Below are 112,617 nucleotides of genomic sequence, written 5' to 3'. Positions count from 1 at the left end.
CCGGCGGTCCGCAGCCGGCTGACGGCCTGGGCGAGTGCCGCACCGTTGACCGGCCGTGCGCCCGGTTCCTTGGCCAGCATCTGCATGACCAGCGCCGCGACGGCGGGCGGGACGTCGGCGGGCAGCGGGCGGGGCGCCTCCCTGACGTGCGCCAGCGCCATCGCGACGGCGTTCTCGTTGCGGAACGGCAGCACTCCGGCAAGGCACTCGTAGGCCACCACGCCGAGCGAATAGATGTCCGATGCCGGTACGGCCTCGAGGCCGGAGGCCTGCTCGGGGGAGATGTACTGCGCCGTGCCCATCACCATTCCGGTGCGGGTGACCGGCGCCTGGTGGGCGACCTTGGCGATGCCGAAATCGGTGATCTTGAGCTGACCCGCCGGGGTGATCAGCAGGTTGCCGGGCTTGATGTCCCGGTGCACCAGGGCCCGGGCATGCGCGGCCTGCAGCGCCCGGCCGGTCTGCGAAAGGACGTCGAGGGTGCGGTCGGTGGGCAGCCGTCCGGTGCGGGCCAGGACGGCCGCGAGCGACTCGCCGTGGATCAGTTCCATCACCAGGTAGGCGGTGCCGCCCAGGTACGGGCCGACCCCGCCGGTGACCTCGCCGTAGTCGTAGACCGCTGCGATGCCGGGATGGTTCAGCGAGGCGGTGATCCGCGCCTCGGTACGGAACCGGTCGACGAACTCCGGGTCACCGGTCAGTTCGGGCCGAAGGATCTTCAGCGCCACCACCCTGGCCAGCCGGATGTCGTCGGCCGACCACACCTCGCCCATCCCGCCGACTGCGATCCGGGCGGTGAGCCGGTACCGGCCGGACAGCACCAGGCCGGGCGCGGACATCAGGGACCACCCGCCAGCGCGGCGGCGATCACCGATCGGCCGATCGGTGCAGCGACCTTGCCGCCGGTCGCGTCCAGGCCGAGCTTGCCGCCGTTCTCGACCATCACGGCCACCGCGACCTGCGGGTCGTCGGCAGGTGCGAAGGCGACGTACCAGGCGTGCGGCGGGGTCTTCTTCGGGTCCGTGCCGTGCTCGGCGGTCCCGGTCTTGGACGCGATGACGAGATCGGCGATGCCGCCGGCCCCGACGGTCTCCTGTTCGGACGCGACCATCATGTCGCGCACCTGGTCGGCCACCGAGATCGGGATCGCCTGGCCAAGCGACTCCGGCTCCGGCTGGGAGATCACCGTCAGGTCGGGCTTGGTCGTCTTCGCGATGAGGTGGGGGGCCATCTTGTCGCCGCGGTTGGCAATGGTGGCGGTGATCCAGGCCATCTGGAACGGGGTGACGGCGACGTCGCGCTGGCCGATACCGGTCTGCGCGAGGGCCGCGGTATCGGGGATGTCACCGAGCCGCGAACCGACGACGTCGAGGCCGATGTTCTCCTCCTGGCCGTCGACCCCCAGCGCCTCGGCCTGCTTCTGCACCGGGCCGCGACCCAGGCTCATGGCGACCTCGGCGAACGCCGTGTTGCAGGAGAAGGCCAGCGCCTCCGTCAGCGGCACATCACCGCCGCCGCCGTTGCCGCAGTTCTCGCCGGCGAAGTTCGACAGGGTCGCGCCGCCGGTGTCCGGCAGGGTGATCTTCGGCTCGCCCGTCACCTCGGTCTGCGGGGTGTACCCCTGCTGCAGTGCCGCCGAGGCGATGACGAGCTTGAACGTCGATCCCGGTGGGTACACCGCGGCGGTCGCCCGGTTCAGCAGCGGGCTCGGATCTGCGCTGACCAGTTCGTTGTAGGCCTTGCGCTGCACCGCATCCGAGTGACTGGCCAGCGGGTTCGGATCGTAGGACGGGGTGGAGACGACGGCCAGCACCTTGCCGGTCGACGGCTCCATCGCGACCACGGCGCCCACCAGCCCGTCGTCGGCCATCGCCGAGTACGCCGCCTGCTGGATCGCCGGCACGATGTTCAGTTCGACATTGCCGCCCCGCGGGTCACGTCCGGTGATCAGGTCGGACAGTTGCCCGGCGATCAGTTCGGGCGCCTCGCCGGACAGGATGTCGTTCTGGGTGCGTTCCAGGCCGGTGGGTCCGTAGCGCATCGAGTAGTAGCCCGTGAGGTGCGCGTAGACCGCGTCGCCGGGATAGACCCGCTGGTAGTTGTAGGGGTCGTCGACCGGGTCCGACCTGGCGAGGACGACGCCCCCGGCGGCGGTGATCTGGCCGCGCTGACGGCTGTACTCGGCGACCAGGGTGCGCTTGTTGTTCGGATCGGCCCGGTAGTCGTCGGCCTTGATGACCTGGGTGTAGGCGATGTTGGCCAGCAGCAGGCCGATCATCACGATGACCGCCGTGCCGAGCCGGCGGAGCGGCCGCTTCACGGCCGGTCCCCGTTGGCGTCTGCGGAGGCGGTGCGGCTGAGCAACGGCACCATCTGGGTGCTGGCCTCGTCGAGCGGCACCGGCTTGCCCGGGCGGACGGGCTTCGGCTCCGCGGGCCGGCGGGACGAGTCGGAGATCCGCACCAGCAGCGCCAGGATCACGTAGTTGGCCAGCAGGGACGAGCCGCCGTAGGACAGGAACGGCGTCGTCAGCCCCGTCAGCGGGATCAGCCGGGTGACCCCGCCGACGACGATGAAGGTCTGCAGCGCGAGGGAAAAGGAGAGGCCCGCGGCCAACAGGGTGCCGAAGCCGTCTTTCGCCGCGAGCCCGGTCCGGATGCCGCGGGCCGTCAGCAGGAGGTAGCAGAGCAGGATCGCGGTCACCCCGACGAGCCCGAGTTCCTCGCCGAGCGCGGCCATGATGAAGTCGGTGGACGCGAACGGGACGATGTCGGGCCGCCCGGCACCGAGTCCGGTGCCGAAGATCCCGCCGGTTCCCAGGCCGAACAGCGACTGCACCAACTGGTAACCGGAGCCGAGCGGGTCGCCGAACGGGTCGAGCCAGATGTCGACCCGGACCCGGACGTGGCTGAACAGCCGGTACGCGATGTAGGCGCCGCCGGCGAACCCGAGGACACCGATGATCAGCCAGGACACCCTGTTGGTCGCGACGTAGATCATCGCCAGCAGGGTGCCGAACAGCAGCAGCGCGGTGCCGAGGTCCTTTCCGCGGATCAGCACGGCCAGGGCCAGCAGCAGCGCGACCAGCAGCGGGCCCAGGTCGCGGGCCCGCGGCAGCACCAGACCGAAGATCTTCTTCCCGGCGGTGGACAGCACAGTGCGCTTGGACACCAGGAAAGCGGCGGCGAAGATGATCAGAGCAATCTTGGCGAACTCCGCGGGTTGGATGGAGAAGAGCCCGGGGACCTTGATCCAGATCTGCGCGCCGTTGACCTCCGACAGGCTGGCCGGCAGCACCGAGGGAACGGCCAGGAACAGCACCCCGACCAGGGCGAGTGTGTAGGCGTAGGACTGCAGCACGGTGTGGTCGCGCACGACGAGCAGCACGACGAGGAAGAACACCAGCGCGACCGCGGTCCACACCAGCTGCAGGGATGCCTGTGGCGTCGGCGCCTCCTCGCCGCGGTTCGCCGCGGCGACACCCGCGGCCAGGTCCAGGCGGTAGATCATCACCAGCCCGATCCCGTTGAGCAGTGCCACGATCGGCAGCAGCAGCGGGTCGGCGTACGGCGCGTACCGGCGGACGAGCAGGTGGGCGATCGCCAGGGCGGCCATGTAACCGCCGCCGTAGAAGGCCAGCGTCCAGCTCAGGGTGCGGCTCTGGTTGAGTTCGACGATGACGAGCGCGGACGTCACCACGACCGCCGCGAAGATCAGCAGCCACAGTTCTGCCGCCCGACCCGTCGGCCGTTTCCGGCCGGCCGGAACCTCGGCGCCGGGGACTGCCTTCGCGCTCACTTGACCACCCGGCAGGTCACACCCGGCTCGGGTGCGCGGGTGGGCAGCGGGGTGCCGCTCGATCCGGTCGGTGAGCTGGATCCGGTCGGTGAGACAGCCGTCGTGGTGCGGGTCGACGCGGTGCCGCTGGCGGTCCCGCTGCCGGGCGCACCCGGGATGAGGCCGGAACCGATCTCCCCGGACAGCCCGGTGGCCGTCGACGGGGCCGCGCCCGATGAGGATGCGGTCGCTCCCGAGCTGCGGGGCGCCGTGGTCGATCCGCTCGGCGCCCCGAGCGGGATCGACCCACCCGGAGCGGTGCCGACCGATCGGCTTGCGGTGTTGCTCGGCGTCGCGCTGCCGGAGCCGGTGGTGGTGCTGGGCGCAATTGACGTGCTCAGCGTGCTGCCCGGCGGCAGCGGCGCCGGCTGCGGGGTGGGGCACGGCGGGAGCATCTGGCCGGCCAGCCGGGTGATCACGCCGCGGGCGTCGTCGAGGGTTCCGGCCTGGATCCCGGCCACCACCTGGGCGCGCGCCGACGGCACCAGGTCGTCCACCTCGAGCGGCATGCAGCCGTTGAGCCCGGGCTCGCAGGACCCTTCCTGCACCGACGAGAGCTGCAGTCCGAGGACGGACCCGTCCACCCCGCGGAACACCGCGACCTGCCCGTTGCTGACCCCGACGTAGTACTGGCTGCGCACCCACAAGAATGATCCGGCGATGGCCCCGACCGCCAGCACCACCAGCGCGAGACCGCCGATGATGGCGCCGCGCCGGCGCTTGGATCGCCGTGCCGGGGGACCGGACAGCCCGCGGCCGCGCTGGTCGAAGTCGGACCCGAGCGGGGCGTCGAGGTGGTCCTCGTCGGCAGGGACGTACTCGGGACGGGCGGGCACGTCCTCCGGGATGGCAGGCAATGGCACGCGCGGCATCTCGGCCGTCATCCGCACCGAGGCGACGGTGCCGATCGGTCCCGTCGCGTCGGGGTCGACGGTGGCCTGCGCCTCCGTGGGGCCGGTGCCGACGCCGGTGTCCATCACGTCGGCGACGATGACCGTGATGTTGTCCGGGCCGCCGCCGACCAGGGCCAGCTGGATCAGCGCATCCGCGGTCGCGGCAGGGTCCGGATTCGCCAGCGCTTCGGCGATCGCCTCCGCCGACACCACACCGGGCAGCCCGTCGGAGCAGATCAGGTACCGGTCGCCGGCGGTGACCTCACGGATCGTCAGCGACGGGTCGACCTCGGTCCCGTTCAGGGCGCGCAGCAGCAACGAGCGCTGCGGGTGGTGGGTGGCCTCCTCCTGGGTGATCCGGCCGTCGTCGATCAGCGACTGGACGAAGGTGTCGTCGTGGGTGAGCTGGTGCAGCACGCCGTCCCGGTACAGGTAGGCGCGGGAATCGCCGACGTGGGCCATGCCGAGCCGGCCGCCGTCGAACAGCAGGGCGGTGACGGTGGTGCCCATCCCGTCCAGCTCGGGTTTCTCGTGTACGACCTCGGCGATCGCGTTGTTGCCGTCCCGGGTGGCCCTGGCGAGCGCCCGCAAGAGGTCCCCGCCGGCATCCCGTGAGTCGAGCGGAACGAACGCGGCGACCACCAGCCTGGACGCCATGTCGCCCGCGGCGTGCCCGCCCATGCCGTCGGCGACGACGAGCAGGTTGCTGCCGGCGTAGACCGAATCCTGGTTGTTGGAGCGGATCAGCCCCCGATCGCTGCGCGCTGCGTAGACGAGTTGATGCGTCATGGGCGCAGCTCGAGAACCGTGCGCCCGATGCGGATCGGTACCCCGATCGGCACCGGGGTCGGCGTGGTGATGCGCGCGCGGTCGAGGTAGGTGCCGTTTGTCGAGCCGAGGTCCTCGAGGAAGTACTCGGAGCCCTGCTGGGTGATCCTGGCGTGCCGGGTGGAGGCGTAGTCGTCGTCGAGCACGAGGGTCGAATCCTCGGCCCGGCCGATCAGGATCGGGCCTGGCCCCAGTCGCAGCCGGGTGCCGGCCAGCGTCCCCGCCGTCACGACCAGGATCGTTGGGTGCAGCCGGCCCTGCGTCACCTGCCGCTGCTCGTCGCCGCGACTGCGCGACCGACCGCCGCCGTCACCCCTGGGATCCGCCGCGTACCGCAGATCGGAACGGATCACCCGCATCGCGGCCAGCACGAACAGGCAGAGCAGGATCAGAAATCCGATCCTGGTCAGCTGGAGGATGAGTGCCGGCACCTGGTTGTCCTTTGTCGACCGGTCAGTACCGGCCGGAGAAGACGACCGTGGAATGACCGATGTGGATCACGTCGCCGTCCGCGAGCTGCCAGGTCTGCACGGAGGATCCGTTGACGGTGGTCCCGTTGGTGGACCCGAGATCGTGCAGGACAGCCGTCTGGCCGTCGAAGTAGACGTCGACATGACGGCGCGACACCGAGGTGTCGGCGAGCCGGAAGGCGGCGTCCTGCCCGCGACCGATGACGTTCGACCCGCGCTGCAGCTGGTAGCTGCGGCCGGAACCGTCGTCGATCGACAGGGTGGCCGTCAGCTCCTGCTGGGGCGCCGGCGGCAGGCCGTAGTTCTGCCCGTAACCGGGCTGCCCGTAGCCCTGGGGGTACTGCTGGCCGCCCGCGTACGGGCTCTGCTGGTACCCGCCCTGCTGGTAGCCGGGATCGCCCCACTGCTGCGGCGGCCCCTGCTGGTACGGCTGCTGCGGGTAGCCCTGCTGGGGGTAATCCTGGTGGGGGTAGCCGGGCGGGGGGCCCTGCTGGCCGGCCGGCGGCCCGCCGGGCGGCTGCTGACCGTACTGCTGCTCCCACTGCTGACCCTGCTGGTCCCAGACCCGCTGCCCGTAACCGGGGGCGTCGTACGGCTGTGGCGGGTAGCCGGGATTCTGCTGGCCGGGGTACGGCTGACCCTGCCAGCCACCCTGCTGGTCGGGCTGCGGATCGCGCGGATCGCGCCCGGGCGGCGGTTGCCGGGGATTGCGGTCGGACTCGCCTGGTGGCTGGCTCATGCGTCCCACTCCTGACCTTGCCTGCGGTGATCGGCGACCGACGTCCGGGTCGACGATCGAGCTGATGCGGAACTGCCCGGTGTGCAGGGACTCGGACTGCTCGAGGGTGACGGCAACGTCCCCGAAGGTCTGCCATCCCTGCTCGTCCAGATACTCCCGGATCATGTCCGACAACGCAGAGGCGACACTCACTTCGTCGGCCCCGAGACCCTGCCGATCGGTCGGGCCGAGCCGTACGCGGTAGGAATTGGGCGCGATCGCCGCGTTGCCCTGGTGCTGGACGTGCTCGGCCGCTTCCTTCTGGAGGGCGTCGGCGACCTCGGCGGGCTGCACCGATCCGCCGAACAACCGCGCGAAGGTGTTGCCGACAGCGCCTTGCAGTCGACGTTCGAAACTCTGGATGACGCGCATCGTCACCTCCCCGTCCGGTCCGTAGGTGGGCAGCGGCGAACGTGTCGTTTCCGCCGCTGCGCCGCTGATCGCTCCCGTGCTGCCGCACGATGGCGCGCGGGTTGGCGGGCGCACCGTCAACCGTTGATCGTAGTAGGGACGCCCGTGGCGGTGACCGGTTGCTCAGCGCCGCCAGGCCGGATCGGCCGCCCGGACGACCGATCCGCGATCTCAGTCCGGAATGTCGACCAGTTCGAGCGCTCCCGGCACCGCGCTGGCCCGGCCGCCGGTGTGATCGGCCACCCAGCCGACGAAGGCCGGCACCTGCTGCTCGGGGACGTGCACCGTCAGCCGGACGTCCGCGCCGTATTCGATGTCGACCATCCGGCGGCCCGCGGAACGCAGCTCGTTCTCCAGTTTGCCGGCGTCGGCGTGGGCGGCGGTCACCGTCACGGTGACGTGCGGAACGAGTCGCACGGTGCCCACCGCGTCGACGGTCTCGGCCACCGAGCGGCCGTAGGCGCGGATCAACCCACCGGCCCCGAGTTTGACGCCGCCGTAGTAACGGGTGACGACCGCGGCGGTGTCGGTCAGCTCGCGGCGGGTCAGTACCTCGAGCATCGGGACGCCGGCGGTGCCGGCGGGCTCGCCGTCGTCGTTCGACCGCTGCTCCGCCCCGCCGGGTCCGACCCGGAACGCCGTGCAGTTGTGCGTGGCGGCCCAGTTCTGCCTTCTGATGTCGGCGATGAACGCCGCGGCCTCGTTGACGGTGCGCACCCGGGCCAGGCTGCAGACGAAGCGGGAGCGCTGGATCTCCAGCTCGTGGGAGCCGCTCCCGGCAATGGATCGCACGGTCCGAACCGTAACCACGGCAGCTGTACCCGGCGGCCGTCGGCGGGTTCGGAACCCTCCGAGCAGCGTGTTAGCCTGTTCCGCGTCACTCGGGCAAGTGGCGAAATGGCAGACGCGCACGGTTCAGGTCCGTGTGTCCGAAAGGACGTGGGGGTTCAACTCCCCCCTTGCCCACTCTGGTTGAGACAGACGTCGAAGGCCCCGCAGGCATCCACAGCCGCGGGGCCTTCGGCGTTCCGCAGGCGTGCAGCCGCCCCGGTGCGGTGAACTGACGGCATGACGACCGCAGCGGACGCACCGGCCCTCGACCGCCCGTGGCACAGGCCGGGCGCCGCGCGGTATGCGCTGACCAGGCTCCGGACCCTGGTGCGGCCGCCGGTGCGGATCACCGAACCTGAGCCCGGCGCCGTGCTCGTCGACCGGGATGTCCCGGTGGTCACCAGGGACGGCACCGTGCTGCGGGTCAACGTGCACCGGCCGCCGGGGCCCGGACCGTTCCCGGTGTTGCTGTCCGCGCACCCCTACGGCAAGGACAACCTGCCGCGCCGGCACCCGGACAGGCTGGGCGGCGGCTACCGGGTGCCGTTCCAGTTCCGGATGTTGCGTCAGACGGCTCCGATCGAGATCTCCTCGCTGACCGGCTGGGAGGCACCGGACCCGGCCTGGTGGACGACCCGCGGGTACGCCGTCGTCAACGCCGACCTGCGCGGCGCGGGGACCTCCGACGGCGTCGGATCGCTGCTGTCTGATCAGGAGGGGGAGGACGTCCGCGACCTGATCGAATGGGCGGGCACCGCCGACTGGAGCACCGGGGCGGTCGGGTTGATCGGCGTCTCCTACCTGGCCATCTCGCAATGGAAGGCCGCCGCGCTGCAGCCGGCGCACCTGCGGGCGATCGTTCCGTGGGAGGGATTCACCGACGCCTACCGGGACCTGGTCCGGCCCGGCGGGATCCGCGAGACCGGCTTCGTCAAGATCTGGAGCCGTGCTCTGCGCAACGCCCGGCTGCGGTATTCGATAGACAGGGAGAGCGCCGCACGGCCGCTGCGTGACGACTGGTGGCGTTCGTTGGTCCCCGACCTCGCTGCCATCACCGTGCCGGCACTGATATGCGGCAGCTTCTCGGACAACAACTTGCACAGCCGGGGATCGTTCCGCGGGTTCGAGCAGATCTCCTCGGCCGAGCGCCACCTGTACACGCATCGCGGCGGGAAGTGGGCGACCTTTTATTCCGCCGATGCGCTGGCGGTCCAGCAGGCGTTCCTCGACCGTCATCTGGGTGTCGATGCGGCGCCGTCCACCCCGCTGTCCAGGGTCCGGCTCGAGGTCCGGGAGAGCCGGGATCGGGTCGCGGAGGTCCGGACCGAGACGGCGTGGCCGCTGCTCTCGACGAACTGGACGCCGCTGTTCCTGACGGGCCGCGGCCTGTCAGAGCAGCCGCCCACCGACGCCGGTCACATCACGTTCGACACCCGTTCCAGCGGAGCACGGATCGGCTGGACGGTGCCCGCCAACACCGAGCTGACCGGTCCGATGGCACTGACGCTGTTCGTCTCGGTCAGCGGCGCAACCGACGTTGACCTCTACGTCGGGGTCGAGAAGTGGCGCGGCAAAAAGTATGTCCCCTTCGAGGGGTCCTACGGCTTCGGCCGGGACCGGGTCACGACCGGATGGCTCATGACGTCGCTGCGGTCTTTGGATCCGGTCGGGTCCCGGCCCTTCGAACCCGTGCCGAGGTTCACCGACCTGCAGGCGCTGGCTTCCGGGCAGGTGGTCGAAGTGGCCGTGCCGCTCGGCCCTTCGTCGACGCTGTTCCGAGCCGGCGATCGGCTGCGGCTCGTGGTGGCCGGACGATGGTTGTGGCCGCGGAACCCGCTGACCGGCCAGTTCCCCGCCGGCTACCAGCGCGGCCCCCGTGGCACCTGCATGCTGCATTGGGGCCCCGCCAGGCCTGCGCGGTTACTGATCCCGGTGATCGGTCCCGCGAGCGGACAGCTGCGGGAAGGTGCCGATCAGGGAGTGGGCGAGCCGCCGGTGACCGAGATCGTCGCGCCGGTGGTGTAGCTCGACTCGCCGGTCGCCAGGTAGACGTAGGTGCCGGCCAACTCGGCCGGCTGACCGGCGCGGCCCAGCTCGGACTGCTCGCCGAAGCTCGGCAGTTTGTCCACCGGCTGTCCGCCGCTGACCTGCAGCGGCGTCCAGAACGGGCCTGGCGCAACGACATTCACCCGGATGCCCTGTTTGGCGACCTGCTGCGCGAGCGCCTTGGAGTAATTGTTGATCGCCGCCTTCGTGGCGGCGTAATCCAGCAGTCCGGGCGAGGGGGTGTACGCCTGCACCGACGAGGTGGTGATGATGCTGCCGCCCGCCGGCATGTGCGGGAGCGCCGCCTTGGTCAGCCAGAACAGGCCGTAGACGTTGGTCTTGAACGTCTCGTCGAACTGCTCGGTGGTCAGGTCGCCGATGCTCTCGACGTAGACCTGCTTGCCGGCCCCCGACACCAGCACGTCGATGTGGCCGAGTTCGTCGACCGCCTTCTGCACCAGGTCGAGGTTGCCCTGCTCGGTGGACAGGTCGCCGGGAGCCGCGACGACCTTCTGGCCGGTCTCCTTCAGCAACTCGAGAACCTCGGTCGCGTCCGGCTCCTCATTGGGCAGGTAGGACAGCACGACATCGGCCCCCTCCCTCGCGAAGGCGATCGCCACCGCCCGGCCGATACCGGAGTCGGCCCCGGTGATGACGGCCTTGCGGCCGGTCAGCCGGCCGGAGCCGACGTAGGACTGCTCGCCGTGGTCCGGCTTCGGGTCCATCGCGCCGGCCAGTCCGGGAGCGGGCTGCTGCTGCTCCGGCTGCGGCGGCTGCGGGTACTTGGTGGTCGGGTCGACCTGGTCGTATTGGGTCTGCTGCTCTTTCTGGGATGTGCTCATGCCCTGCTAGTACCCAGTCAGCCAGGCGACGAACGTACGCGCTGCGAACTACCTCAGCGGGCGGCGTTCGCGTACCGCCGGCTCAACCGGCCGGCGGCGTCCTTCAGTTCGGCCGGCCCCACGATCTCCAGGTCGACGTCGAACATGCCCACCCAGGCCGCCAGCCGGTCCCACGACCACGACCCGGCCAGCACCCGGCAGCGGTCCGGCGCGAGTTCCTCCACGACCGCCTGTCGCCGCACCCAGGACGCGATCTCGGCCGCCGGTGCGTGCAGCACGAACTCCCCGCGGCAGGGCCACTCGCCACCCCGGAAGGACGCGTCGATGTAGGCCGCGACGTCGCCACCTGGCAGGTCGCGGGGTGAGAACCGTGGGCCGGTCGGTGTTTTCGGCGTCATCCGGTCGACCCGGAAGGTGCGCCAATCGTCGCGCTCGAGGTCCCAGGCGATCAGGTACCAGCGTCCACCCCAGGTGACGAGGTGGTGCGGCTCGGTCCGCCGCGGCGGTTGCCACGGCCGCTCCTCCCCGGTCCAGTTCGGGGTCTCGTAGTCGAACCGCAGCACCTCACGCGCCCGGACAGCGGAGCCGACCGCGATCAGGTGCTCGGTGTCCACCGTCGGCCGGGTGTCCCCGCCGCGCGGGACGGCCGTCACCCGCAGGGCATCCACCCGCTGGCGCAGCCGGGCCGGCATCACCTGCCGGACCGTCGCCAGCGCACGCAGCGCGCCCTCCTCGATCCCGGTGACGCTCGACGTCGCGGTCTGCAGCGCGACGGCCACCGCGACCGCCTGCTCGTCGTCGAACAGCAGCGGCGGCAGGTCCGTGCCGGCGTCCAGCCGGTAACCGCCGTCCGGACCCTTGGTGGCCCGGACCGGGTACCCGAGGTCGCGGAGCCGGTCGACGTCGCGGCGGACCGTCCGCGGGCTGACCGCCAATCGCTCGGCCAGCGCCCCGCCGGGCCAGTCGCGGCGCACCTGCAGCAGCGACAGCAAGCGCAGCAGCCGGGCCGATGTTCCGGAACTCCCTGCCTCCGTCATGTCTTCAGAATGCCTCAGGTAGCGGTCAGTACCTGACCGCTTCGGGCGACACGATCAGTGCATCGCAGCACCGAACTCCTGGAGGAGCCCATGATCCGCACCCGATCGCTGACAAAGGATTTCGTCATCGGCAAGGCCCCCACCGTGCACGCCGTCCGCGGCATCAGCCTGGACATCGACGCCGGGGAACTCGTCGCCGTGCTCGGCCCGAACGGCGCCGGCAAGACCACCACGATGCGCATGCTGACCACGCTGATCGCACCGACCAGCGGTTCGGCGTCCGTCGCGGGACACGATGTGGTGGACGAACCGGCCCGCGTCCGCCGGCTGCTCGGCTACGTCGGTCAAGGCAACGCCGCCGGCCACAATCAGCGAGCACGCGACGAGCTGTATACCCAGGGGCTGATCTACGGCCTCGACCGGCGCGCCGCCCGGCGCCGTGCCGACGAGCTGCTGGAAGCGCTCGACCTGACGGCGCTGGCGGGCCGGAAGGTGTCCAGCCTGTCGGGCGGTCAGCGTCGCAGGCTCGACGTGGCGATGGGCCTGGTGCACTCCCCGTCGCTGCTGTTCCTCGACGAGCCGTCCACCGGACTGGACCCGCAGAACCGCGCCAACCTGTGGCAGCACATCCTGGGCATGCGGGACTCCGCGGCAACTCCGATGACGATCGTGCTGACCACCCACTACCTGGACGAGGCCGACTCGATGGCCGGCCGGGTCGTCGTGGTCGACAACGGCGAGGTGATCGCCGACGACACCGCCGAGGCACTCAAGGCGAAGCTCGCCGGGGACCGGATCGAGATCGAGGTGGAGCGGGATGCCGCCGACCGGGTCGGCGAACTGGCCCGCCTGGTGGGCGGCATGCCGGGGGCGAGGGAGGTCACCGTCGACGCCGGTCTGGTCACCGCGCGGCTTGCCGACGGGCCGCGCGCGCTCCCGGAGTTGCTCAGGGCGGCTGATCGGGCCGGCGTCCGGGTTGCCAGCGCCCAGCTGCACCGGCCGACGCTGGACGATGTGTTCCTCACCCTGACCGGGCGCAGCCTGCGAGAGGCGGAATCGACCGGGTCGACCGGGTCTGCCGGGTCGGGAAGCCCCGGCGGGCCGCCTGCATCGCTCGAGTCCGAGTCCACCGCAGTGGCACCGATGGGAGCGGCAGCATGAGCACCGCGAGCGCACTCGCAGCCACCCGTGACGCCGCACGGCCGCGGTCCCTGTTCTCCGACAGCGCCCTGGTGATGACCAGGGAACTACGCCCGGTCCTGCACGACCCCTTCTCGCTGGTCTTCGGCATGATCCAGCCACTGGTCTTCCTCGCCCTGTTCGGGCCGTTGCTGGTGGGGTCGCTCGGCGGTCAGGCGGACGCAGCTCTCGGCGGCAGTGTCTGGCAATGGTTCGTGCCGTCGATCCTGGTGATGACCGCCCTGTTCGGCACCTCCACGGTGGGCGCGAACCTGCTGTTCGAGTTCCAGACCGGAGCTCACGAACGCATGCTGGTGACGCCGCTGTCCCGGCCGGCCCTGCTGGTCGGGCGGGCGCTCAAGGAGATGGTGCCGCTCGCCGCCCAGGCCGCGCTCATCGTGCTGGTGATGATCCCGTTCGGGTTCACCCTGCATCCGGCGGGCGCGGTGATCGGGTTGCTGCTGCTGGCCGTCTTCGGCATCGGGCTCGGCTCGCTGAGCTATGCGCTGGCGATAGCGGTGCGCAGATCCGAATGGATGTTCTGGGTCGTGCAGCAGACGCTGATCTTCCCGCTGATGATCCTGTCCGGTCTGCTGCTGCCGCTGGAATCCGGCCCGGAATGGATGCAGGTGGCGTCCCGGTTCAACCCGCTGACCTACCTGGTGGACGCCGAAAGAGCCTTGTTCGCAAGCGATGTCGGCACGCCGGTGGTGGCATGGGGATGGTTGGCGGCGGTCGTCACGGTGGCGGGCGGATTGATCGTCGGTATCCGGTCGATGCGCGGCAGCGCGGGCTGATCGGCGGGGGACGGGACGAAATCCCTGCCGCCGGCCGGAAATCACCGGCCGGCGGCACCCATCCGTGCCGGCCACCGCGCCGAATCCCCTGTCGTCACGCGGGAAACGACCGCGTTGCTAGATCCCGACAGCGTCGTATCAGCGATGCCGCGGGCCGTCGAGGGGAATCTCTACATGAGAACAACGCACCGCAGGGCCGCCACCGGGGCCGCATTCGGCCTGATTGCCATGGTGGCGTTCGCGCTACCAGCAGCCGCCGCGAGCGGCAGCGTGCAGGCCGACCTGCAGCCGGTCGCCGGGAACGGCGTTGTCGGCAGCGGCACCGCGATGGTCACCGTCGACGGCACCCTGCTGACGGTCGACATGGCCGCCACCGGCCTGCTGCCGGACCAGCCGCACGCGGCGCACATCCACTTCGGGGCCGAGGCCCGCCACGAGTGCCCGGCCCTGAGCGACGACACCGATGACGACGGCCACCTCAACACCACCGAGGGCGGACCGGCCTACGGTGAGATCGTGGTGTCGCTGACCAAGACAGGCGACACCTCCCCGGCCTCGGGTCTGGCGATCGACAGGTTCGACACCGCCCCCGCCGGCGAACTGAACTACGAGCGCGGATCCATCGAGGTGACCGAGGCGGTGGCCGGCGCGGTGCAGAGCGGTGAGGCGGTGGTCGTCATCCACGGCGTCGATCACAACCACGATGGCGAGTACAGCGGCGACAAGAAGTCCGATCTCGACCCGACGCTGCCCACCGAGGCAACCGACCCGGCGCTGTGCGGGGTCCTGACCGTGTCGCAGATGGCGGACATGCCTGCCGGCGGCGTCGAGACCGGTGGCGGATCCACATCCGGTGTCGAGAACGTCGGCCTGCTGGCCGCCGGTGGTCTGGCCCTCGTCGGTGGCGTCGCACTGATCGCTCACCGTCGCGCCAGCGGCAGCCAGAACTGATGACCGGCGGCGTGGGGCACCAGGGCACCGAATCCGGTGCCCCACGCCGCGGCAGGCTGTTGTCGATCGTCGCGGCGGTCCTGCTGATCGGCGGGGGCGCGGCCCTGACGGTCGGGCTGCTCAACCAGGAGTCGGCGCCAACGCCGGCCTCGTCGTCTTCCTCTTCTGAGCCGTTGTCGTCGGCTCCTGCGAGTTCCAAGGCTCCTGTTCGTTCGTCGGCTCCAGCGAGTTCGAAGGCTCCCGCTGGTTCGAAGGCTCCCGCTGGCTCGAATGCTCCGGGTGCCACGACCACCGCTCGGCCGAAGGCGGCGGTTCCCGCACCGGCCGATCCGATCGAGGCGCCGGCCGTCACTGTCGCCGAGCCGGTGGCGGTGCGCATCCCGGCGATCGGGGTCCAGTCGGACCTCATCAAGCTGGGGCTCAACCCGGACGGCACCCTCGAGGTGCCGCAGCCCGGGCCGGATTACGACAAGGCCGGCTGGTTCACCGGATCCCCCGCTCCGGGAGCCGTCGGCCCTGCCGTTATCGAGGGGCACATCGACAGTGCGGCCAACGGGCCGTCGGTGTTCTTCGAGCTCGGTGCTGTTGCCCCGGGCAATGAGATCGAGGTCGACAGGGCGGACGGTACGACAGTGCGGTTCGTCGTCGACAAGGTCGCGTCGTACCCGAAGGACGCGTTCCCGACCCTCGAGGTCTACGGCAACACCGACGGCCCCGAGTTGCGGTTGATCACCTGCGGCGGCGACTTCGACTCCGCCAAGGGCAGTTACCGGGACAACACCGTCGTCTTCGCGCACCTGCGCACCTGACCTGTTCGTGATCGCCGCTCGGTCGGCGCGGCCCGCCCAGTGCCACGTCCGCAGGGACTTTCCTCACGAAAGTCCCTGCTGCCGTGGCACTCGGGCGTTGGTGTCGGTGCGCGCTGGCAAGCTTGGCCAGGTGAGTCAAGAGGGACCGACCTGGGGAGTACGACGGTGAGCGACAAAGACCTGACCCGGATTGCGGCGTTGCTGCGCAAGGCCGAGGGGACGGACAACGAACACGAGGCCGACGCCTACCTGCAGGCCGCCCAGCGACTGGCAACCCTGGCATCGGTCGACCTGGCCGTCGCCCGTGCACACACCCACCGGCAGGAGCGCCGGGCGGTCCCGACGCAGCGGTCCATCGTCATCGGCGAGTCCGGCAAGCGCGGGTTGCGGACCTACGTCCAGCTGTTCCTGGCCATCGGCCGGGCCAACAACCTGACCTGCGACATCGCGCGCGATTCCTCGAGGGTCTACGCCTACGGCTTCGACACCGACATCGACATGGTGGAAACCTTGTACGCCTCCCTGGTGGTGCAGATGGTGCGGGCCTCCGATGCGTACATCAAGTCCGGCGACTACGCGCGGGAACTGGTGACGAAGCGGGTGAAGGTGCCCGGCTCCGGCCGGTACGGGCGGTGGAGCGAGGCGTACGAGCTCGAGTCCCGCCCGGTGCACGCCACCACCGCCAGGATCAACTTCCAGGAGGCGTTCGCGGCCCGCATCGGCGAGCGGCTGACCCAGGCCCGGCAGGACACCGAGCAGCAGATGGTCGCCGAACTGCCCGCCGCCGAACGCTCCGGCGTCGCGCTGGTGCTGCGCGACCGCGAGGTCGAGTTGGTCGACCACTACAAGGCCAACTCCACGGCCCGCGGGTCATGGGGCGGAAACCGGGCGACGGCCGGTTATTCGGAACGGTCGCGCCGTGCCGGGGACCGCGCGGGTCGGCAGGCCAGGCTCGGGGCCGACCGCGCGATCGGCGGGGAGCGGGCCGGCATCGGCGGGAAATGACGCGTGGCAGTATGGCCGCTGTGCTCAGGACAGGTCGAACCCCCGCTGGACCGGTGTCCGGGATGACGACCCGAACGCGGTCGACCGCCGCGCGGACCGGACAACCGTCGAATCCGCTGCGAGACTTCCAGCGGTCCAAGGTCTATGACGCCGAACACCTGGTGCACCGGATCTTCGACCGGTCCGCCGACTACCCGATCATCGAGCTCGCCGGGTCGCACGTCACGCTCCCCGTCGAGCGCAAGTTCGGGACCATCGACGCGGTGCAGCGCTACGTCGACCAGGTGCTCGCGCTGCGCTGGGTGGCGGCGAACTGGCGGCGGTCCGGCACCCAGGTCACGGTCCGGGAGCGTGCCGGTGGCGCTCAGGCGCACTACCTGCGGCCGGGCGCGATCATGGCGGTGCCCGGTCACCGCGCTGGTTCTACCTGGGCGCTGCGGGAGCTGGTGATCCTGCACGAGCTGTCCCATCACCTGGCGGACACCATCGAGATCCCGCACGGCGCGGCATTTGTCGACCGCCTGTTGACCCTCGTCGACGGCGTCGTCGGCCCGGAGGCGGCCCTGGTCCTGCGGGTCACCATGCTGGATGTGGGCGTCCGGATCGGCTGAGGCCCCGCGGCGGCGAGCGGGACTACCCTTCCAATCGTGACGAATGTGGACGTGCACCCGGACGAGGTCGTCTGTCGAACCGGATCGGATCGAACCGGCGACACCGCCTCCGCCAGTCCCGTCGAGATCCTCGAGCCGCGCGACGTGCCGCTCGGCGGCCTGCGGGCGATCACCGTCCGCCGGACGCTCCCGCAGAAGACCCGTTCGCTGATCGGCGCCTGGTGTTTCGCCGACCACTACGGTCCGCAGCAGGTCGCCGAGACCGGTGGGATGACGGTCGCGCCGCACCCGCACACCGGGCTGCAGACCGTGAGCTGGCTGTTCGAGGGCGAGATCGAGCACCGCGACAGCGTCGGCTCCCACGCGATGGTCCGGCCCGGCGAGCTGAACCTGATGACGGCCGGCCGCGGGATCTCCCATGCCGAGGTGTCCACCCCGGCAACCTCAGTGCTGCACGGCGTTCAGCTGTGGGTGGCGCTGCCGGCCGCGGCCAGGGACGTCGCGCCCACATTTGAGCACGTGCTGCCTCAGGTGGTGGACGGCGACGGCTTCCGCTGCCGGGTGTTCATCGGGTCCTGGCTCGGCGTCACCTCGACGGCGACGACCCACTCCCCGCTGCTCGGCGCGGAACTGGTGCTGCAGCCGGGTGTGTCGGTGGACCTCCCTCTGGAAACGGCACACGAGCACGGTGTCCTGGTGGACACCGGCGACGTCACGGTCGGCGATACTCCGGCCGGCCGGGCGTCCCTCGCCTACCTGCCGCCCGGTACCCGCTCGCTGGTGCTCAGGGCTGGGTCGACGCCGTCCAGGGTGGTGCTGCTCGGCGGGTTGCCGCTCGACGAGGAAATCCTGATGTGGTGGAACTTCATCGGCCGCTCGCATGAGGAGGTCGTCGAGTACCGGCGGCAATGGCAGGCCGAGATCGGTGATTTCGCCGCCGACCGCCCGCCGTCAACGGTGTTCGGGCGGGTCGCGGACTACCCGGGCAACCCGCTGCCGGCGCCGGAGATGCCTGGCATCCGGCTGCGCCCACGCCCGCGTCCCGGCCCGCGCTGACCGGTTCCGCCCGTTACGGGGCCTTGCGCTGACAGTCGCAGGAGAAAGTGACCCGGGCCCCTCCGCGCCGAGGCGGCGGAGATGTCACGATGACCGGCATGAGCGGACTGTTTGCCCTTCTCGACGACGTCGCCGCCCTGGTCAAACTCTCGGCGGCGTCGCTGGACGACATCGCGGCCGGTGCGGGACGGGCCAGCGTCAAGGCGGCGGGGGTGGTCGTCGACGACGCGGCGGTGACGCCCCGTTACGTGCAGGGCCTCAAACCGGAGCGGGAGCTCTCGATCATCTGGCGCATCGCCAAGGGATCGCTGCGCAACAAGCTGCTCATCATCCTTCCGGTGGCGCTGATCCTGAGCCAGTTCGCGCCATTCCTGCTCACGCCGATCCTGATGGTGGGCGGCACCTACCTCTGTTACGAGGGTGCCGAGAAGCTGTGGGAGAAGTTCTCCGGGCACGAGGCGAAGGCGCAGGACCCAGAAGAGGCGACCGAGGCCGACGCCGGCGCCCACGAGAAGCGGGTCGTGTCGGCCGCCATCCGCACCGACTTCATCCTGTCCGCCGAGATCATGGTGATCGCCCTCAACGAGGTGGCCAGCGAGGGACTGGTGGCCAGGGGCGTCATCCTGGCCGTGGTGGCCGTGCTGATCACGGCGCTGGTCTACGGCGCCGTCGGGCTGATCGTGAAGATGGACGACGCCGGGCTGGCGCTTGCGAAGCGTCCCGGACGTGCCGTCGCCGGCTTCGGGCGCGGGCTGGTCAAGGCCATGCCGATCGTGCTGGGCACGCTGTCCTGGGTCGGGGTGGTGGCGATGCTCTGGGTCGGCGGTCACATCCTGCTGGTCGGTGCCGATGAACTCGGCCTGCACGCGCCGTACGACTTCGTCCACCACATCGAGGTGGCCGTCCACGACGCCACCGGCGGCCTCGGTGCCGCGCTGGGCTGGCTCACCAACACGTTCTTCTCGGCCGTCCTCGGGTTGATCGTGGGCGCCATCGTCGTCACGGTGATCCATCTGCTCCCGATCGGCAAGAAGTCCGCCGGACACTCGGCGAAGGCCGACGAGCCTGCGAAGGTGGACGAGCCCGCGAAGGTGGACGAGCCGACGAAGGCGGACGGGCCGGCGGACCACTGAGGTCACATCGTCTGCCGCAGCTCGCGCGGCCGGCTTGCCGCAGCTCGCGCGGCCGGCTTGCCGCAGCTCGCGCGGCCGGCTCAGGACATGTCAGGCCGGTGACGCCCAGAGCCCCAGTTCGGTGAAGAACTGCTCGACCGCGTCGAGGTCGACGTCGGCGTCCTCGGCGCGGTCCACGGCGGGACCCGCGACCCACCAGTCCGCGCCGGGTAGTCCGGCCGAGGCGTAGGCCCTGCTGCCGACTCGGTAGCTGCGGCCCGGGTCCCGCGGCACCGCCAGCACCGATCGGTGCAGCGGCTCCCACAGTGTGATGCCGGAGTCGGACGCACCGAGGACGACCGCGTCGAACCAGCGCCAGACCACGACGGCGTCGCCGCCGGTCGGGCGGGCGAGGGCCACCAGGTGACCGGGAGCGACCCGCTCCACCCGCGGCCGGGGAAAGGGCGGGGCGAACGGCACCGTCAGCCGCCGATCCGCGGCGACGACGGTGCAGTCGTCCTCGGTGGTACTCAGGACGATCGCCGTGCTCAGCCGCGGGGACGGGTCGTCCTGGTCGGGGAGGTACGCCATGCCGCCATCCTGTCGGACGGCTCGCCGGTGTCGCGAGCGGTGCCGACGCCCGCACACGAGAAAGCAGCAGCGCGAATGGGTGGACGTCGTGCGCGGTTCGGCAGCCATCTCTTATCGTCGGCCGGGCCGACCGTTGAACGGGCACGTGACGAGGAGCATCGATGGCAACCTTCACCCGGTCCGACGACCTGCAGGGCGCGGAGTTCCTCGCGGCCAACCTCCGCGGCGCCCGATTCATCAGGGCCGACCTGTCCGGTGTCGTGATGCGGGGCGTCGATCTGCAGGAGGCGGACATCGACGCGCCGTGGCTCTTCGACGGCGACAGTTTCCTGCGCATCAACGGCGTCGACGTCATCGGGTTCGTCGACGCGGAACTCAACCGCCGCTTTCCGGGGCGCGCCGACCGGCGTGCGGGAGATCCGGCCGGCCTGCAGTCGGCCTGGGCGGCGCTGGAACGCACCTGGGCCGTCACCCTCGAGCGCGTCGCCGCGATGCCGGCGGGCACGGTGGACATCTCGGTCGGCGGCGAATGGTCCTTCGCCCAGACGCTCCGACACCTGGTGCTGGCCACCGACGCGTGGCTGGGCCGGGCGGTCATGGAGGTCGAGCAGCCGTTCCACCCACTCGGCCAGGCCGGTCCCGAGGCCGCGGAGGACGGCATGGACCTGTCGATCTTCGTGACCGGCACGCCGTCCTACGCGGACGTGCTCGATGCACGGGCCGGCAGGGTGGCGATGGTGCGCGACTTCCTCGCCGCCGTCACACCGGAAGAGCTGGCGACGACTCGCCAGAACCCCTGGGCCCCCGCGTATCCGGAGACAACGCTGTCCTGCCTGCACGTGATCCTCGAGGAGGAGTGGGAGCACCACCGCTACGCCGTGCGCGACCTCGACGCGATCCAGGCGACCCTCGAGGCGTGAGCTGCCGGGCCGGGCCGGGCCGGCCCTGTCAGGGTCCGTCGTCGTCCAGGCCGAACGAGCGCACCCAGTCCGGGTGGATCTTGATGATGTCGCGGGAGAACCCGCGGGCCGGTGGGTCGACGTCGGTCAGCGCCTCGGCGGTGCCCCGGATCTCCAGGTACCGGGGGTGCCAGCCCTCGCCCGGCCGGAGGTCGTCGACGACGAAGGCGACGCGGGAACCGGCGGCGACGTTGCGGAACTTCTTCGTGGACCCCATCCGCATTCCGCCGATGTCGACCGTGTCATCGCTGCGCACGAAGTACGCCACCGGGGCGTTGCCGACGACCCCGTCCGGCGACACGGTCGCTAGCCGGCCCAATCGCTGGCCGGCCAGGTAGGCGCGCTCTGCCGGGCTGAATCCGTCGAATGTCATGTCTGACCCCGCAGTGCTCCGTCGGTGGATCTCCGCTCAGATCATCGCAGTTCGATCGCCCGCACCGATCGCGACTTACGCGGCGGGCTCGCGGAGCCTGCGCAACACCACCGGCAGTTCGCCGGTGTGCACGACGGCCAGTCGCTGCGTGCTCCGGGTCAGCGCGACATACAGGTCCGACAGACCGCGTTCGGACTCGGAGATGATGCCTCCCGGATCGGCGACGACCACGCTGTCGAACTCGAGGCCCTTCGCTTCGGGCACCGTCAGCACGACCACATGGCGGCGCAGATCCGTTGGCCCGTCCTCCATCTCGAACAGTCCAGGTTCGGCCGCGGGGGTCGCTGTCGGTTCGTCGCCGCCCCGTTCGTCACCGCCCCGTTCGTCACCGCCCCGATCATCGCCCGCCTGCGAGTGCAGCACGGCGGCCTCCACGGCAGACCGCCGGCCCCGCGACACGATCACCGCCAGCGTCCCGCTGCTGTCCAGCAATTCGTCGTCGAGCACGGCCTGCGCAACGGCGGCGGGCAGCGCGGCGGAATCGGCGCGACGGTGGGACGGCGCGATCCCGGCGTCGCGGACCGAGCTCGGAGCCGACAGCGCCGGGTCGATCGCGGCCAGCACCGGCTCGGCCACCGTCATGATCTCGGCGGGCGTGCGGTAGTTCACCGTCAGTTCCTCGACCCGGAAGCCTTGCCGCGCATACGGTCTCAGAACCCGAGTCCAGGATGTGGCACCAGCCGGGTCGGACGTCTGGGCGAGGTCGCCGACCAGCGTCATGGACCGCATCGGGCAGCGCCGCATCACCATCCGCCAGGCCATCGCCGACAGTTCCTGCGCCTCGTCGACGATCACGTGCCCGTAGGTCCACTCCCGGTCCGCCGCGGCCCGCTCGGCCGTGGAGGTCCAGTCCGCGACCTCGGCGTGCAGATCGGCCAGGTTGGCGGCGCTGACCATGCTCACCAGACCGACCTCGTCGGAGTTGGTCTCGTCGGCGAATTCGCCGCCGCCCATCATGTCGACCACCTCAGAGGCGTAGTCGAGATCGGCTGTACCGCCGGTCGAGGCTCCGGAACGGTCGATGGGGCCCAGAATCTCGGCCGCCTCGTCGAGCAACGGCACGTCGGCAGCGGTCCAGTCCGCGGGTCGATCCGGCCTGGCGAGCAGCGCGCGGTCGCCGGCGGTCAGGCCGTCGGCGGCGAAGGCGAGCCGGTCCTGCGAGGAGTAGAGGTCGGCCAGCAGGCGCTGCGCCGTGAGCACCGGCCAGACGGTGCGCAGTGCGTCCCGCAGACCTTCGTGTTCCAGCAGGTCCTGCCGGATGGAATCGAGATCGTCCCTGGTGGCGAGGCTCTCACCCTCCGGGCTACGGCCGAGCCGTTCGGCGACCTGTGCGACCAGTCCGTCGATCACCCGCTTGAGGAACACCGCGCGGGCCCGGTTGTGCGGCCGGCGCGACGCCCACGCCCGGTCTCGCGCGGCGGTCAGCAGGGCGCGATCGAGCCGCAACGAACCGTTGGGCGCCCCGTCGAAACGCACAGAAAGGGTTCTCGATGGCACCGTCTGCCGGTGCAGCACCGCGTTCGCAATCATGGTCGTCATCGCGGTGCGGCCCTTGATCCTCGCCACCCGCGGTTCCTCCGAGCCGCGCGCGTTCACCCCAGGGAACAGATCCGCGATCGTCGACAACACGACCGCGTTCTCGCCGAGGGACGGCAGCACCTGGCTGATGTAGCCCAGGAACGTCGGGTTCGGGCCGATGATCAGCACCCCGCGCTGCTCGAGCTGGGCGCGGTGGTTGTAGAGCAGGTACGCGGCCCGGTGCAGCGCGACCGCGGTCTTCCCGGTGCCCGGGCCGCCCTGCACGACCATGATGCCGGCCTGGTCGGCGCGGATGATCCGGTCCTGCTCCGCCTGGATGGTGGCGACGATGTCCGCCATCCGGCCGGTGCGCGGCGCCTGCACGGCGGCCAGCAGCGCGGCCTCACCCGCGGGCCCGACCGGCGAGTTCGCGGCCGCAGCGGCCATCTCGGGGTCGGTCAGATCCAGGTACTCGTCGTTGACGCCCTCGACGACCCGCCGGCGGGTCCGGATGTACCGGCGCCTGCGCAGCCCGAGCGGGTTGGCGGCCGTCGCGACGTAGAACGGCCGGGACGACGGCGCCCGCCAGTCCATCAGCAACTGGCGGTGCTCGCCCGAATCCTCGAAGATGCCCATTCGGCCGATGTGCATCGATTCACCGTCGGCCCGGTCCAGCCGACCGAAGCACAGCCGGTCCTCGGCCGCGTTGAGCGCCTGGACCGCGGCGGAGTGACTGGCGAAGGCGACATCCCGCTCGACCCGGCCGCCCGGCGTGTTGTCGCTGTGCCGGATGTACCGATCCCGAAGGGCCACCCGCTCCCGGCGGAGTTCGTCGAGCCTGCGGTACAGCAGGCTGATGTGCTCCTGCTCCTCGGCGATCGCGGAAACCGTCGTCGCGGCGTCGTCGCGCACGTCCGGACGAGCCTTCCTGTCGGTTTCTGGCACGCCTGCCCTTCCGTTCGCTGGAGTCTGTCGACCGGTTTCCCCCGGACCGGCCGAGGCGCAGCACGCGCGCAAAAGGCCGACAGAACAGGCTACTCCGTTGAGTACCGGCGACCGGTCGGATTCGGTTGCGCGCGATCGGTCACAGCGCCGGGCGGAACATTCCCGCTCCGGCCGCGGTTGGCGGTTGACATGACAACACTTGGATTGATCGGAAGCGGCAACATCGGTGGCGCGGTCTCGGGGCTGGCGGTCGCCGCCGGCAACGATGTGGTGCTGAGCAACTCCCGCGGTCCGGAGACGCTGACCGGGCTGGTGGCGGAGCTGGGGCCGAAGGCGTCAGCGGGTACCGCGGCGGAGGCAGCGGCTGCCGGTGACATCGTGGTCGTGACCATTCCGCTCAAGGCGTACCGGACAGTGCCCGTCGAGCCGCTGGCCGGGAAGATCGTCATCGACACCAACAACTACTACTGGCAGCGGGACGGTCACATCGCCGAGCTGGACGACGAATCCACCACCAGCGCGGAGCTGCTGCAGGACCACCTCCCGCAGTCGCGCGTGGTGAAGGCCTTCAACCACATCACCTCCGCCGACCTGGCGTCGCACGGCCAGCCCGCCGGCAGCGACGGTCGCCGGGCGCTGGCGATCGCCGGCGACGATGCCGAGGCGAAGGCCGTCGTGACGGCGCTGCTGGACAGCTTCGGCTACGACGTGGTCGATTCCGGCGCGCTGGCAGAGGGCTGGCGGTTCCAGCCGGACACCCCCGCCTACGGCCCGCGGCTGACAGCACCGGAACTGACCACGGCGCTGGCCGCGGCTGCGCGGAAGAACGCCTCGGTCGGCTGATCAGCCCGTTCGGTCGACCAGGGACCACCAGGTCTTCTCGAATGCGCCGTCGTCGTCGGTGAAGCCTTCCAGCGATGCGGCGACGATGGCGCCGGTCCGGAGCATCAACAGCAACTGCGCGGTGGACCGCGGATCCGGGTGGCCGAGCTCGGCGAGGGCGTCGGTCATCAGATCGCGGATCCAGGCGCGGTGGCGGTCGACGACGAGCCGGGCCGGGTGCCCGGGGTCGCAGAACTCCGCGGCGGTGTTGATGAATTCGCACCCACGGAAACCGTCGGTGGCCGGCTCTGTCATGGCGCCCGCCGCCACGGCTGCGAGGACGGCGCGTGGCCCGTTCTCGCTCGCTTCCCGCGCCCGGCGCAATTCGGTTCGTCCGGCTTCGGCCTGGGATTCGAGGAAAGCCGTCACCAGGTGGTCCTTGGTCGGGAAGTGCCGGAAGAAGGTCATCCGCGCGACGTCGGACTCGGCGATGATCCGGTCGACGCCCACGGCGCGGATTCCGGTGGAGTAGAAGAGTCGCGTTGCCGCCGCCAGGATCCTGGCCCTCGCGGCCGAGGTGTGAGGGGCTGATGGAACTTCGCCCGGGGTGCTGGTGACTGCCGTTTTCGTGCTGATCATTCTCGTTCGCCCCCGCTCTTGCCTTTCTGGATTAGCTCCGTGATACTCCCAGCGTATAGATAGACCGATCTGTCTACTTGCTGCGAAAGGCGCAATGGCATGGATCTGCATCTCGACGGAAAGATCGCCGTGGTCACCGGAGCAAGCAAGGGCATCGGTCTGGCCATCACCCGGGCGCTGGTCGGTGAAGGCGCCACCGTCGTCGCGGGGGCCCGGTCCGTCGGCCCCGACCTCGCCGCCCTGCAGGATGCCGGCCAGGTGGTGTTCGTCCCGGTCGACCTGGCAGGCCCGGCCGGCCCGGTCGCGCTGATCGATCGCGCCCGTGAGCTGGGCGGCGTCGACATCCTGGTGAACAACGCGGGCGCGGTCACCCCGCGGCCCGGTGGTTTCGGCAGCGTCACCGACGAGGAGTGGGAACGTTCGATCACCCTCACCCTGATGGCGGCCGTCCGGACCACCCGCGCCGCCCTACGCGAGATGGCCCGTCGGGGTGGCGGCAGCATCATCACCATCAGTTCGGTGAACGCCTACCTGCCCGATCCACTCGTCATCGACTATTCCGCCGCCAAGGCTGCACTGACCAACTTCTGCAAGTCACTGTCGAAAGAAGTTGGCGCACAAGGCATCCGGGTGAACACCATCAGCCCGGGGCCGGTCGAAACCGGCCTGTGGCTCGGCGACACCGGGGTGGCGCAGACAGTAGGACGGGCCGCCGGGCTCGACCCGGCCACGGTGGCCGCCAACGCCGCCGCCGGCGCGGTCACCGGTCGCTTCACCCGGCCGGCGGAGATCGCCGATCTCGTGCTGATTCTGGCCAGCGATCGAGTGGGAAATGTGACCGGCGCTGATTTCTCGATCGACGGCGGGCTCGTCCAGACCCTGTAACCCCCTTGAGGAGCAGTCCATGTCAGCACCGCAGCAGACCCATCCGGTGATGTTCATCCACGGGCTCTGGATCCACTCCAGCGCGTGGCGCCCCTGGCAGGACCTCTTCGAGGCCAAGGGGTATCAGACGTCGGCGCCGGGATGGCCGGGCGATTCCGACACCGTGCAGGAGACCCGCGACAACGCACACCGGCTGGACAACATCGGCATCCAGGCGATCTGCGAGCACTACGCGGCACTGATCGACGCCATGGAGGTGACGCCGATCGTCGTCGGGCATTCGTTCGGTGGTCTGATAGCGCAGGAACTGCTGGAAAGGGGATATGCGGCGGCCGCGGTCGCCATCGACCCGGCGCCGGTCAAGGGTGTCAAGGTACTGCCGTTCGCGCAGCTGAGGTCGGGGCTGCCCGTGCTCGGCAATCCCGCGAACAAGGAGCGGACCGTTGCGCTGACCGCCAAGCAGTTCCGCTACAGCTTCGGCAACACGCTGACCGAGGCCGAGTCCGACACGCTGTTCGAACAGTGGACCATTCCGGGGCCGGGCCGGCCGCTGTTCGAGGACGCCACGGCGAACTTCGTCAAGAAGTCCCCTGCCGCGGTCGACACCCACCACGCCGTCCGGGGCCCGCTGCTGCTGACCTCCGGCACCGAGGACCACACGGTGCCGAAGTCGGTGACCGACGCAGTGGTCAAGCGCTACGCGGACAGCCCGTCGACCACCGACTATCACGTGTTCGAGGGCCGGGGGCATTCGCTGACGATGGACGCCGGCTGGCCCGATGTCGCCGCCGTCGTCCTGGACTGGATCGGCGCGCAGCGCTTCTGACGCTGCGCAATCCGCGAGCGCGTTCGCGTCATGCGGTCGGCCACAGGTCAGGGCAGCCGCCAGAGTTGGTTCACCTTCGCCCCGCAGGTCCAGATGTGCAGCGGTGTGCCGTTCGCCGAGCCGGTGCCGGCCACGCTCAGGCACTTTCCGGACTGCGGGTTCCGCAGGGTTCCGTCGGCCGCTGGGCGCCACAGCTGGGCCCCGGTGGCGTTGCAGGTGTACAGCTGCACCTTCGTGCCGTTGACCAATCCGCTCCCCACGACGTCCATGCACTTGCCGATGGCCCGCAGGGTTCCGTCGGTGACGACCGTCCAGCGTTGCGCCTCGGTCCCGTTGCAGGAGTAGAGCTGGATGCCGGTGCCGTTCGCCGTGCCACTGGCTTTGACGTCGACGCACTTACCGGCCACACCGGTGATCGGGCCGGAGCGGGCGCCCATCGCGGTGTCGTAGATCGCGCTGACCAGCGACGTCGCGCCGGCGCTGTCCTGGGTGAGTTCCCAGTTCATCATCCCGCCGGCGTTTGCCATGGCCCACAGGGTCTTCCGCCGGACCGTCGGCCGGCCGTTGTAGCATTGCTGGACGCCGGCGACCGTCGCGCAGTCCCGGTCGGCGTTCGCCGGGTCGAGCGCCACGAGCCGGGAGTAGGAGTAGTACCCCGGCCGGCTGAAGAACGGCACGCCCAGCACCGCCTTCGCGGCGGGCAGGCCGCGCGCCTTCCACTCGTTGACGTCGTTGATCGACCAGGTGTAGTTCGCGTGCGGGGTGCCACCGTCGTACAACATGATGTTGAGGAAATCGACGACCCGGAACACCGCGGGCTGCACGCCCTGTGCGGTGTAACCGCCCGACACGACGGCTGCCGTCAGCAGTTTCCCCCGGCCGTGCAGCGCTGTGCCGAGTTGCGTCATCAGCACGGTGAACCGGTCGCCGGAGACGCCCGGGTCCGGGTACTCCCAGTCGACGTCGATGCCATCCAGGTTGTACTGGGTGACCAGCGCCATCGCCGCGGCCACGAACCTGCCGCGGGCGGTGGAGTTGGCGGCCAGCGATTCGAAGGCGGAGTCGTTCCCGTCGTTCCAGCCGCCGATCGACAGCAGCACCTTCACGCCGTTGGCATGCCCCTGGGACACCAGGGCCTGCAGCTTCGCGGGGTTCTCGACGGGGCCGATCGTGCCGTCGGCACGGGGCAGCACGAAGGCGTAGTTGACGTGGGTGAGCTTGCGGTACTGGATGGCGCTGACGCTGCCGGCCCAGGACGGCATGTACCCCACACTCTTGAACCCGGCGGGCAGCCCGGCGGCAGCAGCGGCCGGCGCGCCGACGACCACCACGACGATCCCGGCAACGGCTGTCAGCAGGGCGAGCAGCACTGTGCCCAGCCGGCTGCGGACGATCCGGCGGGTGGCTCGTGGGAAGGGCATTCAGCGACAGTAGGGATGCAGGCGGCAATCTCGGCGTCCCTTCACGGCGGCATCGACCGGCCTGGCTGCTGCGCGTGACGCGCCGGCCGCCGAGCCATCCTCGTCGGGTGGCGGCCCGTTCCGTCGGGTTGCCGACGTGCGAGCATTCGTGCCCGGACGGTCACCGCACAGTGCACGTCCGGGTTGTTCCGAACCCGGAGTGCTGACGGCCGTGATGATCATGGGCCTCACCTGCCGGCACCGGGCGGGCCAGCTACCGTGACATCCATGTCCGAACCCGACGGGATCACCCCGGAACGAGACACTTACGACGTCATCGTGATCGGCGGCGGTCCGCCCGGCGAGATCGTTGCCCAGTACGCGATCCAGGGCAGCGACCGGACGGCGGTCATCGTGGAGCACGAACTGGTCGGCGGCGAGTGCTCGTACTGGGCATGCATGCCGAGCAAGGCGCTGCTGCGACCGATCGACGTTCTCGAGTCCGCCCGGCGGATGCCCGGGGTGGCCAGCATCGTCGGTGACCACAGCATCGACGTCGACGCCGTCCTCAAGCGGCGGGACTCCTTCACCCACGATCACGACGACTCCAGCCAGGTCGCGTGGGCCCACTCGACGGGCATCGACGTCGTCCGCGGGCACGGGCGGCTGGCCGGGGAACGCGCCGTCGAGGTGATCGGTGCGGACGGCTGGACCCGGACGCTGACCGCCCGGCATGCGGTGGTGCTGGCGACCGGAACGACGGCGACCGTGCCGAACATCCCCGGGCTGCGCGACGCGTTGCCATGGACGTCCCGGGACGTCACCAACCTGCACGAGATCCCGCGCCGGGTCGCCGTCATCGGCGGTGGCGTGGTCGCGTGTGAGTCGGCGGGCTGGCTCCGGGGTCTCGGGGTCGAGGAGCTGACGATCATCGGGTCGGCGCCGAACCTCCTCGCCCGGAACGAACCCTTCGCCGGCGAACTGGTGCGGGACGCCTTCGAGGACAACGGGGTCACGGTGGTGCTCGGCGCCAGCGTCGACGCCGTCAGCCGGACCGACCCGCAGCCGACCGGTGAGGGCCGGATCCACGGCGGCGAGGCGATGGTGAGCTTCGGGGACCGCACCATCACCGTCGACGAGATCCTGGTGGCCACCGGCCGGACCCCGTCCAGCTCCGACATCGGCCTGGACACCGTCGGTCTCGACGTCAGCGGCAGCCGCGGGTTCGTCACCACCGACGACCAACTGGCCGTTCTCGGGGTTCCCGGCGAGTGGCTCTACGCCGTCGGCGACATCACCGGGCGGGCCCTGCTGACCCACATGGGCAAGTACCAGGGACGCATCGGCGGGGCCGTGATCGCCGCCCGGGCGGAGGGGCGCCCGATCGACGGGCCCGGTTTCACCGACATCGCCGACGCCGGCAAGGTGCCGCAGGTGACGTTCACCGACCCGCAGGTCGCCTCGGTGGGCGTCTCCGAGAAGCAGGCCAGGGACGCGGGCGGCGACGTCGAGACGGTCGAGGCGGACCTGGCCGCGGTCGCCGGGGTGTCGCTGCTGCGTGACGGCTATGTCGGCCGCGCGAAGCTGGTGATCGACGCGTCCACGCACACCCTGCTGGGCGCGACCTTCGTCGGCGCCGAGGTCGCCGATCTCGTGCACGCGGCGACCGTCGCGGTGGTCGGCGGGGTCACCCTGGAGCAGCTGTGGCACGTCGTCCCGTCGTACCCGACGATGAGCGAGATCTGGCTCAAGCTGCTGGAGGCGCACGCCGCCCAGCACTGAGCAGCCAACCGGTGGACGGAAGGGACGTCGAATGCCCGACGAGAAAGCGACCCAGGATCAGGCCCTGTTCCCGGCGGCGACGGCAGCGACCGCGGCGGCGTTCAACTCCGCCACGCAGCTGTTCGCGGAGCAGCTGCGGCAGTTCTCCGACCTCTCCAGGGCGGCCGGCACCGTGCCGTTCACCGATCTCACCGGCCGGTCGGGCAACGAGCTGGCCGGGGAGCTCTTCGGGCGGCTGCGGTCGATGGCCGAGCAACTGCCGGCCCCGACCGCCCAGCTCGACACGTTCCTGCAGGAGATCCAGGCCAAACGCGCCCTGATCAGCGCCCTGCAGCTGCAGCTCGCCGCCTTCGAGCAACAGATGGTGCTGCTCGAGCAGGCGCTGGCACCGTTGCAGGAGTGGGGCCACCAATGGTCGGCGATGCAGCGGATGTTCACCGAACCCCTGCTGTCCGCGCCACCCGCCGCCGGGCCGACGCCGGAGGCTGCCCCGGACCCTGACGCTGGCGGGGAGACTTCGCCGCAAGGCTGAGGTGCAGTCGACCTCCGGGCGCGGGGGCCGTCGCTCGCGAAACGGCGGTCAGAGGTCGTTGCCGGCGTAGGACATGTTGAAACTCTTGTTGGCCAGCGGGAAGTCGGGAACGATCGTGTCCGCCATCGCGATCGGCAGGGCGGGCCAGTTGAAGAACGACGGGTCGACGATCTTCACCCTGGTCAGCACGCCGTCGCGCAGCTCGACCCGGTGCACGATGGTTCCGCGCCAGCCCTCGACGATGCCGACACCCGACGAGCGACCGGCCGCGGTCGGCACCGGGGCCGTCGCGGACAGGCCGTCGACCAGGGGCAACAGCGCGACGATCGTGGCCACGGAATGGGCGACCTCCGCCGCGCGGGTTTCGAAGCGGGCGAGCACGTCGCCGTCGGAGTGCAGGCCCGGCGGCGGGGGGTAGTCGACACCGGGAACAGGGTGGTCGTACCGCGCGTCGCCCGCGAGACCGCTTGCCCTGGCGACGTAACCGAGCGTGCCGAGATCCACCGCCTGCTGCCGGGTGAGGACCGCCGTGCCGGTGAAACGGTCCAGTACAACGCTGTGACCCCGTGCCAGCGAGACGATCTCGGCGACGTCCGCCGCGATCAGTTCGAGCGCCGACGGGTCCGGGAGGCTCCGTACCCGGACCCTGCCGACGGTGACCGCGCCGCGCAGCAATCGGCTTCCGGTCACCTCGTCGTTGATCCGCAGCAGCTGCTCGCGCACCCGCTGGGCGTGCGCGTTGAGGATGCCGTGCCCGACGTCGTTGCACAGCGCTCCGAGGTCGGAGACGTGGTTGTAGAGCCGCTCGAGTTCCAGCAGGATCGCCCGGATGCGCTGCGCCGCAACAGGAACGGTGATCCCATCGGCGTCCTCGACCGCCCGGCAGAAGGCCAACGCGTGGCCGACCGAGGTGTCGCCGCTGATCCGTTCGGCCAGCTCGAGTGCCTGCCCGGGGTGACGCCCCTCGAAGAGCTTCTCGATGCCCCGGTGCACGAACCAGAGCCGCGCCTTCAGGTTCAGCACCGTCTCGCCGACGACCGAGAACCGGAAGTGCCCGGGACCGATCATGCCGGCGTGCACGGGCCCGACCGGGATCTCGTAGACCCCGGGGCCTTCCACGCTGCGGAACGAGAACGGCCCGTCGACGTCGCCGAACGGCGGGGGATCACCGGCGGACGCCCGCATCGGGTACCAGCCGCGGGGCCAGTGGAAGTGCCGCACCATCCGGCTCGGCATCGGGTGGTCGTCCGGCACGATCCCGAACAGGTCGCGGATCTCCCGCTCGAACCGGCCGCCGGCGAAGGACAGCGCGCCGATGCTGGGAACGTGCGGCCGGGTGCGGTCCACGTCCAGCCGCAGCTCCACCCGCCGATCGCTGCCGGCCTGGGTGAACAGGTAGACGATCCGCGCACCCCGGGTCAGATCCCCGTCGTCGTGCCCGGCCATCAGCGCGAGCCGGAACCCCTGGTCCAGCAGGGACTTCACCTGCTCGAGGAGGCTCTCGGCGCTGACGTCGAGGACCACCGTCTTCCCGGCGACGGGTGCCGGGGTGGTCGTCATGGCGTGCCCGTCAGCACGGTCGTCGCCTGCGCGAGCAGGGTGCCGAGCGGCCCGATCCAGATGCCGAGCACCGCGCAGGTCAGCAGTGCGCCGGCCATCGCCCAGACATCGCCGCCGGCTCTCGGCACCCGCGGCGCGGTGGTCACGATGGGTTCAGCGATGGCAATCGCCGTCCCGCTCGCCTCCCGGCGCGGTGCGGCAGCCGGACCGGACGGACTCCGGGACCCGGCGGGCGGGGTCGCGCCCAGCAGCATCCGGCTCGTGTGCACGAGCAGCGAGCCGGCGATCACCAGCACCAGCAGCAATGCCGCCGCCGTCACCCCGCCCAACCCTGCGGCGAAACCTGCGCGGGCAATGCCGAACTCGCTCGCGAACAGCAGAAACGGCGGGAAGCCGATCAGCGCCAGCACGCCCACCCCGAAGCAGCCGGCCAGCACCGGCGCCCGGGCCGCCAGCCCGCGGACCCGGTCGATCCGGCTGCTGCCGGTCATCCGCAGGATGCGGCCGGCGCCGATGAACAGGCCACTCTTGACCAGACCGTGCCCCAGGATGTGCAGCAGGACGGCGCCGATGGCCAGCGGCGTGCCGATGGCCGCGCCGAGCGCGAGCAGGCCCATGTTCTCGATGCTCGAATACGCCAGCATCCGCTGGTAGTCGCGCTGGCCCAGCATCAGCGAGGCGGCGAGCGCCAGCGATGCCAGGGACACGACGAGCAGCAGTGCACGCGCGAAGTCGGGCCCGAGGGCGGCGTCGGCGATGACCTTGACCCGTAGCACAGCGTAGAACGCCACCGAGCTGAGGACTCCGGACATCAGGGCGGCCACCGGCGTCGGCGCTTGGCTGTAGGCGTCCGGCAGCCAGGCGTGCAGCGGCGCCAACCCGGCCTTCGTGCCGAACCCGATGATCAGCAGCGCGACGGCGATCCGGGTCACGTCGGGGTCCAGCTGCGGGGCCGCGACGATCAACCCGGTCCAGTCCAGGCCCGCCGGATCGCTCGTGTGCTGGTCCGCGTAGTTCAGCAGGAACGTCCCGAGCAGGGCCAGCGCGATGCCGGTGGAGCTGATCACCACGTACTTCCAGGCCGCCTCGACGGCTGCCCGGGTGCGGCCCTGGCCCACCAGGAACGCGGTGACGACGGTGGTCGCCTCGATCGCGACCCACAGCAGGCCGAGGTTGGCGGCCAGTACCGCGCCGGCCATCACGGCGAGGAACACCTGCACGAGGACGGAATGATGCGCACACCCCCGGGCGTCCAGCCTCCCGGCGGCGACCTCCGCCGACAGGTAGGCGGGCGTGGCGACGGTCGCGACGACGGCGACGCAGCCGACGACGACCAGCAGGTAGGCGCTGAGCGCATCGGCCCGCAGGAGCCCGCCGGCGGTCAGCGGCCCGCCGGAAACGACCGACACGGCGATGCCGCCGGAAGCGACGAGCACCAGCACGGCGCTGGCGGCGGCCACCCAGGTGGTCGCGCGGGTCCAGCCGGCCAGCTGGTACACCAGTGCCCCGATCAGCGGGATGCCGATCGGGCAGAGCAGCAGGAGGGTCGTCATCAGTCGTGCAACTCCCGCAGCTCGTCCAGGTCGGTGGCCCCGAACGCTTCCCGCATCCGGGTCTTCAACAGCTGCAGGACGAGCACGACGAGCAGCACGTCCAGGGTGACACCGAGCTCGACGATCAGGCTGACGCCGGCCGTGGTGAGGAAGCCGACCGCGGTGATCCCGTTGTCCATCAACAGGAATCCGACGAGCTGGGACAGCGCGAGCCGGCGGGTGACCAGCACGAAGAAACCGATCAGCACGACGGCGATGGCAACCGGGATGGCATGGGCGGCGGGGGACGGGTCGAGCGCCACCAGCGGGGCGGAGACGGCATAGGCGAGCAACGTCAGCCCGGCTGCGGCGAGCAGCGAGGTGACGACATTGACCAGCGGCCGGATCTCCTGCTGAGCCGAGCCGGCGTGCGCGTGCGTGCGCCGGAGCAGCCAGGGCAACAGGCCGGCCCGCAGGGCGAGCACCCCCACGGCGATCGCGCCCAACTCGACCGACCCCTCCTCGAGGGCGATGATCCCGACCATCGCGGCCAGCGCCGCGCCCTGCAGCGCGAAGATGTCGATGATCGAGGCCAGTTGCCGTCGCCAGAGGATCAGCACGGCGGTGAACAGGAACAGCCCGGCAGCGATGTTCAGCAGCTGGGCCGCGAGGGCCTCGTTCATGGCATGCCCCCGTTCATCCGAGCACGAAACTGGCGGCGACGGCCAGCAGCCCGAGGACGAAGGATCCGGCGAGGAGTTCGGGGACCCGGAACAGCCGGAGCTTGGCGAGGAATACCTCGGCGGCGGCGAGCACCGCGCCGAGGAGCGCGATCTTCAGCACGAACGCACCGGCGCCGACCAGCAACGCCAGGGGAGCGGCCGAGGTGGCGATGCCCCAGGGCGCGAACAGGTTCGCCAGCAGGCCGAGGAACACCACCAGCCGCATCGACGACGCAAGCTCGATCACCGCCAGGTCCGGCCCGGCGTACTCCAGGACCATCGCCTCGTGCACCATCGTCAGCTCGAGGTGCGTCGACGGGTTGTCCACCGGGAGCCGGCCGGTCTCGGCGACGATGACGACGGCCAGCGCGACCGCCGCCAGCAGGCTCACCGGCGAGAACACTCCGGCCGGGTCGTCCAGGCCGGCGGTGACGATGGCACCCAGATTCGTCGAACCCACCGGGACCGACAGCGCGAAGATGGCCACCAGCAGGGTCGGTTCGACGAGCGCGACGATGGTCGTCTCCCGGCTGGCACCCATCCCGCCGAAGGCCGTGCCGGTGTCGATCCCGGCGAGCGCGATCGCCACCGTGCCCAGCGTCAGCACGGCGACGATCGCGAACAGGTCCGCGATCGGGTTGAGCGCCGACGCGGTGCTGACGAAGGGCGCCGCGGCCGCGACCACCAGGCAGGTCGCGACCAGCACCAGCGGGGCCATCCGGAACACCTCGGTGGTGCCGCGCGGCCGGATCGGCTGCTTGCGCAGCAGCTTGCGCAGGTCCCGCCAGGGCTGGCCGATCCCGGGCCCGACCCGGCCCTCCATCCGGGCGCGGATCTGCCGCATCAGGCCGGTCAGCAGCGGCGCCAGACCCACCACGATCGCCAACTGGAGGACGATCGAGACCACCCCGAAGACCGTCATCCGAGCACCACCAGCACCAGCAGCAGGGTGCAGACGGCACCGAAGCCGTATCCCAGGTAGCGGTGCACGCTGCCGGTTCCGAGCCGCCGACCTGCCTCGCCCCATCCGGCCAGAGCAGCGAGAACCGGAGTGTAGAAACGCTTCTCGATCCGATCGGGGGTCCGCTGCCGGTACTCGATACTGCGCACCAGGTAGTGCGATTCCTGGTAGTGGGTGACGTCCACGTCCTGCTCGGCGGCCAGCACGTCCTCGAACACGCGCTGCAGCGGTTCGGCGAACGAGGTCGCAGTGTATTCCATCCGGGCCGACATCGGGCCCGCGCCGCAGTCCCAGAGCCGGGCGTCACGGGCGGTGCGGCGGCCGGCGAATCCGCGTACCGCGGCCAGTGCGACGACCACCCCGACGGTCAGCGCCAGGCCGAGCAGCAGCGGTGACAGGGATCCGGCGAAGTCCGTCAGTTCGATGGTGAGCCCACGGACCGCTACCGGGTCGCCGGCGTTGACGACGCCGCCGGCCACCGACCCGACGGCGGGCAGGATCACCGTCGGCAGCAGCGACAGGGCCACGCACGCCGCCGCGGCCACTCCCATCCCGACGAGCATGGCTACCGGACTTTCTGTCGCGGCCGCCGCCTCCGGGCTACGCGGCCGGGCGAGAAAGCCGACACCGTAGGCCTTCACGAACGTGACCACGGCCAGCCCCGCTGTCAGCGCGACCGCTGCGACCGCGATCGGCAGCACGATTGCCGCCGAGATGCCCGACGCGGGCAACCCGTGGATCAGGGCCTGCAGCAGCAGCCATTCGCTGACGAACGCGGCACCCGGCGGCAGCGCCGACGCGGCGAGTGCGCCCATTCCGAAAGCCGATGTGGTGAATGGCATGCCGGGCCGCAGGCCACCGAGATCGTCCAGATCCCGCCGACCGGTGGCCGCCACCACAGACCCCGCGGACTGGAACAGCAGGGTCTTGAAGGCGGCGTGGTTGATGACGTGCAGCAGGGCTGCGGTGAGCGCGAGACCGGCGAGCGGCAGGTTCCCGGTGGTGGCGAACATGCCCGCGGCACCGACTCCGACCAGCACCAGCCCCATGTTCTCGGTGGTGGAGTAGCCGAGCAGCCGCTTCAGGTCGGTGCCGACCGCGGCCTGCAGGATCCCGTAGATCGCCGACAGGGCGCCCAGCCCGAGGACCAGCAGCCACCACCACTCCGTGCCGCCGCCGAGCAGGTCGAAGCCCACCCGCACGATCCCGTAGATCCCGAGGTTCACCATGGCCGCGGACATCAGTGCCGACACACTGCTCGGCGCCTCCGGGTGTGCACGCGGCAACCATGCGTGCAGGGGAACGATGCCCGCCTTGGAGCCGAAACCGATGCCGATCGCGACGAACACCACGCCGGCGAGCAGCGGCGTCAGCGACGGGCCCGCAGCCCGCAGCGCGTCGAACGAGCCGTCGCTGGACTGTGCGGCGAACAACAGCAACCCGATCAGGATCGCGATCATCCCCAGGTGCGTCATGACGGCGTACCAGCGGCCGGCCGAGGCCACCGCCGGGCGGCGCCGGTGCTCGGCGAGCACCAGCACGAGCGAGGTCAGCGCCATCAATTCCCAGAGCACGAGCAGCGTCCCGACGCTGCCCGCGGTCGGCACCAGCACCATGGCCAGGACGAAGAGCGGCAGGACCGCCTGGAACGGGCGGCCGTCCAGACCGTGCCGGCCGTAACCGATCCCGTAGATCCCGACCGCCACCGCGACCCCGCCGGTGACGGCGATGAACAGGCCGCCGAGCGGGTCGACGACGAGCAGGACGCCGATCAGCGGGAGCAGGTCGGGCAACGCCAGGGTGAGGATCTGGCCACCGATGGCCGCGACCCCGGCCACGACGGCGGCCATCCCGAGCAGTGTCGTGCCGAGCCCGACCACCGTCGGCCGGATCGCGCGCGGCACCAGCAAGGCGGCGCCGGCAGTGCCGATCCCCGCGACCAGCGCCGCCAGCAGGCCGGCCGAGACCGCGGTCATCGCCCGGTGATCATGCGGATCCCGGCGACGATCGCCTCGGGACGCGGTGGGCAGCCAGGTATCTCGAGATCGACGGGCACCACAGCACTGACCGGCCCGGCCACCCCGTATGCCTTGGCGAAGACGCCGCAGTTCCGGGCGCAGTCGCCGACGGCCACCACCAGTGTCGGTTCCGGGACGGCCTCGTAGGTCCGGCGAAGCGGCTCGGCCATGTTCCGGGTGACGGGTCCGGTGACCAGCAGCCCGTCGGCGTGCCGGGGCGAGGCAACCAGCCGTGCGCCGTACCGCTCGACGTCGTACACCGGTCCGAAGGCGGCGCCGATCTCGATCTCACACCCGTTGCAGGAGCCGGTGTCCACATGACGGAACTGCACGGAGCCGGCCAATGCCGAGCGGGCCGCCGTGCCGCGGTCAGACAGGCCGCCTTCGGACAGGCCGCGGTCGGACAGGCCGCGGTCGGACAGGCCGCCTTCGGGCGGCTGTGGTGCGGGCTCGGCAACCCGGCCGGTCGCGCGGATCTTGCGCCAGAGACTGCGCATGCGATCCTCCTCGGGCTGTTCGGTGCTGTGGCTGCTCGGTGCGGGGACTGTCAAGTGCTCGTCTTGCGTGCGCTCGCTGGCTTCGGTTACGGCGCGGCGGTCGATCGCGGCGCGGCGCGCAGGTCCTCGAGGAGTTCCACCTGACCGCGCAGGACCTCGGTGAGGATCACCCGCGCGACCCGCAGCAGTTCGGCGACCTCGGGGCTGGTCAGCGAGTAGTAGACGGCCGACCCCTCCTTGCGGGTCTCGACCAGGCCGGCCCGGCGGAGCACGGCCAGCTGCTGGGAGAGGTTCGCGGGTTCCACGCCGATCTCGGGTAGCAGCTCAGAGACGGCGTGTTCGCGCTGGCCGAGGAGCTCGAGCACCCGGATGCGGGCGGGGTGGCCGAGGGTCTTGAAGAACTCCGCCTTGAGTTGGTACAGCGGCATGCTCATCCGGTCACCCGATCGCTTGTCATGCAATTGCAGTTGTTTGCAACTGTAGGGCGATCGGGACGAATCCGGCGCACGGTGTGGTCGGCGTCACCTAACAGATCCGCCGCCAGGATCAGCCGAGTCGGGTCAGCCGACGAGTTCCCGCTTCTTCTCCAGCAGTCGGAGGATCAGCGGCGTGAAGATCAACTGCATCGCCAGTTCCATCTTTCCGCCGGGCACCACGATGATGTTCGGCCGGGACATGAACGAGTCGTGCAGCATCGTGAGCAGGTAGGAGAAGTCGATGCCCTTGGGATTGGCGAACCGGATCACCAGGAAGCTTTCGTCTGCCGACGGGATGTACCTGGCGGTGAACGGGTCGGACGTGTCGACCGTCGGCACCCGTTGGAAGTTGATGTCGGTGCGGGCGAACTGCGGGCAGATGTAGTTCACGTAGTCCGGCATCCGGCGCAGGATCGTGTCGGTGACCGCCTCGCTGGAGTAGCCCCTGGTGCTCTGGTCGCGGAGCAGTTTCTGGATCCACTCCAGGTTGATGATCGGCACCACCCCGACGAGAAGGTCTGCGTACCTGACGATGTCGACCGTCTCGGTGACGGCGGCGCCGTGCAGGCCCTCGTAGAACAGCAGGTCGCTGCCCTCAGGCAGCGGCTCCCACGGGGTGAAGGTGCCGGGTTCCTGGCCGTACGGCGCTGCTTCCTCCTCGTCGTGCAGATACTTCCGGGACTTGCCGCCGCCCGATTCGCCGTACTCCTTGAACAGCGCCTCGAGATCCTCGAGCAGGTTCGCCTCCGGGCCGAAGTGCGAGAAGTGGTTGTTCTTGTTCTGCTCGGCCTCGGCCATGGCCAGCCGCATCTGCTGACGGTCGTAGCGGTGGAACGAGTCGCCCTCGATCAGCGCGGGCGTGACGCCCTCCCGCCGGAAGATGTGCTGGAAGGTTCTGGTCACCGACGTCGTGCCCGCCCCTGATGAGCCGGTAACAGCGACGACGGGGTGCTTGATCGACATGGCTCCTCCAGTGAAGTCGGGCGCTCGGGTCAGGGCGCTCGGGTCAGGGCGCTCGGGTCAGGGCGTGCGGAACAGGGATCTGGCGGTGAACAGCGACGCGTCGAACGAGCCGCTCCGGCCGTCGAGATGTTCGGCGTGGTAGCGCTCGATCCGGTCGACCTCCCTTTTGGAGCCGAAGATCAGCGGCACCCGCTGATGCAGACTCTCGGGGGTCACCCGCTGGACGGGCTGGTAACCGGTGCTGGCCGCGCCCCCCGCCTGTTCGATGAGAAAGGCGATCGGGTTCGCCTCGTAGAGCAGGCGCAGACGCCCGGTCCGGCACTCGGCCTTGGTGTCCCGCGGGTCCAGGTAGACGCCGCCGACCGTCAGGATGCGGAAAGTCTCGGCCACCAGTGAGGCGACCCAGCGCATGGTGAAATCCTTGCCCCGCCGGCCCGCTGTTCCCTCCAGGCATTCCTTCACATAGCGCTTCACGGGCGTTTCCCAGAAGCGCTCGTTGGAGGCGTTGATGGCGAATTCCGTGGTGTGTTCGGGGATGCGCATCTGCGGGTGCGAGAGCACGAACGCGCCGATGTCCCGGTCGAGGGTGAAGCCGTCGACACCGCGGCCGGTGGTCAGCACCAGCATGGTCGCGGGGCCGTAGAGCGCGATACCGGCACACACCTGCTCCGTGCCCGGCTGGAGGAAGTCCTCCTCGGACGGCTCCGCTCCTGTGTCCGGGCAGCGCAGGATGCTGAAGATCGTTCCCAGGGTCATGTTGAGATCGACGTTCCCGGAGCCGTCCAGCGGATCGAACGCCAGCAGGTATTTCCCCCTCCGGTATCGGGCCGGGACCGGATAGAACTCGTCCATCTCCTCGGAGACCATCGCCGCCAGGTGGCCGGCCCATTGGGTCTCCCGGATCATCACCGCGTTGCTCAGGATGTTGAGGTTCTTCTGTACGTCGTCGGCCACGGCGGTGTGGCCCGACACCCGCTGTGAGCCGAGCAGCGCGCCCTTGTTGACCTGGTTCGCGATGACCTTCACCGCGGTGGAGATCACGTTCAGCAGGCCGGAAAAGTCGCCGGTCGAACCGGGATGGCGGTGCTCCTCCTCGATCGTGTACCGGGTGAGTGTCTTCAGTCCTTCTGGCATGGTTCTGCGCTCCCCTTGGGCTGATCCCGAAACAGGCTGCTGCCGTAGACGTCCTGCGCGGTGAGAGTGACGAGATCGGTCCTGGTCAGCGGCCGCTGTAATTCGACGAGTCGCTTGGCCTGCCGCAGCCGGCAACGCTCGATGGCGTTGCGGACGCTGCGCGCGTTCGAGAAGCGCGGCTGCTGCATCCGAAGGTCCAGATACTCCGAGAACGCTCCGCGCGCGGGCCGATCGAAGCTGAAATTCTCCGCGGTGACCATCAATTCGGCGATCTCGACCAGTTGATCGTGGGTGTAGTCCTCGAACGAGATGTGGTGCGGCACCCGTGACGACAGTCCGGGGTTGGCGGAGAAGAAGGTGTCCATCCGGTCCGGGTAGCCGGCGAAGATCACCACCAGGCTGGCGCGTTCGCTCTCCATCTCCTGCAGCAGGATCTCGATCACCTCCTGCCCGTAATCCCGTTCGTTCTCGGGACGGAACAGGTAGTAGGCCTCGTCGATGAACAGCACCCCGCCGGCCGCCTTGGCGATCGCTGCCTTGGTTTTCGGGGCGGTGTGCCCGATGAACTGGCCGACCAGATCGTCACGGGTGACGGTGTGCACCGTCGCCCTGCGGATGTAGCCCATCGCGTGCAGCATCTGCGCCATCCGCAGCGCGACGGTCGTCTTCCCGGTGCCGGGCCCACCGGTGAAGCTCATGTGCAGGGTGGGCCGCGACGACGCCAGACCGAACTGCCGGCGGGCGCGGTCCACCAGCAGCAGGGCGGCGATCTCCCGGACCCTGCGTTTGACGTTGGCCAGCCCGACGAGTTCCTCGTCCAGCCGGCGAAGCGTCTCCTCGACATCGCGGCGCGCGTCGTCACTGCTGAGGTCGAGTTCCGCGTCGTCGGCGAGCAGCACGGGTTCTGTGCTGTCGGCGTCCACCGGGTTCCCGGCCCGGCCGTTGGGCGCGGGGGCGTGCGCACCGGTGGGCGCACACGCCCCCGCTGGTACGGCCGGCGCGGGGGCCACCGCGCCTGGCCGGTAGTACCCGAAGCCGGACGATCGCTGCGGACCACGGTCGGCGGCCATCAGATCGCCCCCTCGGCAATCGTCCCGATCACGGCGGTGCCATCACAGCTGGGTCGTCGCTGTATCTATCGACGCTGTAGGGATCGTCGCTGACGGGGCCTTCACTGTTGAGCGCCGAACCTGGTCCGGGGGTCCGCGGTGGCGTACGCGTGGACGCCGTAGGCCTGCCGCCGGTCCTGGCCCTCGGTCCGGGTGAGCAGGAATCCCGGCTCGACGGCCGGCCGCTGCACCAGGAACTGCAGCGCGGTGGTCTGCCGTCCGAGTGCCGCGTCGTAGGCCAGCACCCGGATGTAGTGGTCGGGGAACGTCGCCCGGCAGGCGTTGATCTCGGCGAGCGCGCCGTCAGGCTCCTCGAGGTCGAACAGCGGGAGCCCCCACATCTCCCAGTAGATGTTCCTGGGGTGCGGGTCGTCGGTGTACTCGATCGAGATCGGCCAGCCGTTCAGCAGGGCGTACCGCAACTGAGCGGCGATCTCGTCGTCGGTCAGCTCGGGAAGGTAGGAGAAGGCTCCGTGACGCAGTCGCATTGTCGGCTCCTAGATGCTGGCGGTGGGAACCGCGTCGGGGGCGTCGGTCGAGGTGTAGTCGAAGGTGACATCGCCCCAGGTGGCCAGGGCGACCTCCAGCGGGCGGCAGGTTTCGGCGGCCCGGCGCAGCACGCCGGGACCCTCCTTGAGCAGGTCGCGACCCTCGTTGCGGGCCTTCACCACTGCCTCGAGGGCGACCCGGTTGGACTCTGCGCCGGCGGCGATCCCCAGTGGATGGCCGATGGTGCCGCCGCCGAACTGCAGCACGACGTCATCGCCGAACAGATCCAGGAGCTGGTGCATCTGGCCGGCATGGATGCCGCCGGAGGCCACCGGCATGACGCCGGGCATGCTCGCCCAGTTCTGGTCGAAGAAGATCCCGTTCTCCATCGCGGTGGGGATGTGGTCGTCGCGCAGGGTGTCGTAGTAGCCCTTGGTGGTGGCCGGATCGCCCTCGAGCTTCCCGACGACCGTGCCGGCGTGCAGGTGGTCGACGCCGATCAGCCGGCACCACTTGGCCAGCACCCGGAAGCTCACGCCGTGCGTCTTCTGCCGGGTGAAGGTCGAGTGCCCGGCCCGGTGCAGGTGCAGCAGGACGCCGTTCTTCCGTGCCCAGTGCGACATCGACTGCATCGCCGTGTAGCCGATGGTGAGGTCGATCATCACCACGACACTGCCGAGTTCCTTGGCAAACTCGGCCCGTTCGTACATCTGCTCCAGCGTCGCCGCCGTCACGTTGAGGTAGTGGCCCTTGATCTCGCCGGTGTCGGCCATCGCCTTGTTGACACCTTCCATGCCGAACAGGAAGCGATCACGCCACCGCATGAAAGGTTGAGAGTTGATGTTCTCGTCGTCCTTGGTGAAATCAAGACCGCCGCGGCAGGCTTCGTAGATGACCCGGCCGTAATTGCGCGCGGAGAGTCCGAGCTTCGGTTTGACGGTCGCGCCGAGCAGCGGACGGCCGAACTTGTTGAGGTATTCGCGTTCCATGACGATGCCGTGCGGCGGGCCTTGAAATGTTTTCACGTAGGCGACCGGAATTCGCATGTCCTCGAGCCGCAGAGCCTTCAGCGGCTTGAAACCGAAGACATTGCCGATGATGGAGGAGGTCAGGTTCGCGATCGACCCCTCCTCGAACAGGTCGATGTCGTAGGCCACGTAGGCGAAGTACTCGCCCGGCCGGCCCGGCACGTCGTCCACCCGGTAGCACTTGGCCTGATAGTGCGAGTTGGCGGTCAGCCGGTCCGTCCAGACGACAGTCCATGTCGCCGTTGAGGATTCGCCCGCCACAGCGGCCGCGGCCTCGATCGGATCGACCCCGTCCTGCGGGGTGACCCGGAAGACAGCCAGGACGTCGGTGTCCTTGGGTTCGTAGTCCGGTGCGTAGTAGCCCATCGACGCGTAGGTCTGGACACCCGGATCCCAACGTTCCTTCGCGGCCTGTTCAACCATCACGACTCCTTGGTGACTCGGGTTCGATTGCAGAACACCTGCCACCAGTCAATGGTCACAAAGGACTGGTATTTCGGTGCTGCGATCGAGGGCGAAATGACCTCACCAACCGGTATTGGTCAGCCGGTTGACAAAGTCGGGATACCGGTTTCGCCGCCTTTCTAGGGCGGTCTACGAGGTCGGTTTGTCCGATGTTAGTGACGCGCCAGGGGGTGTCAACCGGAGCCGCGGGCAGCGCGCGGCCGGTTTGGAATGCGGCCGGGAGAGGGGTGCGATAAATGTTGGGATTCGTTTGCCCTTGGGTACTTGCGTGTCCTGATCGCGGTTGTTCGACCGGCGATCGTGCTCAATCGTGCAGAGCGGAGCGGCAGGGTGAACGTTAGGTGAATTCTCGGTGACGGGCGCGTACCCGGGCGGTCTCTTGTGTTCCGTCTGTTGGTCTTCTTGCCGGAATCAGTTGATCCACGGCGTCACGACGCCATCGCACCGCAGACGGAACCTGACGCCGGACAGCATGAGGGGGGCGAAGGCGAAGTAGCCCACATCGTCGACCAACGCCGTCAGGGGCTCGCCGTCGACGATCTCAATCGTGACCGACGGCGGCACGTCGATCCCCGTCACCTGGCCGCGGATTGCGTCGGGGTCGCGTTCGACATCGAGTTCGATGGTCAAGCCGGTCGAGCGGAAAGTGAGGCTCCGTCGATCGGAGACAGGGCCTCGGACCAAAGTCCCGTCAACTTCGGCCGAGTCATGTGTGAGCTCGCTCAGCTCGGCATCGACCGTTCGCCAGGTATACACCGCCCGTCCAGCCTCGGCGATGCTCGGTGGTGTCTCGTCACGCTCCGCCAGCGCGGCGCCCAGGTCTCCCAGCAGCGCATCGTCGTCCTGCCAGTCGCTGATCATTGTGACCCCCGAACATCGGCGTTCAGGAGGGCCGAAAGCTCCGGTGTGCGACGCAAGTTTTCCAGGCAGCGTGCACGGATGGGTCCGATGCTGCCGATCGGCATGTCCAGCTCGAGGCTGATCTCCGCATACGCCGGTGCTGGGTCACGCAGCAGAACGCTGAGCAGCCTTCGGCACTTTTCGCCGAGAGACGCGAACGCTGCACGCAACGCGTCGAGGCGCTCGGCCCGCAGGAGCCAATCGTCCAGTTCGACCGATGCCGGCTGTGTTTGAGTTTCGTCGAACAGCGGCGCCTCGTGGGAGTTCCTGCGTTGGGCTTTCTGGGCGTGCCGTAAACACTCCCGTCGGGTCGTCGTCGCCAACCAGCCGGGGAGCGCGGCCGGCTCTCGCAGGCCGGGCAGGTGCTCCAGCAGCCTGAGCCAGACAGCTTGGGCGACGTCGTCGGCATCGGCCGGAGGAAGTCCGAATCGGCGGCAGACGGACCAGACGAGCGTCGCGTACCGATCGACGATGGCGGCCCAGGCGTCCTCGTCGCCGGCAACTGCTTGCCGGACCAGGACCGAAACCGACTGTTCGACCGCCACTGTGCGCCCTCCTGATCCGATGAACGGCTACGACCGTAGCCCTTGACCGCGGAGGTCAAAGGCGAACGGCTGTACCTTCCCGTTGCCATCCTTGAGCAGGACGTCGCGAGCGGCGAAGGCGTCGATCCGGAGCTCGACCATCAGCTCGGCGATCGCCCCGCTGGCCGCGGCGGCTGCAAAGGAGCTGCCCGACCACTTCACGTAGCCCGACGCGAAGCGCGCGGGCTTCGAGCCCACGATTCCCGGACCCGCGTTCACCTTGCCAACGAGGTACGGACCCACCTGGTTCACACCTGGCGCCACGAGATCAAGCCATGGGACGTCGGGGGTGGTGTCAGCAAGTTCGCCGGCGTCCGTCGCCAGTGCCGAGCCTCGCACGGCCTCCGCAGCTCCCACGGCGAGGACATTGCCGAACGCCGCGGGGTAGAGAGGTCGGTTCCCGTCTTCTTGTGCATGGTTCCCGACCGCTGCCACCAGAACGGTGCGCTGGCCCAGCACATCCATCGCCCGGCGCATCGGCAACGGTTCTCCACCCTCAGCTTTGCACCCGAAGGACATGTTCAGCACGTCGATGTCGTCGTCCAGGAAGCCCATCAGGCGGTTCGCGACGTCCCAGGACCGGTCCGACTGTTCCGTATCGACGTCCGACTGTTCCCTGGGGACGACCGACTGTTCCGTATCGACGTCCGACTGTTCCCTGTCGACATCCAACTGTTTCCTGACGAGCACACGCCGGGCAACGAGCAGCGCGCTGGGACACCGGCTGAGGACGGTTCCGGCCACGAAGGTCGCGTGCCCGGAAGTCCCGCTCGGGAACGGTCCATCGCCGGTCAGCGGCCGGCCCAGATAGCGGCCGGCAAGATCATCGTGGGCGTATATCTGGGTGTCCGCAATCCCCACGCTTGGTCCGACCGGCTCGCCCGGTGGCACACGGGTCGACGGCTCGGCCGGTTCTTCGACGGGCGGGCCGATGCTGATCTTGTGATGCGGGTTCGACTCGACCGGCCCGTCGTCATGATCCCGATCGATGACAGGCCGCCAATTGGGGAAGGTGGTCCGCGCCCACTCCCGGACGACCGCAATTGGCACATCCATGTCGATCAAGGTGTGATCATCCACCCCGAACTGGGCAACCATCGCCGCAGATGTCTGCGGGCCGGCGTCAGCACGAAGCCGGGCGACGGCGGTCGTCACGCCGGTGAGCGTGACCTTCGTCAGCCCGAGCCGGGGGCTGCGCTCGATCCCGGAATGGCCCAGTCCGGGGATGTCCAACAGCTTGGCCAACACGATGCGCTCATCGCGGGTGTCGATGAACAGGTCGTCGCTATCGATCGCCATACCAGCATCCTTCCGGGAAAGCGGGGTATATGCAGTGGTTCTCTGCGAAGGACGGACCCGCTCCGTTTGCCCGTGATACCTCCGCCGGTCACGCATCTGTCGCGTGCTGTTGAATGCCGCCACGGCCCAGGCCATTCTGTTGACTTGACCGAAACCGGCACATTGCGGACGGCTGCCATGGAGGCGCTCCGGGTCGCCGAGTCCGACCCCGGCAAATCCGTTGTGGCCGCGACCGCCCTCGCCCGCCGAGCTCGAGTGGTCGGCGAGTTCGGCGCTGCCGCGAGAGCGGAGTGTGCGTTGGGGATCGCCGCTCTGCACCTGGAGAACACCGACAATGCGGTGCGCCACCTCCGGGCGGCCGCCGCGCTCGGGCGTCGGGCCGGCGACGCCCAGATCGCGGTGGAGGCGCGACTTCGGCTGGCCGGCGTGCTCAATGTTGCCGGCCGGCCAGTCCCGGCGCTGCGGGAGATCGACGGGGTTGTGGCGGAGTCCGCCGGTATCGACCGGGCGCGGGCCTTGGCGCAGAAGGGAGCGATCCTGCTCCAGCTCGGCCGCTTGGATCCCGGGCTCGAGGCCCTCGAGGCCGCAGCGCCGGTCCTCCGGGCGGCCGGGGACCTCATGTGGCTCAAGCGTCTGCTCGCCAATCGCGGACTCGGGCATGCTCGACGATTCCGTTTCGCCATGGCGAAGGCCGACCTGACGGAGGCTCTGCGGCTGAACAATGAGCTCGGCATCGAGCTCTCGGTCGCTTTCATCGAGCAGAACCTGGGCTGGGTGGACACCCTCCGGGGCGACATCCCGAATGCCTTGCAGCATTTGGATCGGGCCGAAGAGACCTTGCGTCGACTCGGCGCCCAGGTCGGTTTCCTGCTGGAGGATCGAGCCAACCTGCTCGTCAGCGTCGGGCTCGTGGCCGAGGCTCGGACCATCGCAAGGGAAGCGGCAACCGCGCTGGAACGGGAGGGCCAGCGGATCTCGCTTCCCGATGTCCGGCTGCTGTTGGCACGCATAGCCTTGCTGGACGGCGATCCGGAGAGCGCCACGATGTCAGCGCGCCGGGCAGTGCGCGAGTTCGCCCGGCTCGGACGCTCCAGAGGGCAGGCCTTGGCGCATTTCCTGGTCCTGGCCGGCCGCGCGGCCGGTCAGGATCGCTCACGGGTCTCTCTCCGAGCGCTGCGACGAGCCGCCGATGCGCTGGACTCGGCCGGTTGGCGGGCCGACGCGATCGAGGCGCGACTGCTGCTGGCCGAGCTCGAGGCGGAACGTGGCTCCGGCGACCAAGGCAGCTCCCAGCTCGCATTGGCCTCCACCGGTCGACGTCGGGGACCCGCGGCGACGCGGGCGGCAGCTTGGCATGCCGAGGCTCGACTGCGCTGGCAGAACGGACGCCGGCGTGGTGCGCTCAGCGCGGTGCGGGCCGGACTGCGCGTGCTCGATGAGCACCGCTCCGGCCTGGGCGCCGCTGACCTACGCGCCCACTCTGCTGTCCATCGGATCGGGCTTGCGACCCTGGGACTTCGGATCGCCATCGAGGGAGGGCGGCCGGACGCGATTCTTACCTGGGCCGAATATGGGCGCGCCAGTCACTTGCTGCTCCCGCCGCTACTGCCTCCGGACGACGACGAACTCGCCATCCACCTTGCCGATCTGCGGTTGGTTGTGGCCGACGTGAACGCCGCGGTGACGGCAGGGCGTGATTCGGCCACGGCCGTTGGTCGCCAACTGGCTGCTGAGCGGCGGATTCGGGACATGTCCAGACGTCGTCCGGGGGTCGTCGGTCTGCCAACCACACCGATAGAACTGTCACCACTGTCGTCTGCGCTGGGTAGCCGTGCGCTGGTCGAGTATGTCGAACTCGACGGCGCGCTGTTTGCCTTGGCCATCGCCGATGGTCAGGCGCACTGGAGAACGCTGGGCCCCATCGAACCGCTGCGCGCACTGGTCGACCGGCTCTCGTTCGCCTTGCACCGGCTGGCGACGGGCGCGAACGATCCTGCGGCGATCCGTCGGCTCCTGCGGGACGCCACCACCCGGCTGAATGCCCAGTTGCTCGCGCCGCTGGCCGATGCCGTTGGCGACCGACCGCTGATCGTCGTGCCCACCGGGCCGCTGCAGTCGTTGCCCTGGTCGACGCTGCCGTCGTGCACCCAGCGCCCGGTCACAGTCGCACCCTCGGCTACCACCTGGCACGCGGCGTCCCTGGCCGCCCCCCTTTCGGGACGGACGGTCGTTGTCGCCGGGCCGGGGCTCCCCGGCGCCCTGCGGGAGGCCCAGTCGATCGCGCAGATGTACGGGGTATCAGCCCTGTCAGGTCCGGATGCGACGGTCCGGGCTGTGCAGGGCGCGTTGGCCGGAGCCGACGTCGCCCACCTCGCGACCCACGGCCGGGTTCGTGCCGAGCATCCGCTCTTCTCATCGCTGCAACTGACCGACGGTCCGATGACCGGATATGACCTGCAACAACTCACGCCGGTGCCGCGGCTCGTCGTGCTGGCCGGCTGCAACACCGGGCGGGACGCCGTCGTGGCCGGCGAGGAACTGCTCGGGTTGACGGCAACGCTTCTTGCGCACGGGGCTCGGCAGGTGATCGCCACGGTGGTCCCGATCCCGGACACGGACACCGAACCGGTGATGACGGCGTTCCACGCTCAGCTGCTGGCCGGGGAGTCGGCGGCCTCCGCGCTGGCCCTCGCGCAGGCCGCGGCGGACGGCGACACCCTGCCTGCGGCTGCCGGTTTTGTCTGCATCGGCGGCGGTTTCGATCTGACCGGCTGAGCCGGGAGTGGACCGAGCACCTCCTCGGGCCCGGCCCACTCCCCTCGAGCAGTCCCGTTCAGACCAGGGCAATCACCGAAGCGACGGCTCCGACGGTAGAGGCCAGGGTCTTGACCGAGTTGACGATCGCCAGCGGGTCCCAGTTGACGCGGGCATTCCACCACCAGGTGGAATTCACCGCGAGGTTCGGCCAGTCCTCGCGGATGACCGCCCGGAACTCCTGCACGCTCCAGTCGAAGTCGCGCGAACCTGGTTCGAAGGTTCCGGCCAGGTGCCCCGACTTGAGGAAGGTGTAGAGAACGCCGCGGCTGCTCCGCACACCCACGGCAAAGCCGACGTTGTAACTGGGGGCGCCCGAGACGTGGAAATGGCCGTTGAAGTTGAAGTTCCCGCTTTGGAACAGGGTCAGTTGCGCGAAGCCGCCGACCGGTACGCCGCCGTTGAAGGCGATGTACCCGGTGTTCAGCGGGCCGACCTGCGGCGTGAAACTCACCGCGAAATCGCTGGCGGACTGAGAAGTCTCGGTGGGGAGCTGCAAACCTTGATACCACTGCTCGAGTTCAACGTCCGCCACAGCGTTGTCGGCGATTTCCGTCAGAACCGAGCCGCCGCCGAGAGCCTGGGCCTGCGTCGTACTCGCGAGCTGTAGCTCCCGGAGGCTGGCGTCGAGGAACGCGCGGTCGGCCCGCTCCTCCTGGTCGTACGTGGTCATGGTGGTCCTTTCCGATCGTCGGGCCGATCCGCCGCGCGGACGGCATTGGTTGGTCGACTAACGGACCCCGCCGTTGGCGCTCAGATACAACGGAAGTTGAGACGATGGCGGTGGTCCACTGACCCGGATTCCGGGTGGAGGGGTCCCGCACGGTCGGTCAGGGCCATGTACCGCGATAGGAGCTCCGGTAGCCCGGTCGAGCATTGCGCCGGGATCGCCTCGAATATGGCCGCCGGTACCGTTCCCACCTTGACCCGGAACTGCCACTACCAACCGGGAGGCGCGACGGTGACCGAACCAGACCCGGTGCTGCTCGCCCTGCCGTTCCGCGGTCGCTGGCTCGTGCAGAACAGTCCGGCGCGCCGGGTGCCGAGCCACGGCACGCATCTGTTCGCGACGACGTACGCCATCGACTTCGTCGCCGTGGAGGGCAGGCGAACCGCGCCGGAGCGGGACTGGCGGACGCTGCTGTCCACCGAGCCGCCGGAGCGGTTCTTCGCCTTCGATCGACCCATCCTCGCGCCGGCGAACGGTCGGGTGCTCGCCGTGCACGACGGAGAGCCGGATCACTCGGCCCGACGCTCGCAGTTCGCGCTGCTCTCGTACGCGGTGACCCAGGCGTCCAGGGTGCGCGCCGGCGCGGCGGCCATCGCCGGCAACCACGTGATCGTCGAGTTGGACGTGCCTGGGGCGTTTATCGTCCTCGCGCATCTCCGCGCCGGGTCCATCCAGGTGCGGCCGGGCGATGCGGTGAACACCGGGGACGTCATTGGCCGGTGCGGGAACTCTGGCAACTCCACCCAGCCGCACCTGCACATCCAGGTGATGGACGCCGCCGACCCGTTCATCGCACGAGGCGTGCCGATTGCCTTTGAGCACTACCGGGTCTGGCCCCGCGGTTCGCAGCCGCCGATCGCGGTCGACCGTGGCATTCCTGGGGAAAGGGAGGTGGTGGAGGCCGTCTGAAACCCTTGACAGAATTATTTGTCAACGGCAGCATGGGTCCGCATGGAACCGGTGGAGGTCATCTCGGATCCGGGGACCGCGGTGGCCGCGCTGGATCCGGTGCGCTCGAGACTGCTTGCAGAACTTCAGGTTCCGGCGTCGGCGTCGCAACTGGCGGGCAGGGTCGGCATGACCCGTCAGGTGGTCAACTACCACCTGCGGAAGCTGGAGGACCAGGGTCTGGTCACGGTTGCAGACACCCGGCAGTGGGGCGGCCTGACCGAACGCCGGCTGGTCGCGTCGGCGTCGGGGTACGTGGTGTCCCCGGAGGCGCTCGGCGACGCCGCGGCGGATCCGCGCGCCTCCCGCGACCGGTTGTCCGCCGGCTACCTGCTGGCCCTCGCCGGGAGGCTGATCCGGGAGGTCGGCGGCATGTCCCTGCGGGCCAGGGCGCAGGGCGACCGGCTCCCCGTCCTTGCGGTGGATGCCGACGTCAGGTTCGGCAGCCCGGACGACCGCGCGGCCTTCGCCGACGAACTGGCAGAGGCGGTGGTGCGGCTCGCGGCCCGCTATCACGACGAGACCGCCACCGACGGCCGCTGGCACCGGGTGCTGGTCGGCGTCCATCCCATCCCCGCCGACGTTCCGCTCGGCACCCCGACCGAGGAGGATCAATGACCGACTTCGACCCCGAAGAGCCGACAGCCAGGGTGAGTGCGCACCAGGTGGAGGTGCCGGGCAGTCCCGAGGCCGTCTGGCAGGCGATCGCCACCGGCCCCGGCATCGCGACCTGGTTCGTCCCTGCCGAGGTGGAGGAACGGGAAGGTGGCCGGATCACCACGGACCACGGCTCCTTCGGGAAGTCCGAGGGTGTCGTCACCCGGTGGGAGCCGCCGCGACGCTTCGTCTACGAGGAGCGGGACTGGAATCCGGACAGCCCGGATGCGCCGCCGTGGGCGACCGAGATGCTGGTCAGCGCCAAGGACGGCGGCAGTTGCGTGGTGCGGCTGGTCAGCGGCTTCTTCACCGGCGGTGATGGCTGGGAGAAGCATCTCGAGGGAACCGATGAGGGATGGGTGGCCGCACTGCGCAATCTCCGGCTCGCGCTGACCTACTTCCCGGGCGGTACAGCGGTCTCGTTGCAGGCGGCGGGAACGGTTGCCGATCGGAGCCCCGATGACGTGGGCCGCGACCTGCTGAAGGTGCTGGGCGTCGCGGATCTGCCGGTGGGGTCAGAGGTCCGGCTGGGCGGTGACGCTCCTGAGACCGTGGGCACCATCGTCGATGTCGGCCGCCGATCGATCACCCTGCGCACCGACGAACCGCACGCCGGCATCGTGGAGATCGGCGTCTACGACCAGCCTGGCGCCACCGTCCTGGTCCGCGGGTATCTCTACGGTCCTGGCGGCGACCGGGTCGCCGCTGCGGAGGAACCCCGTTGGTCGGACTGGCTCCGCGGGCACGTTCCTGGGATCGACGTCCGGAGCTGACCGATCACGACTCGATGCGTACCCCGCGCCAGAAGGCGACGTGCTCGGTGATCTCCTTGGCGGCCGCCTTCGGGTCGACATAGGTCCAGGCGACGTCGTTACCGACCGCGTCGCCCACCCGTGCGGAGTAGTAGGTGGCCTGACCCTTCCACGGGCACCGCGTGGTGGTGTCCGTCGAATCCAGCAGATCCCACTTCACCGAGTCCGGCGGAAAGTAGTGATTGCCCTCGACGACGACCGTCCGGTCGCTCTCGGCCAATACCGTGTCATTCCACACTGCTCGCATCGTCGCCTCCGCATGATGGTCCGCCGGTCGTCCGGCATTCACTAGCGCCAACACAGGTCGCTGGTCGGCGATACCCCGGTCAGCCCAGTCGTGCCGCCTTCATCCGCAGGTAGCGCTGCTGGGTGGGGCTGGTCGTCTGGAGCGCTGCCGCCCGGTAGGCGGCCGCGGCCCCGCTGAGGTCCCCGTCGAGCTCCAGCAGGTGGCCGCGGACGGCGGCCAGCCGATGGTCGTGGCCGAGGTCGGCCTCAGTCAGCCGTTGCCCACTCTCCAACTCCGACAGATGCTGCAACCCGGCCCGCGGGCCGTGCACCATGGCCACCGCGACGGCGTGGTTGAGCGCAACCACCGGGGTGTCCGAGATCGACAGCAGCAGCTCGTACAGCGCCAGGATCTGCGGCCAGTCGGTGTCCGCCGCGGTGGGTGCCTCGTCGTGGACGGCCGCGATCGCCGCCTGCAACTGGTACGGCCCGGTGCTCCCGCGCGGCAGTGCGCCGGTCAGCAGTGCGACGCCCTCGGCGATCGACGCCGTGTCCCACCGGGTGCGGTCCTGCTCGGCCATCGGAACCAGCTCGCCGTCGGGACCGCTGCGCGCGGGGCGGCGTGCGTCCGTCAGCAGCATCAATGCCAGCAGGCCGGCCACCTCGCCGTCATCGGGTAGCAGCCGGTGCAGCAGCCGAGCCAGCCTGATCGCCTCGGTCGACAGTTCGGCGCGGTAGAGGCTCGGCCCCGACGTGCTGACGTAGCCCTCGTTGAAGATCAAATACAGCACATGGAGCACGGCGGCGGTCCTGCCTGGGCGCTCGGCCGACGCGGGCAGCCCGAACGGGATCCCGCTGTTCTTGATTCGCAGCTTGGCCCGGCTGATCCGGCGGGCCATCGTCTGTTCCGGAACCAGGAATGCGCGGGCGATCTCGGCCGTGGTCAGGCCGCCGACGGCCCGCAGGGTCAGGGCGATCTGCGCGTCGGGCAACAGCGACGGGTGGCAGCACAGGAAGAGCAGGGTGAGCGAGTCGTCGACCTGACGGCCCGTCCTTGTCGACGGCTCGTCGGCCGTGCCCGTCGACTCGGCGAGGGTCCACCTGGCGACCGTGTCCTCCCGGCGGCGCCGGGCCTGGTCCGCGCGCAGCAGGTCAGTGAGCCGGCGGGCGGCGACGGTGATCAGCCAGCTGCGGGGGTTGTCCGGGAGATTGCCGGCGGTCCACTGGCCGGCCCCCGCGATCAACGCCTCCTGGACCGCGTCCTCGGCGATGTCGAAGTTGCCGTACCGGCGGACCAACGCGCCGAGGACCTGCGGCGCCAGCGTGCGCAGCAGGTCCTCGACGGCATCATCGGTCACGGTTGTGACGTCAGCTGCCGGGTTCGGCGTCCCCACCGGAGAAGCCCTCGTCGATCAGTCGCACGTCCACGTACTGGCCCTCGCCGCCACCGGGTCCCGGTGGGCACTTGGCCAGCCGCGCGCCGATTTCCGTTGCCCTGTCGAAGCTCTCGCACTCCACGATGGTGTAACCCGCGAGTACCTCCTGGCTTTCCGCGTACGGCCCGTCCGTCACCACCGGTACACCGCCGGTCAGCTGCACGCGCCTGGTGTGCACCGGGGCGGCGAGTCCCTTGGCGTCGACGAACTCGCCGGAATCGACCAACTCGTTGTTCCAGTCCTGCATGAACTGTCCCATCGCGGCCAGGTCCTCGCCGGACCAGGCCGGCGCCGTCGTCGACTGTCCCGTCATGGCGTCGTAGTCCTGCTGCGAGCCGTAGAGCAAGATCATGTATTTCACGGCCGATCCTTTCGTCCGGCACCCGGGCGGTGCCATTCACCCGATACGTCGTTGCTGACCGCGCGGGCCGGACACCCTGCTCGAGGAATTCCTGCCCGACGTCTCCGCCGGTGGTGTTCGGTCAGCCCCATCGAAGCCCGGATCCTCCTCGCCCGCACTCCAGCGCTGTCCGTGAGCGGGCCGGCGGCCCCGGGTCCGTGCTGTCAGCGGGCCGTCGGCGGTGCCGGGTAGCGTCTCGCGCAACGATGGACAGGCAGCCAGCTCGACCCAGCAACGAGACCCAGCAGCTCGATCCAGCTGCGATGAAGGAGCCGACGACGTGACCGCGTTCCCGACTGTGACAGACGGTGCCGCGACCGTCCGCCCCCAGGACGATCTGTTCCGGCACGTCAACGGCGACTGGTTGGCGACCGCCGTCATCCCCGACGACAGGTCGATGGACGGCGCGTTCTACCGGCTGCGTGACGGGGCCGAGGCGGACAGCCGGGCGATCGTGGAAGAAACGGCCGCGGCAGCCGGGACGGCGGAGAGCGGATCTCCCGAGCAGCTGATCGGCGACCTGTACCGCAGCTTCATGGACACCGCAACGGTGCAGCGTCGCGGCCTCGAGCCACTTCGGGAACTGCTGGCCGTTGTCGACGGCATCACCGACCCGCGGGCCCTGGTGGAACAGGTCGGCCGGTTGCGGCGGGACGGGATGAGCGGCCCGTTCATCCTCGACATCGACAGTGACCCCGCCGACCCCGATCACTACGTGTTGAACCTGTACCAGGGCGGGCTGGGGCTGCCCGACGAGTCGTACTACTCGGGTGACCAGCACGCCGAGATCCGGACGGCCTACACCGGTTTCCTGCCGGAGATGCTGGACATCGCGGGAGTGGAGGATGCCGCCGACGCCGCCGGCCGGATCTACCGGTTGGAGACCGACCTGGCGGCGGGTCACTGGGACCGGGTGCGTTCCAGGGACAGCTCCCAGACGTACAACCCGAAGTCGAGGGCCGAACTCGGCGAGCTGATGCCGGCTGAGCTGTGGGATGCCTGGGTCGCCGGGCTCGGCGCCGACCCTGCGCTGCTCGACCAGGTGGTCGTCCGGCAGCCCGACTACGTCGCGGCCCTTGCCGCGCTCTTGACGGCCGACCGGCTGCCGGACTGGAAGGACTGGCTGCGCTGGCAGATCGTCCGGTCGTTCGCGCCCTTCGGCCCCGACGACCTTGTCGAGAAGAGCTTCGCGTTCTACGGGCGGACGCTGTCCGGGGTCCCGCAGCTGCGTGAGCGGTGGAAGCGCGGCGTCTCCTTCGTCGAGAGTGCCGCCGGTGAGGCACTCGGCCGGCTGTACGTCGAGCGGCACTTCCCGCCGGCCGCGAAGCAGCGGATGGACGAATTGGTGGCGAACCTGCTGGAGGCGTACCGGCGCGACATCACCGAACTCCCGTGGATGAGCCCGGAGACCAAGGCGCGGGCCCTGGACAAGTTGGCCGCCTTCACCCCGAAGATCGGCTACCCCGACCGGTGGCGTGATTACAGCTCGCTGGTGGTCCGGGCGGACGACCTCGCCGGCAACGCCCGGCGCGCCGCGGCATTCGAGCTGGACCGGCAGCTCGCCAAGATCGGCACCCCCGTCGACCGGCTCGAATGGTTCATGTCGCCACAGACGGTGAACGCCTACTACAACCCGGGGATGAACGAGATCGTCTTCCCCGCAGCGATTCTCCAGCCCCCGTTCTTCGATCCCGAGGCCGATGACGCGGTCAACTACGGCGGCATCGGCGCCGTCATCGGCCATGAGATCGGGCACGGGTTCGACGACCAGGGCTCCAAGTACGACGGCCGCGGCGCACTGCACGACTGGTGGACAGCCAGCGACCGCGAGGCGTTCGACGCGCTGACCCGCAAGTTGATCGACCAGTACAACGTCCTGGAGCCCGCGCAGACACCCGGGCATCACGTCAACGGCGCATTGACCGTGGGCGAGAACATCGGCGATCTCGGCGGTCTGGCGATCGCGTTCCAGGCCTGGCGGATCTCACTGGACGGACGACCGGCCGAGGTCATCGACGGGCTGACCGGCGAGCAGCGGTTCTTCCTGTCCTGGGCAACGGTCTGGCAGAGCAAGATCCGGGATGCGGAGTTGCTGCGGCTGCTGTCCATCGATCCGCACTCGCCCGCGGAGTTCCGGTGCAACCAGGTGGTCCGCAACCTGACCGAGTTCCACGAGGCCTTCGGTGTCCAGCAGGGTGACGGTCTCTGGCTCGACCCGGACGACCGGGTGCGGATCTGGTAGTCGCTTTCTGCGTGCTGGGGACCTTCTGCTCTTACGGGTCCGACCCGGGAGGAGAAGGGTGGGTGCCGAGGTGCGCCGACGAACCGCCGGCGCGAGCAAGGAGGCACACCATGAAGCTCGACGAGGTGTTGGGCTCAGCGCGAGACACCTTCACGGTCAAGAGGGTGTACGGCGAGCCGTACGAGAAAGGTGATGTCACCGTCATTCCCGCGGCGGCTGTCCGGGGCGGCGCCGGCGGCGGCAATGGCCACGACGAGAAGGGGGCAGAGGGTGAGGGCGGGGGGTTCGGCATGACCGGCCGACCGGCCGGCGCCTACGTCCTCAAAGAGGGCAACGTCAAATGGCTCCCGGCGGTGGATCCGAATCGGATCTTCCTGACCGTCGGAGCGGCGGTCATCGCCTATCTGCTGATGAGGCCCCGGATGGCCCGGGCTCGCGCTCTTCCACCGTCGTAGGCCGGTGCCGTTCGGTCAGTGATCGCGGCGTAGGCGTCGCCAGACGACAACCGTTGCCGCGCCAAGGATGACGGCCACGCCGAGGCCGATGATGACCACCATCGGGCCTGCCCACGAGTCGCGCGACGTTTCGACCGAAGCAGCAGGTTCCGGCGTTGGCGCGGTCGGCGTATCTGCGACCGGCGCGGTGCCGGTGCCGAGCGAGGCCAACGCACCGGCCGGGAGTTCATCGACGGCAACGGTTCCGCCGCACAGGTTGGCTGTCATCGTTGCGCCGTCGAGATATCCGACCACCAGATAACGCTGGTCGATCGCGAACGGAATACCGCAGGACGCGCTGTCCAAGGCCGACACCACGTCGAAGGTCCGGGTCACGTTGCCCTTCTGGACCCCATCGACCGCGAAGGTCCAGCGGACGGGGTCAGCTGAACTCGTGGGGTTCTGCGATCCGTCGCTGCTCTTCGCCGTTCCGGTGAAGACGATGTCTGCCGATGACACCTGATCAGTCAACGATTGCTGCATGCAACTGCAGGCATACGCGGTGCCCGAACCGACGACCGTCATGATTCCGGCGATGGCGACCCCGAGCAGAACCGCGATCGTCCTTTTCAGCATGGTCTTCACCGCTCTCCGGTGACGCCGACGGGGTCGTCGTCGGCGACCGGCCCGCCCAGTTCGCCCGATCCGTAGCGGTCCAGAACGGAAAGGACGCGCTGGCCCCATTTTTCGTGTGCCGATTGGCGTGTCATGCCGGCCGCGCGGCCGATTGTTGCCCAGGTTTCGCCTATCCGGCGCAGCTGAAGCACCTCCTCGAAGGGATCGAGTCCCGCCGCGAGCTGGATACGCATGTTCAGCAGTTGCCAGGCCCGTTGCCGTTCGAGGCCGACGCCGGTTGCCTGTTCCTGTTCCCACTCGCTGGTTCCCGGTACGGGACTGTGGCCGACCACGAGCCAGGCCTGACGCTGAGCTTCGGTCACCGCGGCAGTCTGAGCTGCCTGGGCGGCGTCTTCGACCGGGGTGCCCAGCGCGAATTCGATGAGTGACACGACGGCTCCTGTCAGGTAGTGCCTGACACGCTAGCCCTGGCCTTGCCGCTCTGCCAAGCCCTTTGACCGGGTCCCGGCCGGTCAGCTTCCGCCCAGGATTGTCTCGATCACGGAGCGGGCCGAATGCGGTCGCCGCCCGATGACCGATTCCAGGGTCGGATCCGTGACGGCGAATTCGCCCTGGCGTGCCGCACGGAACATGCCCAGCGTGAAATCTGCTGCTGCCGGTGGCATTCCATTGTCGACAGCCGCTGCCTTCCATTCGTCGTCGGCCACGACGACCCGCTCGATGCTGCGGCCGGTGATGTCGCTGAGGATGTCGGCCACGTCGGCGAAGGTCAGCATCTCCGATGCCGTGAGCGGCGCCGTGACACCATCGAGCACACCGCCGTCGGTGAGCGCCACCGCGGCAGCCTCGGCCAGGTCCGCGTGCGCCGTCCAGGACACCGGGCCGTCCTCGGGAAGAACGAGCCGGCCCGACTCGAGGGCCGGTGGGATGTAGTAGCCGAAGGTGGTCGCATAGAACCCGTTGCGCAGTGCGGTGAACGGGCTCCCCGAGCTTTGCAGGTACTGCTCGGTGGCCGCGTGGGTCAGCTGCGGCGGGAACAGCGACTCCTTCGATGCGGCCTGGTGGCTGGTGTACAGGATCCGCCGCGCGCCGGCCGCGCGGGCGGCGTCGATGGCCGCGAAATTGGCGGCGACCGCGTCGGCCCCGCGAATGGACGCGGAGATGACGAGTACCTGGTCAGCTCCTTCGAAGGCGTGTTCGAGGGTGGCAGGGGCGGTGAAGTCGCCCGACCGCACCCGTATCCCCCGGTCGCTGAGCGACGCGGCTTTCGCCACGTCGCGGACGCTGACGCCCAGCGTTTCCGCGGGAACGCGCGACAGCAGGCTTTCGACGATGCGAGCTCCGAGCTGCCCGGTGGCACCGGTGACGACGATCATGGTTCTCCCCAAGGTGTGTTTCCATCGCTAACACCACGACGGTAGCACGGGAAATAGCAACGGCAACAAGTCAGTGTTATCGTTGATCCATGACGAGAGCGCGGCCCGTACAAGCTCAGGGAGACGTTCGTTCGAGCATCGTCGACGCGGCATCGCGACTGCTGAGAACCGAAGGCGCCCATGCCGTCACGACCCGAGCCGTCGCCCAGGAGGCCGGGGTCCAGGCGCCCACCATCTACCGGCTGTTCGGCGACAAGGACGGCTTGATCGACGCCGTCGCCGAGCACGTCATGGCCCTGTACGTCAACGACAAGACCGATGCCGCAGCCAGGCCCCACACCGACCCGGTCGCGGATCTGCGGGACGCCTGGCGAGCGCACATCGAGTTCGGTGTCGCGAACGCCGAGCTGTATGCGCTCCTCAACGCGCCTGGCCGCGGCTCCCGCTCACCGGCCACGGCTGCGGGCATCGAGGTGCTACGGGCCCGGGTGCGACGCATCGCGGCAGCGGGTCAGCTGCGCGTCGACGAACAACGCGCCGTCGACATGATTCACGCTGCCGGCACCGGAACCGTGCTGGCTCTGCTGGGCTCGCCCCCGGATGACCGGGACCCCGGCCTCTCCGAGGCGGTGTTCGACGCCGTTGCCGCCGCGATCCTCGCCTCGGCGCCGGTCACCCAGGACACCGACGTGAGCACGGTGACGGTGCTGTTCCTGACCGTGCTGCCCGACCTTCCGGGCCTCACTGATGCCGAGCGCACGCTGATGGCGGAATGGATTGCCCGATCTCTCGCTCAGCTGCGGCGGGGGTAGGCGCGGACTCTCGATTGCGGAGCATCGGGCCGGCTACAGCGACCGGACGTGCCGCAATCGGTCACTGCGACGGCGTGCCGAGCGTGCGCCACCATGCATCGTCGTCGTGATCATCAGCGCCCAACGTGGCCAGGTCCCCGAGGCGCTCGCCCGGCCGCGGGATCGCGATCCGAATGTCCTTGCCCGCGGCCAGCAGTCGCTCGACCGGCTCGCTCCACGAGTGCAGGGCCAGATCGAAGGTCGCCCAATGGATCGGGACGAACAGGCCGGCCTTCAGATCGAGGTGCGCCTGCACGGCCTCCTCCGGATTGAGATGGATGTCGGGCCACTGGTCCCCGTAGGCGCCGATCGGGAGCACGGCGACGTCGAACGGTCCGTACCGCTCCCCGATGCCGGAGAACGCAGCGGTGTAGCCGGTGTCCCCGCCGAAATACACGCTGTGCTCGGGGCCGACGATCGCCCATGAACACCAGAGGGTGGTGTTGCGGCGAAGCCCCCGTCCCGAGAAGTGCCGGGATTCGGTGCAGGTCACCGTCAGCCCGCCGACCGTCGCCTCGTCATCCCAGTCGAGCTCGATGATCCGGTCCTCCGGGACCCCCCAGCCGCGCAGGTGCGCGCCGATGCCGAGCGGCACCAGGAACGGTGCCTGCTGGTGTGCAAGCAACTCGCGCACCGTCGGCAGATCCAGGTGGTCGTAGTGGTCGTGGGAGATGACGATCGCGTCCAGCACCGGGAGATCCCCGATGCCGATCGGCACCGGGTGCAGCCGGGCCGGCCCCACCACCGGTGACGGCGACACCCGCTCGCCCCACACCGGATCGGTGAGCACGAACCGGCCGTCGATCTCCAGCAGCGCCGTCGCATGGCCCAGCCAGGTGATGGCCAACTCGGCGGCCGCGGCAGGTGGTGCGGTACTGACCAGAGGCACGGCTCCCGGCGGCCTTCCGGCGCCGCGATGCCGGATCAACGCCGGCAGCATCGACGCCATCTCTCCGGGCGCCAGGACGTGTGACGGTTCGGTGTTGTGGAAGGCGTCGTCAGTGAAGTGGGGCGACCCTGCCGCGTACGGGCGGATTTGCGCCCGGCTGGCGCCGAGCGAGGTCGGCAGGTCACGCGTCGCGCGGCCGAGCCCGGTCAAGGTGGCGAGGGTGGCGGCGGCCGCGGTGGCGGTCAGCGCGACGGCGCCGGCGGAGGGTCGACGACTGGAGGGGGTGCTCACCCCACCAGTGTCACCCCTGCGCCGCTTGTCCCTTCTGTCGCGCTGCCTCCGAGGGTGTCCTCCGGTCAGCGGCCCACAGCACGATCTCCGTCCTCGACGCGAACCCGAGCTTGCTCAGGATGTTCCGGACGTGGCTTTCCACCGTCCGTTCGGAGAGGAACAACCGCTCGGCGATGGCGCGGTTCGACAGCGACGCACCGACCAGACCCGCGATCTCCGATTCCCGCGGGGACAGCGCCGGACCGGCCGGCCGTGCCGTCGCGAGGTCGGCCAGCACCGCAGTCGCGAAGGCCAGCGGCCCCGGCATGTCGAGCCGGCGGAATTCCCCGGTCGCATCGGTCGCCAGGACCCGGGCCTCCGTCAGATCGGTCGGGTTCCCCTGTCCCCCAATGGTTCTCGCTAGCAACGCCTGGGCGAGGCCGAGCCGCGCCAGGGCCGTTGCGGGGCGCGCGCCGATCCGGGCGTTCATCGCGATGGCGTCACGGAACAACCGCACTGCCTCGTCGACCCGCCCCGCCGTGAGCGCAAAGGTACCCAGCCAACCCGAGTTCGAGCCGTAGTAATAGACCGCCCCCGAGCCGTCGCCGCTGTAGTAGAGGGCGTCGGGCGCCAGCCGCTCATACACCGTGTCGGCGACCTCGGCATCGTCGAGAAGTACGGCTGTCAAACCGATCTGGGCCAACGTCGCGGCCCACCGGACGCCGACGGGATAGGTCCGGGGCAGGTCGCGGAACGACTCGAAGCAGGCGCGGGCGGCAGCGGTGTCGCCGGCCAGCGCCAGAGCCATGACCCGGCCGACCTTGACCAGCGGAAGCGGAGGTGAGTGTTCGATCGCCCGCATGAAGTCAGGCGGGAGTTCCGTGGGGTCACCGCGGACCTGGGCCAGCTGCAGGCTGAACGCGTATGACATGCCCGCCAGCGACAGGTCGCCCATCCGGTGAGCCAGTTCGGTGGCGTGCCGGTTGTGCGTCCGGGCCAGCGCGAAGTCACCGGTCAGCGCCGTGCGGGCGGCGAGCATCCGGTGGTGATGCCAGCGGGCCAGGGCGGAGCGCCGGCGGGTGGCGATCTCATCGATACTGTCGATCTCCCGGTCCACCTCGACGAGGTTGCCCACCTGGTGTGCGGCGTCCGCCCGCCAGAGGTGTCCCCACATGGTGGCCAACGGGCGGTCAGCGTCCTTCCCGAGTTCGACGGCACGCCTGCCGAGCTCCAGCCGCTCGGTCACCATGTTCGGGACGGCGATCGCCAGATGACGCGCCGCGAGGGCCTCGAGGATCGCGACGGGATCGCCGGTCGCCTCGGCGGCGGCCAGTGCACGGGCCGACCGCTCCTCGGCGAGGGATCCGCCTTCGTCCTCTGCGGTTGCGGCGGCGATCTGGACGAGCAGCCTGGCCGTGGTGACCGGAGCGTCGTCCGATGCCGCCAGGGCACGCTCGCACAGGGCGCGGATCCGGCGGTTCAGGACGGGTGTCCCGATGCCCTGGATGACAAGGCCCGCCGCCGCCATCAGGTCGGGCCGCCCGGCCGCCAGCGCGAGATCACTTGCGCGCGTGCAGGCATCGAGGCTCGCGTCGATGTTGCCCGCTGCGAAGTACGCCTCCGCGGACATCACGGTCAACTCGGCGAGATCAGCGGCGGACTCGCCACTTTCGGTGGCGCAGCGGAGCGCAAGCTCGGCGAACCCGGCCGCATCCTCGTAGGCGAAGGCCGAGCCGGCCTGTCGCGCAGCAAGTTTCGCCCACCGCAGGCAGTGCGCGCCGGCGTCCGCACCGGTTGCCCGTCGCCAGTGGTTGGCGATGATGCCCGCGGCGGGTTCTGCGGCGACGGACTCTGCAGCGACGGACTCGAGGGCCGTCGCGCACCGGCGGTGCCATCGCCCGCGGGCGGACGCCGGGAGATCGGCATAAATGGCGTCCCGTACTAGCGCGTGCGCGAAGGCGAACTCCCCCGGGGTGGTCGATTCGCGCAGAACCCCTGCGCCGACGGCCGTCTGGAGCGCGTCCGTCGCCGAGGAGACCGGTTGATCGACGATGGTGGCCAAGATGCCGGGATCGAGTCGTTCGCCGAGCACGCTCGCCGCGGCCACCGCCTCCCTGCCCGATGGGTCAAGGGCGGCGGTCCGGGAGGCGATCAGCCGCCGTAGATCGGCCCGGCCTGCCAGCAACCGGTCCACCGCTCGCGGGTCGGCCCCGGCGTCGATCGACGACAGGGCCTGCGTGACCAGTTTGACCAGCAATGCATTTCCGCCGGTGCGCTCGCGGAGCGCCGCTGCCAGGTCATCAGCCGCCCGAAAACCGGAGGCATCCAGCCAGGTGTGGATGTCGGCCGCGCGAAGGCCCTCCAGTGCGATCGTCGTGACATTGCGGGCGCGGGCAAGGTCGGCGAGAGCGTCCGACAGCGCGCCCGGCGTCTCCTGCCGGTAGGTCACCACCACCAGCAGATTCGACCGCTCGAGCTCACCGGCAAGGTGCCGCAGGAGAGCGACCGACGTCCGGTCCGCCCAGTGCATGTCCTCCAGGACGAGCAGCACACCTCGCTGCCGGCTCACCTCGACGATCCGCTCGCACACGTCCATGAACATCACGAAGCTCGTCCGGGCGTCCTGCAATCCCGCACCGTCCGGACCGGTATCCAGTGCGGACGTCACCTCCGGCCAATCACGACAGGCCCGCTGCCACGGCCACAACGCGGGCGCGCCGGCGTCCTCGACCGCGTAGCCCCACGCCGGCTGCAGTTCCCGGTCCGCTGCTCTCTCGGCGACGGCCTGGACGAATCGGCTCTTGCCGATGCCCGGATCACCGCTGACCAGCAACAGGCCACCGGCGCCCGCCACGGCAGCACCGATCGCGGCGTCGGCGGCGGCCATCGCGGTCTCCCGACCCACCATGAGGTCCACGTCCGAAGTATCCCGGGTGACGGCCCGACATCAGTAGCGGAATTCAGTACCGGAACTGCGTACCGGCACTGATGGCACGGCGCGCGATCCGGCCGATTCTCGACGTCACCACTTCGAGCACCGGGAGGATCCATGTACGCACAACTCACCTACTTCGACGGGCCGCGGACGCCAGAACTGGTCGCAGCCGCCGACCGTGCCGGCCGGGAACGCATCGAGCCGGCGATCATGGCCCGCGCCGACCTGCGCGACGACCTGGTCGCGGTCTACAACCTGCGCCGGCCCGATGGAGGCCAGATCACTGTCGTCATCGCCGAGCACGAGCAGACCCTGGACGAGACGGCGAACGTGATCATGAGCACCTCGCTGCTCCCCGGGGAGGACGCCGCGCTCCTCCCGGGACCGGACCGCGTCGAGCGGTACCAGGTCGTCCACACCGCCGTCGGCGCATAGGGACTGACGACATGGACACCTCGGCAACTCGACAGTCCGGCAGCCTCGCGACCGGTCAGTGGGCCATCGTCCCGCGGAGCAGCACAGCAGGATTCGCGGTGCGCAACTTCGGCCTGAACACCGTTCGCGGCATCGTCCCGATCAGGTCGGCGACCGTTGTCTGCGACGGCGACGGAACGGGCGGCCGGGTGACGGCCGTGCACGCCGAACTCGACCTGGCCGGGATCAACACCGCGAACACCCGCCGCGACAAGGACCTACGTGGCAGCCGCCTGCTGGACACCGACCGGTACCCGCGGTTGACCTTCGACTGCACCGAAGTGCGGACCACCGCCGACGGCTGGCGGCTGGCGGGCACGCTGAGCGCGCACGGCACGAGCACCGCCGTCACGGTGGACGCCGTCCGCCACGCAGGACCGGTCAACGGCCTGCTGACGGTGCGCGCGACCACCAGCTTCGACCGTCAGGAACTCGGCATCACGGCGCCGCGGGTGCTGATCGGGCACCGGGTCGCCGTCGAGGTGGAAGCCCAGTTCCGGGTGGGTTGAACCCTGGGCCGATGGAGAACGCGTCAGCCCAGGGTGGCGCCGAAGGCCAGCCCCAGTCCGTAGGTGATGGCCGCCGCACCGAGCCCGATCGCCAGCTGCCGCAAACCCCTGCGGAGCGGCGGACCACCGGACAGCACGCCGACGATGGCGCCGGTCAGCAGCAGAGCCAGGCCCACCAGCACCACGGCGGTGACCAGGGTCGCCGTCTCGTTCAGCCCGAACAGGAACGGCAGGACCGGGATGGCGGCCCCCGTCGCGAAGAAACAAAAGCTCGAGAGCGCCGCGCCGATACCGGTTCCCACGACGTCATGCCCATCACTCGAGGCATCCCCGGGATGCTCGAGCCGGCCGGGGTGATTCTGCAGCAACTCAGCCGCGAGTTCCTCGGCCTCCCCGGGCGGCATCCCGCGGGCCCGGTAGACCAGGGCGAGTTCGTTGGCGTTCACGTCCAACTGCGGGACGGCGGTGTGCGCGGACGGTCCGGGAGTCGACGCGGCCAGCAGTTCGCGCTGCGACCGGACGGAGACGTACTCCCCGGCACCCATCGAGAGCGCACCCGCCAGCAGCCCGGCCAGCCCGGTCAGCAGCACCGCCTCCGTCGAGACGCCGCCGCCGCTGACCCCGAGCACGAGCGCGAGGTTGCTGACCAGGCCGTCGTTGGCGCCGAAGACGGCCGCCCGGAAGGTGCCGGAGACCCGCGCCCGGCCGCGGGCCGCCAACCCCCGGACGACCTCTTCGTGCACGCGCTCGTCGGCCGCCATCGCCGGGGTCGCATCGGAGTCGTGCTCGTACGGTGACCTCGTCTCCGCCCGCTGCGCCAGCGCGAGAACGAAGACCGAGCCGAAGTGCCTGGCCAACCACGCAAGCACCCGCATCCGGACGTCCCCGCGCTTGGCGGGGCCGACGTCGTCGCCGAGCAGGTTGGCCCAGTGCGCCGCGTGCCGCTCCTCGGCGTCGGCGAGTTCGAGCAGGATCTCCCGTTCCTCGCCCGTCCGCCGGCCGGCCAGATCGCGGTAGACCTTGGACTCCTCGCGTTCGTCGGCGAGCCGGCCACGCCACTTCCGGAGGGCAGCCGGCGTGGCCGCCCGGGAGCGCTGAGGATCGCCCGCTGACGTCGACATGCGGCCAGTTTCCCAGATTCGACCGCCTCTCCCGACCTTCCGATCGTTCACTCGGCAGCCTGCTCGGCCCGGTCGATCGCGGCGTCGGTGAGCACCGGCATCAGGGCGAGCAGGGCGAGCGTCGCGACCCCCATGACGGCGAAGACCGCGCGCAGCCCGAACAGGTTGGCGAGCACGCCGGCGAGCACCGCGCCCACCGGCAGGGATCCCCACGCCACCAACCGGTAGCCGCTGTTCACCCGGCCGAGCAGCCGGTCGGGGCTGATCCGCTGGCGCAGCGAGACGGTGATGACATTCCAGAGCACGATCGTGAAACCGCCGACGAACGAGACGCCGCCGATGACGAACGGATTGGCGGTCAGCGCCGGCACCCCCGCCATTGCGGCGCCGGCGACGATCGTCAGCACCAGCGATCGGGAGCGGCCCAGGCGTCGTTCGATCCGGTCGGCGATCACCGACCCGAGCAGTCCGCCAACGGCGCCTGCGGTCAGCAACAGCCCGAATTCGGGATCGGTCAGCCCGCCCGCGGAGCCCGGACCGACGAGGTACAGGACGAGCACCGCGAATGATCCGTTGATCGTCAGGTTCTGGACGCCGGTCATCACCGCCAAGGTGCGCAGCACCCGGTTGCCCCAGAGGTAACGCAGGCCCTCGGCGATGTCCGCGCGCAGGGTGGTGCGCGCGGCTCGTTCGATCCGGAACGACCCGTGGATGAACAGCAACGCGCCGATGGCCAGCAGCCACAGGGCGGCCGGCGTCACGAATGCGACGCCGACTCCAAGGACGACCAGGACGCCGCCGAGTGGTGGTCCGATGAACTGATTGGCGGTGAGCTCCGCCGCGTACAGCCGCCCGTTCGCCTTCGAAAGCTGATCACGGGCAATAACCTTCGGCAGGAAGGACTGCGCGCACGTGTCGTACACCGTCTCCGCGGCGCCGACCCCGAACGCGACGACGAACAGTGCCCACAGCGCACCGACGTCCAGCCACAGGGCGACGGCCAGGGCTGCCAGCAGCGTCGCGCGCACCGCGTTGGCGCCGAGCATTGCCACCCGCCGGTCCCACCTGTCCGCAAAGGCGCCGGCCGGCAGCGCGAACAGCAGCCACGGCAGGGTCAGCGCGAAGGCCAGCCCGGCGATCAGCGTGGGAGACTGGGTGTACCGGATGGCGACCAGCGGTAGCGCCACCTTGAGGACGCCGTCCGCGAGGTTGGACAGGCCCGATGAGACCCACAGCCATCGGAATCGCGGGCCGAGAGGGGCAGCCGCGGCGCTTCGCATCGGTGAAGACTCGCAGGGCGATGGAGAAAGTTCAAGGTGGTGGGAGTTATTCCATCGACGCGCTATTCTGCGGCGCATGACGCCTGACGACGTCCCGCCCGCGGGCGCAGCGGTTCACCGTCCGGCGGCGTCCGTCCGCGAGGCGAAGGCGGTGGCACACCCGCTACGGCTGCGCATCCTCCGGCTGTGCCGGCATCAGGCGATGACGAACAAGGAACTGGCCGACCGGCTGGGCCGCGACCCGGGCACGGTGCTGTACCACGTCCGCCAGTTGCTGGCGGTCGGCTTCCTCGAGGCGGCTCCTGTCCGCGCGGGCAGCAGCGGCGCGTTGGAGAAGCCGTACCGGGCGACCGGGCGGACCTGGAGGATCGACACCGGGCAGACCGGCACCATTCCCGGCGGCGCGCTGGCGCCGATCGAGGCGTTCCAGGAGGAGCTCGCGGAGGCCGGTCCAGGGTCGATCGACAAGATGTCCCGCTTCGTGCTGCGGCTCTCCGCCGAGGACGCCGAGGATCTGGGCGGCAGGATCCTCGCGATCCTGGACGAGTACGTGGAATCCGACGACGCCCGTGACGGCCTGCCGGCGTACGGCGGGATCTTCGTGCTGCACCGGCTCGCGGAGTAGCCCGGTACGCGTTGAGTCGGCCTCAAGCATCTCTTCAGCGGCGCCTTCGACACTGGGTGCACCACAACTTGCGGAGGATGCTGTGCGTTTCGGAATTGCTCTGCCACCTGGCGGCCCGCTGGCCGCCGGGACCGCGGTCGAGGCTGCTGCCCGGGCGGCGGACGAGCTCGACTACTCGTCCGTCTGGGCCGCGTCGCTCCAGCAACTGCTGGCGGTGACCGCGGCCGCGGACCGGGTGCCGACCGGCCTGGTCGCCACGGGTGGTGAGGCGTGGGGAGAACTGGGCGCGGATGCCACCCGCCTGGTGGGCTCCCGGCTGCGGTACGTCGGTGGACCGCCCGGGGCGCTGCTGGCCGCCCGGCGGGCGCTGGTCGGGCCGCTGCTGCTGGACACCTCCGACACCGTTCCGATCGCTGGGCTGCCGATCGACGGCTGGAGCCCGAGTCTCGCGTCGCCGCTGGTGCTGCCGCGCCGCCCGGCCGGGTCGCGGTTGCTGCTCGTCGTGCGGATGGCGGGCAACGCGACGACGGCCGACCTGCGCGCCGCCCTGGCCGGGCGGGTCGACGAGCTGGTGGTCGGGTTGCCGGAGGCGGACACCCTCGACGAGCAGCTCGCCGGGTTCGCCGACGTCGCGGAACGGCTCGCAGCGATGGTCCAGACCGGGGTCGGTCAGCCGGCCCGTTGACGGTTCCGGAGCTGCGCCGCCTCGTTCTCGATCCGGGCCAGGGCGCCGTAGCTCTCGTGTTCGGTGGCCACGGCCGCAGCCAGTCTGATCGCCTGCTCCGCTGCCTCGTGGTCCCCTTCCGCCGCCGCGAGGTGGGCCGCCGCGAGTTCGACGAACGGGCGGTAGGCGAGTTCCCAAGCGGTGGCCAGCTCGGTCCTGGCCTCCACCAGGAGACGGCGCGCCGCATCCAGCGCGCCGGCCTCGACCAGCGCCTGCGCGGCAGCCGCGTAGATGCCGGAGAGCATCGTCCGGCCGCCGCCCTGCCGCATGTGTTCCTGCCCGAGCGTCAGCAGGGCCATCCCGGCGTCCAGGTCCTTGCGCTGGAGCAGGCTCACCGCTGTGTAGAGCTCGGCGGATGCGGACCAGAAGGAGAGGAGCATGTCCGGGTCCGCGGCCGTCATCCGCTCCGCGAAGACCCGAAGATCGTCCCGGTCGCCGACGGCCAGCGATGCCGCTGCCCCGAACAGGCTGATCACCATCCGACCGAACGGCAGATCCTGCGCGAGGTATTCATGCTCCAGCCCGGCCCGGTCCAGGCCCTCGGTCATCGCCTTGGCCCAGTACCGGTAGCCCCTGCTGGTGAGGAAGCCGTTGAGGTAGAAGCCCGCCTCCCGCGCCTCGCCCGCCTCGGTGAACTTCTGAATCGCCCGTTCAATGTGCTGCTTCGAACTCTGCATCCGGCCGAAATGCCGCTCGCTGAAGCCGCGCATGGAAGCGACGCCCGCCTGCAGCAGCGGGTCGTCGATGTCCGCGATCAGTGCCTCCGCTTCCTGCACCAGCCGCTCGGCACGATCGGGCCGTCCGCCGGTGTCGCAGCCCGCCCAGTCGGCCCAGATCACGTCGAGCAGGATGTCCGGCCGATCCGTCGACTGGGCAAGCTCACGGGCGCGGCGGATCAGCGTCGAGTCGGCGTTGACGGCATACCCGTGCAGGGCGGCGTTGACGAAGCCGAGCTGGCGCAGCACCCGCAGCTCGGCGAGCGCGCCCTGTTCGCCCGCCGCGCGGTACAGGGACCCGGCGCGCTCGAGCAGGGATTCGGCGCTGACCAGGGCTTGACGCTTCAAGGCAACTTGCGCTGCGCGTTCCAGGGCTTGCGCGGCGCGGCCACTCGCGCCGACCGCAGCCGCATGCCAGAGGTGGTCGGCGATGATCTCCGCGGTGTCGTCGTTCTCGCCGACCGCGGCCAGCAACCCGTCCGCCGCGCGCAGATGCAGGCGTGCCCTGCGCAGCGACGACAACCCCTCGGACAGCGCCTCCCGGACCAGTGCGTGGGTGAACCGCACGGCGCCGGGGGCCGTCGGGGGTATCTCCAGCAGTCGATGCAGCAGGGCCGGGTCCAGGTCGTCCAGGCACTCGTCCAGCGGGCGGTCGGCCACGGCGGCGAGCAGCTCCACGTCGACCTGCCGGCCGAGGACGGCGGCCACCTCCAGCAGCCGACCGGTCGCCGGCGGAAGCCGGCTCACCCTGCGCCGCAACACGTCCCGGACCCCGTTCGGTACTGCCGCCGCGCGGACCGCGGCCGCGCCGCGCACGCCCTGCTCGCCGATCATCCGGGCCAGCTCGGTGGTGAAGAACGGGTTGCCCTCCGAGCGGGCGTGCACCGCACTGACCACTTCCGGCGGCATCGGCGTGCCGGTGGTGCGGGCCAGCAGTTCGCCGGATTCTGCGGGTGTCAGGCCGCGCAGGCTGATCCGTCTGGTGCCGGGCTGGCGGGTGATCTGCGCCAGGGCCTCCACCACGGCGTCGTCCCGGCCGACCTCCAGGGCCCGCACGGTCGTCACGATCAACACCGGGGCGGCGCCGATCCGCGGGCCGAGGCCGCTGAGCAGATCCAGCGAGGCGGGGTCGGCCCATTGCAGATCCTCGAGCAGGATCACCAGGCCATGGTCGCCGGCCAGCGTCGTCACGGTCTCGGCGACGCTGTCCGCGACAGCGGCGGCGACGACGCTCGGTGCTGGGCCGGCCAACATCTGGCCGGTCCCGTCGAGGAACAGCCCGGCCGCGTCAGGCAGCGACGCCGGCTGGTGATCGGCGGTGCGGAAGAGCTGCAACCAGGGTCCGTAGGCGGGGGCGGCACCGCTCTCCAGCGTGCCGGCCGACAGCGATGCCGCGCCCGTTGCCGCAACCAGTTGCAGGGCCTCCTGCGCCAGGCGGGTCTTCCCGATGCCGGGCTCGCCCTCGATCACCACATAGCGGCAACCGCCCCCGGACAGGGCCTCCGCGACGGCCGCCGCGACGGCCGCCCGCTCGGCCTCCCGGCCGATCAGTGGGTCGGTCTGCGGCGCGCCTCGCTGCTGCTCGCGATGCGTTGCCGGGCCGGGACTGTCCCGTGCTGCCGCGTCGGCGGATGGGGGGTCCGTTGCGCCGACGGGTGACGGTGCAGGCTCCGCAGGGAGGTCCAGGTCCAGTCCCGGGTCCTGATCCAGGATGCGGGACTGCAGTGCGCGGAGCTCCCGACTCGGCTCCAGGCCCAGCTCGTCCCGCAGGATGCGGCGGCCCTCGTCCAGCACGGACAGGGCGTCGGCCTGCCGGCCCGAGCGGTACAGCGCCAGGGCCAGCAGGGCGCGCATCCGTTCGCGCAGCGGCGAGTGGCCGACCTCCTCGTACAGATCGGCGACCACCGCTGCGGCGCGGCCACGGCGCAGTTCCGCGTCGTACAGATCCTCGGTGGCGGCAAGGCGGCGTTCCCCGAGCCGGGCCGCCGCCGCCCTGACGAAGTCGGCGTCGGCGTCCCCGAGGACGTCCCCGTGCCAGAGCGCGAGGGCGTCGGCGAGCACCGCCGCGGCGCCCGCGGCGTCGCCGGCCGCCAGCAACCGGCTGCCCTCGTCGGCGAGCCGCTCGAACTGGCGTGCATCGACCTGTTCCGCGGCAACGTCCAGTCGGTAGCCCGACGCCTCGAACCGCAGCCGCCGGGAATCCGTCGGTCCGAGGGCGCGCCGGAGCCGCGAGATGTAGGTCTGCAGCGTCGCGCCCGCCCGCTCGGGTGGCTCGGGTCCCCACAGCGTTTCCAGCAGGGCGTCCGCCGGGACGATCCTGCCGTCGGCCATGACCAGTCGGGCGAGGACGAGCCGGGGCATCGGACCGCCCAGATCGATGGCGTCGCCGTTCGGGCGCCGCACTTCCAGGGGTCCGAGCACCTGGAAGGACAGTGCGTCCGGCACCGCTGGACATTAACACCGAATCGGACGACCCGGTCGGGTCCGATCACCGGGCGGATGGCCGTGAGACCGCCGCGAGTACAGCGTCTTCCACCGACGGGTTGTGCAGGGCGCGAAGGTTCAGGCCGGTGAGCCAGAGGATGTCGCCGACGCTGAAGGCGCGCCGCAACCCCGACACCGTCTCGACCTCGACGGTGCCCCGCTCGACGATGACGAGTGCGTCCCGCCACTGGGCTTCGTCGAACGGCTGTGTGGAGAATCCGGCGAGCACGACGCGGCGTGCGATGAAGGTCGGCCACACCCTGCCGGCGATCTCCAGCGGGTCACGGTCGCCGGCCATCACGGCGCGGGGTGACGGGCTGCGGCGCGGTACACGGTGATATCGATGGGCGTGCAGGTGTCAAGTCATCGAAAGGCATACTCCTGCGATGAAGTTTCAGGGCACGCTGCAACTGGCCGGCAAGACCGCCACCGGGATCGAGGTTCCCGCGGACGTCGTCGAAGGCCTCGGCTCGGGCCGGAAACCCGCGGTGACGGTCACCCTCAACGGGGGTCACACCTACCGGTCGAGCGTCGGGTCGATGGGCGGGGTCTTCATGCTCCCGGTGAGCGCGGAGCACCGCGCGGCGGCCGGAGTGGCCGCCGGTGATGTCGTCGACGTCGACCTCGAGTTGGACACCGCACCGCGTGAGCTGGCCGTACCGGCGGACCTCTCGGCGGCACTGGACGCCGACCCGGCGGCCCGCGCCTTCTTCGACGGCCTGTCCTACAGCAACAAGAGACGTCACGTGCTGGCCATCGACGGTGCCAAGACAGAAGAGACGCGGCAGCGCCGGATCGCGAAATCAGTCGCCCTGTTCGCCGAGGGCAGGAGCTGACAGATCAGTTCCGGGCCGGCAGTTCCTGCACCGCCCAGGAGTTCCCGTCGGGGTCCTTGAAGTACACGAAGGCACCCCAGTCGAGTCGATCGATCTCACTGGCGTCGACGCCGCCCGCGACCAGATCGGCCCTGGCGGCTTCGATGTCGTCAACGACGACCTGCAGTCCTTGGACGGAACCGGGCGCAGCCGTGGTCAAACCGATGCCGAACGCGATGGAGCAGGCGGAGCCGGGTGGGGTCAGCTGTACGAAGCGGAGCTGGTCTGTGACCGTCTGGTCGTGGTCGGCGTTGAAGCCGGCCTTCACGTAGAACTCCTTCGCCCGATCGACGTCGGTCACCGGAATGGTGATCAGTTCCAGCCTCATGTTCGCCATGAGCTCCTCCTCGGTTCGGATGCCCCGGACGGCCTCCGCCGACCGGCCCGGCCACGGTATCGAGGGGCACCGACAGTGCCGTCAGCGCGCGAGCTGTCCCACCGCCGCGTCGAACACCCACGGCAACCGCTCGGCTGCGGGCACCAGCGACCTGCGGATCAGCGGCCGGCCGCTGGCCCAGAGCAGCGCCGACGTCAGCGCCCGGTACCGCCGCGATTCCCGCAGCCAGCGGGTTTCGTAGTCGGCGGGACGGTCCGCGGCGACGCAGTCGACGAGTGCGCGGGCACAGGCGAGGGAAACGGCGATGCCCTCCCCGGTCAGTGCATCCACATAACCGGCCGCATCCCCGGTGAGCAGGACCCGGCCGGCGACGCGTCGGCTGGTCCGGCGGCGCAACGGGCCCGCGCCGCGAACGGGGCCGCCCTCGGCTCCGCCCAGCCGGTCGGCCAGCATCGGGAAACGCGTCAGGTGCTCGTCGAACGACACCCGGTCGCTGCTCAGCACCGCAACCCCGACGAGGGACGGCCCGACCGGCGTGACGTAGGCCTCGGAGCTGTCCGACCAATGCACCTGCACGAGGTCGGACCACGGCGTGACGGTGAAGTGCCGGCGCACCCCCCACCGCCGCCGACTTCGGCGAGGTGCGACATCCAGGCCGAGCGACCGGGCGATCGGCGAGTGCAACCCGTCGGCTGCCACCAGATACCGTGCCGTGAGACCTGCGGCGGTGACGGAGCTCTCGCGTTGGCCGATGGCGTCGACGCGATCGGCCAGCACGGGGATGCCAGCCGCCGCGACGGCGGACAGCAGGGCACTGTGCAGATCGGTGCGCCGCGCGCCGATACCGCTGCCCGACCGGAAGAACGACTCCGCGCTGCGTTTCCCGTCGAAGTAGGCGATGCCGCGGAACTCCCGCCCGGGCGGTTCGACCCCGAGCCCCCGGAGCGCCGTCACCGCCCCCGGCATCAGGCCTTCGCCACAGGCCTTGTCGATCGGCGACGACGACCCGGCCCGCGGATCGACCACCGTGACGTCCAGACCTTTCCCAGCCGCGAACAGTGCGGCGGCGAGCCCGGCGGGGCCGGCCCCGGCAACCAGGATGTCGATCATGGGCTGGCCAGCGCGAGAGCGCGCTCCTCTTCACGGATCCGGACCGTCAGCAACCAGGCGTTGAGCACGGTGAAGGTGATGGCGGTGATCCACGCGGTGTGCACCATCGGCAGCGCGATGCCCTCGACGACCACCGCCACGTAGTTCGGATGCCGGAACCACCGGTAGGGCCCGCGGTCGACGAGCGGCAGACCGGGGATGACGACGATCAGCGTGTTCCACCGCCGGCCCAACGTGGTGATGCACCACCAGCGCAGCGCTTGCGCGGCGAACACCAGAACCACCATCGTCCAGCCCAGGGCGGGCAGGAAAGGCCTGTCCAGCAGCCACACCTCGAGAATGCAGCCGACCAGCAGGGAGAAATGCAGGACCACCATCGCCGGGTAGTGCCCGCGACCGTATTCCTTGCCGCCGTTCTTGAAGGCCCACGCGAGGTTCCGTTTGGAGACGGCCAGTTCCACCAGTCGCTCGACGCCGACGGCCAGCACGAAGAGCGTGTACGCGATCACCGGTTGTTCCTCCGTCGCTGGGCCAGTGACTGTCGATGATCGCGCACGAGCGGTCCTACCAGCGCAGCAGGACGAGTTCGGAGGCGAAACCCGGACCCATCGCCATCAGCACACCCGGGCTCCCGGGGAGCGGCGGCCGATCGCGCAGGGTGTCGCGCAGCACGTGCAGAACGGAGGCGGACGACAGGTTGCCGACCTCGGCGAGCGACCGCCAGGTCATCTCCAGGGCATGCGGGCCGACGCCGAGTTCGGCTTCGATGGCCTCGATGATCTTGGGACCGCCCGGGTGCGAGACCCACGCACCGATGTCCTGCACCCGCAGGCCGTGGGAACCGAGCAGCGCCCGGATGTCAGGGCCGAGGTATTGGTGCACCAGATCGGGAACCTCCGCCGTCAGCACGATCCCGAAGCCGTCGCTGCCGATGTCCCAGCCCATCACACCCTGGGTGTCCGGGTAGAGGTGGCTGCGGGTCGCGAGCACCCGCGGGCCGTCCACCGCGAGTCGATCGGCCCGTTCGGACCCGACGGCGACGACGGCGGCGGCCCCGTCACCGAACAGCCCGCTCGCCACCAGGTTCGCCATCGACGTGTCGCCGCGCTGCACGGTCAGCGAGCACAGCTCGACCGCCAGCAGGATGCCCACCTGATCGGGCCAGCCGAGCAGATAGTCGTGCAGCCGGGCGATGCCGGCCGCGCCGGCGACGCAGCCGAGCCCGAACAGCGGGACGCGTTTGACGTCCCTGCGAAATCCCACCCGCGCGGCGATCCGCGCCTCCAGCGACGGCACCGCGAGTCCGGTGACGGTGGTGGAGAAGATGACATCGACCTCGTCGGCAGCGATCCCGGCAGCGTCCAGCGCGCCGTCGACCGCCTGGACGGCCAGTTCGACGGCCGCCTCGATGAATGCGTTGTTGGCGTCTGTGAAGCTCTCGAGCTGCGCGTACTGCTCCAACGGCAACGCCAGATACCGGCTGCCGACCCTGGTGTTGGTGTGAATTCGCCGGACGACCTCGTGGTTGGTGCCGTCCCGCAGCACCTGCTCCGCAACGGCCTCGGTGATCTTGTCCTGCGGGTAGCGGTACGGCGGAAGGACCGCGTGCACGGCCGCAAGGCAGGTCATGCAGGCCACAGTACGGTGACGCTTGCGGGCCAGGTGAGCGGCAGGAGGTCGGAGATGACGGAGCACCGCGCCGGTGCGCTCTCGCCGGCCGGCGTTGCCAGGGCGCTGGCGCTGTCCTGCCATCCGGTGCCGACCATCGCCGTCACCGCGATCAGCGCGGGTCTCGCTGCCCTGGCCGGGTTGTCGCCGGGACGGGCCGCCCTGATGGTGGCCGCGGTGTTCGCCGGCCAGCTGTCGATCGGCTGGTCCAACGATGCCATCGACGCCACCCGCGATCGTGCGTCGGACCGCAGCGACAAGCCGGTGGCCCGCGGCGCCGTGTCGCCGCGCACGGTCGCGATCGCGGCCGCTGTCGCACTTGTTGCGGCCGTTGTCCTCTCGCTCGCGCTCGGCTGGTTGCCGGGCCTCGCCGCGCTGACCGTGGTGGTCTGCGGATGGGCCTACAACCTCGGACTCAAGGGCACGGTCTTCTCGTTCGTCCCGTATGCCATCGCCTTCGGCATCCTGCCAGCGGTCGCGACGCTGTCCATGCCGGAGCCTGCGTGGCCGGCGCCGTGGGCGATGATCATGGGTGCACTGTTCGGGGTGGCGGCGCACTTCGCCAACGTGCTGCCCGACCTCGACGACGACCTGGACACCGGGGTGCGCGGCCTGCCGCACCGGCTCGGTGCCCGGACGACGGCGGTGGCCTGCGTCGTGCTGCTCGCCACCGCATGCCTGGTCGTCCTGCTGGGAACCTCGGGCTCCGCCGGTATTGCGCCGTGGCGATGGGCGGCGGCCGTCGCGCTGGTCGTTCTCGCGGCGGCGGGTGTGCTGATCGCACTGCACCGGCCGGCGAGTCGTGGGCTGTTCCTGATCGTCATCGTCACCGCCCTCATCGCCGTCGTGCTGTTCGCCGTCTCGGGCCAGGCACTCACCTGAGCCGGGGTCCCCCACGGTCGGTCGCAGGTGAGCCGGATCGCCACCCGAGCCACTGCCCATTCGGCGCTGCGCCACCAGTACGGAGCGTGACATAGCCGCGGCGTCATGGGCGATTTCCACCCGTCGGTCCGTTTCCCTTGTGTCGAATGGCTCACCGGCTCCGACCTGCTGTTTCCGCTCTGTTTCAGGCCTTGCCCAACGCCTGCGGTAGGGAGCAGTCTTTCGCGTCAGGCGAGGCTTTCGCCTACAGCGCGTCACGGACTGAAGGAGTCGGGACAGTGGCTGCACCAGCAGAGCTGCACAAGGGGTTGAACCAGCGGCACCTCACGATGATCGCCATCGGCGGGGTGATCGGCGCGGGCCTGTTCGTCGGTTCCGGGGCGGTGATCAAGGAAGCCGGTCCTGCTGCCTTCCTGACGTACGCAATCACCGGCGTGCTGATCGTCATGGTGATGCGGATGCTGGGCGAGATGGCGGTGGCCAATCCCTCCACCGGGTCCTTCGCCGACTATGCCCGCAGGGCACTCGGCGGGTGGGCGGGATTCTCGGTCGGCTGGCTGTACTGGTATTTCTGGGTGATTGTGGTCGGGTTCGAGGCCGTTGCCGGGGCGAAGATCCTGACGTACTGGGTCGACGCGCCGCTGTGGTTGCTGTCCCTCGGTTTGATGGTGCTGATGACCGCGACCAACCTTTTCTCGGTCCGCTCGTTCGGTGAGTTCGAGTTCTGGTTCGCCGGCATCAAGGTCGCCGCCATCATTTTGTTCCTGGGCCTCGGCACCCTGTACGTGTTCGGGGTGTGGCCGAACAAGAGTCTTGATTTCTCGAACCTGACGGCAGAGGGCGGGTTCTTCCCGAACGGCGTCGGCGCCATTTTCGCGAGCATCGTGGTCGTCATCTTCTCGATGGTGGGGGCCGAGATCGCGACCATCGCGGCAGCGGAATCGAAGGACCCGGCGCGTGCGATCGCCAAGGCCACGAACTCGGTGATCGTGCGTATCGCGATCTTCTTCGTCGGCTCGATCTTCCTGCTGGTGACGATCCTGCCGTGGAACTCCGCCGAACTCGGTGCATCGCCGTACGTGGCCGCATTGAAGGAGATGGGCATTCCGTACGCCGACCACGTGATGAACGCCGTGGTCCTGACGGCCGTGCTGTCGTGCCTGAACTCCGGGCTGTACACGGCGTCCCGCATGCTGTTCGTGCTGGCCGCCCGGCGCGAGGCGCCGGTCAGCCTGATCACCGTCAGCCCGCGCGGCGTCCCGATGACCGCCATCCTGACCTCGACCGTGGTCGGTTTCCTGTGCGTCATCGCCGCGGCCATTTCGCCGGAGGGCGTGTTCCTGTTCCTGCTGAATTCCTCCGGCGCGATCATCATTTTCGTGTATCTGCTGATCGCGGTGTCACAATTCGTCCTCCGGCGGCGGACACCCGCTGACAAGCTGCAGGTGAAGATGTGGGGGTTCCCATTCCTCACGATCGCCACCATCGCCGGGATGCTGGCCGTGCTGGTACTGATGTACCTGGACGAAGAAGTGCGACCGCAGCTGGTGCTGAGCCTGTTGGCGTTTGCTGTCGTGCTCGTGCTGTACGGGGTGACGAAGTGGCGCGGCGGCTCGGTCGGTAAGGACTTCGACGATTCGCCCCCGCAGCCCGGTGGCACGAAGGTGCTGGTGCTGGCCAACCAGACCGTGGGCGCCTCCGAACTGCTCGACGAGTTGCGGGCGATCGACGCCGACGGCAAGGCGCAGTATTTCGTCTCGGTCCCGGCCAACCCCGTCGACACCGGGCAGGCCGAGCACTCCGGCGCGGTCTGGGTGTGGGAGGAGACGACGAAGGCGGCTCAGGAGCGGCTCGATTCCACGCTGGGCATCCTTCGCGGCGAGGGCCTCGAGGCGAACGGCGAGCTGGGCGACCACCGCCCGATGCACGCCCTGGAGGACGCGGTGAAGGAGTTCTCTCCCGACCGGATCATCATCTCCACGCACGCCCAGGGGCACTCGGGCTGGCTGCGTCAGGATCTGGTCGAACGCGCCCGCAAGCGGTTCGACGTGCCGGTCCGGCACGTGGTGGTGGGGCAGGACGCGAACGTCTCCGGCTGAGGTCCTGTAGGCGGCCGCGGCCCGCTCGTGTCTGGACGGGCCGGGCTCGCCTACGGTGGTCGGCATGGTGAAGTTCGACGGAGCGATCGCCGGGATGGGCACCACCTCGGGCACCCGGCTGGTCGTCGGGATGTGGCCGCTGTCGCCGTTCGGCTCCGTCACCGACGTCATGATCGAGCGGGCGGATGGGCACCGCATCCTGCTTGCGCCGACCCGCGAGCTGGCCGACTTCATCAGCGCGACGTACGAGTTCGACGAGGTGAGGGTGACGCCGGTGCTCCGCGTCCGCGACGGCAGGAAGTGGATGGTCAGCACCGACGAACTGGCGCTGAGCTTCGACGTCAGCGGCCGGCCGGCGTTGGGCTGGCTGATGCTGGCCGTTCCCCGGCGGCTCGCCCGCGCCCGCTGGTGGGCCACCGCGCAGGACCCGATCGCGAAGCTCGTGATGAAGGGTGTCCGGACCAGGGGAACCGCGGGCGGCGGACGCAAGGAGTGGTACGGGGCGCTGGACCTGCACCGCATCGGCTCGGTCAGTGCCCGGCTGGACGGTGTCGACCTGGGTGAGCTCGCGCCGGTGTCCCCGCCGGTCCGGTTCGGGTTCGGCTCGACGCCCGCGGAACCGGCACTGGTCCGGGTGCTGACCCAGATCACCGGCGCGGACCTGCCCGCCGACGTCAGCTGAGTGCGGGAGTTTCCGCCCTCGACACACGCCGGTCATACCCGCGCTGGACGCTTGACCGATGGTGAGGCTGGAAGACCTGCAGGTCCGGCAACTCGGTGAGTGCCGGCACGAGTCGGCACTGGCCAAGTATGTCGGCGGACGGCGAACCAACGACCACTACGTCGAGGAAGCCGACCGGGTGCTGTTCGACGACACGATCCAGCTGCTGGAGGCGCACGGCGTCCCGCTCGACGAGTTGCCCACGCTCGAACCGGGCGGCCCCCGGCGCACGGTGTTCCACCAGCCCGGCGCGACCCGGGCCGCGATCGTCACCTGTGGAGGGCTCTGCCCCGGGTTGAACGACGTCATCCGCGGGTTGGTGATGGAACTCCACACGCACTACGGCGTCAGCGATGTCGTCGGATTCCGGAACGGGTTTGCCGGCCTGGTGCCGGCCCTGGGGTACGACCCCGTCGACCTCAGCCCGGAGCGGGTGGCCAAGATCAACACCCAGGGCGGGACCATTCTCGGAACGTCCCGGGGCGCCCAGGATCCCGAGGTGATGGTCGATCGGCTGGTCGAGCTGGGTATCGACATCCTGTTCGTCATCGGCGGTGACGGGTCGATCCGCGGGGCGGGCCGGATCGCGGAGGTCTGCCGGAGCCGTGGCCTGCCGATCGGGATCATCGGCATCCCGAAGACCATCGACAACGACATCCCTTTCATCGGGCAGAGTTTCGGGTTCCAGACTGCCTTCACGGTGGCCGCCGAGTCGATCGCCGCGGCGCAGGTCGAGGCACAGTCCGCGATCAACGGGGTCGGGCTGGTGAAGCTGATGGGCCGTCATGCGGGTTTCATCGCCTGCTACGCCGCACTCGCCAACCACCACGCGGATTTCGTGCTGATCCCGGAGGTCACCTTCGCCCTACACGGCGAATCGGGCTTCCTCGCCGCGCTCGAGCGCCGGGTGGCCGAGCGGGGGAGTGCGGTAGTCGTCGTCGCGGAAGGTGCCGGTCAGGAACTCCTTCCGGCCCGGAGCGAGGGGACGGACGCCTCGGGCAACCGCTCGCTGGGTGACATCGGCAGGTTCCTCGAGTCGGCGGTCGTCGACCACTTCGGCTCGCTCGACCGGGACCTGACGCTCAAGTACTTCGAGCCCGGTTACGCCATCCGGTCCGTCCCGGCCAAGGCGCACGACTCGGTGTACTGCGTGCGACTGGCACAGGCCGCTGCCCATGCCGGGATGGCCGGGCGCACCGACATGGTGGTCGGTCGCCGGCACAACCGGTTCGTGCACGTCCCGATCGACATCGTTGTCTCGGTGCGCAACCAGGTGGCGCCCGACGGGGACCTGTGGCTCAGCGTGCTGGAGTCGACGGCTCAGCCGCTCGAGATGCGCTGAATCCCGTCCCGGTCGAGTGACCATGATGCGGTGAGCATCTCGTCCACCGGTGGGGACGGCGGAGGGGTGCCGTTCCCGAACGGCGAGCCACCGAGGCGTTCGCGATCGTGCGGCTCGAACCAGCCCGACAGGTCAGGTCCTTTCGGGACAATCCCCGACGGATTCAGATTGGTGTGCACCTTGTAGTAGTGCTCCTTGATCTGGACGAAGTCGGTGGTGTCCCCGAACCCCGGGGTCTGGAACAGGTCCCGGGCGTATCCCCACAGCACCGGCATTTCGCTGAGCTTGTTGCGGTTGCACTTGAAGTGGCCGTGGTAGACGGCGTCGAACCTGGCCAGCGTGGTGAAGAGCCGGACATCGGCCTCGGTGATGGTGTCGCCGACGAGGTAGCGCCGGTCGGTGAGCCGATCGGTCAGCCAGTCGAGGCGGTCGAAGAGCCGGTCGTACGCCTTGTCGTACGCCTCCTGGCCGCCCGCGAATCCGCACCGGTAGACCCCGTTGTTGACGTCCCGGAACACCACGTCGTTCACGGCGTCGATTTCCTCGCGCAGCGCCGTCGGGTACAGATCGGGTGCGCCCTCGCGGTGGAATTCGCGCCATTCGGTCGACAGATCAAGGGTGATCTGCGGGTAATTGTTGGTGACGACCTGCCCGGTCCCGATGTCGACGATCGCCGGGACGGTGATACCCAGCGGGTAGTCGGGGTCGCGGGCCAGGAACGCCTGCTGCAGCCGCTCGATGCCCAGCACCGGGTCGACGCCGCCGGGGTCGAGGTCGAACGTCCAGCTCCGCTCGTCGTGGGTCGGGCCGCAGACCCCCAGCGACAGAACGGATTCCAGGCCCAGCAGGCGCCGGACGATGGTGGAGCGGTTCGCCCATGGGCAGGCACGGGCGACCACCAGCCGGTACCGGCCGGGCTCGACCCTGTATCCGTCGCGGCCGTCGGTGGTGATCCGGGTTGTGATGTACCGGGAGTCGCGGACGAATTCGCCGCCATTGCCCTTGCCCAGTTCGTTCGCGGGAGCCATCTGCCTGCCCATCATCAACGGTTGGTGATCAGCGGGATCACTGTCCCATTCCTGATCGTCTGTCTCCTTCTGCCGGCGTGCGGCTGTCCCCAGCATGCCCTGTCACATCTGCCCGAAACATGGAGGGAGCAAACTGTCCCCGTGGCAATGCGCACCGTCGGGGTAGAAGAAGAGCTCATGCTGGTCAACCCGGTGGACGGGCGGCCGGCATCGGCGGGGAACTCGGTGCTGGAGGTCGCCCAGGAATGGCTGGGGCCGGACGGCAGGGTCGACCACGAGTTCAAGATGGAGCAGACCGAGATCGGGTCTTCCCCGACCGTCGACATCGGGGCGCTGCGGGATGAGCTGTTGGTGCTGCGCCGAGCCGTTGCTTCAGCGGCCGGCAGCACCGGCGTGCATGTCGTCGCCGTTGCCACCAGCCCGTTCAAGGTCCGGCCGACGGCGACGCCGAACGAACGCTACGACCGCATGGTCGAGATGTTCGGAATCATCGCCCGCCAGCAATTGACGTGTGGCCAGCACATCCACGTCTCGGTCGACTCGCCCGACGAGGGTGTCGCCGCGCTGGACCGAATCCGGGGCTGGTTGCCGGTGCTGACGGCGATCTCCGCGAACTCACCGTTCTGGCAGGGCCAGGACACCGGCTACGCGAGCTACCGGTCGATCGTTTGGGGCCAGTGGCCGAGCGCCGGCCCGACCGAGGCATTCGTCGACATCGGCGGCTACCAGCGGGCGATCACCGGGTTGCTGGCGACCGGCGCCGCGATGGACGACGGGATGGTCTACTTCGACGCCCGGTTGTCGGCGACCTATCCGACCCTGGAGATCAGAGTGCCGGACGTCTGCACCAACGTGCGTGACTCGGCGCTGATCGCGGCCCTGGCACGGGCCCTGGTGGACACCTCGGTGGCGGAATGGCAGCACGGCAAGCCTGTTGCGCAGATCCGGATCGAGGTACTGCGCGGCGCGGCGTGGCGGGCGGCGCGGTTCGGGCTGGCGGGTGAACTGCTCGACCACCGGACCCGCGAGCGGGTGCCGGCCTGGGCCCTGGTGGACGCGCTGGTCGAGCACGTGCTGGTCGCCCTGCGGGCGAACGGTGACGCGGACTTCGTGTTCGACGAGCTGGCCCGGCTACGCCGCACCGGCACCGGCGCCGACCTGCAGCGCGGCGAGTTCGCCCGCCGTGGGCAGCTCACCGACGTCGTCCAGCACGCCGCGCAGCGCACCCTCGAGTAGCAAGCCCTGCGCCCGGCTGCCTCAGCCGGCGGCCTTGGTCCGCGGCTTGCGGGCCGCCCGCGTCGTCGACTTCGCCGCGCCGGTGTCGGACTTGCCGTTGGACGAATCGGAGTCCTTGGTGGACTTCGTCGCGCGGGATCGAGTCGTCCGGCTCGGGCCGGACTCGGACTTCGCTCCCGATGACGAACTCTTGGCGTCGCCCTTGTGACGTTCCACGCTGCGCTGCAGCGCGGCCAGCAGGTCGACGACCTCGGCGTCCTCGCCCTCGTCCTCCTTCTCGGGCGTCTGGAACGCCTCGCCACCTTCGAGTTTCGCCTCGATCAGCTGCTGCAGTTCGACGCGGTACTCGTCGGTGTAGTCCTCGGGGCGGAAGTCGTCGGCGAAGCTGTCGACGAGCATCGACGCCATCTTCAGCTCGGCGGGCTTGATCGTCACCGATTCGTCCAGCGACGGGAATTCCGCGGCCCTGACCTCGTCGGGCCACAACAGGGTCTGGATCACCAGCACGTCGTCGCGCACCCGCATCGCGGCGAGCCGGGTCTTCTGCCGCAGCGCGAAGTTCACGATCGCGATCCGGTCGGTCTGCTCCAGCGTTCGCAGCAACAGCTTGTAGGCCTTCGTCGACGACGACGCGGGCTCGAGGTAATAGCTCTTGTCGAAATACATCGGGTCGATCTGGTCGGCGGGTACGAAACTCTCGACCTCGATCTCCCGGCTCGCATTCGACGGCAGCTGGGCGAAATCCTCGTCGGTGAGAATCACCGTCTGACCGTCGTCGCTGTCGTAGGCCTTGGCGATGTCGGCGTACTCGACGACCTCGCCGTCGATCTCGCAGACCCGCTTGTATTTGATGCGGCCGCCGTCCTGTGCGTGGACCTGATGGAAACGGACGTCCTTCTCCTCGGTGGCGGAGTACACCTTGACCGGCACGTTCACCAGTCCGAACGCCACGGAGCCTTTCCAGATCGATCGCATGGTGACCATGATGGACCTTCCTACTTGACCGAGCCAGACCGATTCCCAAGATCGAACTCTCAGCGACCGAAGATCAACAGGAGGTGTGCGGCGTGGCGGGGGATTCGGCGACGATCGAGCTCGACGGCCACCGGCTCGCCCTCACCCGGCTGCGGAAAGTGCTGTACCCGGCGACCGGTACGACCAAATCAGACGTCATCGCGTATTTCGCCGAAGTCGCCCACGCGATGATCCCGCACCTCGCGGGCCGGCCGGTGACCCGGAAACGGTGGCCCGACGGGGTGAGCACGACGCCGTTCTTCCACAAGGATCTCGGCCGGGGTGCGCCGTCCTGGGTGACCCGCAGGGTGATCGTCCATTCCGATGGCCCGAAGGCCTACCCGGTCGTCGACTCGCCGGCAACGCTCGCCTGGTTCGGTCAGATCGCGGCGCTGGAACTGCACGTGCCGCAATGGCGGTTCCCCGAACTCGACCCGGATTCGGAATCCGCTGAGCTCGACGAGGCCGGCTTCGACAGCGCACATCCGGACCGGGTGGTCTTCGACCTGGATCCCGGTCCAGGGGTCGGCCTCGCCGAATGCGCCGTGGTCGCGCGTGCCGTGCGCAGCCGGATGGCGGGTGCGCCGCTGGTGCCGGTGACCAGCGGGTCCAAGGGCATCCACCTCTATGGCCGGCTCGACGGCACGATGACCTCCGATGACGCGTCGCAGTTCGCCCGGGAGATCGCCGAGGCGATCGAGCAGGACATGCCCGGCAAGGTCGTCTCCCGGATGGCGAAGGCGCTGCGCCCGGGCAAGATCTTTATCGACTGGTCGCAGAACAACGCGTCCAAGACGACCATCGCGCCGTACTCGCTGCGCGGCCGCGACCGGCCGACGGTCGCGGCGCCGCGGACCTGGGAAGAACTGGAGGACCCGGAGCTGCGCCACCTCGACTATTCCGAGGTGGTGGCCTTACTGGCGGAGGCGCCGGATCCCATGCAGGGCCTGGAGACCGGCGACAACGCCGGCGCCGAGCACCGTGCTCGGCCGGGGCGGCGACGGGTCGGATCACACGACAGTGCCAGAGCCACATCGCATCCGGAGCCGCATCCGGAGCCGCGGGAGGAGGTCCCGGACCGCAAGCTGGACAAGTACCGCTCGATGCGATCCGCCGCCAAGACGCCGGAACCGGTCCCCGAGCCGGGTTTCCTGCCGCACGGCAACGACAACACGTTCGTCATCCAGGAACATCACGCCCGCCGGCTGCACTACGACTTCCGGCTGGAGCGCGGCGGTGTGCTGGTGTCGTGGGCGGTCCCGAAGAACATCCCCGCCGACACCGGTCAGAACCGGCTCGCCGTGCAGACCGAGGACCACCCGCTCGACTACGCCGATTTTGCCGGCATCATCCCGCGCGGCGAGTACGGCGGCGGCACCGTCACCATCTGGGATGCCGGTACCTATACGACGGAGAAGTGGCGCGACGACGAGGTGATGATCGTCCTGAACGGCCAGAAGGCCCGTGGCCGGTATGTGCTGATCCGCACCAAGGACAACTCCTGGCTGATGCACCGGATGAAGGACCAGACGGCGGACGGCCCGGCCTATCTGCGCAAAGTCGAGAAGGCGACGGGGCCGCCCGAACCACCCCACGATCTCGCCCCGATGCTGGCGACAGCCGCTACCGTCCAACAGTTCTCGGATGACGACAGCTGGCGGTTCGAGGGCAAATGGGACGGCATCCGGGCGATTGCCACCTTCGGGCCCAGGGGGCTGACGCTGCGCAGCCGGGCCGGGAACGACTTCACGCACGCCTATCCCGAACTCCAGGAACTGACCGAACTGATGGCCGGTCACAGCGGCGTGCTGGACGGTGAGATTGTCGCGCTGGAACCCGACGGGCGCAGCAGTTTTCACCTGCTCCAGCAACGGATGAACCTCGCGGCCGCGCGCGACGTGGCCCGCGTCCGGCAGAAGGTCTCCGTCCAGTTCTGGTTGTTCGACGTCCTGCACCTGGACGGGGTGTCGTTGCTGGACAAGCGCTACGACGACCGGCGGCGCATTCTCGAGGTGCTGCCCATCTCCGGCGAGATTTGCCACGTTCCGCCGCAGCTGCCCGGCCCGGTCGGAGAGGCGCTGCAGCACAGCCTCGAACTGAAGTGGGAGGGCATCGTCGCCAAGAAGGGGGACTCGACGTACCTGCCCGGCAAGCGATCCCGGAGCTGGCTCAAGATCAAGAACTTCCTCGACGTCGAGGTGGCGATCGTCGGCTGGCGGCCGGGTGCGGGTCGGCGTGCCGGCTCGCTCGGCGCACTGCTGGTGGCCGTCCCGGATGCCGACGGCAGGTTGCGCTATGCCGGGAAGGTCGGCACCGGATTCACCGACGTGGTGCTCGATCAGCTGATGAATACCCTGAAACCGTTGCGCCGCAGCACCTCTCCGGTCGCGGACACGGTGCCGCGGGTGGATGCACGGGACGCGAACTGGGTGGAACCCACGCTGGTCGGCGAGGTCACCTACACCGAGTGGACGCCGGACGGCCGGCTGCGCGCGCCGAGCTGGCGGGGGCTGCGGCCGGACAAGTCCGTGGCCGATCTCCCTCAACGGGTGACCAGGTCGTAGCCGATGCTGTCGGCGGCGCCGAGAAGCCAATGTCCGTAGAGCGTATCGCTGAGCCCGAAGGTGTGTGCGGGATCGTCGGGTAGGGCGTCGGCGGCAGCCGGATAGACGGTGACGCACGGGTCGCCGGTGAGGCTGGACGTGTGCCATAGGCCGTCCAGTGCCGGCCAGGCACTCAGGAAAGCCCGGGCCCAGGCGCGGGTGGCAGAGCGGCGTCCGGTGTTGATCACGTGCGATGCGCCGGCCCGCAGCGGCCACCCTCCGGTGAGGTCGAGCAACCGGACGGGCCGGTTGAACCGGAATGCGGTCGCCGCGGGAGAGTCCGTCAGGCAGTCGACGACCCGGGTTGACTGGAACACCTCCGCGAGCGCGGTCGGCAGGTTGCCTGCCGCATACAGCACACCCGTCCCGGGATGCAGCCGCGGCGGACCCTCGGGGTGCGGATCGAACCGGCACGAACCGATCGGGCCGAATTCGCGCAGCACGTTCCAGGCGGTGACCTGAGCGCCGGTCGTGCGGTGAATCCGCCACAGCACGGTGCTGGTCGGGACGGTGTGGAATTCGGGTCGGGAGTTGGCAAGTGTGCTGGGATCGGGCCGGTCGGGCAGCTTCGGGATCACCAGGGCGCGGTGACGCTGCGGGCAAGCTCGACGATCGGCGCCGGATCCCGCCCGCCGGCGAGCCATTCACGGGCGCTGATCGGCCCGTTGCCCTCGTCCAGTTCAGCGTGCTCCGTGGTCATCAGTCCGGTGATGACCGAATGATGTGCGTCCCCCAACTCGGCCAGCACCTGCCGCAGTCCCGGCAACGGCCTGCCGTCAGACGTGAACTGCCACAGCGGGTACCGGTTCGTTCGGCCGTCCCGGTACGCGTAAAGATCTCCGTCCTCCCGGAGATGCTGAATCCTGGTGCGGTGGAGCCCGAGGAGGTCGGCAACAGCGGCCGTAGGCAGGGTTTGTGCTGCCGCGGCGATGTTCCGGGCGGCCATCCGTTGCGCCGCTCCCGCCAGATCGGTGACGGGCACACCCGCATGTTCGCGCATGAACTCCCGCGCGGCATCGTCGAGAGTTCCATCGGCTCGCGCGGGCAACGCCGCCTCGACCGCGCGCACCAGTGCCGCCTCGTCGACGTCGCCGTACCCGCGGCCCCGCAGAACGTCGAGAACTGTCGTCATGAGCCCGCCCTCCTCGATCTAGACTAGCAAGTATGCGCACATGTGCGCACTATTGATGACCGCTGACGGGCCGAAGGAGCGCCGCTGTGCGTGATGACGAGTGGCAGTACCGCGGGCGGCTCGGGCGGTTCCTCGAGGAGCTGGTGGTGCCGGCGATCTACCCCCGCGTCCACCAGCTCGACGTCGCGGCGTGGCCGGTCCCGGACGAGCCGGTCCCGGCGGCCGTGGCACTCGGCCAGCGGTACGAGCGGTTCGCGGTCGGCACTGCATGGGGAAAGGCTTGGAGCACGCTGTGGCTGCACATCACCGGGCAGGTGCCGGCCCTGTGGCTCGCCGACGGCAGTGATGTCGAGATCGTCGTCGACCTCGGGTTCCGCGCGAGGATGGAGGGCGGCCAGGCGGAGGGGCTGGCCTTCCGGCCGGACGGCACGATCATCAAGGCGATCGAGCCGTACAACCGATACCTGCCCGTCGAGGATCCGAGCGGCCGGATCGATCTCTACCTGGAGGCCGCGGCCAACCCCGAGCTGGCCGACTACGGCTCCTGGCATCCCACCCCACTAGGGGACAAGGCCACCGCCGGCGACGAACCGATCTACCTGCTGCGCCAGGTCGATGTCGCCGTACGTGACCGGGAGGTCGACGCCCTGCGTCACGACCTCGAGGTGCTCGCCTCCCTGGCGGACGAGCTGCCCGCTGACCTGCCGCGTCGTGCGGAGCTGGTCGCCGGGCTCAACCGGGCGATCGACGTCGTGGATCCGTCGGACGTCGCAGGGACGGCCTCTACCGCTCGGGCGGTGCTACGGCCGCTGCTGACCAAGCCGGCGTACGCCAGCGCGCATCGCATCGTGGCCACCGGGCACGCCCACATCGATTCCGCCTGGCTGTGGCCCGTGCGGGAGACGGTGCGTAAGTGCGCGCGCACCTTCGCCAACGTTCTGGACCTGATGGACCAGGATCCGGACGTCGTGTTCTCCTGTTCGTCGGCGCAGCAGTACGCGTGGGTGAAGGAGCACTACCCGCACCTGTGGGACCGCATCAAGGAGAAGGTGGCCGAGGGCCGGTTCGTGCCGGTCGGCGGTATGTGGGTGGAGTCCGACACCAACATGCCCGGTTCCGAGGCGATGGCCCGGCAGTTCGTGCTGGGCACGATGTTCTTTCGCGAGGAGCTGGGGGTCGACCCCCGGGAGGTCTGGTTGCCGGACTCCTTCGGCTACTCGGCTGCGCTGCCGCAGATCGCGCGGGCGGCCGGCAAGCAGTGGTTCCTCACGCAGAAGATCTCCTGGAACGAGACCAACGCGTTCCCGCACCACAGCTTCCTGTGGGAGGGCATCGACGGCACGCGGATCTTCACGCACTTCCCGCCTGTCGACACCTACAACAGCACCCTGTCCGCGGCCGAGCTCGCCCGGGCGCAGCGCCAGTACCGGGAGCACGGCCACGGCACCGTGTCGCTGGTGCCGTTCGGCTACGGCGACGGCGGTGGCGGGCCGACCCGGGAGATGCTCGAGCGGGCCCACCGCGCCGCGGACCTCGAGGGCTCGCCGCGCGTCCAGATCGGCACCGCAGCACGGTTTTTCGCCGATGCCGAGGCCGAGTTGGCGAGCCCCGCGGTGTGGAGCGGCGAGCTGTACCTGGAGACTCACCGCGGCACGTACACCTCACAGCTGCGCACCAAACAGGGCAACCGGCGCTCCGAGCACGCGCTGCGGGCCGCCGAACTGTGGGCGACGACGGCCTTCGTGCGCGTCGGGTTGCCGTATCCGACCGACGAACTGCGCGAGATCTGGCGCACCGTGCTGCTGCAGCAGTTCCACGACATCCTTCCCGGGTCCGCGATCGCGTGGGTGCACCGAGAGGCCGAGGCCAACTACCGCCGGGTGCTGGCGCGGCTGGAGCAGATCGTCATCCGGTCCCTCCAGGCGTTGGTCGGCAGCGGCGATCTGGAACTGATCGCCAATGCGGCCCCGGTCACGTTGGACGGCGTCGCTCCGATGGCGGTCGTCACCGCTCCGGGCGCCACCAGCGACACGGTGAACGTGACCGAACGGGACGGCGGATTCCTGCTCGACAACGGGCGGCTGCGGGTCACCATCGACGGCCGCGGTGTCCTGACATCGGTGCTCGACCTGGCCGCCGACCGGGAGGTCGTCCCGCCCGGCCAGGCAGCAGGACTGCTCCAGCTGCACAACGACCGGCCGACGCGGTACGAGGCCTGGGACATCGACGAGCACTACCGGCGCGTGAGCACCGACCTGGTCACGGTCGACGAGCTGGTTGTCCTACCCACCGATGACGGCAGTGCCGCTGTGCGGGTCAGCCGCTCGACGACGCGCTCGACCATCGTCGAGACCATCACCCTGCGACCGGGCGCTGCCGCCGTCGACTTCGGGTTCGACATCAACTGGCACGAGGACCGCACCATCCTCAAGCTGGCGTTCCCGGTCGACTGCATCGCCGACCGGGCCGCGTCGGAGATCCAGTTCGGGCACGTGTACCGGCCGACGCATGAGAACACGAGCTGGGAGCGGGCCAAGTTCGAGACGTGCGCGCACCGGTGGGTGCACGTGGGGGAGCCGGGCTGGGGCGTCGCGGTTGCCAACGACTCGACGTACGGCCATGACATCCACCGGACCGTCGTGCCCGCGACAGGCAAGGCGGCCACCACTGTGCGGCTGTCGCTGTTGCGAGGCCCGAAGTTCCCGGATCCGCAGACCGACCGGGGCCGGCACACCCTCAGCGTCAGCCTCGTCGTGGGCGCCGAGATCGCCGACGCAGTGCGGGCGGGTCAGCGGCTCAACCAACCTGTGCGCGTGCTGCGCGGAGGCCACCCGGTCGAACCGATCGTCGCGGTGTCCGATCCCGGCGTCCTGGTGGAGGCCGTCAAGCTCGCGGAGGACGGCAGCGGCGACGTCGTCGTCCGGCTCTACGAGTCGCTCGGTCGCCGCACCCGCGCGACGCTGCTGGCGGGATTCGAGCACCGGGGCGCCGAGTTCACCGACCTGCTCGAGCAACCCGTCGGGGCCGTCACGCTGGCCGCCGACGGCGGCATCGCACTGGAGGTGCGGCCGTTTCAGATCGTGACGGTGCGCTTCGCCCGTGCCGTCAGCGCTGATCCCGCCAGCTGAACCTGGGCTCGAAACCCAGTACCCGCTCGGCCTTATCGATGCTGAGCAGGGTTTCGGTGCCGTTCAGGTCGCGGGTGACCCGCACGTCGGGGAACACCTCGGCGGCCAGCGAGGCGCTGTCCCGGCTCATCACCGTGTCGGCGTTGGCGACGATGAAGACGTCCATGCCCTTGCGGTCCGCCTGCAGCGCGAGCCGGACGGCCTGCGCTCCGTCCCGGGCGTCGATGTAGCCCCAGAGGTTCCACATCCTGCTGGTCGGATCGGCGTCGTAGCCGGGGAAGGCCGCGTAGTCGGCGGGGTCCATCACGTTCGAGAACCGCAGGCCGGTCATCGAGAGTTCCGGATTCCAGCGGCAGTACTGCGACGCCATTTCTTCCTCGAGTGTCTTCGCCAGCGAGTACGCCGAGTGCGGCCGCGGGTGGTACTCCTCGTCGACCGGGATGTACGGCGGTGGTGACGCGGGCCCGAACGGCAGGCCCAGCACCGTCTCGCTGGAGGCCCAGACGATCGTGGTGATGCCGGCCGCCCGAGCGCCCTCGAAGACGTTGTAGGTGCCGGTGATGTTGTTGTGGAAGGTGGCTGCGTTGGTGGTCAGCCCGGGTGCGGGAATGGCCGCGAGATGTACGACGGCGTCGATGCTGTCGTACCGGTCATCCACCCGCTGCAGGGCGGCGGCCGTCTGGCCATAGTCGGTGAGGTCGACCTTGACGAACTGCGCCCGCGGGTCGGACAACGGGACGCGGTCCAGATTGACCACCTGGTAACCGTTCTCGATCAGGTCGGTGACGACCGCCCTGCCGAGCTTGCCGCTGCCGCCGGTCACTGCAACTCGTGTATCTGCCACTCGTGTCGTCGCGTTCATGGGGTCAGTCGAGCATCCGCCGCACCGGCGGGGCAAGCCGGGGTCCGGTCAGCGTTCGGCGCCGGTGACGAGCCAGCGGTCGCCGCGGTAGCGGAGCCCGAGCGTGACCGCGCGGGCACCCATGAAGGCGACGGTGAACGCCACCCACAGCCAGACCAGCCCGGCCGCGCCACCGGGCGCGAACGCCCCCACCGCCGCGGCCGCGGGCAGGTACACCACCAGCGTGACGACGCCCGCGCCGGCCAGATAGACCCCGTCACCGGCGCCGATCAGCACCCCGTCGAGCACGAAGACCCACCCCGAGAGTGGTTGAGACACCGCCACCACGATCAACGCAGCGGCGACTGCGGCGCGCACCTCGGGATCGGGCGAGAAGGCGGACCCGGCGACGGCGTGCACCAGCAGCACGGCGGCGCCGATCACCACGCCGGCCCAGACCCCCCAGCGGAGCATCGCCGCGGTCAACGAACGGGCGGCGACCCGGTCGCCCTCGCCGAGCGCCTTGCCGGTCAACGCCTGGGCGGCGATCGCCAGCGCGTCGAGGCCGAGCGCGAGGAAGTTCCAGATCGCCAGCACGACCTGTTGTGCGGCCAGCGCAATGACGCCCTGCCGGGCCGCGACGACGGTCGTCACGATGATGGCGAACCGCAGGGTCAGCGTCCGGATGAACAGCGGGATCCCGGCCCGGCCTGCACCCCGGATCAGCCCGGCGTGCGGCGTCAGCGGCGCCCCGGTTCGCCGCGCCTCCACGGCGACAACCCCGATCAGCACCACCGCCATCAGGGCCTGGGTGATCACCGTGCCGATCGCCGAACCCGCGACGCCGAGCTGCAGCCCGATGACCAGCCAGAGGTTCAGTCCGACGTTGACCACCGCGCCGACAACGGCGACCAGCAAAGGGGTTCTGGTGTCCTGCAGTCCGCGGAGTACCCCGGTGGTGGCCAGCACGGCGAGCATCGCGGGGAGGCCGATCAGCGAGATCCGCAGGAACGTCACGGCGTAGCCGGAGACGGCCGGGCCGCCGCCGAACCAGCCGATCACGGTCGGCGCCACCGGCCAGCCGATCAGCAGCACCGCCGCGCCGATGATCACCGCGAGATACAGCCCGGCGATGCCGAACCGCAGCGCACGGTCGGGCTCCCCGGCGCCGAGTGACCTGGCGACCTGCGCCGTCGTGCCGTAGGCGAGGAACACCGACAGGCCGACCAGTGTGCCCAGGACGACGGACGCAATCCCCACCCCGGCCAGTTGCTCGGTGCCCAGGTGCCCGACGATCGCGGCGTCGACGAGCAAGAAGGTCGGTTCGGCCAGCAGCGCGCCGAGTGCGGGGACCGCGAGGCGCAGGATCTGCCGGTTGAGGCCGGGCGGCGGCGCGGCGGGTTCCGTGGGCACGGGTGGTCACTGTGCCAGCCCTGCCCGCGACGCCCGACTCCGGTGACCCCTCCGCACGGTGAGGGGTCAGCTACTCCTGGCCATCCCGCGTTCGACGGCCTTGATCAGATATGGCCGCAACTGCACGGCCGGAATGATGGTGTGCACGGAGCCGACCTGGCGGGCGCGTTCGATGTTGTGGATCTGTTCGTATTCGGCCGCGACCTCACCGAGCTTCTCCGACCGCACGATGCTGCGCATTTCAGCGAGTTGGGCCCGGAGTTCGCCTCGTTTCGCGTCGTCGGCGGCGCCGGCGATGTCGGACTCGAGTTCCTTGATCCGCTTGTCGTTGGCGGTCCGGGTGTTCACGTCCCGGGTGAAGACCACCGCGGCTGCGGGCGCGCCACCGATCACCGAGGCGAACGATCCCTCGACTGCGATGACCTCCATGTTCTCGTTGAGCGCGCCGGCGAACACCACGAACGCACCGCCGTGCAGTCGGGAGACGACGCAGAAGATGATCGGGCCGTCGAAATTGACGATGGATCGGCCGATCTCGGCCCCGAACTCCAACTGCGAGTTGCGCGCTGATTCCGGTGAGCCGTCGAATCCGGACAGGTTTGCCAATACCACCAGCGGGCGACTGCCGGAGGCCGCGTTGATCGCCCGTACCGTCTTCTTCGACGACTTCGGGAACATGGTTCCCGCGGTGAACCGGTCCGGCCCGTCGGCCGGGATGGAACCGCGTCGCGGAATGTTGCGCGCTTCGATCCCGACGATGACGACCGGATACCCGCCGAGGTGCGCGTCGACCACGACGGAGGTGTCGGCATCGGCCATTCCCGCCCACCGCTCCAGGGTTTGATGGTCCTGGTCGGTGACTGCGTGGATGACCGTTCTGATGTCGAAGGGCTTCTTCCGGTCCTTGTTGGTCTCCGCCGAGAAGATCTCTCCCACCGTGGTGAACGGGCTGTCCGGGTGGATGTGCGGGAAGGTCCGCACGTCCCGGTCCAAGGGGTCCGTGGTCTTCGCCCGGCGCGGGTACCGCTCCCCGGGGGCGACGTAGGCGTGGTCGTAATGGGCGAACAGGATCTCCGTGGCTGCGGTGAGGTTCGGTGCCCAGTACTGGGCTGCACCGTTCGGGCCCATGACCCGGTCGTAGCCGCCGAGACCGAAGTTGTCCTCCGCCGAAACGCCGCCGGAGTAGTCCAGCGACATCTTTCCGGTCAGCACCATGGCGCTGGTCGGCGTCATGACCAAGATGCCCTTGGTGTGCGGCAAAACCGTGGCTTCGGCGTTCCAGTACGGCTGGGCACCGACGTTGATCCCGGCCACGATGACATTGATCTCGCCGCCGGCTTGGGTGAACGTGATGATCCGGCGCAGCGCCCTGGCCACCGCGTCCATGTTCTCGGTGCCGGTATCCATCGAGATCTTTGCGCCGGAGGACAACGTGAACCACTCCACCGGGACGCTCAACTCCTCGGCGAGATCAACCGCCGCAACGACAGTCGCGCACTCCGGAACGGCCACCGTGCCGAGGGCCTTGGTGGGGTCGCCGAACATCGCGACTCTGGTCATGCCTTCGGGATACCTCTCGGTCGGCGTCGTGACCACCCCTGCCACCACCCCGACGGTGTTCTTGCCACGGGGCCGATCCACCGGGCCGAACACCCCGTCGGTGAAGTCGTATTCGGTGAAGCTGCCCGCTGGGCCGGTGAGCATCGGAACGATCTCGTACGGGTACAACGCGCCGCGCGCAGCAGACTGTTGCACCTTCTGGGTGTACTCGTCCAACGGGGCCAACGCCTCGGTCGGCGGATCGGACACCGTGACGGTCACCCCGGCACCGGCCCGATAGGCGAAGTGCAGGGCGACCTTCCGCACGGAGGACCTGCTTGCAGGGTCCGATGAATCGATACCGGAGGACCTGCTTGCAGGGTCCGATGAGTCGACACCGGAGGACCTGCTTGCAGGGTCCTTCATCCGGGCCATCACGGTGATCTCGACCAGCCCGGTGCCCGACGTCGTCGGCGCGCTCATCTGGGCGACCCCGGCGAGGTCGGTCAGCGGGACATCGATGGTCGGCCAGACGTGCAGGAAGACCTGGTTGTTGTCCAGTCGCCGTTTGCCGCTGTGCTGCGCCTTCGCCCGCCTGATGCTTTCCAGGCAGGCGGCGAGTACCCGTTCAGCGGCAGGGAACGAGACCACCTGACCGTCGGCGTCCCGCAACGGGGTGAGGTCCCTGACCGCGGCCAGCGCGACGAGCCGCTCGTCCGACGGGTTGCCCGGCGCCACGAGATGGGACAGGAAGGTGCCCTCCGCCGATGGCAACCGGGTGCCGGTGAAGTTCTTCAGCCGCCACAGATCCAGCCGTTGACCGGTCATCGGATGCATGTCCCGGATCACCCTTTCCTCCGACAGCCCGTCGGCGGACGGCCGGAAGGTGAACTGCTGCACCGGGACGTCGTCGACCGAAGCCACAATGACGGTGACCCGACGGCTGGCGGCGAGCGCGGGCTGGTGTTCCAGCGCGGCTTTCAAGGCCGTCGAGACCTGATCACCGTCGGCCGGAGCGTCCGGCCATGCCAGGTAGATGTCGATCACCACGTTCGCCGGATCGTTCGCTTTTTCCGCGAGCGCGCTGAGCGCAGCCGATGCGCCGGGCAGGTCGTTGTAGTCGGCGATCGACGCAACCAGCTCGCGGCGCTCCCCATTGAGTTCGAACAGCCCTGTGACATAGGGCCTGTCGTCCCGCCGGAAAGCCCTGACCTGCTCCAGCGTGCGTATCCGGTAGTACCTGCGGGTGATCGCCTCCAGCATCGCCTGCTGGCCGGGCCCCTTGGACGTGATCTGTTCGATCAGCACCGGGAGCAGCGGCTCGCGGATGGGGACAAGGGTGTTGACCAGTTCCGCATACCTGGCGGGGTTCGGATTCTCCGCCAGGTGCGCAAGCTGCTCGCGGACCTCGGCGTACACCTGGCTGCGGGCCCCGTCGATCAGCGGACGCTCGAATGTCTCGTACCGAATGCTGCTGGCCAGGTCTCCCAACACCGGATACCGCAGCCTGGTCGCCACCACCAGACGGTCGACGACCTCCCCGGCCGCCCGCTGCATGTCGCTGCCGACCTGCGGGACGGCGTTGCGCCACCGCTCGAGCAGCCTGGAGACGATCGGGATCTGGTCCGCGACCCGCTCCTGGGCCCGGAAGATGCGGAGCACCGCGTGCTCCAGCGCCGGGCTCGGCTTCAGATCGGTGACGCCGTAGTGTTCCAGCACCGCGGCGAGCCGGCTGCGGAACGCCTGCGGCAGTCCCTCCCGCTCCGGGTCGAGTGAGCGGAGGTAGGAGTGGAAGTACTCGCTCGGGCTGTGCACCCGCTCGTCACCGGCCTCCTCCGCACCGGCCGGTAGGTTCCGGGACAGCTCACAGATGTCGGTGAAGGTGGCGAGGACATCGAGCGACGCGGTCAACCGCTCATCGTCGATCGGGGGCACCTGGTCACGAAGGCGGTCGTAGTCCGCGAGTGCCTCTTTGGCTCGATCGGTGCTCACGTCGTAGCCCATCACCAGGGCACGCATCGTGGCCAGATCGGACAGCGCCTGCGCCCTCGCGTCCGGGGATCGGGTTGCACCCGCTGTGAACTCGACGGTGGGGGTGGTGCTGGCAGCGGCTCCGTCATCGATCCGGTCGATCCGCAGCAGCTCGCCGCCGCGGTCGACCTGGGAGTTCACCCCGGCCAGGATCTCCCGCACCCGGCCCGCGTAGGGCGCCTTGACCGGGGACTCCATCTTCATGCTTTCCAGGATCATCACGGTATCGCCGGCATCGACGTCGGTGCCTGCGGCCGCGCGGACGGCGACCACCACCGCCGGAGCGGGCGACCGGACAACGCCACTCTCGTCCCGGCTGACCCGATGACTGACGCTGTCCACCTCGACCCGGTGACCGTGCGGGGTGCTCGACGCGACGATGTGATGCTGCCGGTCACCCAGGCTCAGCCGGGTCTCGAACGTGCTCTTCCGGTCGATCTCAACGTCGACGACGGTCTCTCCGCCGTCGTATCTGGCATCGACGATTCCGACCCGGAAGTGTTTCGGGCTGATCCGGGCGACGTTCAGGCCGTAGGTCTGATGCTGATAGCCGAGCTCGATCCTGCGACCGACAGTGTGGTCGGCACGGGGCCGACCACCACGTGCGGACCGGAGGAACGACTCGCGTTCCAGCGCCTCCTCGGCTTCGTAGACGTCGATACCCGCATACAGCAGTGCGACGTCCGCAAACGGTGCGACCGTTGACGTTTCGGTCAACCCGGCCCGGTCCAGCCAACCGGTATCCGCGGTGCCGTTGATCACCTCGGGGTGATCGAGCAGCCCCAACAGGAACGACTTGGTGGACGTCCCGTTCTTCACCACGACGGCCGTCCCGCGCAGCGCGACGCGCAGCCGGGCCATCGCCTCGGCTCGATCCCGGCCCCAGGCGCTGATCTTGGCGATCGTCGATCCGTAGTCAGTAATGATCTCGTCGCCGGTGGCGATTCCGGTGTCCACCCGGATGCCCGGCCGGTTCGGCAGCGTCAGCAACTCCACCTTCCCCGGGGACGGGGCGAAGCCGCTGTCGGCGTCCTCCGCGCTCAGCCGGGCCTCGATGGCATATCCGGAGTTCGGTGGCGGGTCGCCTATCAGCCGATGGCCATCGGCCACCATGATCTGCAGCTTCACCAGGTCGAGCCCGGTGCACAGTTCGGTGATCGGATGCGCCGCCTGGAGCCGGGTGCTCACCCCGAGCAGGGCGAAAACCCTTTCGTCGGGCTGGTACAGGAATTTCACCGTGCCGGCGCCGCGGTAATCGGCCGCCTTGACCAGGGCGACCGCACTGCGCCGCAGGTCGGTTTCCTGCTGCTCGGTGAGCGCGGGCGAGCCGGATTCCGCGATCAGCTGCTGGTTGCCGCGCTGGATGGAGCAGTCCCTGATGCCGGGCGCCCATACGTTGCCGTGGTTGTCGGCGATGACCTGGACCTCGAGGTGCCGTCCGCCGACGATCAGCTTCTCCATGAGGATGGCGTCGTCGTCGAACGCCTTGTGCGCTTCCGACCGGGTGCGCTCGATCGCCTTTTCGAGCTCGCTGGGGTGCACGACCGTCCGGATGCCGCGGCCGCCTTTGCCGCTGCGGGCCTTGAGGATCAGCGGGTAGCCGATGACCTCGGCGTGCTCCAGCGCGGAGGCCATATCCTCCACCGGACCTCGGCTCCAGGGCGCCACCGGCACGTTGGTCGCCTCGGCCAGAAACCTGACCTGCATCTTGTCGCGGAGCGTGCGCATCGCGGCGGCCGGCGGGCCGATGAACCTCACCCCGATGCGGTTGCACACCTCGACGAAGCCGGCGTCCTCGGACACAAACCCCCAACCGGGCCAGCAGGCATCGACCTCGGCTGCGATCATCGCCCGTTCCAGCTCTGCATGGTCCAGGTACGGATTGCCCACCTCGCCACTTCCCCGCAGCAGCACACGCTCGTCGGCCAACCGGACGAACAACGCGCCGCGTTCAGCCCGGGAATGCAGCGCGATCACCTTGATGGCGTACCCGAATTCCGCGTTCAGTTCCCGAACCGCTTGAATAAATCTGACCGCCGGTTCGCCTCTATTGATCACCGCGATGCGCGAAAACATTCTGTGGTTCCTCCATCTTCGTCATACGACACTTTTTCGTGGTCAATAGATTGACGTCGAATGTGAGGTTTCGCTATCCGTCGGGTGCAGCTCGACGCGCCCTGCCTTGATGCGCCTTGTGGACCGACCCGATGCCCAGCACGATGGTGCAGATGATGATCGGGCCGATCATCATCTTGATCAGGTTCACGAACGCGGTGCCGAGGACAGCCGGCCCAGCGGCTTGTCGGCCGAAGATGCCCGACCGCCGTGCCCGCAACCACCGCAACGATGACCCCCACGCACAGCCGGTGCCTGCTGATGTTCTTGCGCGTGCGGGGTATGTCCGTCCCGGCATCCTGCGACGTGACAGGTCCAGTCGGCATCGGCTCTCCTGCGTCTGCGGGGATCGGCGGCAATCGGCTGGAGCAACTATGACCGCCACGGAGACCCACGTCTCAACAAGACGACAACGAGACCGGCCTTGCTCCACTGAGGCCGAACGCGGCCTGCTCGCGAGGGCGGCCTGGTCAAGTGTCACCCGCGCCGCCGCAGCACGGACGACCCTGTCGGTGCAAGGGTGTGGAGAGGGGCCCAGTGGGACTGATTTGTCAGGCGAGATGAAAGGTCGACATGGTCACCTGCAACACCGCGCCGATGACGGGCAAGATCGTCGTGGTCACCGGGGCCACCGGCGGCATTGGCAGGGCGACGGCGATGGGCCTCGCTGGTCTCGGCGCGCGAATCGCGATCACCGGACGGAATGCCGGACGTGCGGAGGCGGCCGCGAGCGAGATCCGCGCCGGCCACGCCGACGCCGATGTCGACGTCTTCGTCGCGGACATGTCGTCGCTGCGGGAGGTGCGCCGGCTGGCAACGGAACTGGCGGGCAGGTACGCCCGAATCGACGTCCTGGTCAACAACGTCGGCGGGTATTGGAATCACCGTCAGGTCACCGTTGACGGCCTGGAGCGGACGTTCGCGCTGAACCATCTGGCCCCCTTCCTGCTGACGAACCTGCTGCTGGAGCGGTTGACCGCGGGCGCCCCGGCCAGGGTGGTGACCGTGTCCTCCAACGCGCAGGCATTGGGCCGCATCGACTTCGACGACCTGCAGGCTGAGCGGTCGTATTCCGGCGCGCGCGCCTACAACCAATCCAAACTCGCCAACCTGTTGTTCAGCTACGAACTGGCCCGCAGGCTCGCCGGCCGCGGCGTCACCGCCAACGCGTTGCACCCGGGGGTGGTCCGCACCGGGTTCGGTTCGGAGGACCCCGGCTGGCTGCAGAAGCTGATCATGCCGGTCGGCCGGCTGCTGCTGAAGAGCCCGGAGCAGGGCGCGGAGACGTCGATTTACCTGGCGTCGTCACCGGAGGTCGAGGGTGTGACCGGCCGGTTCTTCGTCAACAGCAAGCGGAAGAAGTCGGCCCCGCAGAGCTACGACCGGGATGACGCCCTGCGGCTGTGGGAGGTCAGCACGGAGTTGGTCGGCGGCATCTGAGCTGCCGCGACGTTCTAGCGCTGAATCAGCGCAACCGCGCTAGTATCGACTGGTGGCGACCATTCAGATTCGTGATCTTCCGGAGGAGACGTACGAGACGATTCGCCGACGGGCGCGAGCGGCCGGACAGTCGATTCAGGCGTATATGCGCGAGCAGGTGGTCGAACTCGCTCAGCGGCGCACCAAGGCGGAAGCCTGGGCCGCGGTCGAGGCGGCCATGACGGCGGGGGACCACCCCGGATCGACATTGGAGAGCATCGTCGGCGATCTCGACGCGGACCGTCGGTGACGGATCTGGTGATAGATGCGTCAGCGCTGGCCTTCGCATTGATCGGTGTGTCTCCAGAGGCCGCCGACCTCCGCGCCCGGCTGATGGTCACGCAGTGCCATGCGCCGCACCTGATCGACGCCGAACTGGGCAACGTCCTGCGCCGACGGGTCCGGATGGGCGATATCACCTCCGACCAGGCGCTGGTCGCGCTCGCCACGGCAACGGACGCGGTCGACCATCGCTACTCGCACGCCGGGGCTCTCGCCGCAGTTGCCTGGAGTCTGCGGGACAACCTGTCGTTCTACGACGGCTTGTACGTCGCACTCGCTGCGCGCCTGGACATCCCGTTGCTCACCGGCGACCGGCGAATCGGTAAGGCGCCCGGACTGCCCTGCGTCATCCAGACGCTCTGACCTCCTGAGCCACCCGCAGGATCGCGGCCACCGACCGGTCGACGTCCTGCTCGGTCGTCGACCAGTTCGAGACCGAGACGCGCATCAGCCGGCGGCCCCGCCAGGTGGTGCCGCCCAGCCAGCAGGTCCCGTCCCGCTGCACGCCCTCGACCGTCGCGTCGGTGTCCGCGTCCGACCCGAAGCTGACCAGCACCTGGTTCAGCACCACGTCGTTGACCACCTCGGCGCCGCCGGCCGACAGCCCGGCGGCGAACCGCCGGGCGAGCCGGCAGCACCGGTCGACCAGTTCGGCGACGCCGTCGCTGCCGAGTTCCCGCAGCGCGGCCCACACCGTGAAACCTCTTGCCCTGCGGGAGGACTCGAGGACGTAATCGGACGGAGAGTGCACAGCGCCGGAGCCGACGAGGTAGGAAGCGGTGTAGGACGCGGCCGCTGCGTGCGCCGCCGGATGGGCGGAGAAGACGAAGCCGGAGTCGTAGGGGACGTTGAGCCACTTGTGCCCGTCGCACGCCCACGAATCGGCGAGTTCGATGCCGTCGACCAGCGCCGCGGTGGGCGGACTGGCCGCCGCCCACAGCCCGAAGGCGCCGTCCACATGGACCCAGCCGCCGTGCGCCTTCACCAGTTCGCAGCCGGCCCGCAGGTCGTCACAGGCCCCGGTGTTGACGTTGCCCGCCTGCAGGCAGACCACCGTCGGGCCGGCCGGCCGGGAGTGCAGAACCCTTGCCAGGTCGGCGATGTCGATGGCGCCGTTGGAGTCGGCCAGTACCGGCTCGACACTGTTGTTGCCCAGACCCAGCAGCCGCAACGATCGGTCGATGGTGGCGTGCCGCTCGATGCTCGCCAGCACCCGCAAGGGCGGCGCACCGGCCAGGCCGTCCTGCTCGACGTCCCACCCGGCCTGTTCGAGGGCGGCGTGACGCCCGGTGGCAAGGCCCACCGTGTTGGCGGCCTGCGCGCCGGTGACGAACCCGACCGATGCGGTCGGCGGGATGCCCAGGAGCTCCTTGAGCCAGCCGCCGGCGACCTCCTCGGCCACGCTCGCGGCCGGGCTCGTCAACGCGTTGAACGCCAACTGGTCCCAGCCGACGGCCATCATGTCAGCTGCCGTCGCGGCCGGCAGCGACCCACCGACGACGAACCCGAAGAACCGTGGCCCGGCCGCGGCGACCAGGCCGGGCTCGGCCGCACGGATCAACTCTTCCAGCACCTGACCGGCCGGCGTGGGACCGGCAGGGAGGGGGCCGCCGAAGGCTGCGCGCAATTCGGCGGCACCGATCGTCGGTGCGACTCGCCGTTCGGTCAGGGAGGCGCGGTACTCGGCAGCGGCGTCGGCGGCGCGGGACAGCAGGGCCGGCAACGCATCGGGCTCGTTCTGCACGGTCACGCACGCTACGCCCGACTGCCGTCCTCGGCTTGACCTCAACCGTGGTTCAGCTTCTACCGTCGGGTCTGCCGTCACGATGCTCGATGAGTTCGGCGGCGGCCGGAGGTCACCCTTTCATTGCGATTCATGACAGGAACTGGAGGTGCCCCATGGACATGGAGGTCACCGCATGGAATTCGCTCTACACGACGATGACCGCGCAGGAGGAGCGCCGGCCGATCTCCAAGGCGACCCTCCGCCGGATCGCCACCTTCGCCCGGCCGCATCGCCGGCAGCTGTCCTGGTTCCTGCTGCTCAGCGTGGTCACCGCCGCGCTGGCGGTCGCCACTCCGGTGCTGGCCGGCCAGGTCGTCGACGCCATCGTCGGCGGGTCGGAGCCCTCGGTGGTGGTTCGGATCGCGGTGCTGATCGCGGTGATCGCTGTGCTGGAGGCGGGCCTGGGCCTGTTGACCCGGTGGTTCTCGGCGAGCATCGGTGAGGGCCTGATCCTGGACCTGCGGCGCGCGGTCTTCGACCATGTGCAACGCATGCCGATCGCCTTCTTCACCCGTACCCGGACAGGTGCGCTGGTCAGCCGGCTCAACAACGACGTGATCGGCGCGCAGCGCGCCTTCAGCGACACCCTGTCCGGGGTGGTCGGCAACCTGGTCACGCTGGTGCTGACGCTGGTGGTGATGATCGGCATCTCCTGGCAGATCACCCTGCTCGCCCTGCTTCTGTTGCCGGTCTTCGTGCTGCCCGCCCGTCGGATGGGGACGAAGCTCGCCCGGCTCGAACGGGAGGCAGCCAATCTCAACTCGGCGATGAGTACCCAGATGACGGAACGCTTCTCGGCTCCCGGGGCGACGCTGGTGAAGCTCTTCGGCCGGCCCGCCCGGGAGTCCGCGGAGTTCGCCGCGCGGGCTGACCGGGTGCGGGACATCGGCGTCAAGACCGCGATGGTGCAGTGGGTGTTCATCACGGCGCTGACCCTCGTGTCGGCCCTGGCGCTGGCCCTGGTCTACGGCCTCGGCGGCGTCTTCGCCCTCGCCGGGACGCTGGACGCCGGTGCCGTCGTCTCTCTCGCGCTGTTGCTGACCAGGCTGTACGCCCCGCTGACCGCACTGGCCAGCGCCAGGGTGGAGGTGATGAGCGCGCTGGTCAGCTTCGAGCGGGTCTTCGAGGTGCTCGACCTGACCCCGCTGATCCAGGAGCGCTCCGGTGCGTCATCGGTCCCCGAGGGGCCCGTGACAGTGGAGTTCGATGACGTCCGGTTCGCCTACCCATCGGCCGACAAGGTGTCGTTGGCCTCGCTGGAGGAGGTCACGACGCTGGATACCCGCGGCGGGGTGGAGGTGTTGCACGGCGTGTCGTTCCGCGCCGAGCCGGGGAGGATGATCGCTCTCGTCGGAACGTCGGGCGCCGGGAAATCGACCATTGCGCAACTGGTTCCGAGGCTGTACGACCCCGACTCGGGAACCGTCCGGGTGTCCGGCGTCGACATCAGGGACCTGCGGACCGACTCGGTGCGCGACACGATCGGAATGGTCACCCAGGACGGCCACCTGTTCCACGAGTCGGTGCGGGCCAATCTCCTGCTGGCCCGCCCGGAGGCATCGGAGGAGGAACTGCTGGACGTACTCGAACGGGCCCGCCTCGGCCCGCTGGTCGCGTCGTTGCCGGACGGCCTGGACACCGTGGTGGGCGAGCGCGGGTACCGGCTCTCCGGCGGCGAGCGTCAGCGGCTGACCATTGCCCGGCTGTTGTTGGCCCGGCCCCGCGTGGTGCTGCTCGACGAGGCGACCGCGCATCTGGACTCGACGTCCGAGGCCGAGGTGCAGGCGGCGCTCGGCGAGGCGCTCGCCGGCCGGACGGCGATCGTCATCGCGCACCGGCTGTCCACTGTCCGGGCCGCCGACCAGATCCTGGTGGTCGAGGCCGGCCGGATCGTGCAGCGCGGCACCCACTCCGAGCTGCTGGCCCAGGGCGGCCGGTACGCCGAGCTGTACCGGACGCAGTTCGATCAGCAATCCGACAAGCCGGCCGTCCCGGTCTGAGCCTCACTGACGGCCGAGCGCGTCGTCCACGATGCGGCCGAGTCTGCGGGTCAGCGCGGCGTCCGACTCGGCGCCGACGCCGCCGACGCCGGGGTCCCCGGCCGCGTGCTGGGCCCGATCGACGGCCGCCTGCCATTCCAGGGACATCGGCACTGCCAGGCGCCGCGTCAACTCCCTCGCACCGGCCAGCAGCGGAGCGGCCGCCGGGTCGGCCTCAAAGGCCAAGACGCAACCGAGACCCAGCAGTACCTCGGCGCACTCCGGGTCCGCCGTGACCGGTCCGCCCCGACGCAGACTGTGCACGAACTCTCTCGCGCCCTGCCGAGCTCACCCGCACCGAGCGCGGCCCAGCCCAGGTTGACGGCGAACCGCAATGGCGCAGGGGTATCCCGGCCGCTGGTCTGCGGGAGATCCAGTGCTGCGGCGTCAAGAACCCCCAGGGCGTCGGAGAAACAGCCGAGATTGACCAGCGCCAGGGCGAGTTCCAGCGCCGCGGTCAGCCGCCGGGACGCCCAGGGCAGTTCCGGGAGCAGCTCTGTTGCGCGACTGGCCGCCGTGAGCGCGGTTGCCCGGTCGCCAATCACGGCGTGCGTGAGCGCCTGGGTGCTCAACGCATGGGCCAGGAACTGCGGGTCCCATCGTGCGGCGATCTGCACGGCGAGGTCGGCGTCGGCCGCGGCGGCCGCCGGATGCCCGCTCAGCCATTGCTCCACAGCCCGTACCCGATAGGCCGACACCACCGATTCGGTGTCCTCGGACGGATCGAGGATTGTGATGGCGGCCGAGGTGTCGGCGAGAACGACAGCGGGATCATGGTTCTCCAGCAGGGCCGCGCGCCTGACCTGCAGCCGGGCCCGTCCGCGGTCAGGCAGTGCGGGGCTGGCCAGGGCGGCCTCGAGCCACTTCGTCCCGGCCAGCCGCGCCCCGGACAGTTGCCAGTACTCGGCGAGCGTCAGGGCGAGGTCGGTTGCGGCCTCACCGTCACCGTCGGCCAACGCGGATGTGAGGGCCTGGAGGTAGTCCTCCTGATGCTCCCGGACGTCGTTGAACAAATCGTCGCTCCCGCGTTCACGGCTCCAGCGGCCGGCGAACCACTGCCGGTGCCGGACCCGCAGCCGGGCGAGCTCTGAAGCCGGGACCGCGTCGAGCGCGAGCCCGCGGACGACGGTGAGCAGCCGGAAATGCAGCCGTCCGGGATCGCGCCGATCGACCTGGACCAGGGCGTCGCGAACGAGCGTGGGCAGGGCCGCGTCGACATCCGCAGCCCTTTCGCCGTCGAGCGTCAGTATCGTCCGGACCGACTGGCGATCGAAGCTCCCGGCGAAGATACCCAGCCGCCGAAAGACTGTCTGCTGCAGCGGGTTGAGCCGCTCCAGACTTGTCGCGAACGTCGTCCGCAGGGAACGCTGCCGGCGCCGCCTGCTGCCTTCGGCCGGCACATCGAGCGGTGAACGGACCAGGTCGACGAGCTCGCCCAGGCTGCGTCCGGATCCCTGCCCGGCGGCCAGTTCGAGCGCCAACGGCAAACCGTCGACGCGCCGCGCGATCTCGGCCAGCATCGCGGTGCTTTGCACGTCGCGGTCGACAGGGACGGCCCGGTCGGCGAGGCGCTGCACCAGCATCTGCACCGCCGGTGCCTTCCACGGATCGGCGTCGGAGGCCGGGACGTCGAGCGGCTCCACCGGCCAGACCAACTCGCCCGGAACGCCCAGCGGTCGGCGCGACGACACGACGACCTGGGCCGCCGGGTTCCCCTCCAGGACGCTCATGGCCAGCGGTCCCAGCGCGTCGGCCACCACCTCCGCCTCGTCGACGAGCAGCAGCCAGGCGTCATCGGCGAGGGCCGCGACGAGTGACCGGACGGCCCCCCGCCGCGATACCTCGAGCCCGAGCGACGACGCCACCGTTTCCGCCAGTTCCGCCTCGTCGGCGGCCGTGACGGCGCCGAGCTCGCCGTACTCGATCGGCCGTCGGTCGCGGTAGTGGGCACCGATCTCCAGCAGCAGCCGGGTCTTTCCGACACCGCCGGGGCCGACCAGCGTGATCAGCCTGCGGCCTCGCTCGATTTCATCCATCAGGCCAGCGAGCACGCTCTTCCGGCCGATCAGCGTGGTGAGCGGCGCCGGCGGACGCCGCGGTTCCCGGGTCCGGGCCGGTGGACCGGACCGCGAAGAAGGTCTGGAAGCTCGGGGTCCGGCCGGTGACAGCGACGGATCCTGGCGCAGGATCAGGCTGTTGAGCCGGCTGATCGAGGGCCCGGGTTCGACGCCCAGCTCATCGCGCAGCGTACGGCGCAGGTCGCGGTAGATCGCGAGCGCCGCCGCCTGGCTGCCGCCCCGGTAGGCGGCGAGCATCGCGAGTTCGTGCCCGCGCTCGCGCAGCGGTTCGTCCCGCATGACGGCCGCCGCCAGAGCTCCCGCCTCGTCGGGCTCACCGGCCTCCGGGTGGTCCAACACCAGTTCTGCGAGCTCCTGCTGGGCGGCCACCCGGAGATCCAGCAGGCGGGCCCGGTCTGCATCGACGAGGTGCCCGGTCACCCCTGCGAACGGCTCCGGGCCGCGCCAGTCGGCGAGCGCCCGGCGGTACAGCGGGCACGCCGTGGTGACGTCATCGCGCCGCCTCGCCCGCCTGGCGGACTGCAGGTGGTCGGTGAACGTGTCGGCATCCGTGACGGTGCTCCGGCCGACCAGGTATCCCGCCTCTCGGCGCTCGACGGCCGCCGCCCCGCAGAGCCTGCGCAGCCGGGCCACGGCGGTGTGCACGACAGTCACGGTCATGCCGTTCTCGTTGCGCCACACGAGATCCAACAGTGTTTCGGGTGCTACGGGAGTTCCCCGACGCACCACCAGGGCGGCGAGCAGGTCGCGCTGCCGCCGGCCGGGGACGCTGACGGGACCGTCCTCGATCTCTACCAGCAGCGGGCCCAGGACTCCCACTCGCATCCCGGTATCGAATCACAAAACGGATGCGGCCCCTCAGCCCCAGCGGATCTCGTGGATCTGATCGTCGGTGCCCCGGTAGACGACCCGGCAGCTGGCCGATCCCGGTAGTGCGACGAACACCGGGTCGTCGGCGGCCACGGGCGCCAGCGCAGCTGCGGCGCGACCACCCGCCATGACCCGTCATCGGCTCGGAGCGCGATGTCGATACAGCTGACGTTCGAGCGGTGAACCGGTCAGCGCGAAGCCGACGCTCACCCGGCTCGTGGCGGTGGTCAGCTGCAATCCGCCGGGGTGCACCCGGACGTCGACATGCATCTCAGGCCATCGTTCCGGCCAACAGGGCAGCGGGGTGCAACCGGAACTGGTCCGGATCGTCCGCCGCCTGCTCAGCACCCAGCGACAGCAACCGGTCGCGGAGCCGACCCTGCGCGGCGGCGACCCAGCAGGTGAAGCACTCGATCCCGGCGTCCAACGCGGAGCGTGCCGCGGCCGCCGTCAACCGGCGGCCGATCCCGCGGCCGTGCACCGCGTCGATCACCTCCAGCGCGATCTCGGCGTGGGCGCGGTGGTGGCGGTGCCGGATCCAGCGCACGATGCCCACCGGGTCCCCGTCGATCTCGGCTGCCAGCGCCACGTGCGACCCGGGCCTGAGGTCCACCAGCGCCTGCACTGTCGACGCCGACAGCACGGGTGCTGCCCGTTGGTAACGCAGGAACCTCGACTGCGGCGACAGGCCCTCGAACACCCGCCGGAGCGGGGCGTCCTCCGCGGGTCGCAGTGGGCGAATCCGGAGGCGGCCGAGCGAGTGTGCGCGGTCCGGTTCGAGGGGTTCGTCAGCGGTCGGGACGGGGGCGATGCGTGCACTGCATGTGGGCATGGCGGCCTTCCGGAGATGTCGGGTTCCGGACCACCGTCGTCGCCGGGTCTGCCGTGGGTCTGCCGTGGATCTGCCGTGGACCTGCCGTCGAACTGTTCTGCCCCGCCGCTGACGTGGGGACGGTCGGGCTGGGTAACCGCAACGCCTACCCTGGTCCGGACAGCCACGGCGCCGTGGTCGACGTTCGAAGGACGACCCTGGGCCCTCGCGCCCCGGCACGCGCGACAAGGAGACACATGTCTGACGAGCCGATCGATCGCCCCCGTCCGCCGGCGCCCGGTCCGTCGGCCATGCGCCGCGCGCTGCGGCGGGCGCGGGACGGTGCCGTGCTGGACGTCACCGAGGCAGGCGTTCTGTTGCATGCGACCGGCGACGACCTGGCCGATCTGTGCGCGAGCGCGGCGAGGGTGCGGGACGCGGGCCTTGCCAACGCCGGCCGTCCCGGCGTCATCACGTACTCCCGCAAGGTGTTCATCCCGCTCACCCGGCTCTGCCGCGACCGCTGTCACTACTGCACGTTCGTCACCGTCCCGGGCCGGCTGCCTGCCGCGTATCTCACCCCGGACGAGATCCTGGAGATCGCCCGGCAGGGCGCGGCACTCGGCTGCAAGGAAGCCCTGTTCACCCTCGGCGACCGACCCGAGGACCGCTGGCCGCAGGCCCGCGAGTGGCTGGACAGCCACGGCTACGACAGCACGCTGGCCTACCTCCGGGCGATGGCGATCCGGGTGCTGGAGGAGACCGGGCTGCTGCCGCACCTCAACCCCGGGGTCATGACGTGGCAGGAGATGCAGCGACTCAAGCCGGTCGCCCCCTCGATGGGGATGATGCTGGAGGCCACGTCGACGGAGATCTTCACCAACCCGTCCGGCGCGCACTTCGGTTCTCCCGACAAGGACCCGGCCGTGCGGCTGCGGGTCCTCGAGGACGCCGGCCGCAGCACCATCCCGTTCACCACCGGCGTGCTGGTCGGCATCGGCGAGACGATCGCCGACCGCGCGGAATCGTTGTTCGCGATCCGCAAGGTCGCCCGGCAGTACGGCGCGATCCAGGAAGTGATCGTGCAGAACTTCCTGGCCAAGCCGGACACCGCCATGAGGTCGGCCCCCGACGCGGGACGTGATGAGTATCTGGCCACCATCGCGGTCGCGAGAATGGTGCTGGGGCCAGCGATCTGTATTCAGGCACCACCCAACCTGTCGGCGCCGGAGGAGCTGGCCGGGCTGCTGGCAGCGGGCATCGACGACTGGGGCGGGGTGTCGCCGCTGACACCGGATCACGTCAACCCGGAACGGCCGTGGCCCCAACTGGATGCGCTGGCCGCCATGACCGCCGCGGAGGGCTTCACCCTGCGTGAGCGGCTCACCGCCCACCCCTCGTACGTGCTCACCGGTGAGCCATGGCTCGACCCCAGGGTGCTGCCGCACGTCACCGCGCTCGCCGACCCGCAGACCGGGCTGGCCGTGGAAGGCGCTGTGCCGCAGGGTCTTCCGTGGCAGGAGCCGGATCCCGACTGGGGCTCCGCCGGGCGACTGGACCTGCACACCGCCATCGACACCGAGGGCCGCCGCACCGAGACCCGCAGCGACTTCGACGCCGCCTACGGCGACTGGAACGTGCTCCGCGAGGAAGTCTCGGCGCGACCGTCACGGGCCCCCGTCGCCGTCCTGGACGCCGACGTGCGCGCGGCTCTGCGGGCGGCCGAACGGGATCCCGCGGGGCTGACCGACCGGCAGGCGCTGGACCTGATGCAGGCCGATGGCGCGGAACTCGACGCGCTCTGCGCGCTGGCCGACGACATCCGGCGTGACGTCGTCGGGGACGACGTCACCTACGTGGTGAACCGGAACATCAACTTCACCAACGTCTGCTACACCGGCTGCCGGTTCTGTGCCTTCGCGCAGCGCCGCACCGACGCCGACGCCTTCACCCTGTCGCTGGAGGAGGTCGGCAAGCGCGCCGACGAGGCGTGGGAGGTCGGCGCCACCGAGGTCTGCCTGCAAGGCGGCATCCACCCCGACCTGCCGGGCACCGCCTATTTCGACATCGCCGCCGAGATCCGGCGCCGGCAACCGGATCTGCACATCCACGCCTTCTCACCGATGGAGATCGTCAACGGCGCCTCCCGGACGGGCCTGTCCATCCGGGACTGGCTGGTGAAGGCCCGCGAGTCCGGCCTGAACTCGATCCCGGGCACCGCCGCCGAGATCCTCGACGACGACGTCCGGTGGATCCTGACCAAGGGCAAGCTGCCGACCGCCTCCTGGATCGAGGTGGTCAGCACCGCGCACGAGGTCGGGCTGCCGTCCAGTTCGACGATGATGTACGGGCACGTCGACACCCCGGCGCATTGGGTCGCGCACCTGAAGCTGCTGGCCCGGATCCAGGACAGCACAGGCGGTTTCACCGAGTTCGTGGCGCTGCCGTTCGTGCACCAGAACTCGCCGATCTACCTCGCCGGGGTGGCCTCGGCCGGGCCGTCGCTGCGGGACAACCGCGCTGTGCACGCGATGGCCCGCCTGCTGCTGCACGGCCGCATCGACAACATCCAGACGTCCTGGGTGAAGCTCGGTACCGAGGGGTGCCGGGCGGTCCTGCAGGGTGGAGTCAACGACCTCGGCGGCACGCTGATGGAGGAGACCATCTCGAGAATGGCCGGCTCCCAACATGGTTCGGCCAAGACCGTGGCGGACCTGGAGGCGATCGCCGCCGCCGCCGGCCGCCCCGCCCGGCAACGCACCACGACCTACGGCGAGGTGCCTGCCGAGCGGGTGACCGCCGGCCGGCGGGGCGGCCGACTACGGCTGCCGATCAGCGCCGGCTGAGCAGGTCAGGACGCCGAAACGGCCTCCGGCTTCTTCTGCTCGACAACCTGCCGTTCGTCACGGGTCTCGATCGGAACGCGGCGCGGCTTGGCCCTGTCGGCGACCGGGATGCTGACGGTCAGCACGCCGTTCTCGTAGCTCGCGCTGATGTGTTCGGTGTCGACGCCCTCGCCGAGCGACAGCTGGCGGAGGTAGGTGCCGGTGAACCGCTCGCTGGCGATCCACTGCACGTCGTCGGCGGACCGTGCGGTGCGCTCCGCCTTGATGGTGAGAGTGTTGTTGTCGACGCCGATGTCGACCGATCCCGGGTCGACGCCGGGCAGGTCGGCGTGCAGGACGTAGTGGTCGCCGGCCCGGTAGAGGTCCATCGGCATGAACTGCGGCGTGCGCATCGAGGATGCCGGCACTGCCGCCAGCCGGGACGCAAGGCGATCGATATCACGGAACGGATCGAATCCCAGCACAGCAACCACCTCCTGGACTCCGAGGTGCCCGCCACCCTGGCGGGCGCCGTTTCAGCTGTGCGAAGTCAATTCTAGCACTCGGGCGAGGAGAGTGCCAAGACCCTCTCCGTAAGAATTCGAGCGAGAAGTGCTGCGCGGCAGTGTGAGTCGCGCCGAATGCGTCAGCGAGCCAGCCATGCGCTCGGATCGTCGATGACGTCGGCCAGGACCGTCGAGGCCGCTCCGGTCAGGGCGGCATCGTCGCGGATCGTCGCGGCGCTCACCTGCAATCCCGACCACGGCGCGGACAACACCCGGGAGCGCAGGGAGTCGTCGATCGTCGGGATCAGGAAGGGTGCCAATGAGGCGTAGATGCCGCCCAGGACCACGTTCTCGACGTCCATCAGGTTGATGGCGTTCGCGACGGCGGTGCCCAGCGCCCGGGCGCCGCCGGCGAGTGACTCCAGGGCGGCGGGGTTCCCGTCCTCGGCTGCCAGTTGCAGGTCGCCGATCGGCCGGTCGAGGTCGAGCCCCGCGGACCGCATCAGTGCGTCCTTCCCGGCGTACTGCTCGAGGCAGCCGGTCGAGCCGCATCGGCACAAAGGCCCGTTGGGGTCGATGACGGTATGCCCGATCTCGCCGCTCCAGCCGTGCCGGCCGCCGAAGACGGCGCCGTCGACCACCATCGCGCCGCCCACCCCGACCTCGCCGGAGAGGTA

General features: G+C 69.8%; 99 protein-coding genes and 1 tRNA gene (1 of these 100 running past the window's edge). 40 read left to right on the top strand and 60 right to left on the bottom strand.

Annotated features, from left to right (window positions below; all coding sequences use genetic code 11):
• From ACVBEQ_RS02345 to ACVBEQ_RS02315, 7 genes are all read right to left on the bottom strand, one after another.
• A partial coding sequence (locus tag ACVBEQ_RS02345; protein ID WP_447151793.1) for a serine/threonine-protein kinase occupies window positions 1-839 on the bottom strand: 839 nt, incomplete at its 3' end.
• Window positions 839-2,320 carry a peptidoglycan D,D-transpeptidase FtsI family protein gene (locus tag ACVBEQ_RS02340; protein ID WP_447151792.1) on the bottom strand — a complete coding sequence of 494 codons (1,482 nt, stop codon included), beginning with the start codon at window positions 2,318-2,320 and terminating at the stop codon, window positions 839-841. The genes ACVBEQ_RS02345 and ACVBEQ_RS02340, both read right to left, overlap by 1 nt.
• Window positions 2,317-3,798, bottom strand: coding sequence for an FtsW/RodA/SpoVE family cell cycle protein (locus ACVBEQ_RS02335; protein WP_447151791.1), 1,482 nt, complete (start codon window positions 3,796-3,798; stop codon window positions 2,317-2,319). Before ACVBEQ_RS02335 ends, ACVBEQ_RS02340 begins: the two co-directional genes overlap by 4 nt.
• Window positions 3,795-5,519 (bottom strand): PP2C family protein-serine/threonine phosphatase, encoded by a 1,725-nt coding sequence (locus tag ACVBEQ_RS02330; protein ID WP_447151790.1) that lies wholly within the window; start codon window positions 5,517-5,519, stop codon window positions 3,795-3,797. Before ACVBEQ_RS02330 ends, ACVBEQ_RS02335 begins: the two co-directional genes overlap by 4 nt.
• Complete coding sequence (locus ACVBEQ_RS02325) at window positions 5,516-5,989, bottom strand: FHA domain-containing protein FhaB/FipA (protein WP_447151789.1); 474 nt, start codon at window positions 5,987-5,989, stop codon at window positions 5,516-5,518. The genes ACVBEQ_RS02330 and ACVBEQ_RS02325 overlap by 4 nt, the downstream gene beginning before the upstream one ends.
• 22 nt (window positions 5,990-6,011) lie before the next feature.
• Window positions 6,012-7,292: a DUF3662 and FHA domain-containing protein gene (locus tag ACVBEQ_RS02320; protein WP_447151823.1), complete on the bottom strand. Its 1,281-nt coding sequence runs from the start codon at window positions 7,290-7,292 to the stop codon at window positions 6,012-6,014.
• 96 nt (window positions 7,293-7,388) lie between these two features.
• Window positions 7,389-8,009 (bottom strand): YigZ family protein, encoded by a 621-nt coding sequence (locus ACVBEQ_RS02315; protein ID WP_447151788.1) that lies wholly within the window; start codon window positions 8,007-8,009, stop codon window positions 7,389-7,391.
• Between the two features lie 91 nt (window positions 8,010-8,100).
• Between ACVBEQ_RS02315 and ACVBEQ_RS02310 the strand changes: the two genes are divergently transcribed.
• A tRNA-Leu gene (locus ACVBEQ_RS02310) sits at window positions 8,101-8,183 on the top strand.
• Between the two features lie 102 nt (window positions 8,184-8,285).
• Window positions 8,286-10,073 carry a CocE/NonD family hydrolase gene (locus ACVBEQ_RS02305; RefSeq protein ID WP_447151787.1) on the top strand — a complete coding sequence of 596 codons (1,788 nt, stop codon included), beginning with the start codon at window positions 8,286-8,288 and terminating at the stop codon, window positions 10,071-10,073.
• Here ACVBEQ_RS02305 and ACVBEQ_RS02300 read toward each other — a convergent pair.
• Together ACVBEQ_RS02300 and ACVBEQ_RS02295 are read right to left on the bottom strand one after the other, a co-directional pair.
• Window positions 10,022-10,936, bottom strand: coding sequence for an SDR family oxidoreductase (locus ACVBEQ_RS02300; RefSeq protein WP_447151786.1), 915 nt, complete (start codon window positions 10,934-10,936; stop codon window positions 10,022-10,024). The genes ACVBEQ_RS02305 and ACVBEQ_RS02300 overlap by 52 nt on opposite strands.
• 53 nt (window positions 10,937-10,989) lie before the next feature.
• Complete coding sequence (locus ACVBEQ_RS02295; protein WP_447151785.1) at window positions 10,990-11,973, bottom strand: helix-turn-helix transcriptional regulator; 984 nt, start codon at window positions 11,971-11,973, stop codon at window positions 10,990-10,992.
• Between the two features lie 90 nt (window positions 11,974-12,063).
• Here ACVBEQ_RS02295 and ACVBEQ_RS02290 point away from each other — a divergent pair, with 90 nt between their 5' ends.
• The 8 genes from ACVBEQ_RS02290 to ACVBEQ_RS02255 all read left to right on the top strand — a co-directional run bounded on the left by ACVBEQ_RS02290 (window position 12,064) and on the right by ACVBEQ_RS02255 (window position 19,514).
• A complete protein-coding gene (locus ACVBEQ_RS02290; protein WP_447151784.1) occupies window positions 12,064-13,134 on the top strand; it encodes an ATP-binding cassette domain-containing protein in 1,071 nt (356 codons plus the stop codon).
• A complete protein-coding gene (locus ACVBEQ_RS02285) occupies window positions 13,131-13,949 on the top strand; it encodes an ABC transporter permease (protein WP_447151783.1) in 819 nt (272 codons plus the stop codon). The genes ACVBEQ_RS02290 and ACVBEQ_RS02285 overlap by 4 nt, the downstream gene beginning before the upstream one ends.
• A 174-nt stretch (window positions 13,950-14,123) precedes the next feature.
• Window positions 14,124-14,900 carry a hypothetical protein gene (locus ACVBEQ_RS02280; RefSeq protein WP_447151782.1) on the top strand — a complete coding sequence of 259 codons (777 nt, stop codon included), beginning with the start codon at window positions 14,124-14,126 and terminating at the stop codon, window positions 14,898-14,900.
• Complete coding sequence (locus tag ACVBEQ_RS02275; RefSeq protein ID WP_447151781.1) at window positions 14,900-15,709, top strand: class F sortase; 810 nt, start codon at window positions 14,900-14,902, stop codon at window positions 15,707-15,709. The genes ACVBEQ_RS02280 and ACVBEQ_RS02275 overlap by 1 nt, the downstream gene beginning before the upstream one ends.
• Before the next feature lie 165 nt (window positions 15,710-15,874).
• Window positions 15,875-16,714, top strand: coding sequence for a DUF2786 domain-containing protein (locus ACVBEQ_RS02270; protein WP_447151780.1), 840 nt, complete (start codon window positions 15,875-15,877; stop codon window positions 16,712-16,714).
• Between the two features lie 62 nt (window positions 16,715-16,776).
• Window positions 16,777-17,325, top strand: coding sequence for a TIGR04338 family metallohydrolase (locus ACVBEQ_RS02265; RefSeq protein WP_447151779.1), 549 nt, complete (start codon window positions 16,777-16,779; stop codon window positions 17,323-17,325).
• Window positions 17,326-17,361: 36 nt separating this feature from the next.
• Window positions 17,362-18,381 carry a pirin family protein gene (locus ACVBEQ_RS02260; RefSeq protein ID WP_447151778.1) on the top strand — a complete coding sequence of 340 codons (1,020 nt, stop codon included), beginning with the start codon at window positions 17,362-17,364 and terminating at the stop codon, window positions 18,379-18,381.
• A gap of 98 nt (window positions 18,382-18,479) precedes the next feature.
• Window positions 18,480-19,514 carry a DUF808 domain-containing protein gene (locus tag ACVBEQ_RS02255; protein ID WP_447151777.1) on the top strand — a complete coding sequence of 345 codons (1,035 nt, stop codon included), beginning with the start codon at window positions 18,480-18,482 and terminating at the stop codon, window positions 19,512-19,514.
• 90 nt (window positions 19,515-19,604) lie between these two features.
• On the opposite strand, the gene ACVBEQ_RS02250 is transcribed toward ACVBEQ_RS02255, so the two are convergent.
• Entirely contained in the window at window positions 19,605-20,084 is a 480-nt protein-coding gene (locus ACVBEQ_RS02250; protein WP_447151776.1) for a hypothetical protein, read from the bottom strand.
• Between the two features lie 161 nt (window positions 20,085-20,245).
• On the opposite strand from ACVBEQ_RS02250, the gene ACVBEQ_RS02245 reads away from it, so the two are divergent.
• On the top strand, window positions 20,246-21,004 hold the full coding sequence (locus ACVBEQ_RS02245) for a DinB family protein (protein WP_447151775.1): 759 nt from the start codon (window positions 20,246-20,248) through the stop codon (window positions 21,002-21,004).
• Window positions 21,005-21,032: 28 nt separating this feature from the next.
• Here the strand turns inward: ACVBEQ_RS02245 and ACVBEQ_RS02240 are convergent, their stop codons facing one another.
• Window positions 21,033-21,416: a PPOX class F420-dependent oxidoreductase gene (locus ACVBEQ_RS02240; protein ID WP_447151774.1), complete on the bottom strand. Its 384-nt coding sequence runs from the start codon at window positions 21,414-21,416 to the stop codon at window positions 21,033-21,035.
• A 75-nt stretch (window positions 21,417-21,491) separates the two neighbouring features.
• Window positions 21,492-23,939 carry a HelD family protein gene (locus ACVBEQ_RS02235; RefSeq protein ID WP_447151773.1) on the bottom strand — a complete coding sequence of 816 codons (2,448 nt, stop codon included), beginning with the start codon at window positions 23,937-23,939 and terminating at the stop codon, window positions 21,492-21,494.
• Between the two features lie 189 nt (window positions 23,940-24,128).
• Here ACVBEQ_RS02235 and ACVBEQ_RS02230 point away from each other — a divergent pair, with 189 nt between their 5' ends.
• Window positions 24,129-24,782 carry an NADPH-dependent F420 reductase gene (locus ACVBEQ_RS02230; RefSeq protein WP_447151772.1) on the top strand — a complete coding sequence of 218 codons (654 nt, stop codon included), beginning with the start codon at window positions 24,129-24,131 and terminating at the stop codon, window positions 24,780-24,782.
• On the opposite strand, the gene ACVBEQ_RS02225 is transcribed toward ACVBEQ_RS02230, so the two are convergent.
• Window positions 24,783-25,400 (bottom strand): TetR/AcrR family transcriptional regulator, encoded by a 618-nt coding sequence (locus tag ACVBEQ_RS02225; protein WP_447151771.1) that lies wholly within the window; start codon window positions 25,398-25,400, stop codon window positions 24,783-24,785. It abuts the gene before it with no gap.
• Between the two features lie 99 nt (window positions 25,401-25,499).
• Between ACVBEQ_RS02225 and ACVBEQ_RS02220 the strand changes: the two genes are divergently transcribed.
• Window positions 25,500-26,285 carry an SDR family NAD(P)-dependent oxidoreductase gene (locus tag ACVBEQ_RS02220; protein WP_447151770.1) on the top strand — a complete coding sequence of 262 codons (786 nt, stop codon included), beginning with the start codon at window positions 25,500-25,502 and terminating at the stop codon, window positions 26,283-26,285.
• Window positions 26,286-26,304: 19 nt separating this feature from the next.
• Window positions 26,305-27,111: an alpha/beta fold hydrolase gene (locus ACVBEQ_RS02215; RefSeq protein ID WP_447151769.1), complete on the top strand. Its 807-nt coding sequence runs from the start codon at window positions 26,305-26,307 to the stop codon at window positions 27,109-27,111.
• Between the two features lie 47 nt (window positions 27,112-27,158).
• Here ACVBEQ_RS02215 and ACVBEQ_RS02210 read toward each other — a convergent pair whose 3' ends face one another.
• Entirely contained in the window at window positions 27,159-28,532 is a 1,374-nt protein-coding gene (locus ACVBEQ_RS02210; protein WP_447151768.1) for a glycosyl hydrolase family 18 protein, read from the bottom strand.
• Window positions 28,533-28,799: 267 nt separating this feature from the next.
• Between ACVBEQ_RS02210 and ACVBEQ_RS02205 the strand changes: the two genes are divergently transcribed.
• Both ACVBEQ_RS02205 and ACVBEQ_RS02200 read left to right on the top strand, forming a co-directional pair.
• Complete coding sequence (locus ACVBEQ_RS02205; protein WP_447151767.1) at window positions 28,800-30,293, top strand: dihydrolipoyl dehydrogenase family protein; 1,494 nt, start codon at window positions 28,800-28,802, stop codon at window positions 30,291-30,293.
• Between the two features lie 31 nt (window positions 30,294-30,324).
• A complete protein-coding gene (locus ACVBEQ_RS02200; protein WP_447151766.1) occupies window positions 30,325-30,825 on the top strand; it encodes a hypothetical protein in 501 nt (166 codons plus the stop codon).
• 48 nt (window positions 30,826-30,873) lie between these two features.
• On the opposite strand, the gene ACVBEQ_RS02195 is transcribed toward ACVBEQ_RS02200, so the two are convergent.
• The 15 genes from ACVBEQ_RS02195 to ACVBEQ_RS02125 all read right to left on the bottom strand — a co-directional run bounded on the left by ACVBEQ_RS02195 (window position 30,874) and on the right by ACVBEQ_RS02125 (window position 46,562).
• Window positions 30,874-32,385, bottom strand: coding sequence for a hydrogenase large subunit (locus ACVBEQ_RS02195; protein ID WP_447151765.1), 1,512 nt, complete (start codon window positions 32,383-32,385; stop codon window positions 30,874-30,876).
• Entirely contained in the window at window positions 32,382-33,938 is a 1,557-nt protein-coding gene (locus ACVBEQ_RS02190) for a proton-conducting transporter transmembrane domain-containing protein (protein WP_447151764.1), read from the bottom strand. The genes ACVBEQ_RS02195 and ACVBEQ_RS02190 overlap by 4 nt, the downstream gene beginning before the upstream one ends.
• Window positions 33,938-34,600 carry a hypothetical protein gene (locus ACVBEQ_RS02185; protein WP_447151763.1) on the bottom strand — a complete coding sequence of 221 codons (663 nt, stop codon included), beginning with the start codon at window positions 34,598-34,600 and terminating at the stop codon, window positions 33,938-33,940. The genes ACVBEQ_RS02190 and ACVBEQ_RS02185 overlap by 1 nt, the downstream gene beginning before the upstream one ends.
• A 13-nt stretch (window positions 34,601-34,613) precedes the next feature.
• Window positions 34,614-35,561 (bottom strand): respiratory chain complex I subunit 1 family protein, encoded by a 948-nt coding sequence (locus ACVBEQ_RS02180; protein ID WP_447151762.1) that lies wholly within the window; start codon window positions 35,559-35,561, stop codon window positions 34,614-34,616.
• On the bottom strand, window positions 35,558-37,576 hold the full coding sequence (locus ACVBEQ_RS02175) for a proton-conducting transporter transmembrane domain-containing protein (protein WP_447151761.1): 2,019 nt from the start codon (window positions 37,574-37,576) through the stop codon (window positions 35,558-35,560). The genes ACVBEQ_RS02180 and ACVBEQ_RS02175 overlap by 4 nt, the downstream gene beginning before the upstream one ends.
• Window positions 37,573-38,115 (bottom strand): NADH-quinone oxidoreductase subunit B family protein, encoded by a 543-nt coding sequence (locus ACVBEQ_RS02170; protein ID WP_447151760.1) that lies wholly within the window; start codon window positions 38,113-38,115, stop codon window positions 37,573-37,575. The genes ACVBEQ_RS02175 and ACVBEQ_RS02170 overlap by 4 nt, the downstream gene beginning before the upstream one ends.
• Before the next feature lie 86 nt (window positions 38,116-38,201).
• Window positions 38,202-38,549 (bottom strand): ArsR/SmtB family transcription factor, encoded by a 348-nt coding sequence (locus ACVBEQ_RS02165; protein WP_447151759.1) that lies wholly within the window; start codon window positions 38,547-38,549, stop codon window positions 38,202-38,204.
• A gap of 126 nt (window positions 38,550-38,675) precedes the next feature.
• Window positions 38,676-39,554 carry a phosphoribulokinase gene (locus ACVBEQ_RS02160; RefSeq protein ID WP_447151758.1) on the bottom strand — a complete coding sequence of 293 codons (879 nt, stop codon included), beginning with the start codon at window positions 39,552-39,554 and terminating at the stop codon, window positions 38,676-38,678.
• A gap of 57 nt (window positions 39,555-39,611) precedes the next feature.
• Window positions 39,612-40,688, bottom strand: coding sequence for a class 1 fructose-bisphosphatase (locus ACVBEQ_RS02155; protein WP_447151757.1), 1,077 nt, complete (start codon window positions 40,686-40,688; stop codon window positions 39,612-39,614).
• On the bottom strand, window positions 40,673-41,758 hold the full coding sequence (locus tag ACVBEQ_RS02150) for an AAA family ATPase (RefSeq protein WP_447151756.1): 1,086 nt from the start codon (window positions 41,756-41,758) through the stop codon (window positions 40,673-40,675). The genes ACVBEQ_RS02155 and ACVBEQ_RS02150 overlap by 16 nt, the downstream gene beginning before the upstream one ends.
• A gap of 101 nt (window positions 41,759-41,859) precedes the next feature.
• Window positions 41,860-42,285, bottom strand: coding sequence for a ribulose bisphosphate carboxylase small subunit (locus ACVBEQ_RS02145; RefSeq protein ID WP_447151755.1), 426 nt, complete (start codon window positions 42,283-42,285; stop codon window positions 41,860-41,862).
• Between the two features lie 9 nt (window positions 42,286-42,294).
• The gene (locus ACVBEQ_RS02140; protein ID WP_447151754.1) at window positions 42,295-43,737 is read right to left on the bottom strand and encodes a form I ribulose bisphosphate carboxylase large subunit; all 1,443 of its coding nucleotides are present in this window, start codon (window positions 43,735-43,737) and stop codon (window positions 42,295-42,297) included.
• A gap of 453 nt (window positions 43,738-44,190) precedes the next feature.
• Window positions 44,191-44,640, bottom strand: a complete 450-nt coding sequence (locus tag ACVBEQ_RS02135) for a hypothetical protein (RefSeq protein ID WP_447151753.1) — start codon at window positions 44,638-44,640, stop codon at window positions 44,191-44,193.
• Complete coding sequence (locus ACVBEQ_RS02130) at window positions 44,637-45,224, bottom strand: RNA polymerase sigma factor (RefSeq protein WP_447151752.1); 588 nt, start codon at window positions 45,222-45,224, stop codon at window positions 44,637-44,639. The genes ACVBEQ_RS02135 and ACVBEQ_RS02130 overlap by 4 nt, the downstream gene beginning before the upstream one ends.
• 27 nt (window positions 45,225-45,251) lie before the next feature.
• Window positions 45,252-46,562 carry a S8 family serine peptidase gene (locus ACVBEQ_RS02125; RefSeq protein WP_447151751.1) on the bottom strand — a complete coding sequence of 437 codons (1,311 nt, stop codon included), beginning with the start codon at window positions 46,560-46,562 and terminating at the stop codon, window positions 45,252-45,254.
• Between the two features lie 144 nt (window positions 46,563-46,706).
• Between ACVBEQ_RS02125 and ACVBEQ_RS02120 the strand changes: the two genes are divergently transcribed.
• Window positions 46,707-49,337, top strand: coding sequence for a CHAT domain-containing protein (locus tag ACVBEQ_RS02120; RefSeq protein WP_447151750.1), 2,631 nt, complete (start codon window positions 46,707-46,709; stop codon window positions 49,335-49,337).
• Between the two features lie 58 nt (window positions 49,338-49,395).
• Here ACVBEQ_RS02120 and ACVBEQ_RS02115 read toward each other — a convergent pair whose 3' ends face one another.
• A complete protein-coding gene (locus tag ACVBEQ_RS02115) occupies window positions 49,396-50,049 on the bottom strand; it encodes a hypothetical protein (RefSeq protein ID WP_447151749.1) in 654 nt (217 codons plus the stop codon).
• Window positions 50,050-50,337: 288 nt separating this feature from the next.
• Between ACVBEQ_RS02115 and ACVBEQ_RS02110 the strand changes: the two genes are divergently transcribed.
• Genes ACVBEQ_RS02110 through ACVBEQ_RS02100 form a run of 3 tightly spaced genes read left to right on the top strand, consistent with a single transcriptional unit; the run spans window position 50,338 to window position 52,484 of the window.
• Window positions 50,338-51,015 (top strand): M23 family metallopeptidase, encoded by a 678-nt coding sequence (locus ACVBEQ_RS02110; protein WP_447151748.1) that lies wholly within the window; start codon window positions 50,338-50,340, stop codon window positions 51,013-51,015.
• Between the two features lie 42 nt (window positions 51,016-51,057).
• Window positions 51,058-51,672: an ArsR/SmtB family transcription factor gene (locus ACVBEQ_RS02105; RefSeq protein ID WP_447151747.1), complete on the top strand. Its 615-nt coding sequence runs from the start codon at window positions 51,058-51,060 to the stop codon at window positions 51,670-51,672.
• The gene (locus ACVBEQ_RS02100) at window positions 51,669-52,484 is read left to right on the top strand and encodes an SRPBCC family protein (protein WP_447151746.1); all 816 of its coding nucleotides are present in this window, start codon (window positions 51,669-51,671) and stop codon (window positions 52,482-52,484) included. The genes ACVBEQ_RS02105 and ACVBEQ_RS02100 overlap by 4 nt, the downstream gene beginning before the upstream one ends.
• Window positions 52,485-52,488: 4 nt before the next feature.
• Here the strand turns inward: ACVBEQ_RS02100 and ACVBEQ_RS02095 are convergent, their stop codons facing one another.
• From ACVBEQ_RS02095 to ACVBEQ_RS02085, 3 genes are all read right to left on the bottom strand, one after another.
• A complete protein-coding gene (locus ACVBEQ_RS02095) occupies window positions 52,489-52,770 on the bottom strand; it encodes a DUF427 domain-containing protein (RefSeq protein WP_447151745.1) in 282 nt (93 codons plus the stop codon).
• Between the two features lie 79 nt (window positions 52,771-52,849).
• On the bottom strand, window positions 52,850-54,106 hold the full coding sequence (locus ACVBEQ_RS02090) for an RNA polymerase sigma factor (protein ID WP_447151744.1): 1,257 nt from the start codon (window positions 54,104-54,106) through the stop codon (window positions 52,850-52,852).
• 10 nt (window positions 54,107-54,116) lie between these two features.
• Window positions 54,117-54,545 carry a YciI family protein gene (locus ACVBEQ_RS02085; protein ID WP_447151743.1) on the bottom strand — a complete coding sequence of 143 codons (429 nt, stop codon included), beginning with the start codon at window positions 54,543-54,545 and terminating at the stop codon, window positions 54,117-54,119.
• 319 nt (window positions 54,546-54,864) lie between these two features.
• Between ACVBEQ_RS02085 and ACVBEQ_RS02080 the strand changes: the two genes are divergently transcribed.
• The gene (locus ACVBEQ_RS02080) at window positions 54,865-56,826 is read left to right on the top strand and encodes a M13 family metallopeptidase (RefSeq protein WP_447151742.1); all 1,962 of its coding nucleotides are present in this window, start codon (window positions 54,865-54,867) and stop codon (window positions 56,824-56,826) included.
• Between the two features lie 110 nt (window positions 56,827-56,936).
• Window positions 56,937-57,281, top strand: coding sequence for a spore germination protein GerW family protein (locus tag ACVBEQ_RS02075; RefSeq protein ID WP_447151741.1), 345 nt, complete (start codon window positions 56,937-56,939; stop codon window positions 57,279-57,281).
• 15 nt (window positions 57,282-57,296) lie between these two features.
• Here the strand turns inward: ACVBEQ_RS02075 and ACVBEQ_RS02070 are convergent, their stop codons facing one another.
• The 3 genes from ACVBEQ_RS02070 to ACVBEQ_RS02060 form a co-directional block, all read right to left on the bottom strand.
• Window positions 57,297-57,905 (bottom strand): hypothetical protein, encoded by a 609-nt coding sequence (locus tag ACVBEQ_RS02070; RefSeq protein WP_447151740.1) that lies wholly within the window; start codon window positions 57,903-57,905, stop codon window positions 57,297-57,299.
• Window positions 57,902-58,327, bottom strand: coding sequence for a hypothetical protein (locus ACVBEQ_RS02065; protein ID WP_447151739.1), 426 nt, complete (start codon window positions 58,325-58,327; stop codon window positions 57,902-57,904). The genes ACVBEQ_RS02070 and ACVBEQ_RS02065 overlap by 4 nt, the downstream gene beginning before the upstream one ends.
• An 81-nt stretch (window positions 58,328-58,408) precedes the next feature.
• A complete protein-coding gene (locus ACVBEQ_RS02060; RefSeq protein WP_447151738.1) occupies window positions 58,409-59,272 on the bottom strand; it encodes an NmrA family NAD(P)-binding protein in 864 nt (287 codons plus the stop codon).
• A gap of 89 nt (window positions 59,273-59,361) precedes the next feature.
• On the opposite strand from ACVBEQ_RS02060, the gene ACVBEQ_RS02055 reads away from it, so the two are divergent.
• Entirely contained in the window at window positions 59,362-60,084 is a 723-nt protein-coding gene (locus ACVBEQ_RS02055; protein WP_447151737.1) for a TetR/AcrR family transcriptional regulator, read from the top strand.
• A 61-nt stretch (window positions 60,085-60,145) separates the two neighbouring features.
• On the opposite strand, the gene ACVBEQ_RS02050 is transcribed toward ACVBEQ_RS02055, so the two are convergent.
• Window positions 60,146-61,258 carry an MBL fold metallo-hydrolase gene (locus ACVBEQ_RS02050; RefSeq protein WP_447151822.1) on the bottom strand — a complete coding sequence of 371 codons (1,113 nt, stop codon included), beginning with the start codon at window positions 61,256-61,258 and terminating at the stop codon, window positions 60,146-60,148.
• A gap of 55 nt (window positions 61,259-61,313) precedes the next feature.
• The gene (locus tag ACVBEQ_RS02045; protein ID WP_447151821.1) at window positions 61,314-64,190 is read right to left on the bottom strand and encodes an ATP-binding protein; all 2,877 of its coding nucleotides are present in this window, start codon (window positions 64,188-64,190) and stop codon (window positions 61,314-61,316) included.
• A gap of 141 nt (window positions 64,191-64,331) precedes the next feature.
• Between ACVBEQ_RS02045 and ACVBEQ_RS02040 the strand changes: the two genes are divergently transcribed.
• Both ACVBEQ_RS02040 and ACVBEQ_RS02035 read left to right on the top strand, forming a co-directional pair.
• Complete coding sequence (locus tag ACVBEQ_RS02040) at window positions 64,332-64,652, top strand: hypothetical protein (protein ID WP_447151736.1); 321 nt, start codon at window positions 64,332-64,334, stop codon at window positions 64,650-64,652.
• A gap of 11 nt (window positions 64,653-64,663) precedes the next feature.
• Window positions 64,664-65,200 (top strand): YceI family protein, encoded by a 537-nt coding sequence (locus ACVBEQ_RS02035; protein ID WP_447151735.1) that lies wholly within the window; start codon window positions 64,664-64,666, stop codon window positions 65,198-65,200.
• 23 nt (window positions 65,201-65,223) lie between these two features.
• Here the strand turns inward: ACVBEQ_RS02035 and ACVBEQ_RS02030 are convergent, their stop codons facing one another.
• Both ACVBEQ_RS02030 and ACVBEQ_RS02025 read right to left on the bottom strand, forming a co-directional pair.
• Window positions 65,224-66,321 carry a VIT1/CCC1 transporter family protein gene (locus tag ACVBEQ_RS02030; protein ID WP_447151734.1) on the bottom strand — a complete coding sequence of 366 codons (1,098 nt, stop codon included), beginning with the start codon at window positions 66,319-66,321 and terminating at the stop codon, window positions 65,224-65,226.
• Window positions 66,322-66,368: 47 nt separating this feature from the next.
• Entirely contained in the window at window positions 66,369-67,601 is a 1,233-nt protein-coding gene (locus ACVBEQ_RS02025) for an MFS transporter (RefSeq protein ID WP_447151733.1), read from the bottom strand.
• A gap of 76 nt (window positions 67,602-67,677) precedes the next feature.
• Between ACVBEQ_RS02025 and ACVBEQ_RS02020 the strand changes: the two genes are divergently transcribed.
• Both ACVBEQ_RS02020 and ACVBEQ_RS02015 read left to right on the top strand, forming a co-directional pair.
• Complete coding sequence (locus ACVBEQ_RS02020; protein WP_447151732.1) at window positions 67,678-68,226, top strand: helix-turn-helix domain-containing protein; 549 nt, start codon at window positions 67,678-67,680, stop codon at window positions 68,224-68,226.
• Window positions 68,227-68,308: 82 nt separating this feature from the next.
• On the top strand, window positions 68,309-68,911 hold the full coding sequence (locus ACVBEQ_RS02015) for a hypothetical protein (protein WP_447151731.1): 603 nt from the start codon (window positions 68,309-68,311) through the stop codon (window positions 68,909-68,911).
• Here ACVBEQ_RS02015 and ACVBEQ_RS02010 read toward each other — a convergent pair.
• Window positions 68,896-72,111 carry a BTAD domain-containing putative transcriptional regulator gene (locus ACVBEQ_RS02010; RefSeq protein WP_447151730.1) on the bottom strand — a complete coding sequence of 1,072 codons (3,216 nt, stop codon included), beginning with the start codon at window positions 72,109-72,111 and terminating at the stop codon, window positions 68,896-68,898. The genes ACVBEQ_RS02015 and ACVBEQ_RS02010 overlap by 16 nt on opposite strands.
• A gap of 43 nt (window positions 72,112-72,154) precedes the next feature.
• Window positions 72,155-72,448: a hypothetical protein gene (locus tag ACVBEQ_RS02005; protein WP_447151729.1), complete on the bottom strand. Its 294-nt coding sequence runs from the start codon at window positions 72,446-72,448 to the stop codon at window positions 72,155-72,157.
• Window positions 72,449-72,536: 88 nt separating this feature from the next.
• Between ACVBEQ_RS02005 and ACVBEQ_RS02000 the strand changes: the two genes are divergently transcribed.
• Window positions 72,537-72,986 (top strand): YdeI/OmpD-associated family protein, encoded by a 450-nt coding sequence (locus ACVBEQ_RS02000; protein WP_447151728.1) that lies wholly within the window; start codon window positions 72,537-72,539, stop codon window positions 72,984-72,986.
• Window positions 72,987-72,990: 4 nt separating this feature from the next.
• Here the strand turns inward: ACVBEQ_RS02000 and ACVBEQ_RS01995 are convergent, their stop codons facing one another.
• The 4 genes from ACVBEQ_RS01995 to ACVBEQ_RS01980 all read right to left on the bottom strand — a co-directional run bounded on the left by ACVBEQ_RS01995 (window position 72,991) and on the right by ACVBEQ_RS01980 (window position 76,101).
• Complete coding sequence (locus tag ACVBEQ_RS01995; protein ID WP_447151727.1) at window positions 72,991-73,362, bottom strand: VOC family protein; 372 nt, start codon at window positions 73,360-73,362, stop codon at window positions 72,991-72,993.
• Between the two features lie 81 nt (window positions 73,363-73,443).
• Window positions 73,444-74,472 (bottom strand): NAD(P)/FAD-dependent oxidoreductase, encoded by a 1,029-nt coding sequence (locus ACVBEQ_RS01990; protein WP_447151726.1) that lies wholly within the window; start codon window positions 74,470-74,472, stop codon window positions 73,444-73,446.
• On the bottom strand, window positions 74,469-74,981 hold the full coding sequence (locus ACVBEQ_RS01985) for an isoprenylcysteine carboxyl methyltransferase family protein (protein ID WP_447151725.1): 513 nt from the start codon (window positions 74,979-74,981) through the stop codon (window positions 74,469-74,471). The genes ACVBEQ_RS01990 and ACVBEQ_RS01985 overlap by 4 nt, the downstream gene beginning before the upstream one ends.
• A 55-nt stretch (window positions 74,982-75,036) precedes the next feature.
• On the bottom strand, window positions 75,037-76,101 hold the full coding sequence (locus ACVBEQ_RS01980; RefSeq protein WP_447151724.1) for a type III polyketide synthase: 1,065 nt from the start codon (window positions 76,099-76,101) through the stop codon (window positions 75,037-75,039).
• A gap of 54 nt (window positions 76,102-76,155) precedes the next feature.
• Between ACVBEQ_RS01980 and ACVBEQ_RS01975 the strand changes: the two genes are divergently transcribed.
• From ACVBEQ_RS01975 to ACVBEQ_RS01960, 4 genes are all read left to right on the top strand, one after another.
• Complete coding sequence (locus tag ACVBEQ_RS01975; RefSeq protein ID WP_447151723.1) at window positions 76,156-77,022, top strand: UbiA family prenyltransferase; 867 nt, start codon at window positions 76,156-76,158, stop codon at window positions 77,020-77,022.
• A 278-nt stretch (window positions 77,023-77,300) separates the two neighbouring features.
• On the top strand, window positions 77,301-79,121 hold the full coding sequence (locus ACVBEQ_RS01970) for an amino acid permease (protein ID WP_447151722.1): 1,821 nt from the start codon (window positions 77,301-77,303) through the stop codon (window positions 79,119-79,121).
• A gap of 64 nt (window positions 79,122-79,185) precedes the next feature.
• The gene (locus tag ACVBEQ_RS01965; protein ID WP_447151721.1) at window positions 79,186-79,803 is read left to right on the top strand and encodes a hypothetical protein; all 618 of its coding nucleotides are present in this window, start codon (window positions 79,186-79,188) and stop codon (window positions 79,801-79,803) included.
• Window positions 79,804-79,861: 58 nt separating this feature from the next.
• Window positions 79,862-81,184 carry an ATP-dependent 6-phosphofructokinase gene (locus tag ACVBEQ_RS01960; RefSeq protein ID WP_447151720.1) on the top strand — a complete coding sequence of 441 codons (1,323 nt, stop codon included), beginning with the start codon at window positions 79,862-79,864 and terminating at the stop codon, window positions 81,182-81,184.
• Here the strand turns inward: ACVBEQ_RS01960 and ACVBEQ_RS01955 are convergent.
• Window positions 81,163-82,227, bottom strand: coding sequence for a glutathione S-transferase family protein (locus ACVBEQ_RS01955; protein WP_447151820.1), 1,065 nt, complete (start codon window positions 82,225-82,227; stop codon window positions 81,163-81,165). The genes ACVBEQ_RS01960 and ACVBEQ_RS01955 overlap by 22 nt on opposite strands.
• A 132-nt stretch (window positions 82,228-82,359) precedes the next feature.
• On the opposite strand from ACVBEQ_RS01955, the gene ACVBEQ_RS01950 reads away from it, so the two are divergent.
• Window positions 82,360-83,448: a carboxylate-amine ligase gene (locus ACVBEQ_RS01950; protein WP_447151819.1), complete on the top strand. Its 1,089-nt coding sequence runs from the start codon at window positions 82,360-82,362 to the stop codon at window positions 83,446-83,448.
• 21 nt (window positions 83,449-83,469) lie between these two features.
• Here the strand turns inward: ACVBEQ_RS01950 and ku are convergent, their stop codons facing one another.
• On the bottom strand, window positions 83,470-84,423 hold the full coding sequence (gene ku / locus ACVBEQ_RS01945) for a non-homologous end joining protein Ku (protein WP_447151818.1): 954 nt from the start codon (window positions 84,421-84,423) through the stop codon (window positions 83,470-83,472).
• 92 nt (window positions 84,424-84,515) lie between these two features.
• Between ku and ACVBEQ_RS01940 the strand changes: the two genes are divergently transcribed.
• Window positions 84,516-87,026: an ATP-dependent DNA ligase gene (locus ACVBEQ_RS01940; RefSeq protein ID WP_447151719.1), complete on the top strand. Its 2,511-nt coding sequence runs from the start codon at window positions 84,516-84,518 to the stop codon at window positions 87,024-87,026.
• Here ACVBEQ_RS01940 and ACVBEQ_RS01935 read toward each other — a convergent pair.
• Window positions 87,005-87,643: an RES family NAD+ phosphorylase gene (locus tag ACVBEQ_RS01935; protein WP_447151718.1), complete on the bottom strand. Its 639-nt coding sequence runs from the start codon at window positions 87,641-87,643 to the stop codon at window positions 87,005-87,007. The two genes, ACVBEQ_RS01940 and ACVBEQ_RS01935, sit on opposite strands and share 22 nt — an antisense overlap.
• Window positions 87,640-88,197: a hypothetical protein gene (locus ACVBEQ_RS01930; protein WP_447151717.1), complete on the bottom strand. Its 558-nt coding sequence runs from the start codon at window positions 88,195-88,197 to the stop codon at window positions 87,640-87,642. The genes ACVBEQ_RS01935 and ACVBEQ_RS01930 overlap by 4 nt, the downstream gene beginning before the upstream one ends.
• Before the next feature lie 86 nt (window positions 88,198-88,283).
• On the opposite strand from ACVBEQ_RS01930, the gene ACVBEQ_RS01925 reads away from it, so the two are divergent.
• Entirely contained in the window at window positions 88,284-91,325 is a 3,042-nt protein-coding gene (locus ACVBEQ_RS01925; protein WP_447151716.1) for an alpha-mannosidase, read from the top strand.
• On the opposite strand, the gene ACVBEQ_RS01920 is transcribed toward ACVBEQ_RS01925, so the two are convergent.
• The 3 genes from ACVBEQ_RS01920 to ACVBEQ_RS01910 form a co-directional block, all read right to left on the bottom strand.
• A complete protein-coding gene (locus ACVBEQ_RS01920; protein ID WP_447151715.1) occupies window positions 91,303-92,187 on the bottom strand; it encodes an NAD-dependent epimerase/dehydratase family protein in 885 nt (294 codons plus the stop codon). The genes ACVBEQ_RS01925 and ACVBEQ_RS01920 overlap by 23 nt on opposite strands.
• Window positions 92,188-92,235: 48 nt before the next feature.
• Window positions 92,236-93,579, bottom strand: coding sequence for an MATE family efflux transporter (locus ACVBEQ_RS01915; protein ID WP_447151714.1), 1,344 nt, complete (start codon window positions 93,577-93,579; stop codon window positions 92,236-92,238).
• Window positions 93,580-93,645: 66 nt separating this feature from the next.
• Complete coding sequence (locus ACVBEQ_RS01910) at window positions 93,646-99,225, bottom strand: ATP-binding protein (RefSeq protein WP_447151713.1); 5,580 nt, start codon at window positions 99,223-99,225, stop codon at window positions 93,646-93,648.
• A 636-nt stretch (window positions 99,226-99,861) separates the two neighbouring features.
• On the opposite strand from ACVBEQ_RS01910, the gene ACVBEQ_RS01905 reads away from it, so the two are divergent.
• Genes ACVBEQ_RS01905 through ACVBEQ_RS01895 form a run of 3 tightly spaced genes read left to right on the top strand, consistent with a single transcriptional unit; the run spans window position 99,862 to window position 101,388 of the window.
• Window positions 99,862-100,704 (top strand): SDR family oxidoreductase, encoded by an 843-nt coding sequence (locus tag ACVBEQ_RS01905; protein WP_447151712.1) that lies wholly within the window; start codon window positions 99,862-99,864, stop codon window positions 100,702-100,704.
• A gap of 52 nt (window positions 100,705-100,756) precedes the next feature.
• Window positions 100,757-100,993 carry a FitA-like ribbon-helix-helix domain-containing protein gene (locus tag ACVBEQ_RS01900; RefSeq protein WP_447151711.1) on the top strand — a complete coding sequence of 79 codons (237 nt, stop codon included), beginning with the start codon at window positions 100,757-100,759 and terminating at the stop codon, window positions 100,991-100,993.
• On the top strand, window positions 100,990-101,388 hold the full coding sequence (locus tag ACVBEQ_RS01895; protein ID WP_447151710.1) for a type II toxin-antitoxin system VapC family toxin: 399 nt from the start codon (window positions 100,990-100,992) through the stop codon (window positions 101,386-101,388). Before ACVBEQ_RS01900 ends, ACVBEQ_RS01895 begins: the two co-directional genes overlap by 4 nt.
• On the opposite strand, the gene ACVBEQ_RS01890 is transcribed toward ACVBEQ_RS01895, so the two are convergent.
• A complete protein-coding gene (locus tag ACVBEQ_RS01890) occupies window positions 101,372-102,769 on the bottom strand; it encodes a pyridoxal phosphate-dependent decarboxylase family protein (protein ID WP_447151709.1) in 1,398 nt (465 codons plus the stop codon). The genes ACVBEQ_RS01895 and ACVBEQ_RS01890 overlap by 17 nt on opposite strands.
• A gap of 155 nt (window positions 102,770-102,924) precedes the next feature.
• Between ACVBEQ_RS01890 and ACVBEQ_RS01885 the strand changes: the two genes are divergently transcribed.
• Complete coding sequence (locus ACVBEQ_RS01885; protein ID WP_447151708.1) at window positions 102,925-104,811, top strand: ABC transporter ATP-binding protein; 1,887 nt, start codon at window positions 102,925-102,927, stop codon at window positions 104,809-104,811.
• Between the two features lie 3 nt (window positions 104,812-104,814).
• Here ACVBEQ_RS01885 and ACVBEQ_RS01880 read toward each other — a convergent pair whose 3' ends face one another.
• From ACVBEQ_RS01880 to ACVBEQ_RS01865, 4 genes are all read right to left on the bottom strand, one after another.
• Window positions 104,815-104,982, bottom strand: coding sequence for a hypothetical protein (locus ACVBEQ_RS01880; RefSeq protein WP_473163154.1), 168 nt, complete (start codon window positions 104,980-104,982; stop codon window positions 104,815-104,817).
• Window positions 104,979-107,753, bottom strand: a complete 2,775-nt coding sequence (locus tag ACVBEQ_RS01875; RefSeq protein ID WP_447151706.1) for an AfsR/SARP family transcriptional regulator — start codon at window positions 107,751-107,753, stop codon at window positions 104,979-104,981. The genes ACVBEQ_RS01880 and ACVBEQ_RS01875 overlap by 4 nt, the downstream gene beginning before the upstream one ends.
• A 33-nt stretch (window positions 107,754-107,786) precedes the next feature.
• Window positions 107,787-107,927, bottom strand: coding sequence for a hypothetical protein (locus ACVBEQ_RS01870; RefSeq protein ID WP_447151705.1), 141 nt, complete (start codon window positions 107,925-107,927; stop codon window positions 107,787-107,789).
• Between the two features lie 142 nt (window positions 107,928-108,069).
• On the bottom strand, window positions 108,070-108,630 hold the full coding sequence (locus ACVBEQ_RS01865) for a GNAT family N-acetyltransferase (RefSeq protein ID WP_447151704.1): 561 nt from the start codon (window positions 108,628-108,630) through the stop codon (window positions 108,070-108,072).
• A 236-nt stretch (window positions 108,631-108,866) separates the two neighbouring features.
• Here ACVBEQ_RS01865 and ACVBEQ_RS01860 point away from each other — a divergent pair, with 236 nt between their 5' ends.
• The gene (locus ACVBEQ_RS01860; protein WP_447151703.1) at window positions 108,867-111,455 is read left to right on the top strand and encodes a bifunctional FO biosynthesis protein CofGH; all 2,589 of its coding nucleotides are present in this window, start codon (window positions 108,867-108,869) and stop codon (window positions 111,453-111,455) included.
• A gap of 5 nt (window positions 111,456-111,460) precedes the next feature.
• Here ACVBEQ_RS01860 and ACVBEQ_RS01855 read toward each other — a convergent pair whose 3' ends face one another.
• Together ACVBEQ_RS01855 and ACVBEQ_RS01850 are read right to left on the bottom strand one after the other, a co-directional pair.
• Complete coding sequence (locus tag ACVBEQ_RS01855) at window positions 111,461-111,919, bottom strand: Hsp20/alpha crystallin family protein (protein ID WP_447151702.1); 459 nt, start codon at window positions 111,917-111,919, stop codon at window positions 111,461-111,463.
• 161 nt (window positions 111,920-112,080) lie between these two features.
• On the bottom strand, window positions 112,081-112,617 hold the 3' end of the coding sequence (locus tag ACVBEQ_RS01850; RefSeq protein ID WP_447151701.1) for an ROK family transcriptional regulator. It continues 678 nt past the right edge of the window; 537 of the gene's 1,215 nt are visible here — the last part of the coding sequence; the start codon falls outside the window, past its right edge; its stop codon occupies window positions 112,081-112,083.

The organism is Nakamurella sp. GG22 (genome assembly GCF_052976845.2).
Note: the sequence above shows the minus strand (reverse complement) of the source record. Positions and strands in the feature narration are given on the sequence as shown.

Coding starts and splice junctions, on each gene's coding strand:
- ACVBEQ_RS02330 (WP_447151790.1), bottom strand. CDS start 5,519: ATGACGCATCAACTCGTCTACGCAGCGCGCAGCGATCGGGGGCTGATC.
- ACVBEQ_RS02305 (WP_447151787.1), top strand. CDS start 8,286: ATGACGACCGCAGCGGACGCACCGGCCCTCGACCGCCCGTGGCACAGG.
- ACVBEQ_RS02300 (WP_447151786.1), bottom strand. CDS start 10,936: ATGAGCACATCCCAGAAAGAGCAGCAGACCCAATACGACCAGGTCGAC.
- ACVBEQ_RS02295 (WP_447151785.1), bottom strand. CDS start 11,973: ATGACGGAGGCAGGGAGTTCCGGAACATCGGCCCGGCTGCTGCGCTTG.
- ACVBEQ_RS02290 (WP_447151784.1), top strand. CDS start 12,064: ATGATCCGCACCCGATCGCTGACAAAGGATTTCGTCATCGGCAAGGCC.
- ACVBEQ_RS02285 (WP_447151783.1), top strand. CDS start 13,131: ATGAGCACCGCGAGCGCACTCGCAGCCACCCGTGACGCCGCACGGCCG.
- ACVBEQ_RS02280 (WP_447151782.1), top strand. CDS start 14,124: ATGAGAACAACGCACCGCAGGGCCGCCACCGGGGCCGCATTCGGCCTG.
- ACVBEQ_RS02275 (WP_447151781.1), top strand. CDS start 14,900: ATGACCGGCGGCGTGGGGCACCAGGGCACCGAATCCGGTGCCCCACGC.
- ACVBEQ_RS02265 (WP_447151779.1), top strand. CDS start 16,777: ATGACGACCCGAACGCGGTCGACCGCCGCGCGGACCGGACAACCGTCG.
- ACVBEQ_RS02255 (WP_447151777.1), top strand. CDS start 18,480: ATGAGCGGACTGTTTGCCCTTCTCGACGACGTCGCCGCCCTGGTCAAA.
- ACVBEQ_RS02250 (WP_447151776.1), bottom strand. CDS start 20,084: ATGGCGTACCTCCCCGACCAGGACGACCCGTCCCCGCGGCTGAGCACG.
- ACVBEQ_RS02245 (WP_447151775.1), top strand. CDS start 20,246: ATGGCAACCTTCACCCGGTCCGACGACCTGCAGGGCGCGGAGTTCCTC.
- ACVBEQ_RS02240 (WP_447151774.1), bottom strand. CDS start 21,416: ATGACATTCGACGGATTCAGCCCGGCAGAGCGCGCCTACCTGGCCGGC.
- ACVBEQ_RS02230 (WP_447151772.1), top strand. CDS start 24,129: ATGACAACACTTGGATTGATCGGAAGCGGCAACATCGGTGGCGCGGTC.
- ACVBEQ_RS02225 (WP_447151771.1), bottom strand. CDS start 25,400: ATGATCAGCACGAAAACGGCAGTCACCAGCACCCCGGGCGAAGTTCCA.
- ACVBEQ_RS02220 (WP_447151770.1), top strand. CDS start 25,500: ATGGATCTGCATCTCGACGGAAAGATCGCCGTGGTCACCGGAGCAAGC.
- ACVBEQ_RS02215 (WP_447151769.1), top strand. CDS start 26,305: ATGTCAGCACCGCAGCAGACCCATCCGGTGATGTTCATCCACGGGCTC.
- ACVBEQ_RS02210 (WP_447151768.1), bottom strand. CDS start 28,532: ATGCCCTTCCCACGAGCCACCCGCCGGATCGTCCGCAGCCGGCTGGGC.
- ACVBEQ_RS02205 (WP_447151767.1), top strand. CDS start 28,800: ATGTCCGAACCCGACGGGATCACCCCGGAACGAGACACTTACGACGTC.
- ACVBEQ_RS02200 (WP_447151766.1), top strand. CDS start 30,325: ATGCCCGACGAGAAAGCGACCCAGGATCAGGCCCTGTTCCCGGCGGCG.
- ACVBEQ_RS02195 (WP_447151765.1), bottom strand. CDS start 32,385: ATGACGACCACCCCGGCACCCGTCGCCGGGAAGACGGTGGTCCTCGAC.
- ACVBEQ_RS02190 (WP_447151764.1), bottom strand. CDS start 33,938: ATGACGACCCTCCTGCTGCTCTGCCCGATCGGCATCCCGCTGATCGGG.
- ACVBEQ_RS02185 (WP_447151763.1), bottom strand. CDS start 34,600: ATGAACGAGGCCCTCGCGGCCCAGCTGCTGAACATCGCTGCCGGGCTG.
- ACVBEQ_RS02180 (WP_447151762.1), bottom strand. CDS start 35,561: ATGACGGTCTTCGGGGTGGTCTCGATCGTCCTCCAGTTGGCGATCGTG.
- ACVBEQ_RS02175 (WP_447151761.1), bottom strand. CDS start 37,576: ATGACCGCGGTCTCGGCCGGCCTGCTGGCGGCGCTGGTCGCGGGGATC.
- ACVBEQ_RS02170 (WP_447151760.1), bottom strand. CDS start 38,115: ATGCGCAGTCTCTGGCGCAAGATCCGCGCGACCGGCCGGGTTGCCGAG.
- ACVBEQ_RS02165 (WP_447151759.1), bottom strand. CDS start 38,549: ATGAGCATGCCGCTGTACCAACTCAAGGCGGAGTTCTTCAAGACCCTC.
- ACVBEQ_RS02160 (WP_447151758.1), bottom strand. CDS start 39,554: ATGTCGATCAAGCACCCCGTCGTCGCTGTTACCGGCTCATCAGGGGCG.
- ACVBEQ_RS02155 (WP_447151757.1), bottom strand. CDS start 40,688: ATGCCAGAAGGACTGAAGACACTCACCCGGTACACGATCGAGGAGGAG.
- ACVBEQ_RS02150 (WP_447151756.1), bottom strand. CDS start 41,758: ATGGCCGCCGACCGTGGTCCGCAGCGATCGTCCGGCTTCGGGTACTAC.
- ACVBEQ_RS02145 (WP_447151755.1), bottom strand. CDS start 42,285: ATGCGACTGCGTCACGGAGCCTTCTCCTACCTTCCCGAGCTGACCGAC.
- ACVBEQ_RS02140 (WP_447151754.1), bottom strand. CDS start 43,737: ATGGTTGAACAGGCCGCGAAGGAACGTTGGGATCCGGGTGTCCAGACC.
- ACVBEQ_RS02135 (WP_447151753.1), bottom strand. CDS start 44,640: ATGATCAGCGACTGGCAGGACGACGATGCGCTGCTGGGAGACCTGGGC.
- ACVBEQ_RS02125 (WP_447151751.1), bottom strand. CDS start 46,562: ATGGCGATCGATAGCGACGACCTGTTCATCGACACCCGCGATGAGCGC.
- ACVBEQ_RS02115 (WP_447151749.1), bottom strand. CDS start 50,049: ATGACCACGTACGACCAGGAGGAGCGGGCCGACCGCGCGTTCCTCGAC.
- ACVBEQ_RS02105 (WP_447151747.1), top strand. CDS start 51,058: ATGGAACCGGTGGAGGTCATCTCGGATCCGGGGACCGCGGTGGCCGCG.
- ACVBEQ_RS02100 (WP_447151746.1), top strand. CDS start 51,669: ATGACCGACTTCGACCCCGAAGAGCCGACAGCCAGGGTGAGTGCGCAC.
- ACVBEQ_RS02095 (WP_447151745.1), bottom strand. CDS start 52,770: ATGCGAGCAGTGTGGAATGACACGGTATTGGCCGAGAGCGACCGGACG.
- ACVBEQ_RS02075 (WP_447151741.1), top strand. CDS start 56,937: ATGAAGCTCGACGAGGTGTTGGGCTCAGCGCGAGACACCTTCACGGTC.
- ACVBEQ_RS02060 (WP_447151738.1), bottom strand. CDS start 59,272: ATGATCGTCGTCACCGGTGCCACCGGGCAGCTCGGAGCTCGCATCGTC.
- ACVBEQ_RS02055 (WP_447151737.1), top strand. CDS start 59,362: ATGACGAGAGCGCGGCCCGTACAAGCTCAGGGAGACGTTCGTTCGAGC.
- ACVBEQ_RS02045 (WP_447151821.1), bottom strand. CDS start 64,190: ATGGTGGGTCGGGAGACCGCGATGGCCGCCGCCGACGCCGCGATCGGT.
- ACVBEQ_RS02040 (WP_447151736.1), top strand. CDS start 64,332: ATGTACGCACAACTCACCTACTTCGACGGGCCGCGGACGCCAGAACTG.
- ACVBEQ_RS02035 (WP_447151735.1), top strand. CDS start 64,664: ATGGACACCTCGGCAACTCGACAGTCCGGCAGCCTCGCGACCGGTCAG.
- ACVBEQ_RS02030 (WP_447151734.1), bottom strand. CDS start 66,321: ATGTCGACGTCAGCGGGCGATCCTCAGCGCTCCCGGGCGGCCACGCCG.
- ACVBEQ_RS02025 (WP_447151733.1), bottom strand. CDS start 67,601: ATGCGAAGCGCCGCGGCTGCCCCTCTCGGCCCGCGATTCCGATGGCTG.
- ACVBEQ_RS02020 (WP_447151732.1), top strand. CDS start 67,678: ATGACGCCTGACGACGTCCCGCCCGCGGGCGCAGCGGTTCACCGTCCG.
- ACVBEQ_RS02005 (WP_447151729.1), bottom strand. CDS start 72,448: ATGGCCGGCGACCGTGACCCGCTGGAGATCGCCGGCAGGGTGTGGCCG.
- ACVBEQ_RS02000 (WP_447151728.1), top strand. CDS start 72,537: ATGAAGTTTCAGGGCACGCTGCAACTGGCCGGCAAGACCGCCACCGGG.
- ACVBEQ_RS01995 (WP_447151727.1), bottom strand. CDS start 73,362: ATGGCGAACATGAGGCTGGAACTGATCACCATTCCGGTGACCGACGTC.
- ACVBEQ_RS01990 (WP_447151726.1), bottom strand. CDS start 74,472: ATGATCGACATCCTGGTTGCCGGGGCCGGCCCCGCCGGGCTCGCCGCC.
- ACVBEQ_RS01980 (WP_447151724.1), bottom strand. CDS start 76,101: ATGACCTGCCTTGCGGCCGTGCACGCGGTCCTTCCGCCGTACCGCTAC.
- ACVBEQ_RS01975 (WP_447151723.1), top strand. CDS start 76,156: ATGACGGAGCACCGCGCCGGTGCGCTCTCGCCGGCCGGCGTTGCCAGG.
- ACVBEQ_RS01965 (WP_447151721.1), top strand. CDS start 79,186: ATGGTGAAGTTCGACGGAGCGATCGCCGGGATGGGCACCACCTCGGGC.
- ACVBEQ_RS01960 (WP_447151720.1), top strand. CDS start 79,862: ATGGTGAGGCTGGAAGACCTGCAGGTCCGGCAACTCGGTGAGTGCCGG.
- ACVBEQ_RS01955 (WP_447151820.1), bottom strand. CDS start 82,227: ATGATGGGCAGGCAGATGGCTCCCGCGAACGAACTGGGCAAGGGCAAT.
- ACVBEQ_RS01950 (WP_447151819.1), top strand. CDS start 82,360: ATGCGCACCGTCGGGGTAGAAGAAGAGCTCATGCTGGTCAACCCGGTG.
- ku (WP_447151818.1), bottom strand. CDS start 84,423: ATGCGATCGATCTGGAAAGGCTCCGTGGCGTTCGGACTGGTGAACGTG.
- ACVBEQ_RS01930 (WP_447151717.1), bottom strand. CDS start 88,197: ATGACGACAGTTCTCGACGTTCTGCGGGGCCGCGGGTACGGCGACGTC.
- ACVBEQ_RS01920 (WP_447151715.1), bottom strand. CDS start 92,187: ATGAACGCGACGACACGAGTGGCAGATACACGAGTTGCAGTGACCGGC.
- ACVBEQ_RS01910 (WP_447151713.1), bottom strand. CDS start 99,225: ATGTTTTCGCGCATCGCGGTGATCAATAGAGGCGAACCGGCGGTCAGA.
- ACVBEQ_RS01905 (WP_447151712.1), top strand. CDS start 99,862: ATGACGGGCAAGATCGTCGTGGTCACCGGGGCCACCGGCGGCATTGGC.
- ACVBEQ_RS01885 (WP_447151708.1), top strand. CDS start 102,925: ATGGACATGGAGGTCACCGCATGGAATTCGCTCTACACGACGATGACC.
- ACVBEQ_RS01875 (WP_447151706.1), bottom strand. CDS start 107,753: ATGCGAGTGGGAGTCCTGGGCCCGCTGCTGGTAGAGATCGAGGACGGT.
- ACVBEQ_RS01870 (WP_447151705.1), bottom strand. CDS start 107,927: ATGGCGGGTGGTCGCGCCGCAGCTGCGCTGGCGCCCGTGGCCGCCGAC.
- ACVBEQ_RS01865 (WP_447151704.1), bottom strand. CDS start 108,630: ATGCCCACATGCAGTGCACGCATCGCCCCCGTCCCGACCGCTGACGAA.
- ACVBEQ_RS01860 (WP_447151703.1), top strand. CDS start 108,867: ATGTCTGACGAGCCGATCGATCGCCCCCGTCCGCCGGCGCCCGGTCCG.